109 protein-coding genes (2 of these 109 only partly in view) are annotated in these 115,343 nt (G+C 65.8%); 70 read left to right on the top strand and 39 right to left on the bottom strand.

From position 1 onward, the window contains the following. Positions 1 to 45, top strand: the final stretch of a protein-coding gene (hisS, locus tag ACIGJD_RS10765; RefSeq protein WP_483686196.1) for a histidine--tRNA ligase. It extends 1,326 nt beyond the left edge of the window; only the last 45 of its 1,371 coding nucleotides appear in the window; its start codon lies beyond the left edge, outside the window; the stop codon is at positions 43 to 45. A 28-nt stretch (positions 46 to 73) separates the two neighbouring features. Here hisS and ACIGJD_RS10760 read toward each other — a convergent pair whose 3' ends face one another. Then, entirely contained in the window at positions 74 to 1,327 is a 1,254-nt protein-coding gene (locus tag ACIGJD_RS10760; protein ID WP_483686195.1) for an APC family permease, read from the bottom strand. Between the two features lie 97 nt (positions 1,328 to 1,424). Here ACIGJD_RS10760 and aspS point away from each other — a divergent pair, with 97 nt between their 5' ends. Then, positions 1,425 to 3,224, top strand: coding sequence for an aspartate--tRNA ligase (gene aspS / locus ACIGJD_RS10755; protein WP_483686194.1), 1,800 nt, complete (start codon positions 1,425 to 1,427; stop codon positions 3,222 to 3,224). A 128-nt stretch (positions 3,225 to 3,352) separates the two neighbouring features. Further along, positions 3,353 to 4,129 carry a GNAT family N-acetyltransferase gene (locus tag ACIGJD_RS10750; protein ID WP_483689473.1) on the top strand — a complete coding sequence of 259 codons (777 nt, stop codon included), beginning with the start codon at positions 3,353 to 3,355 and terminating at the stop codon, positions 4,127 to 4,129. A gap of 11 nt (positions 4,130 to 4,140) precedes the next feature. On the opposite strand, the gene ACIGJD_RS10745 is transcribed toward ACIGJD_RS10750, so the two are convergent. Then, on the bottom strand, positions 4,141 to 4,818 hold the full coding sequence (locus tag ACIGJD_RS10745) for an acVLRF1 family peptidyl-tRNA hydrolase (RefSeq protein WP_483686193.1): 678 nt from the start codon (positions 4,816 to 4,818) through the stop codon (positions 4,141 to 4,143). A 54-nt stretch (positions 4,819 to 4,872) separates the two neighbouring features. On the opposite strand from ACIGJD_RS10745, the gene ACIGJD_RS10740 reads away from it, so the two are divergent. The 14 genes from ACIGJD_RS10740 to nusB all read left to right on the top strand — a co-directional run bounded on the left by ACIGJD_RS10740 (position 4,873) and on the right by nusB (position 18,401). Next, positions 4,873 to 6,357: a replication-associated recombination protein A gene (locus ACIGJD_RS10740; protein WP_483686192.1), complete on the top strand. Its 1,485-nt coding sequence runs from the start codon at positions 4,873 to 4,875 to the stop codon at positions 6,355 to 6,357. A 169-nt stretch (positions 6,358 to 6,526) separates the two neighbouring features. Further along, positions 6,527 to 7,153 (top strand): 30S ribosomal protein S4, encoded by a 627-nt coding sequence (gene rpsD, locus ACIGJD_RS10735; protein WP_009357431.1) that lies wholly within the window; start codon positions 6,527 to 6,529, stop codon positions 7,151 to 7,153. A 145-nt stretch (positions 7,154 to 7,298) separates the two neighbouring features. Next, the gene (locus ACIGJD_RS10730; RefSeq protein WP_142133738.1) at positions 7,299 to 7,673 is read left to right on the top strand and encodes a DUF948 domain-containing protein; all 375 of its coding nucleotides are present in this window, start codon (positions 7,299 to 7,301) and stop codon (positions 7,671 to 7,673) included. A gap of 16 nt (positions 7,674 to 7,689) precedes the next feature. Continuing rightward, positions 7,690 to 7,920, top strand: a complete 231-nt coding sequence (locus tag ACIGJD_RS10725; protein ID WP_483686191.1) for a DUF6167 family protein — start codon at positions 7,690 to 7,692, stop codon at positions 7,918 to 7,920. Positions 7,921 to 8,045: 125 nt separating this feature from the next. Then, positions 8,046 to 10,724, top strand: coding sequence for an alanine--tRNA ligase (gene alaS / locus ACIGJD_RS10720; protein WP_483686190.1), 2,679 nt, complete (start codon positions 8,046 to 8,048; stop codon positions 10,722 to 10,724). Positions 10,725 to 10,731: 7 nt separating this feature from the next. Next, positions 10,732 to 11,331, top strand: a complete 600-nt coding sequence (gene ruvX, locus ACIGJD_RS10715) for a Holliday junction resolvase RuvX (RefSeq protein ID WP_483686189.1) — start codon at positions 10,732 to 10,734, stop codon at positions 11,329 to 11,331. Beyond that, positions 11,328 to 13,001 (top strand): endolytic transglycosylase MltG, encoded by a 1,674-nt coding sequence (mltG, locus tag ACIGJD_RS10710; RefSeq protein ID WP_483686188.1) that lies wholly within the window; start codon positions 11,328 to 11,330, stop codon positions 12,999 to 13,001. The genes ruvX and mltG overlap by 4 nt, the downstream gene beginning before the upstream one ends. Continuing rightward, positions 12,998 to 13,858, top strand: coding sequence for a shikimate dehydrogenase (locus ACIGJD_RS10705; protein ID WP_483689472.1), 861 nt, complete (start codon positions 12,998 to 13,000; stop codon positions 13,856 to 13,858). Before mltG ends, ACIGJD_RS10705 begins: the two co-directional genes overlap by 4 nt. 23 nt (positions 13,859 to 13,881) lie before the next feature. Continuing rightward, positions 13,882 to 15,081: a chorismate synthase gene (gene aroC, locus ACIGJD_RS10700; protein ID WP_483689471.1), complete on the top strand. Its 1,200-nt coding sequence runs from the start codon at positions 13,882 to 13,884 to the stop codon at positions 15,079 to 15,081. Continuing rightward, complete coding sequence (locus ACIGJD_RS10695) at positions 15,081 to 15,650, top strand: shikimate kinase (RefSeq protein ID WP_483686187.1); 570 nt, start codon at positions 15,081 to 15,083, stop codon at positions 15,648 to 15,650. Before aroC ends, ACIGJD_RS10695 begins: the two co-directional genes overlap by 1 nt. Then, positions 15,647 to 16,738 carry a 3-dehydroquinate synthase gene (gene aroB / locus ACIGJD_RS10690; RefSeq protein ID WP_483686185.1) on the top strand — a complete coding sequence of 364 codons (1,092 nt, stop codon included), beginning with the start codon at positions 15,647 to 15,649 and terminating at the stop codon, positions 16,736 to 16,738. The genes ACIGJD_RS10695 and aroB overlap by 4 nt, the downstream gene beginning before the upstream one ends. Further along, positions 16,738 to 17,256: a tetratricopeptide repeat protein gene (locus ACIGJD_RS10685; RefSeq protein WP_483686184.1), complete on the top strand. Its 519-nt coding sequence runs from the start codon at positions 16,738 to 16,740 to the stop codon at positions 17,254 to 17,256. The genes aroB and ACIGJD_RS10685 overlap by 1 nt, the downstream gene beginning before the upstream one ends. Positions 17,257 to 17,427: 171 nt before the next feature. Then, entirely contained in the window at positions 17,428 to 17,991 is a 564-nt protein-coding gene (gene efp, locus ACIGJD_RS10680) for an elongation factor P (protein WP_142133745.1), read from the top strand. Next, positions 17,991 to 18,401, top strand: coding sequence for a transcription antitermination factor NusB (gene nusB, locus ACIGJD_RS10675; RefSeq protein WP_142133746.1), 411 nt, complete (start codon positions 17,991 to 17,993; stop codon positions 18,399 to 18,401). Before efp ends, nusB begins: the two co-directional genes overlap by 1 nt. An 87-nt stretch (positions 18,402 to 18,488) precedes the next feature. On the opposite strand, the gene ACIGJD_RS10670 is transcribed toward nusB, so the two are convergent. Continuing rightward, complete coding sequence (locus ACIGJD_RS10670; protein ID WP_483686183.1) at positions 18,489 to 19,769, bottom strand: PrsW family intramembrane metalloprotease; 1,281 nt, start codon at positions 19,767 to 19,769, stop codon at positions 18,489 to 18,491. 189 nt (positions 19,770 to 19,958) lie between these two features. Between ACIGJD_RS10670 and pyrR the strand changes: the two genes are divergently transcribed. The 13 genes from pyrR to ACIGJD_RS10605 all read left to right on the top strand — a co-directional run bounded on the left by pyrR (position 19,959) and on the right by ACIGJD_RS10605 (position 35,000). Further along, positions 19,959 to 20,546: a bifunctional pyr operon transcriptional regulator/uracil phosphoribosyltransferase PyrR gene (gene pyrR, locus ACIGJD_RS10665; RefSeq protein ID WP_483686182.1), complete on the top strand. Its 588-nt coding sequence runs from the start codon at positions 19,959 to 19,961 to the stop codon at positions 20,544 to 20,546. After that, positions 20,543 to 21,571, top strand: a complete 1,029-nt coding sequence (locus tag ACIGJD_RS10660; protein WP_483686181.1) for an aspartate carbamoyltransferase catalytic subunit — start codon at positions 20,543 to 20,545, stop codon at positions 21,569 to 21,571. Before pyrR ends, ACIGJD_RS10660 begins: the two co-directional genes overlap by 4 nt. Continuing rightward, positions 21,571 to 22,911: a dihydroorotase gene (locus ACIGJD_RS10655; RefSeq protein WP_483686180.1), complete on the top strand. Its 1,341-nt coding sequence runs from the start codon at positions 21,571 to 21,573 to the stop codon at positions 22,909 to 22,911. The genes ACIGJD_RS10660 and ACIGJD_RS10655 overlap by 1 nt, the downstream gene beginning before the upstream one ends. Continuing rightward, on the top strand, positions 22,911 to 23,429 hold the full coding sequence (locus ACIGJD_RS10650) for a PH-like domain-containing protein (protein WP_483686179.1): 519 nt from the start codon (positions 22,911 to 22,913) through the stop codon (positions 23,427 to 23,429). The genes ACIGJD_RS10655 and ACIGJD_RS10650 overlap by 1 nt, the downstream gene beginning before the upstream one ends. A gap of 19 nt (positions 23,430 to 23,448) precedes the next feature. After that, complete coding sequence (carA, locus tag ACIGJD_RS10645; RefSeq protein ID WP_483686178.1) at positions 23,449 to 24,711, top strand: glutamine-hydrolyzing carbamoyl-phosphate synthase small subunit; 1,263 nt, start codon at positions 23,449 to 23,451, stop codon at positions 24,709 to 24,711. Next, positions 24,711 to 28,025: a carbamoyl-phosphate synthase large subunit gene (carB, locus tag ACIGJD_RS10640; RefSeq protein ID WP_483686177.1), complete on the top strand. Its 3,315-nt coding sequence runs from the start codon at positions 24,711 to 24,713 to the stop codon at positions 28,023 to 28,025. Before carA ends, carB begins: the two co-directional genes overlap by 1 nt. After that, complete coding sequence (gene pyrF / locus ACIGJD_RS10635) at positions 28,018 to 28,893, top strand: orotidine-5'-phosphate decarboxylase (protein WP_483686176.1); 876 nt, start codon at positions 28,018 to 28,020, stop codon at positions 28,891 to 28,893. Before carB ends, pyrF begins: the two co-directional genes overlap by 8 nt. Positions 28,894 to 29,003: 110 nt before the next feature. Next, positions 29,004 to 29,321 (top strand): integration host factor, actinobacterial type, encoded by a 318-nt coding sequence (mihF, locus tag ACIGJD_RS10630; protein ID WP_200830713.1) that lies wholly within the window; start codon positions 29,004 to 29,006, stop codon positions 29,319 to 29,321. 45 nt (positions 29,322 to 29,366) lie between these two features. Continuing rightward, positions 29,367 to 29,960: a guanylate kinase gene (gene gmk / locus ACIGJD_RS10625; RefSeq protein WP_483686175.1), complete on the top strand. Its 594-nt coding sequence runs from the start codon at positions 29,367 to 29,369 to the stop codon at positions 29,958 to 29,960. A gap of 15 nt (positions 29,961 to 29,975) precedes the next feature. Beyond that, complete coding sequence (rpoZ, locus tag ACIGJD_RS10620; protein WP_003800778.1) at positions 29,976 to 30,236, top strand: DNA-directed RNA polymerase subunit omega; 261 nt, start codon at positions 29,976 to 29,978, stop codon at positions 30,234 to 30,236. A gap of 38 nt (positions 30,237 to 30,274) precedes the next feature. Beyond that, positions 30,275 to 31,510, top strand: coding sequence for a bifunctional phosphopantothenoylcysteine decarboxylase/phosphopantothenate--cysteine ligase CoaBC (coaBC, locus tag ACIGJD_RS10615; protein ID WP_483686174.1), 1,236 nt, complete (start codon positions 30,275 to 30,277; stop codon positions 31,508 to 31,510). A 109-nt stretch (positions 31,511 to 31,619) separates the two neighbouring features. Further along, positions 31,620 to 32,855, top strand: a complete 1,236-nt coding sequence (gene metK, locus ACIGJD_RS10610) for a methionine adenosyltransferase (RefSeq protein WP_142133758.1) — start codon at positions 31,620 to 31,622, stop codon at positions 32,853 to 32,855. Positions 32,856 to 32,972: 117 nt separating this feature from the next. After that, a complete protein-coding gene (locus ACIGJD_RS10605) occupies positions 32,973 to 35,000 on the top strand; it encodes a primosomal protein N' (protein WP_483689470.1) in 2,028 nt (675 codons plus the stop codon). Here ACIGJD_RS10605 and ACIGJD_RS10600 read toward each other — a convergent pair. From ACIGJD_RS10600 to ACIGJD_RS10585, 4 genes are read right to left on the bottom strand one after another with little or no spacing between them, the layout of a single operon-like run. After that, positions 34,997 to 36,076, bottom strand: coding sequence for a glycosyltransferase family 4 protein (locus tag ACIGJD_RS10600; RefSeq protein ID WP_483686173.1), 1,080 nt, complete (start codon positions 36,074 to 36,076; stop codon positions 34,997 to 34,999). The two genes, ACIGJD_RS10605 and ACIGJD_RS10600, sit on opposite strands and share 4 nt — an antisense overlap. Further along, positions 36,073 to 37,002 (bottom strand): alpha/beta fold hydrolase, encoded by a 930-nt coding sequence (locus ACIGJD_RS10595; RefSeq protein ID WP_483686172.1) that lies wholly within the window; start codon positions 37,000 to 37,002, stop codon positions 36,073 to 36,075. The genes ACIGJD_RS10600 and ACIGJD_RS10595 overlap by 4 nt, the downstream gene beginning before the upstream one ends. A gap of 7 nt (positions 37,003 to 37,009) precedes the next feature. Continuing rightward, positions 37,010 to 37,879, bottom strand: a complete 870-nt coding sequence (locus tag ACIGJD_RS10590; protein WP_483686171.1) for an aldo/keto reductase — start codon at positions 37,877 to 37,879, stop codon at positions 37,010 to 37,012. A gap of 19 nt (positions 37,880 to 37,898) precedes the next feature. Continuing rightward, complete coding sequence (locus tag ACIGJD_RS10585) at positions 37,899 to 38,864, bottom strand: sugar-binding transcriptional regulator (RefSeq protein ID WP_483689469.1); 966 nt, start codon at positions 38,862 to 38,864, stop codon at positions 37,899 to 37,901. Positions 38,865 to 38,989: 125 nt separating this feature from the next. Here ACIGJD_RS10585 and ACIGJD_RS10580 point away from each other — a divergent pair, with 125 nt between their 5' ends. From ACIGJD_RS10580 to holA, 11 genes are all read left to right on the top strand, one after another. Beyond that, positions 38,990 to 40,810 (top strand): glycerol-3-phosphate dehydrogenase/oxidase, encoded by a 1,821-nt coding sequence (locus tag ACIGJD_RS10580; RefSeq protein WP_483686170.1) that lies wholly within the window; start codon positions 38,990 to 38,992, stop codon positions 40,808 to 40,810. A 91-nt stretch (positions 40,811 to 40,901) separates the two neighbouring features. Continuing rightward, complete coding sequence (locus ACIGJD_RS10575) at positions 40,902 to 41,651, top strand: MIP/aquaporin family protein (RefSeq protein WP_483686169.1); 750 nt, start codon at positions 40,902 to 40,904, stop codon at positions 41,649 to 41,651. A gap of 39 nt (positions 41,652 to 41,690) precedes the next feature. Continuing rightward, complete coding sequence (gene glpK, locus ACIGJD_RS10570; RefSeq protein WP_286397201.1) at positions 41,691 to 43,205, top strand: glycerol kinase GlpK; 1,515 nt, start codon at positions 41,691 to 41,693, stop codon at positions 43,203 to 43,205. A gap of 389 nt (positions 43,206 to 43,594) precedes the next feature. Further along, positions 43,595 to 46,120, top strand: coding sequence for a leucine--tRNA ligase (leuS, locus tag ACIGJD_RS10565; RefSeq protein ID WP_483686168.1), 2,526 nt, complete (start codon positions 43,595 to 43,597; stop codon positions 46,118 to 46,120). Positions 46,121 to 46,203: 83 nt separating this feature from the next. Then, complete coding sequence (locus ACIGJD_RS10560; protein WP_483686167.1) at positions 46,204 to 47,214, top strand: DegV family protein; 1,011 nt, start codon at positions 46,204 to 46,206, stop codon at positions 47,212 to 47,214. An 87-nt stretch (positions 47,215 to 47,301) separates the two neighbouring features. Further along, a complete protein-coding gene (locus tag ACIGJD_RS10555) occupies positions 47,302 to 47,601 on the top strand; it encodes a DUF4193 domain-containing protein (RefSeq protein WP_286397194.1) in 300 nt (99 codons plus the stop codon). Positions 47,602 to 47,754: 153 nt separating this feature from the next. Then, the gene (locus ACIGJD_RS10550; RefSeq protein ID WP_483686166.1) at positions 47,755 to 48,270 is read left to right on the top strand and encodes a DUF805 domain-containing protein; all 516 of its coding nucleotides are present in this window, start codon (positions 47,755 to 47,757) and stop codon (positions 48,268 to 48,270) included. A 254-nt stretch (positions 48,271 to 48,524) separates the two neighbouring features. Further along, a complete protein-coding gene (locus ACIGJD_RS10545; RefSeq protein ID WP_483686165.1) occupies positions 48,525 to 49,424 on the top strand; it encodes a hypothetical protein in 900 nt (299 codons plus the stop codon). A gap of 115 nt (positions 49,425 to 49,539) precedes the next feature. Beyond that, positions 49,540 to 50,433: a ComEA family DNA-binding protein gene (locus ACIGJD_RS10540; RefSeq protein ID WP_483686164.1), complete on the top strand. Its 894-nt coding sequence runs from the start codon at positions 49,540 to 49,542 to the stop codon at positions 50,431 to 50,433. Between the two features lie 140 nt (positions 50,434 to 50,573). Further along, the gene (locus ACIGJD_RS10535; RefSeq protein WP_483686163.1) at positions 50,574 to 52,517 is read left to right on the top strand and encodes a ComEC/Rec2 family competence protein; all 1,944 of its coding nucleotides are present in this window, start codon (positions 50,574 to 50,576) and stop codon (positions 52,515 to 52,517) included. Continuing rightward, positions 52,451 to 53,467: a DNA polymerase III subunit delta gene (gene holA, locus ACIGJD_RS10530; RefSeq protein ID WP_483686162.1), complete on the top strand. Its 1,017-nt coding sequence runs from the start codon at positions 52,451 to 52,453 to the stop codon at positions 53,465 to 53,467. The genes ACIGJD_RS10535 and holA overlap by 67 nt, the downstream gene beginning before the upstream one ends. Positions 53,468 to 53,639: 172 nt before the next feature. Here the strand turns inward: holA and rpsT are convergent, their stop codons facing one another. Both rpsT and ACIGJD_RS10520 read right to left on the bottom strand, forming a co-directional pair. After that, on the bottom strand, positions 53,640 to 53,900 hold the full coding sequence (gene rpsT, locus ACIGJD_RS10525) for a 30S ribosomal protein S20 (protein ID WP_018761400.1): 261 nt from the start codon (positions 53,898 to 53,900) through the stop codon (positions 53,640 to 53,642). A gap of 169 nt (positions 53,901 to 54,069) precedes the next feature. Further along, complete coding sequence (locus ACIGJD_RS10520; RefSeq protein ID WP_483686161.1) at positions 54,070 to 54,624, bottom strand: type II toxin-antitoxin system PemK/MazF family toxin; 555 nt, start codon at positions 54,622 to 54,624, stop codon at positions 54,070 to 54,072. A 176-nt stretch (positions 54,625 to 54,800) separates the two neighbouring features. Between ACIGJD_RS10520 and lepA the strand changes: the two genes are divergently transcribed. Beyond that, the gene (gene lepA / locus ACIGJD_RS10515; RefSeq protein WP_483686160.1) at positions 54,801 to 56,657 is read left to right on the top strand and encodes a translation elongation factor 4; all 1,857 of its coding nucleotides are present in this window, start codon (positions 54,801 to 54,803) and stop codon (positions 56,655 to 56,657) included. A gap of 25 nt (positions 56,658 to 56,682) precedes the next feature. After that, positions 56,683 to 57,912 carry a radical SAM family heme chaperone HemW gene (gene hemW / locus ACIGJD_RS10510; RefSeq protein ID WP_483686159.1) on the top strand — a complete coding sequence of 410 codons (1,230 nt, stop codon included), beginning with the start codon at positions 56,683 to 56,685 and terminating at the stop codon, positions 57,910 to 57,912. 44 nt (positions 57,913 to 57,956) lie between these two features. Here the strand turns inward: hemW and ACIGJD_RS10505 are convergent, their stop codons facing one another. Both ACIGJD_RS10505 and ACIGJD_RS10500 read right to left on the bottom strand, forming a co-directional pair. Next, positions 57,957 to 58,367 (bottom strand): DUF4870 domain-containing protein, encoded by a 411-nt coding sequence (locus ACIGJD_RS10505; RefSeq protein WP_056336732.1) that lies wholly within the window; start codon positions 58,365 to 58,367, stop codon positions 57,957 to 57,959. A gap of 76 nt (positions 58,368 to 58,443) precedes the next feature. Next, a complete protein-coding gene (locus tag ACIGJD_RS10500) occupies positions 58,444 to 59,292 on the bottom strand; it encodes a DUF3097 domain-containing protein (protein WP_483686158.1) in 849 nt (282 codons plus the stop codon). 174 nt (positions 59,293 to 59,466) lie between these two features. On the opposite strand from ACIGJD_RS10500, the gene hrcA reads away from it, so the two are divergent. The 3 genes from hrcA (at position 59,467) to ACIGJD_RS10485 (ending at position 62,478) form a co-directional block, all read left to right on the top strand. Beyond that, on the top strand, positions 59,467 to 60,480 hold the full coding sequence (gene hrcA, locus ACIGJD_RS10495) for a heat-inducible transcriptional repressor HrcA (protein ID WP_483686157.1): 1,014 nt from the start codon (positions 59,467 to 59,469) through the stop codon (positions 60,478 to 60,480). Positions 60,481 to 60,568: 88 nt separating this feature from the next. After that, positions 60,569 to 61,696: a molecular chaperone DnaJ gene (dnaJ, locus tag ACIGJD_RS10490; RefSeq protein ID WP_142133776.1), complete on the top strand. Its 1,128-nt coding sequence runs from the start codon at positions 60,569 to 60,571 to the stop codon at positions 61,694 to 61,696. Between the two features lie 2 nt (positions 61,697 to 61,698). Then, positions 61,699 to 62,478: a 16S rRNA (uracil(1498)-N(3))-methyltransferase gene (locus ACIGJD_RS10485; RefSeq protein ID WP_483686156.1), complete on the top strand. Its 780-nt coding sequence runs from the start codon at positions 61,699 to 61,701 to the stop codon at positions 62,476 to 62,478. Here ACIGJD_RS10485 and ACIGJD_RS10480 read toward each other — a convergent pair. Further along, positions 62,465 to 63,382 carry a GerMN domain-containing protein gene (locus tag ACIGJD_RS10480; protein WP_483689468.1) on the bottom strand — a complete coding sequence of 306 codons (918 nt, stop codon included), beginning with the start codon at positions 63,380 to 63,382 and terminating at the stop codon, positions 62,465 to 62,467. The two genes, ACIGJD_RS10485 and ACIGJD_RS10480, sit on opposite strands and share 14 nt — an antisense overlap. A gap of 406 nt (positions 63,383 to 63,788) precedes the next feature. Here ACIGJD_RS10480 and ACIGJD_RS10475 point away from each other — a divergent pair, with 406 nt between their 5' ends. From ACIGJD_RS10475 to ACIGJD_RS10455, 5 genes are all read left to right on the top strand, one after another. Further along, positions 63,789 to 64,877, top strand: coding sequence for a PhoH family protein (locus ACIGJD_RS10475; RefSeq protein WP_483686155.1), 1,089 nt, complete (start codon positions 63,789 to 63,791; stop codon positions 64,875 to 64,877). Then, positions 64,874 to 65,347, top strand: a complete 474-nt coding sequence (gene ybeY, locus ACIGJD_RS10470) for an rRNA maturation RNase YbeY (RefSeq protein ID WP_141941473.1) — start codon at positions 64,874 to 64,876, stop codon at positions 65,345 to 65,347. Before ACIGJD_RS10475 ends, ybeY begins: the two co-directional genes overlap by 4 nt. Continuing rightward, complete coding sequence (locus ACIGJD_RS10465; RefSeq protein WP_483686154.1) at positions 65,344 to 66,675, top strand: hemolysin family protein; 1,332 nt, start codon at positions 65,344 to 65,346, stop codon at positions 66,673 to 66,675. Before ybeY ends, ACIGJD_RS10465 begins: the two co-directional genes overlap by 4 nt. Further along, complete coding sequence (gene era, locus ACIGJD_RS10460) at positions 66,659 to 67,618, top strand: GTPase Era (protein ID WP_142133781.1); 960 nt, start codon at positions 66,659 to 66,661, stop codon at positions 67,616 to 67,618. The genes ACIGJD_RS10465 and era overlap by 17 nt, the downstream gene beginning before the upstream one ends. 96 nt (positions 67,619 to 67,714) lie before the next feature. Further along, entirely contained in the window at positions 67,715 to 69,307 is a 1,593-nt protein-coding gene (locus ACIGJD_RS10455) for an LCP family protein (protein ID WP_483686153.1), read from the top strand. 77 nt (positions 69,308 to 69,384) lie between these two features. On the opposite strand, the gene ACIGJD_RS10450 is transcribed toward ACIGJD_RS10455, so the two are convergent. After that, positions 69,385 to 71,337: a M13 family metallopeptidase gene (locus ACIGJD_RS10450; protein ID WP_483686152.1), complete on the bottom strand. Its 1,953-nt coding sequence runs from the start codon at positions 71,335 to 71,337 to the stop codon at positions 69,385 to 69,387. A gap of 253 nt (positions 71,338 to 71,590) precedes the next feature. On the opposite strand from ACIGJD_RS10450, the gene leuA reads away from it, so the two are divergent. The 3 genes from leuA to ACIGJD_RS10435 all read left to right on the top strand — a co-directional run bounded on the left by leuA (position 71,591) and on the right by ACIGJD_RS10435 (position 75,033). Continuing rightward, positions 71,591 to 73,330, top strand: a complete 1,740-nt coding sequence (gene leuA / locus ACIGJD_RS10445; protein WP_483686151.1) for a 2-isopropylmalate synthase — start codon at positions 71,591 to 71,593, stop codon at positions 73,328 to 73,330. A gap of 84 nt (positions 73,331 to 73,414) precedes the next feature. Further along, entirely contained in the window at positions 73,415 to 74,167 is a 753-nt protein-coding gene (recO, locus tag ACIGJD_RS10440) for a DNA repair protein RecO (RefSeq protein WP_483686150.1), read from the top strand. 2 nt (positions 74,168 to 74,169) lie between these two features. Continuing rightward, positions 74,170 to 75,033, top strand: a complete 864-nt coding sequence (locus tag ACIGJD_RS10435) for an isoprenyl transferase (protein ID WP_483686149.1) — start codon at positions 74,170 to 74,172, stop codon at positions 75,031 to 75,033. Between the two features lie 2 nt (positions 75,034 to 75,035). Here the strand turns inward: ACIGJD_RS10435 and ACIGJD_RS10430 are convergent, their stop codons facing one another. Continuing rightward, positions 75,036 to 75,995, bottom strand: a complete 960-nt coding sequence (locus ACIGJD_RS10430) for an alpha/beta hydrolase (protein WP_483686148.1) — start codon at positions 75,993 to 75,995, stop codon at positions 75,036 to 75,038. Between the two features lie 95 nt (positions 75,996 to 76,090). On the opposite strand from ACIGJD_RS10430, the gene ACIGJD_RS10425 reads away from it, so the two are divergent. Continuing rightward, positions 76,091 to 77,161: a quinone-dependent dihydroorotate dehydrogenase gene (locus tag ACIGJD_RS10425; RefSeq protein ID WP_483686147.1), complete on the top strand. Its 1,071-nt coding sequence runs from the start codon at positions 76,091 to 76,093 to the stop codon at positions 77,159 to 77,161. Positions 77,162 to 77,252: 91 nt separating this feature from the next. Here the strand turns inward: ACIGJD_RS10425 and ACIGJD_RS10420 are convergent, their stop codons facing one another. Beyond that, on the bottom strand, positions 77,253 to 77,855 hold the full coding sequence (locus tag ACIGJD_RS10420; RefSeq protein ID WP_483686146.1) for a DUF3043 domain-containing protein: 603 nt from the start codon (positions 77,853 to 77,855) through the stop codon (positions 77,253 to 77,255). Positions 77,856 to 77,946: 91 nt separating this feature from the next. On the opposite strand from ACIGJD_RS10420, the gene ACIGJD_RS10415 reads away from it, so the two are divergent. The 5 genes from ACIGJD_RS10415 to ACIGJD_RS10395 all read left to right on the top strand — a co-directional run bounded on the left by ACIGJD_RS10415 (position 77,947) and on the right by ACIGJD_RS10395 (position 83,169). Next, positions 77,947 to 79,401 (top strand): M20/M25/M40 family metallo-hydrolase, encoded by a 1,455-nt coding sequence (locus ACIGJD_RS10415; protein ID WP_483686145.1) that lies wholly within the window; start codon positions 77,947 to 77,949, stop codon positions 79,399 to 79,401. A 185-nt stretch (positions 79,402 to 79,586) separates the two neighbouring features. Further along, positions 79,587 to 79,973: a HesB/IscA family protein gene (locus ACIGJD_RS10410; RefSeq protein WP_043456239.1), complete on the top strand. Its 387-nt coding sequence runs from the start codon at positions 79,587 to 79,589 to the stop codon at positions 79,971 to 79,973. Positions 79,974 to 80,160: 187 nt separating this feature from the next. Next, complete coding sequence (gene ctaC, locus ACIGJD_RS10405) at positions 80,161 to 81,033, top strand: aa3-type cytochrome oxidase subunit II (RefSeq protein ID WP_142133791.1); 873 nt, start codon at positions 80,161 to 80,163, stop codon at positions 81,031 to 81,033. Positions 81,034 to 81,043: 10 nt separating this feature from the next. Beyond that, complete coding sequence (ctaD, locus tag ACIGJD_RS10400) at positions 81,044 to 82,771, top strand: aa3-type cytochrome oxidase subunit I (RefSeq protein ID WP_483686144.1); 1,728 nt, start codon at positions 81,044 to 81,046, stop codon at positions 82,769 to 82,771. Next, on the top strand, positions 82,768 to 83,169 hold the full coding sequence (locus tag ACIGJD_RS10395; protein WP_483686143.1) for a cytochrome c oxidase subunit 4: 402 nt from the start codon (positions 82,768 to 82,770) through the stop codon (positions 83,167 to 83,169). Before ctaD ends, ACIGJD_RS10395 begins: the two co-directional genes overlap by 4 nt. A 73-nt stretch (positions 83,170 to 83,242) precedes the next feature. On the opposite strand, the gene ACIGJD_RS10390 is transcribed toward ACIGJD_RS10395, so the two are convergent. Further along, positions 83,243 to 83,536 carry an HPr family phosphocarrier protein gene (locus tag ACIGJD_RS10390; protein WP_483686141.1) on the bottom strand — a complete coding sequence of 98 codons (294 nt, stop codon included), beginning with the start codon at positions 83,534 to 83,536 and terminating at the stop codon, positions 83,243 to 83,245. A 163-nt stretch (positions 83,537 to 83,699) separates the two neighbouring features. On the opposite strand from ACIGJD_RS10390, the gene ACIGJD_RS10385 reads away from it, so the two are divergent. Then, positions 83,700 to 84,470, top strand: coding sequence for a GntR family transcriptional regulator (locus ACIGJD_RS10385; RefSeq protein WP_483686140.1), 771 nt, complete (start codon positions 83,700 to 83,702; stop codon positions 84,468 to 84,470). A 109-nt stretch (positions 84,471 to 84,579) separates the two neighbouring features. Here the strand turns inward: ACIGJD_RS10385 and qcrB are convergent, their stop codons facing one another. From qcrB to ctaE, 4 genes are all read right to left on the bottom strand, one after another. Continuing rightward, positions 84,580 to 86,250: a cytochrome bc1 complex cytochrome b subunit gene (qcrB, locus tag ACIGJD_RS10380; RefSeq protein WP_142133796.1), complete on the bottom strand. Its 1,671-nt coding sequence runs from the start codon at positions 86,248 to 86,250 to the stop codon at positions 84,580 to 84,582. Then, on the bottom strand, positions 86,228 to 87,298 hold the full coding sequence (qcrA, locus tag ACIGJD_RS10375; protein ID WP_142133797.1) for a cytochrome bc1 complex Rieske iron-sulfur subunit: 1,071 nt from the start codon (positions 87,296 to 87,298) through the stop codon (positions 86,228 to 86,230). The genes qcrB and qcrA overlap by 23 nt, the downstream gene beginning before the upstream one ends. Positions 87,299 to 87,396: 98 nt before the next feature. Continuing rightward, complete coding sequence (qcrC, locus tag ACIGJD_RS10370) at positions 87,397 to 88,185, bottom strand: cytochrome bc1 complex diheme cytochrome c subunit (RefSeq protein ID WP_483686139.1); 789 nt, start codon at positions 88,183 to 88,185, stop codon at positions 87,397 to 87,399. Positions 88,186 to 88,271: 86 nt separating this feature from the next. Continuing rightward, entirely contained in the window at positions 88,272 to 88,946 is a 675-nt protein-coding gene (gene ctaE / locus ACIGJD_RS10365; protein ID WP_307426876.1) for an aa3-type cytochrome oxidase subunit III, read from the bottom strand. Between the two features lie 112 nt (positions 88,947 to 89,058). On the opposite strand from ctaE, the gene trpD reads away from it, so the two are divergent. Then, the gene (gene trpD / locus ACIGJD_RS10360; RefSeq protein ID WP_483686138.1) at positions 89,059 to 90,114 is read left to right on the top strand and encodes an anthranilate phosphoribosyltransferase; all 1,056 of its coding nucleotides are present in this window, start codon (positions 89,059 to 89,061) and stop codon (positions 90,112 to 90,114) included. Positions 90,115 to 90,127: 13 nt separating this feature from the next. On the opposite strand, the gene ACIGJD_RS10355 is transcribed toward trpD, so the two are convergent. From ACIGJD_RS10355 to ACIGJD_RS10340, 4 genes are all read right to left on the bottom strand, one after another. Then, positions 90,128 to 90,409: an Lrp/AsnC family transcriptional regulator gene (locus ACIGJD_RS10355; RefSeq protein WP_483686137.1), complete on the bottom strand. Its 282-nt coding sequence runs from the start codon at positions 90,407 to 90,409 to the stop codon at positions 90,128 to 90,130. Between the two features lie 107 nt (positions 90,410 to 90,516). Continuing rightward, positions 90,517 to 90,918, bottom strand: coding sequence for a DUF3054 domain-containing protein (locus ACIGJD_RS10350; protein WP_483686136.1), 402 nt, complete (start codon positions 90,916 to 90,918; stop codon positions 90,517 to 90,519). Between the two features lie 164 nt (positions 90,919 to 91,082). Next, positions 91,083 to 91,547 (bottom strand): hypothetical protein, encoded by a 465-nt coding sequence (locus ACIGJD_RS10345; protein WP_483686135.1) that lies wholly within the window; start codon positions 91,545 to 91,547, stop codon positions 91,083 to 91,085. 64 nt (positions 91,548 to 91,611) lie between these two features. Continuing rightward, positions 91,612 to 91,893: a hypothetical protein gene (locus ACIGJD_RS10340; protein ID WP_483686134.1), complete on the bottom strand. Its 282-nt coding sequence runs from the start codon at positions 91,891 to 91,893 to the stop codon at positions 91,612 to 91,614. Positions 91,894 to 92,487: 594 nt separating this feature from the next. Between ACIGJD_RS10340 and ACIGJD_RS10335 the strand changes: the two genes are divergently transcribed. Genes ACIGJD_RS10335 through ACIGJD_RS10325 form a run of 3 tightly spaced genes read left to right on the top strand, consistent with a single transcriptional unit; the run spans position 92,488 to position 95,571 of the window. Further along, complete coding sequence (locus ACIGJD_RS10335) at positions 92,488 to 93,711, top strand: type III polyketide synthase (RefSeq protein ID WP_483686133.1); 1,224 nt, start codon at positions 92,488 to 92,490, stop codon at positions 93,709 to 93,711. Positions 93,712 to 93,727: 16 nt separating this feature from the next. Beyond that, the gene (locus ACIGJD_RS10330) at positions 93,728 to 94,423 is read left to right on the top strand and encodes a class I SAM-dependent methyltransferase (protein ID WP_483686132.1); all 696 of its coding nucleotides are present in this window, start codon (positions 93,728 to 93,730) and stop codon (positions 94,421 to 94,423) included. A gap of 2 nt (positions 94,424 to 94,425) precedes the next feature. Next, a complete protein-coding gene (locus tag ACIGJD_RS10325; protein WP_483686131.1) occupies positions 94,426 to 95,571 on the top strand; it encodes an FAD-dependent oxidoreductase in 1,146 nt (381 codons plus the stop codon). A gap of 28 nt (positions 95,572 to 95,599) precedes the next feature. Here the strand turns inward: ACIGJD_RS10325 and ACIGJD_RS10320 are convergent, their stop codons facing one another. Then, on the bottom strand, positions 95,600 to 96,013 hold the full coding sequence (locus tag ACIGJD_RS10320; RefSeq protein ID WP_483686130.1) for a nuclear transport factor 2 family protein: 414 nt from the start codon (positions 96,011 to 96,013) through the stop codon (positions 95,600 to 95,602). A 53-nt stretch (positions 96,014 to 96,066) separates the two neighbouring features. Here ACIGJD_RS10320 and ACIGJD_RS10315 point away from each other — a divergent pair, with 53 nt between their 5' ends. The 5 genes from ACIGJD_RS10315 (at position 96,067) to ACIGJD_RS10295 (ending at position 99,854) form a co-directional block, all read left to right on the top strand. Further along, positions 96,067 to 96,747, top strand: a complete 681-nt coding sequence (locus ACIGJD_RS10315; RefSeq protein WP_483686129.1) for a peptide deformylase — start codon at positions 96,067 to 96,069, stop codon at positions 96,745 to 96,747. Between the two features lie 67 nt (positions 96,748 to 96,814). Further along, positions 96,815 to 97,696, top strand: a complete 882-nt coding sequence (locus ACIGJD_RS10310) for a putative RNA methyltransferase (RefSeq protein ID WP_483686128.1) — start codon at positions 96,815 to 96,817, stop codon at positions 97,694 to 97,696. Between the two features lie 129 nt (positions 97,697 to 97,825). Continuing rightward, positions 97,826 to 98,299 carry an NfeD family protein gene (locus tag ACIGJD_RS10305; RefSeq protein ID WP_483686127.1) on the top strand — a complete coding sequence of 158 codons (474 nt, stop codon included), beginning with the start codon at positions 97,826 to 97,828 and terminating at the stop codon, positions 98,297 to 98,299. A 22-nt stretch (positions 98,300 to 98,321) separates the two neighbouring features. Beyond that, on the top strand, positions 98,322 to 99,266 hold the full coding sequence (locus ACIGJD_RS10300; RefSeq protein ID WP_286404232.1) for an SPFH domain-containing protein: 945 nt from the start codon (positions 98,322 to 98,324) through the stop codon (positions 99,264 to 99,266). 240 nt (positions 99,267 to 99,506) lie between these two features. Then, complete coding sequence (locus tag ACIGJD_RS10295) at positions 99,507 to 99,854, top strand: RNA polymerase-binding protein RbpA (protein WP_026266052.1); 348 nt, start codon at positions 99,507 to 99,509, stop codon at positions 99,852 to 99,854. A gap of 100 nt (positions 99,855 to 99,954) precedes the next feature. On the opposite strand, the gene ACIGJD_RS10290 is transcribed toward ACIGJD_RS10295, so the two are convergent. The 14 genes from ACIGJD_RS10290 to dop all read right to left on the bottom strand — a co-directional run. Beyond that, positions 99,955 to 100,698, bottom strand: a complete 744-nt coding sequence (locus ACIGJD_RS10290; protein ID WP_142133815.1) for a polyprenol monophosphomannose synthase — start codon at positions 100,696 to 100,698, stop codon at positions 99,955 to 99,957. A 95-nt stretch (positions 100,699 to 100,793) separates the two neighbouring features. Next, a complete protein-coding gene (locus ACIGJD_RS10285; protein ID WP_483686126.1) occupies positions 100,794 to 102,443 on the bottom strand; it encodes an amidohydrolase in 1,650 nt (549 codons plus the stop codon). A 61-nt stretch (positions 102,444 to 102,504) separates the two neighbouring features. After that, positions 102,505 to 105,429 (bottom strand): DEAD/DEAH box helicase, encoded by a 2,925-nt coding sequence (locus tag ACIGJD_RS10280; protein ID WP_483686125.1) that lies wholly within the window; start codon positions 105,427 to 105,429, stop codon positions 102,505 to 102,507. A 20-nt stretch (positions 105,430 to 105,449) separates the two neighbouring features. Beyond that, entirely contained in the window at positions 105,450 to 106,244 is a 795-nt protein-coding gene (gene tatC, locus ACIGJD_RS10275; protein ID WP_483689467.1) for a twin-arginine translocase subunit TatC, read from the bottom strand. 48 nt (positions 106,245 to 106,292) lie between these two features. Beyond that, on the bottom strand, positions 106,293 to 106,568 hold the full coding sequence (tatA, locus tag ACIGJD_RS10270; protein ID WP_142133819.1) for a Sec-independent protein translocase subunit TatA: 276 nt from the start codon (positions 106,566 to 106,568) through the stop codon (positions 106,293 to 106,295). A 32-nt stretch (positions 106,569 to 106,600) separates the two neighbouring features. Then, positions 106,601 to 106,948 carry a hypothetical protein gene (locus ACIGJD_RS10265; RefSeq protein WP_483686124.1) on the bottom strand — a complete coding sequence of 116 codons (348 nt, stop codon included), beginning with the start codon at positions 106,946 to 106,948 and terminating at the stop codon, positions 106,601 to 106,603. A gap of 10 nt (positions 106,949 to 106,958) precedes the next feature. After that, complete coding sequence (locus ACIGJD_RS10260) at positions 106,959 to 108,944, bottom strand: helix-turn-helix transcriptional regulator (protein ID WP_483686123.1); 1,986 nt, start codon at positions 108,942 to 108,944, stop codon at positions 106,959 to 106,961. A gap of 102 nt (positions 108,945 to 109,046) precedes the next feature. After that, positions 109,047 to 109,442 carry an FKBP-type peptidyl-prolyl cis-trans isomerase gene (locus tag ACIGJD_RS10255; protein ID WP_483686122.1) on the bottom strand — a complete coding sequence of 132 codons (396 nt, stop codon included), beginning with the start codon at positions 109,440 to 109,442 and terminating at the stop codon, positions 109,047 to 109,049. Positions 109,443 to 109,505: 63 nt separating this feature from the next. Further along, complete coding sequence (locus tag ACIGJD_RS10250) at positions 109,506 to 110,474, bottom strand: FKBP-type peptidyl-prolyl cis-trans isomerase (protein ID WP_483686121.1); 969 nt, start codon at positions 110,472 to 110,474, stop codon at positions 109,506 to 109,508. A gap of 132 nt (positions 110,475 to 110,606) precedes the next feature. Beyond that, positions 110,607 to 111,971 carry a Pup--protein ligase gene (pafA, locus tag ACIGJD_RS10245; protein WP_483686120.1) on the bottom strand — a complete coding sequence of 455 codons (1,365 nt, stop codon included), beginning with the start codon at positions 111,969 to 111,971 and terminating at the stop codon, positions 110,607 to 110,609. 9 nt (positions 111,972 to 111,980) lie between these two features. Continuing rightward, positions 111,981 to 112,691 (bottom strand): proteasome subunit alpha, encoded by a 711-nt coding sequence (gene prcA, locus ACIGJD_RS10240; RefSeq protein ID WP_483686119.1) that lies wholly within the window; start codon positions 112,689 to 112,691, stop codon positions 111,981 to 111,983. A gap of 1 nt (position 112,692) precedes the next feature. Beyond that, on the bottom strand, positions 112,693 to 113,514 hold the full coding sequence (prcB, locus tag ACIGJD_RS10235) for a proteasome subunit beta (protein ID WP_142133826.1): 822 nt from the start codon (positions 113,512 to 113,514) through the stop codon (positions 112,693 to 112,695). A gap of 80 nt (positions 113,515 to 113,594) precedes the next feature. Further along, positions 113,595 to 113,798 carry a ubiquitin-like protein Pup gene (locus ACIGJD_RS10230; protein ID WP_483686118.1) on the bottom strand — a complete coding sequence of 68 codons (204 nt, stop codon included), beginning with the start codon at positions 113,796 to 113,798 and terminating at the stop codon, positions 113,595 to 113,597. 84 nt (positions 113,799 to 113,882) lie between these two features. After that, positions 113,883 to 115,343, bottom strand: partial view of a depupylase/deamidase Dop gene (gene dop, locus ACIGJD_RS10225; protein ID WP_483686117.1) — the 3' portion only. It continues 213 nt past the right edge of the window; 1,461 of the gene's 1,674 nt are visible here — the last part of the coding sequence; its start codon lies off the right edge, out of view; it ends in the stop codon at positions 113,883 to 113,885.

Genomic DNA, 115,343 nt, shown 5'->3' with positions numbered 1-115,343 from the left:
ACGGTTCAGGTTGAGACAACCGCCCCTGCACCGGCCTCGGTATAGCCACCCGGCATACGGCCGGGCCTGGTACCTACGGTTGCGGCTGGTGCTGCCGGAAACGCAGCACCAGCCAGCGCCCGGCCACCCCCGCTGCGAGGACCGCCGCCATGGTCAGGACGGATGCGGCCGGCAGGGTGAAGGCAAGTACCACGCACCCCAGGAACCCAACGGCATTGAGCCAGCGTGGAGCGTAGCCGGGGTGCGTCGCGAGCGTGTAAGCGGACGCATTCGCAATCGCGTAGTACATCAGCACGCCAAAACTTGAAAAGCCCACCACGGTCATCACGTCGGTGGTCAGCAGGAGCAGGATGACGACGGCGGCCACGGCCAGTTCCGCGACGAACGGAACGGTGTGGCTGCCGCCCACCTTTGCCAATGGTCCGGGAAGGTCACGTTCCCTCGCCATGGCCAGTGTTGTCCTGCCCACCCCGGTGATAAGTGCAAGCAGGGCGCCCAGGCAGGCGGCGGCCGCTCCGGCCTGCACCAGCGGCGCGCCCGCGGCCAGGCGGGAGTCCAGCACTGCGTCCAGCAGTGGTGTCCGGGTGGCGGCAAGCCGGTCCCCGAGGTGGGCGAACAGGAGCAGGGCCAGTACCAGGTAGATGGTGAACGCTGCTGCCAGGGCTGCGAGGATGGCCCGCGGGATAGCCCGGGCAGGGTTCCTGACTTCTTCGCCCAACGTGGCGATCCTGGCATAGCCGGCGAAGGCGAAGAACATCAGTCCGGCGGCGGGCAGGACACCGCCTGCATCGCCGGACGCAGCCCCTGCCGTTGCCGTCACCGGGTGCGGCCCCAGCACTGCTGCGACGGCAACGAAAACCAGTGTTGCCAGGACCATGCACAGCAGGATCCGGGTGAGCAGTGCGGTCCTGGTGATGCCCAGCAGGTTGACGCCGGTCAGCACCACAACGGCGGCGATGGCCACGGGAACAGCAAAAGCCGGTGCCACGTAGCTGCCGAAGGTCAGCGCCATGGCCGCGCAGGAGGCCGTCTTGCCCGTCACGAAACCCCAGCCGGCCAGGAAGCCGGGCCATTCGCCCAGTTGCTTACGGCCATAAATATAGGTTCCGCCGCTGGTGGGATACTTTGCGGCCAGGGCTGCGGAAGCCACTGCATTGCAGTAAGCCACGACGCCCGCAACCACCACGGCCAGGACCAGCAGCTTTCCGGCCAGGGCGGCGGCGGGGGCGAACACCACAAAGACGCCTGCACCCAGCATGGAACCAAGTCCGATGGCGGTGGCATCAAAGGTTCCGAGCCGGCGTTGCAGCTGCTGCGGTTCGCTCATGCGGCGGCAGTCCCTTTCCAGCGGGTAAACTCGGACGGGATCGTTCCCGCAACGATCATATTGAACTTCCCACTGTTTTCCCGCAGAAAGGCGTGCTGTGCTGCGCACACATGACCTCGGATCCCTTCGTTCCGAGCACATTGGACAAACCGTAACCCTGGCCGGCTGGGTGGGCCGCCGTCGTGATCACGGTGGTGTGGCATTCGTGGACCTGCGCGACGCTTCCGGCGTGGCCCAGGTGGTGGTGCGCGAGGAAGAAGTGTTCCATGGGCTGCGCAACGAGTATGTCCTGCAGGTCACAGGCACGGTGTCCCGGCGTCCGGAGGGCAATGAAAATCCCGCCCTGGCTACCGGTGAGATCGAGGTCATCGCCGAGGACGTCACCATCCTGAACACGTCCGACCCGCTGCCCTTCCAGATCGACGAGCACGTGGAAGTCGGCGAGGAAGCCCGCCTCAAGCACCGCTACCTGGACCTGCGCCGCCCCGGCCCCAGCCGCAACCTGCGGCTCCGCTCCGAGGCCAACCGGGTGGCGCGCGACCTGCTCCACCAGGAAGGCTTCGTGGAGATCGAGACGCCCACGCTGACGCGTTCGACGCCGGAGGGCGCCCGTGACTTCCTGGTTCCGGCACGCCTGGCCCCGGGTTCCTGGTACGCCCTGCCGCAGTCCCCGCAGCTTTTCAAGCAGCTGCTGCAGGTGGGCGGCTTCGAGAAGTACTACCAGATTGCCCGCTGCTACCGGGACGAAGACTTCCGCGCGGACCGGCAGCCGGAATTCACCCAGCTGGACATCGAGGCCAGCTTCGTGGACCAGGACGACATCATCCGGATCGGCGAAAACATCGTCAAAGCGGTATGGCAGCTCATCGGGGTGGAGATTCCCACGCCCATCCAGCGCATCACCTACGCTGACGCCATGGCACGGTACGGCTCGGACAAGCCGGACCTCCGCTTCGGCCAGGAGCTCACCGAGCTCACCGAATTCTTCAAGGACACCAACTTCGGTGTGTTCAAGGCACCCTACGTGGGCGCCGTCGTCATGCCCGGTGGCGCTTCGCAGGCGCGCCGCGCCCTGGACGCGTGGCAGGAATGGGCCAAGCAGCGGGGCGCCAAGGGCCTGGCCTACGTGCTGTACAAGGAAGACGGCGAACTCGCCGGTCCTGTGGCCAAGAACCTCACCGACATCGAGCGCGCCGGTCTGGCTGACGCGGTTGGCGCCAAGCCGGGCGACTGCATCTTCTTCGCCGCAGGCGAGAAGACCCCGTCGCGTGCCCTGCTGGGTGCAGCCCGCGTGGAGATCGGCCACCGCACCGGCCTGATCGACCCCACCGACTGGGCGTTCTGCTGGGTGGTGGACGCCCCTATGTTCGAGCCGGCTGCCGCCGCGGTCGCTTCCGGTGATGTCGCTGTCGGTGGAGGCCAGTGGACAGCCGTCCACCACGCGTTCACTTCGCCCAAGCCCGAATTCCTGGACACTTTCGACAAGGACCCGGAGTCGGCACTTTCCTACGCCTACGACATCGTCTGCAACGGCAACGAAATCGGCGGCGGCTCCATCCGTATCCACCAGCGTGAAGTGCAGGAGCGCGTCTTTGAGCTGATGGGCCTGGACAAGGAGGACGCGCAGACCAAGTTTGGCTTCCTGCTCGAAGGCTTCAAGTACGGCGCGCCTCCGCACGGCGGCATCGCGTTCGGCTGGGACCGTGTTGTCTCGCTGCTGGCCGGAGTGGAGTCCATTCGTGACGTTATCGCCTTCCCGAAGTCCGGCGGCGGCCACGACCCCCTCACCGAGGCTCCGGCCCCCATCACGCCGCAGCAGCGCAAGGAAGCAGGCGTTGATTTCAAGCCGGAGGCCAAAAAGCCGGAAGAGAAGAAGAAGCCCGAAGACAAGCAGTAGTAGTACCCGCGGCCCGAGGCCGTGACAGTGCAAGAGGTTCCCCGGTCCGCCGGGGGACCTCCTGCCGTTAAGGAAGGATGAATCCGGTGGATATCCCAAAGCCGGCACCCACGGAGGTTGAATTCGCCATGCTCGAGGCCGCCATGGACGCCGCCTGGCCCGCCTTGGAACGGCATACTGCCGGTGGCTGGGTCCTCCGGGCAGCCGCCGGCGTAACCCAGCGGGCCAACTCGATCTGGCCGAGGGGCGCCGCCCACCACTCGGATCAAGATCTTCCCGCGCTGCTGCGCCAGGCGCGGTCCTGGTACCGCAGCCGCCGCTTGCCGGTCATCTTCCAACTGTTTGACGGCCCCGCTGCGGCGGAACTGCACGGAGCTCTTGACGCGGAGGGCTTCACCCGACAGTCCGAGACCCTGGTGATGACCCGCGGCGCCACCCAGGTTCCTGGTCCTGCAGCCACCCGGGGCACCCCGGCTGTGGAACTCTCACCGGAGCCATCGGAGGAGTGGCTCCAGGTCTGGTGGCAGGTGGACGGCCGCGGCGGGGAGGCCGCCAGGGCCGCCGCCCAAAAAATCCTTGAAGGCTGCCCCTCCGTCTACGCCCTGGCGAGGGACAACGAGGGCCGGCCCGCCGCCGTCGGGCGCCTTGCGCTTCCCACAGGCACCAATCAGGGCGGCCTGTACTGCATGGCCACCCTGCCGGAAGCGCGCCGCCGAGGCTTCGCGTCAGCGATCCTCGGGTCGCTGCTGCAGGCCGGTAACCACCGGGGCGTGACGGGCTTCTGGCTGCTGGTGACCGCAGCAAACCCCGGCGCGCAGGAGTTGTACGCCAAGGCCGGGTTCGAGGAAACCGGCCGCTACCTCTACCGGCAGGAACGGCCCCGCCGGGCCCCCGCTGGCTGCTGAGCCATCGTTGCCTAAGTCCGCGGCCCGGCCGGATCCGTTACGGTGATCCGCACCGAGCAGGCGTCGGCTGCCGCCTTCTTCACCACGGCCGCCCGGGGTTCCGGCACGTCGAGGTACGCCAGGCGGGGAAGCCGCGCATAGTTCCGGAGGGCCCGTTCTTCGAGCACCAAGTCAACGAGCGTTCTGTCGCCGCCCGGGACCAGGTACTCGAAGGCCTGGCCGGCGAACACCATCCCTGCCTGCTCCGCCACGGCAGCGACCAGGGCATCCGCCTGGTTGGAACGCCGGCGGGCGAAGCGCTGCTGGGACTGGCCGCCCGCGGCCGTGCGCGACTGGACGTACCGGGTACCCGCCTTGGACGCGAGCAACAGGCCCTCACGTGCCACGCCGACGCCGTAGCCGCCCCGCCGGACCAGCAACAGTCCCAGCGTGCGGGGCTGGGAGGCAAGGGAGGCCAGGCGCTCCAAGGGGCCGGCGCCGCGTCCGGGCCGTCCGTCTGCCGGCCACGGCGCCTGCAGGAGGGCTGCGGCGCCGTCGGCGGCCACAAGGCGGAGGCCGTCGTCGTCATCCTGCAAGCGGTACCCGCCGTGCGAGGCCCCGAACCGTTCAACCCAGCCCGCCAGCCGGGCGCCTGACACGAAGGCGGTCCGGACGGAAGGTGGTCCGCCGGCAGAAACAGGGGCAGGCATGGGGGAATCCTTGGGGCGGAGAAAGCAGCGGTTGACTCGAAGTAGCCTATCTATGTGGATGATCTCTTCGGCAACGGGCCCGATAATGACGACGACGACGGTCCCGTCGCCGGGGCAGGCACCGGTTCCCGGGGCAACAGCGCACGGGGCCAGGTTTCGCCCCGGAGCCCCCTTGCCGTACGCATGCGGCCGCGCACCCTTGACGAGGTGGTAGGCCAGCAGCACCTGCTTGGCCAGGGCTCCCCGCTGCGCCAGCTGGCGGCCGGGGCAGGCGCTGACGCAGCCGGTCCGGCCGGCCCCAGCTCGCTGATCTTGTGGGGTCCGCCCGGCACCGGCAAGACCACGCTGGCGCACGTCATCGCCCGCGGCCCCGGCCGGAAGTTCGTTGAATTGTCCGCCATCACCGCAGGCGTCAAGGATGTCCGCAGGGTGATGGACGACGCCCTGACCGCCCGGGACCTGTACAAGACCACTACGGTGCTGTTCCTGGACGAGATCCACCGCTTCAACAAAGCCCAGCAGGACGCCCTGCTGCCCGGGGTCGAAAACCGCTGGGTGGTCCTGGTGGCCGCCACCACGGAAAACCCCTCCTTCTCCGTAGTTTCGCCGCTGCTCTCCCGCTCGTTGCTCCTGACGCTCAAACCCCTGACCGACGCGGACATCGAGGGCCTGCTGGTGCGGGCCGTGGAGGATCCGCGGGGGCTGGGCGGCAAGGTCCGGCTCAGCGACGAAGCGCTGGAGCACCTGGTTCGGCTTTCGGGCGGGGATGCCCGCAGGGCCCTTACGGCTTTGGAAGCCGCGGCGGGCGTCGCTTTCGGTGACGCGGACGACGTCGGGCGTTCCGTGGGGGAGGAAGGCACACCGGATGAGCCGGTTACCGAAGCCCCGGTCACCGGGGAACCGGTCGTTGTGGAGTTGCGGCACACCGAGCGCGCCCTGGACGCAGCTGCCGTCCGTTACGACCGCGCCGGCGACCAGCACTACGACGTGGCCAGCGCCTTCATCAAGTCCATCAGGGGCTCGGACGTGGATGCTGCCCTGCACTACCTGGCCCGGATGCTTGAGGCGGGGGAGGACCCGCGGTTTGTAGCGCGCCGGATTGTCATCTCGGCGGCGGAGGACGTGGGCATGGCAGACCCCACGGCCCTGCAGACGGCCGTCGCCGCGGCGCAGGCGGTGCAGCTTATCGGCATGCCCGAGGGCCGGATCGTCCTGGCCGAGGCGGTGGTCCACCTGGCCACCGCACCAAAGTCGAACGCCGCCTACATGGGTATCAACAAAGCGATCGCGGACGTGCGGGCCGGCCTCGGCGTCGGCATACCCGCCCACCTGCGCGACGCGCACTACCCGGGCTCCAAGCAGCTGGGCCATGGCGTGGGCTATAAGTACGCCCACGACGCGCCGCACGCCGTGGCAACCCAGCAGTACCCGCCGGACGACCTGGTGGGCCGCGACTACTACCAGCCCACGGGCAACGGTGCTGAACGGGACATCGCCCAACGGCTGGAGCGCCTGCGGAAGATTGTCCGGGGCAAGTAATGGCATGGTAAGCTGAATCTTTGTCTGGCAAGGCGCGGACGCACAATCTCCCCAATTTACGTTGGACAGGTTATGCCCTGCGCCCAGTAGCAAAAGGCAGCGGTTGGCCGATGCTCTCCATCGTGGAGGCCAGTAACACTGACACACCGCAGATATTGGAAGGACACAAGTGGCTAACAACACTCGTGCTCGCCGTCAGGCCCGCCTCTCGCGGTCCCTCGGCATTGCTCTGACCCCCAAGGCCGCCAAGTACATGGAGCGCCGCCCGTACGGCCCCGGTGAGCATGGCCGTGCCCGCAAGAAGCAGGACTCCGACTACGCCGTACGTCTGCGCGAAAAGCAGCGCCTGCGCGCCCAGTACGGCATCCGCGAAGCACAGATGACCCGTGCCTTCGAAGAAGCCCGCCGCACCAAGGGCCTCACCGGTGAGAACCTCATCGAACTGCTCGAAATGCGTCTCGACGCCCTGGTCCTGCGTGCCGGCTTCGCCCGCACCATCGCCCAGGCCCGCCAGCTGGTTGTGCACCGCCACATCATGGTTGACGGCGTCCGCGTTGACCGTCCGTCGTTCCGCGTCGGCGAGGGCCAGCTGGTCCACGTTCACAGCCGCAGCGAAACCATGGTTCCGCTCCAGGTTGCCGCAGCCGGCGCCCACCGCGACGTCCTGCCTGCCGTTCCGGCCTACCTGGATGTCAAGCTGGAGGCCCTGCAGGCACGCCTGGTCCGCCGCCCCAAGCGCTCCGAGATTCCGGTGACCTGCGAAGAGCAGCTCGTCGTCGAATTCTACGCACGCTAAATCCCAGCAGCGTATCCAAAGAAGCCCGTGGCAAGCGCCGCGGGCTTCTTTGTATGTAAGGTACTTGGGGGACATCTGCGAAACGGGCCTTCCGTGCATGCCGCGGATGGAGCCCCATCACGGAATTTCGAGGAGATGAACGTCTATGTCTGGTGGCGATATTGCCGGCCTGATCGCTGCCGGGGTGTTCGCGCTCCTGGTCCTGTTGCTTGCGGTCCCCATCCTGAAGCTGGGGAAGGTCTTTGACGAGATGCGGACCACTATCCGGTCCCTCAGCGACGGCGCCACGCCCCTGATGGATGAGGTCACCGCCACCGTGTCCACCACCAACCAGCAGTTGAAGAAGGTGGACGGCATCTCGTCCAACGTCTCGGACGCGTCCGCCAACATCTCCGCCCTGTCCTCGCTGGTTGCCGCCACCGTGGGTTCCCCGTTGATCAAGGTTGCCGCCTTCAGCTACGGCGTGCGCAGTGCCTTCGCCAACCGCCGGAAGCCCGCTGCAGGCCGCCGCAGCCGCTAGATTCGAAAAGAAGACCATGAAAAGAATTGTGTGGATGGGAATCGGCGTGGCCATCGGTGTCATCGCTTTCCGCAAAGTCAGCCAGGCGCAGTCCAGCCTCGGGCCGGAAGGCATGAACCGTGCAGTGGGCCGGCTGGCCGACGGCGTCTATGACTTCGCCGACGCCGTGCGCGCAGGGATGCGCGAACGTGAAACCGACCTGAGGACCGCCCTGGGCATCGAGTCCGCCGAAGTGGTTCGCCGCTAGCCCGGAAGGGCATTGCTCCGGCAGCCAGCCAACAACCGGCAGGAACCCGATCCGGGAACCGGCCACTTGAACGAAATATCCGCGCCGCCCGCCGGCGCGGACCAAGAAGGGTAAGAAAACAGCTCATGAAGTCGCAGGAGATCACAAAGCGCTGGGTGGACTTTTTTGTCAGCAAGGGCCACACCGCGGTTCCCTCCGCATCGCTGGTCTCCAGCGACCCCTCGCTGCTGTTCACGGTGGCCGGCATGGTCCCGTTCATTCCCTACCTCACCGCCCGTGAGGAGCCGCCCTACTCCCGCGCCACCAGCGTGCAAAAGTGCATCCGTACCGGCGACATCGAGGAAGTGGGCAAGACCGCCCGCCATGGCACTTTTTTCCAGATGTGCGGCAACTTCTCCTTCGGCGACTACTTCAAGGAAGACGCCATTAAGTTCGCCTGGGAACTGCTCACGAAGAGCGTTGACGACGGCGGCTACGGCCTTGCCCCCGAGCGGCTCTGGGTCACGGTCTACGAAGAGGACGACGAAGCCGAAGAGCTGTGGCTGAAAAACACCGGCGTCCCCGCGGAGCGCATCCAGCGGATGGGCAAGTCTGACAACTACTGGTCCACCGGACAGCCCGGCCCCGCAGGTCCCTGCTCGGAGATCTACTACGACCGCGGACCCGCCTACGGCGTGGAGGGCGGTCCCATCGCGAACGAGACCCGCTACATCGAGATCTGGAACCTGGTGTTCATGCAGTACCAGATCGAGAACGTCCGGTCGAAGGTCGACTTCGACATCGTGGGCGAACTGCCCAAAAAGAACATCGACACCGGACTGGGCATGGAACGCCTTGCCATGATCCTGCAGGGCGTCGAGAACATGTACGAGACCGACCAGGTCCGGCCGGTCATCGACAAGGCCGCGGAATTGTCCGGCAAGGAATACACCTCGGCCGAAACCCCGGACGACCCCCACCACACCGACGACGTCCGCATGCGCGTGGTGGCCGACCACATCCGTTCGGCACTGATGCTGATCTCCGACGGCGTCACCCCGTCCAACGAAGGCCGTGGCTATGTCCTGCGCCGCCTCATCCGCCGCGCAGTCCGTTCCATGCGCCTGCTCGGCGTTGAGGAGGCCTGCCTGCCCCAGCTGCTGCCGGCTTCCCGCGACGCGATGAAGGGCGTGTACCCCATCGTGGAGACCGACTTCGACCGGATCAGCCGCATCGCGTACGCCGAAGAGAAGGCATTCCTGCGCACCATCGCCTCCGGCACGGCCCGGCTTGAAGACGCGGTCAAGGAATCCAAGGCCGCCAACCAGCCGCTGTCCGGTGCCGACGCCTTCACCCTGCACGACACCTACGGTTTCCCCATCGACCTCACGCTCGAAATGGCCGAAGAGGCCGGACTCAAGGTGGACGAGGCCGCTTTCCGCAGCCTGATGCAGGAACAGCGCCAGCGCGCCCAGGCCGATGCCAAGGGCAAGAAGGGCGGACACGCGGACGTCAGCGTCTTCCAGGACCTCCTGGCCCAGGGCGAGACGGTCTTCACGGGCTACACCGAGCTGGAAGGCGAGTCGCGGGTCCGCGGCCTGCTCAGCGCCGGCCGCCAGGTCCAGCAGGCCCTCACCGGGGACGAGATCGAACTCGTGCTGGCCGAAACGCCGTTCTATGCCGAAGCCGGCGGCCAGGCTGCCGACACCGGCCTGATCACCGGCGACGGCTTCGTCGTCGAGGTCCTGGACGTCCAGCGCCCGGTGAAGGGCCTGAGCGTGCACAAGGCGATTGTCCGGGAAGGCGAGATCGGCGCTGATTCGCTGGTGCGCGCCGCCGTCGACCGTGAACGCCGCCATGCCGCCGAGCAGGCGCACACGGGCACGCACATCGTCCATGCCGCCCTGCACCAGATCCTTGGTCCTGAGGCGACGCAGCGCGGATCCTTCAACAAGGCCGGCTACCTGCGCTTCGACTTCGCCTGGGGCGAAGGGTTGAGCACCGCAACCCGGTCGGAGATCGAAGAGGTCTCCAACCTGGCCATCCGCAACAACTATGCGGTGGAAACGAAGATCATGGGACTGGCCGAAGCCAAGGCCATGGGCGCCATGGCGCTTTTCGGCGAGAACTACGGCAGCGAAGTCCGGGTAGTGGAGATCGACGGCGCGTGGTCGCGCGAGCTGTGTGGCGGCACGCATGTGGCCAACACCTCGCTGATCGGCAGCCTGTCCCTCCTGGGTGAGCAGTCCGTGGGTTCAGGTAACCGCCGCGTGGAGGCTTTCGTGGGCATGGAGGCCTTCCGCCACCTGGCCGCCGAACGGGCCCTGGTCACCGAACTGACCGACCTGCTGAAGGTTCCGTCCGGCCAGCTCGCCGACCGGATTTCCAGCACCCTGGCCAAGCTGAAGGCCACGGAGAAGGAGTTGGACCGCCTCCGCAAGGAACAGTTGGCAGCAGCCGCCGCAAACCTGGTCAACACCGCGCAGGATGCCGCCGGCGTCCGGGTGGTGGCCCACGACGCGGGCACCGTCAGCGGCGCGGATGACCTCCGCGGCCTGGCCCTGGACCTGCGCAACCGCCTCGGTTCCGAAGCTGCTGCCGTAGCCGTAGCCGGCGTTGCCAACGGCCGTCCGCTGATCCTGGTGGCCACCAACGAGGCAGCCAGGGAAGCCGGCGTCAAGGCCGGCGCTCTGGTCCGGGTCGCTGCCGGTGTGCTGGGCGGCGGCGGTGGCGGCAAGGATGACGTTGCCCAGGGCGGCGGCACGGACGCCGGCAAGGTCGGCGCCGCCCTGGCCGCCGTCGTCGACGCCATCTCAAGGCGCTAACTCCACGATGACCAATCCTGTTGCTGCCGGCGGCTACCCCCAGGGCGTCAAACTGGGGGTGGACGTCGGCACAGTCCGGGTAGGGGTCGCCATCTGCGACCGTGATTCGATCCTTGCCACGCCCTACAAGACCTTCGACCGGAACGCGAAGAAGAACTCGGACGTCCGCGTCATCGCGAAACTGGCAGAGGAACTGGGAGCTGTGCAGGTTATCGTTGGCCTGCCCAGGACCATGAAGGGCGAGGAACATGCCTCGGCCAGGATGGCCACGGACTATGCGTTGCTGCTGGCTGCCGAGTTTTCCAGCCGCGGCCTGGCGGTCCCGGTCAACCTGGTTGACGAGCGCTTCAGCAGTGTCACGGCCCACCGGAACCTGCACGAAGCTGGCATGAGCAGCAGGGACCACCGTAAAGTAGTTGATCAGGTCGCTGCGGCGGGTATTCTTCAGCACGCCATCGACATGCAGAAAGCCAGGGGAGCGGATGTCGGCTCACGCGTGACAGCGCCATCCCCGTCCGTGGACCTGGGGGCCGGTGGGGTGGACGAACCAGTCCGCGCCGCCCCCACAGACACGGCCCGATTTTCAGATAATGGAAGGCAACAGTGAGCCCTGCCAACATTGATGACACCTCCGGTCCGCTGGGCACCGGGGCCCAGCGGCCGCTGACCCGCAAGGAACTGCGTGCCCGGGAAAAGACCCTCAATACAGGGGGCCAGAACGCCGTGCCCGAACAGGCCTACGAAACCGGTGACGTTCCGCCGCCACCGGCCGCACCACCGGCCGCAGCTTCTCCGGAAGCCGAATCCACCTTTGCTCCGCTTCCCGGCGCCGGTGACGTTCCGGCGGCACCGCACATGCCCCCGTCCATCCAGGACGAACAAACCGCGCACGCTTCCCACAGCGAAGTCCATTACGAATCGCCGGCCCAGCAGCACGACGGCGGCGGGCACCACGACACCGCAGCGCACCAGCACACGGATGATTATCAGGACGCCCACCCCGAGGACGTCCCGCAACATTCGGACGACGTCCACTATGAGCACCAAGAGGCCCACATCCACGATGAAACGGACGTCCACGACTACCAGGAGGCCGTTCACGGCCACGCTGCGTATGAGGCAGGCGACTACGACCATGAGCCCCATCCCGAACCAGGGCATCCTGACCCGGTCGCAGGGATCCTTCCCGCCGCGTCCACTGAGGTAGTGAAACGTCCCTCAAAGAAGGTCCGCCGCCGCCGGAGGCTGCTGGCCTTGCTCCTGACGCTTGTTGTCTTCGTGGCGGCGGTGGCCGTAGGCGCCCAGTTCCTCAAGCCCCTCCTGGGCAGCGGCAAGCCCGCCGACTTCCCCGGCCCCGGTACGGGTGAGGTCCGCGTGACCGTCGCCAGCGGCGAGGGCACCAGGTCCGTTGCATCGGAGCTGGAGAACCAGCGCGTCGTGGCCAACGCGGATACCTTCATGCAGGCGTTCCACGCTTCGGGCGCAACTCTTTCCCCGGGCGACTACGTCTTCAAGACCGAGATGAAGAACGCGGATGCCGTCAACGTCCTTGCCGGCAAAGACAAGTCCAAGGTTATTTACTTCGCCCTGAGCGCCGGCCTTCGCATCAATGAATCCCTCCAGGCGATCTCGGAGGGGTCCGGCGTCTCCATTCAGCAGCTGCAGGCGCTCAGCAACCAGCCCGCCCAGTTTGGCCTGCCCGCCAACGCGAAGAACCTGGAAGGCTACCTGCAGCCGGGCGAGTACCGCTTCCCGCTGGGTACTCCGGCCAAGGACATCCTGCAGGCGCTGGTGAAGGCCACCACCGACGAGCTCGTCTCGCAGGGCATTACGGACCCCGCCAAGCAGTACCAGGCCGTCATTGTGGCGAGCATTGTCCAGGCCGAGGGCGGCCAGGCCGATTACGGCGACGTTGCCGGCGCAATCTACAACCGGCTGAAGCCAAACGACCAGACCGGCGGCTTCCTGCAGGTTGACTCCGCGGTCACGTACGGACTGGGCACCCGCAGCTTCAACTTCACAGACGAGCAGCGCAAGGACAAGTCCAACCCGTACAACACCTACGCGAACCCCGGGCTGCCCCCGGGCCCCATCGGTTCTCCCGGGAAGACCGCCATCGACGCGGCAGCCAAGCCAAAGACCAACGATTACCTCTACTGGGTGACCGTGAACCTGGACACCAAGGAAACCAAGTTCGCCAAGACCCTTGCTGAGCACAACGCCTACGTGGAGCAGTACAACGCATGGTGCCAGGCAAACGCGGGCCGCTGCACATGAGCCTGCGGGCTGCCGTCCTGGGCCACCCAATCAGCCACTCAAAATCCCCGGCACTCCACCTGGCGGCCTACGGGCAGTTGGGTGCCGGCATCAGTTACACGGCCATCGACGTCACCGAGGAGCTGCTGCCGTCGTTCATGCGCCAGATCAGGCACCAGCCGGGCTGGCGCGGACTGTCCGTGACCATGCCGCTTAAGACGGCGATGCTGGACGAGGTGGACGAGGTGCGGGGAGTGGCGCGGACCCTGGGCGTCGTGAATACCGTAACGTTCGAGGACGCTGTCGATGGCGTTAAAACCGTGGGCTCCAACACGGACGTGACCGGCATCGTCAACGCCCTGTGCCATGCCGGCTCTGCGGCTGCACCCTCAGCCGTCATCCTGGGTGGCGGCGGGACGGCGGCCTCGGCCGTCGCTGCGCTGAAGGAACTGGGCACCGATACGGTCCAGGTCTTCGTCCGGGATGCGTCCCGCACCGCAGACGTCCGCGCGGCTGCTGAAAGCCTGGGGATGGCCCTGGAGGTCCGCTCCCTTGCCGCGGCCGCCCGCCCAACGGCGGAAGCCGACGTCGTAATCTCCACCCTGCCGCCCCGCGCGGCAGACGGACTCGCTGCGGAAATCGCCGCGCTTAAGACCGCGACACCGGGTGTGCTGCTGGACGTGGCCTACGACCCCTGGCCCAGCCTCATTGCCTCGGTATGGCAAGCCGGCGGGGGCCGCGTGGTGCCTGGGCTGGAGATGCTGCTGTACCAGGCCGTGGAGCAGGTGCGGCTTTTCACCCGCCGCGGTGAAGACGTTAATGCAGCTGTCATAGATGTGATGTGTGACGCAGTCGGCCTTGCCCGGCGGGCGTTCTGACCGCCCTACGTGGCAGGATGGAAATTATGCGTTGGTTGACTGCCGGTGAATCCCATGGTCCGGCTCTGATGGGAATTATTGAGGGCGTCCCCGCCGGTGTGGAAATCACCAGCGGCAACATCGCAGACTCCCTGGCCCGCCGCCGCCTCGGCTACGGACGCGGCGCGCGGATGAAGTTCGAGCAGGACGTCGTGACCATTCTTGGCGGCGTCCGCCACGGCCGCACCCAGGGAGGTCCGGTCGCCATCGAGGTGGGAAACACCGAATGGCCCAAATGGGAGCAGATCATGTCCGCCGATCCCGTGGACCCGGAACTGCTCGCCGACCAGGCCCGCAACGCGCCCCTGACCCGCCCGCGCCCGGGGCACGCAGACTTCACCGGCATGCAGAAATACGGCTTCGACGAGGCCCGCCCGGTGCTGGAACGCGCCAGCGCCCGCGAAACCGCCACACGCGTGGCCCTGGGGACCGTGGCCGCGCAGTTCCTCAAGCACCTCGGCATTGAGCTGGTCAGCCACACGGTGTCCATCGCCAGCGTGACTGTGCCTGAGGGCCGTCCGCTGCCCGTGCCCAGCGACGTCATCGCCCTGGACACCGATCCCCTGCGCTGCTTCGACCGTGAAACCTCCGACGCGATGGTGGCCGAGGTGGACGCCGCGCACAAGGAAGGCGAAACCCTGGGCGGGGTGGTGGAAGTCCTGGCCTACGGACTCCCGCCGGGACTGGGCAGCTATGTCCACTGGGACCGACGCTTGGACGCCAGGCTGGCCGCTGCCCTCATGGGGATCCAGGCCATCAAGGGTGTGGAGGTTGGCGATGGTTTCCTGACGGCAGCACGCCGCGGCTCCGCTGCCCATGACGAAATCCTCCGCGACGGCGAAGGCCGGATTGTCCGCGCCAGCAACCGTGCCGGCGGCATCGAAGGCGGCATGAGCATTGGCGACGTCCTCCGCGTCCGGGCAGCCATGAAGCCCATCGCCACTGTACCCCGCGCCCTGCGGACCATCGACGTCAGCACCGGCGAGCCGGCCAAGGCACACCACCAGCGCTCGGATGTGTGCGCAGTCCCGGCCGCCGGAGTGGTGGCCGAGGCCATGGTGGCACTGGTCCTCGCCGAAGCGGTCATCGAGAAGTTCGGCGGTGACTCGGTGGCAGAGACCGCACGCAACATCAAGGGCTACCTGGACAGCATCCCGGCATCCCTGGACTCGATCGGCCAGTAGTGCTCCACCGCAGCAGTTCCGGAGCGGTTGGCAGCCGGCCGATTGTGCTCATCGGCCCCATGGCCGTGGGCAAATCGGCCATCGGCCAGCAGCTCGCCCAGCAGCTGGGTGTCCCTTTCATTGACACCGACGCCGTGATCGTCGCCGGCCACGGCTCCATAGCCGGGATCTTCGCAGGGCGCGGCGAGCACGCCTTCCGGGAAATTGAGGCCCGGACCGTGGCCGAGGCCGTGGAGGAAGCCGATGGAACCTCCACGGTGATCTCGCTCGGCGGGGGAGCCGTGCTCGACTCAGGCACGCAGCAGCTGATCAGCCGCTGTACCGTCGTGTACCTGGAGTGCGACGCCGAAACGGTCGCGGACAGGATCGCCCGCAACTCCGGACGGCCGCTCCTCGCCGGGGACGCGATGGGCCGCTGGACGGCCATGTTCGCCACCCGCAGGCCGGTCTACGAAAGGCTGGCTGACATCACCCTGGACGTCCGCCACGGCTCGATATCCGAGCTGGGCGGCCGGCTGGAAGCAGCACTGCGCAACCATGCAGCTGCCAAACAGGAAGTTGAAAAGTGAACACGCAATCAACAGTCATCAACGTCACCGGCGAAGGCGCCGGCAACAACTACGGCGTCGTGGTCGGCCGCGGCCTCCTTGGTGACCTTCCCGCACTGCTCGGAGAACGCGTCCGCCGGGTCCTGGTAATCCACCCCCGCGCGCTCCGCCTCACGGGTGACACCGTCCGGGACGAACTTGCAGAAGCGGGTTTCACGTCCCTTACCGCGGAGATCCCTGATGCTGAGGAAGGCAAGCACATCCAGGTGGCTGCCTTCTGCTGGCAGGTCCTGGGCCAGAACGACTTCACCCGCTCCGACGCCATTGTGGCCGTGGGCGGGGGCGCGGTTACCGACCTCGCCGGATTCGTTGCCGCCACCTGGCTGCGCGGGGTCAAGGTCATCCATATGCCAACCAGCCTGCTGGGCATGGTGGACGCGTCCGTAGGCGGCAAGACCGGTATCAACACCGCCGAGGGAAAGAACCTCGTGGGCTCCTTCCACCCGCCGGCCGCCGTCCTGGCCGACCTGGACACCCTGGACACACTCCCGAAGAACGAGATCATTTCCGGGCTGGCCGAAGTCATCAAGTGCGGCTTCATCGCCGATCCCGCCATCCTGGACCTGGTGGAGAAGGATCCGGCCGCTGTGGTGGACCCCCGCTCCGATGCCCTCCGTGAGCTGATCGAGCGGGCCATCGCAGTGAAGGCAAAAGTGGTCTCCGAGGACCTCAAGGAGTCCGGGCTGCGTGAAATCCTGAACTACGGACACACCCTGGGCCACGCCATCGAGCTCGTGGAACGGTACTCCTGGCGGCACGGCGCCGCGGTATCGGTGGGCATGATGTTCGCCGCCGAACTCGCCCGCAGCGTGGGGCGGCTCAGCGACGCCGACGCCGACCGGCACCGGAGCATCCTCGACGGCCTTGGGCTTCCGGTCACCTACCGGCGGGACCGGTGGCAGGGCCTGCTGGACGGGATGCGCCGCGACAAGAAATCCCGCGGCGACCTGCTGCGGTTCGTGGTGCTGGACGGCATCGCCAAACCCGGAATCCTCGACGTCCCGGATACCTCGCTGCTGTTCGCGGCCTACCAGGAGATTGCGTCCTGATGCAGGGCGACATGAGCGGCACCGCTGACTGGCCCGAAGCCGGCTTCCCTGGAATCCGCATCAACCCCGACACGCTGCAGCCGCAGATCGTCAATGAGGACGTGGTCCGGGAAACCCTGGCCGCCTCCACGGATCCGGCTGACCAGATCTTCGTGCTGCTGGTGGAAGGCCATGCGTCCGAGGCTGCCGAGCTGCTCGCCGAAGCCCGGTTCAAGGACCCGGAATCGTTCCTCCTGCGCATCTTCGAAGCTGAAGTGCTGAGCGTCAGCCACCGGATGGACCGCGCTGTCGGCCTGTTCCGTCAGCTCCTTGCCGAGGCGCACGGCACACCGGGGGAGGCCCTGGCCCTCCAGTACCTGGGCAGGGCACAGTATGCAGCCGGACAAACCTCCGCTGCGGTTGAATCCTTCTCCAAGGCATTGGATCTGCGGGTGGCGGAGTCGGCTGACGCCGCCCAGATCTACTCGTCCACCGTGGCGCTCCAGCGGGCCAGGGACGTCCTGGACCTCGCCTGCTGAGGCTGCAGCCAGGGCTGCGGACAGGCTGCCCGGTATTTACCGGTAGAATGGTTGTGGAATTTTTGCATCCACGCGATTTTTGACAAACACGTGCAGGTGGGCCGTTGCGGCGTGCCCGCGCGGCATACAGCATCTGACCACGCGGCCAGACAAAGAAACCAGAGGAAACCAGTGGCAACCACTAACGACATTAAGAACGGAACGGTCCTGAAGCTTGAGGGCCAGCTCTGGAACGTCATCGAATTCCAGCACGTCAAGCCCGGCAAGGGCGGCGCCTTTGTGCGGACCAAGATGCGCAACGTGATGTCCGGCAAGGTTGTTGACAAGACGTTCAACGCCGGGCTCAAGATCGAGACCGCCACCGTTGACCGCCGCGACTACCAGTACCTGTACCAGGATGGCGCGGACTTCGTCTTCATGGACACCTCGGACTACGACCAGATCACCGTCTCAGGTGCCACGGTGGGCGACGCCACCAACTTCATGCTTGAGAACCAGATGGTCAACATCGCCATCCACGACGGCACCCCCCTCTACATCGAGCTGCCGCCGAGCGTTGTCCTCGAAATCACCTACACCGAGCCGGGCCTGCAGGGTGACCGCTCCTCCGCAGGCACCAAGCCCGCCACCCTGGAAACCGGCTACGAGATCCAGGTCCCGCTGTTCATCGAAAACAACACCCGGGTCAAGGTGGACACCCGCGACGGCAGCTACCTGGGCCGGGTCACCGACTAGTGAGCGCCCGCGGTAAAGCCCGCAGCAGGGCACTGGATGTTCTTTTCGAAGCAGAGCAGCGCTCTGTTTCGGCGTTCGACGTGCTCCGCGCACGCCGGGAAAAGACCGACCAGGTGGTCAACCCCTACACCCTGGAAATCGTCGAAGGAGTGCTGTCGCAGCAGGCAGCCATCGATGAGTTCCTGGAGACTTACTCGCAGGGCTGGAGCCTGGAGCGCATGCCGTCCGTGGACCGCATCATCCTGCGAATCGGCACCTGGGAGCTCCTTTACAACGACGACGTCCCTGACGGCGTGGCGGTCAGCGAGGCAGTTGCGCTGGCCAAGACTTTGTCCACGGATGAGTCCCCGCAGTTCATCAACGGCCTCCTGGGCCGGCTGCAGCAGCTGAAGCCTTCACTGCTGGCCTAGGACGCTCCGCAGGACAAGCAACCTGCAGGACCAACAAAAGAACCCCGCCACTGGCGGGGTTCTTTTGCGTTGGAGGCAAAAGACGGGTCACCCGGCCACGGACGCCCGCAGCGCCAGGATCCGCTGGAGCTGCAGCCTTTCCTCGGCCTGGTGGAGGGGTACATCGCGTCCGCTCAGGATCCGCTGGCGGGTGTTGGCCAGCTGGGTGGCCGCCTTCAGGAACTGCTTCATCTGCTGCTTCCTGCCCGCACTGGCCGCCCACGCCAGGGCTGTCCGCCGGCCGCCGGGGGTGGCCAGCAGCTGCACCTCAGCCGGCGTGAACCAGCCCGCAGCGGAATACTCCAGCAGGCGCTGGCGGGTGAGGCGTTTCTCGGCTACCCGCAGGAAGATGATGCCGGCCACTGCCAACACGAAAATCGGCACCTGGACCACGATGTAGTCAAGCAGGAATCCCTGGCCCATGCTGTTCCACCTGTTGTGCAGGAACATGGCTGGCAGCAGGCCCACGAAGAACGCGCCGATCGACGCGCCAGTATGCCAGCGCCTGGCGGCGAAGCCCATGATCAGGCCGGTGGTGCCGGTGAAAATCGCATGGGCGAATGGGGACATGATGCCGCGCAGGAAGAAGATCTGGGCGAAGTCGCTGGCCGGCGACGCCGATTCAGCGATGGCCCTGCCGAAATAGAGGATGTTTTCGGTAAAGGCGAACCCGCCGGCAATGGTGAAGGCGAACACCACGCCGTCCACCGGCCCGTCGAACTGCCGCCGGGCCGCCAGCAGGAGGATGAGCAGGCCCAGCGACTTGGCGAACTCCTCGACAATGGGTGCCTGCACGGTGGCCATATACGTCTGCAGGTCAGGCTGGTCCGTGAACTGGAAGGCGATCACGAAGAACGGCTGGATCAGCAGCGTCACGGCAACCGATACTGCCGCGCCCCACGTGAAGGCGAAAAACAGGAGCCGCTTGGGTTCCGGCTCCCACCTGTCAATGATGTGCACCGCCGTCAGCACCACAGCAAGCGGGACCAGGGACGCCAGGAAACCAATCAGGAACCCCGCGGCCCCGGTGTTGGACAGAAGGAACGGCACCACCAGGAACAGGCTCAGGAAAGCCAGCACCCCGCCGGCAACGCTCAAACCAACAAGCCCGCTGCGGGCCCGCGATGCCTGCAGCACTGTTCCCTGCGCCTGCGGCGGAACCATGCCCGCCAGCGGCCGGCCCTGGTGCCCCGGCGCCGCCCGGTAGTGTTCCGGCTGCACCTGCCCCATCCAGCTTGGGTTCGCCTCCTGCGGCAGGGGCGGCCCACCCGCGCCGCGGTAGGGGTCGTTGGGAAGTCCGGATGAGGGGTGCTGCGAATACATCGGCATACCCGAAAGCCTAAGCGGGGGCTCCCGCGCCACAAAGGAAGCGGCCTTGGTTTCCGTCCGGCGGTCCGGGGGATGTGACCAGCAACGCGTTGGTCCGGGGCGGGCGCGGCAGGCCCGTGTGGTAATTTTGAACAGCAATCATTCCTTTTTTAATTCCGTCCTGTGAGGCGGGGAAAGGGGAGACGAGCGTTGACATCTGTCACCAGCGCACCGGTTCCAGCCAGGGTTGTCCTCAACCAGGCGGACATTGACCGGGCCCTCACTCGTATCGCCCACGAGATCCTCGAAGCCAACAAGGGTTCCCAGGACCTGGTCCTGCTGGGCATTCCCCGCCGCGGCTACCCGCTGGCCGTTCGGCTTGCGGAAAAAATCGCCGCCGCGGACAACACCGTTGATGCCGCGGCCATCACAGGGCAGCTCGACGTCACCATGTTTCGCGACGACCTTTCCCATCAGGGGACCCGCCCTCCGTACCCCACCAGGCTGCCGCGGACCGGCATCGACAACAAAGTGGTTGTGCTCATCGACGACGTCCTGTACTCCGGCCGCACCATCCGTGCCGCCCTGGACGCACTCGTGGACCTCGGGCGGCCGCGCATCGTCAGGCTTGCCGTCCTGATCGACCGGGGCCACCGCGAACTTCCCATCCGCGCGGACCACGTGGGCAAGAACCTGCCCACGTCCTCCGTTGAAAAGGTCCGGGTCCGGCTGGAAGAGACGGACTCCACCGACGGCGGAAGCATCGTCAACGAAGTCGTGATCGAGGGGGGCGCATGAAACACCTCCTGTCCACCGAGGACCTTAGCCTTTCGAACGCCATCCGCATCCTGGACACCGCCGAGGAGATGTCGGCCGTAGGGGAGCGGGAAGTCAAGAAGCTGCCTGCACTGCGTGGCCGCACCGTGGTCAACCTCTTCTTCGAAGACTCCACCCGAACCCGGATCTCCTTTGAAGCGGCGGCCAAGCGGTTGTCGGCCGATGTCATCAACTTCGCCGCCAAGGGGTCCTCAGTTTCGAAGGGCGAATCCCTCAAGGACACAGCCCAGACGCTGTCCGCCATGGGTGCGGACGCCGTCGTCATCCGCCACTGGGCGTCCGGGGCGCCCCACCGCCTGGCCGCCACTGACTGGATCGACGCTGCGGTCATCAACGCCGGCGACGGCACCCACGAACACCCCACCCAGGCCCTGCTCGACGCCTTCACCATGCGCCGCCACTGGGCCCGCCTCGCCGGGACCGCCTCTGAAGGGACCGACCTCAAGGGCATGCGGGTGGCCATCGCAGGCGACGTGCTGCACTCCCGCGTGGCGCGCTCCAACGTCTGGCTGCTCCGTACCCTTGGTGCTGAAGTTACCCTGGTGGCCCCGCCCACGCTGCTGCCGGTCGGGGTCGAAAAATGGCCCTGCAGCGTCAGCTATGACCTCGACCAGACCCTGGCCAACGGCGTCGATGCCATGATGATGCTCCGGGTCCAGGGCGAACGCATGAACGCGTCGTTCTTCCCCAGCACCCGCGAATACTCGCGCCGCTGGGGTTTCGACGACAACCGGCTTCGGGCACTCGATGACCTCGGCATGACGGACACCATCATCATGCATCCGGGCCCCATGAACCGGGGCCTGGAGATCAGCGCAGCCGCCGCGGACTCACCCCGCTCCACCGTCCTGGCCCAGGTCCGCAACGGCGTCTCCGTGCGGATGGCCGCACTGTACCTGCTGCTCTCCGGGGACACCCGGGAACCAGCCGCAACCCGGGCGCCGGCCTACGCTGCCGCCGCCCCGTCCTCCAAGGAGAGCAACTGATGGCCGCCAAGACCGGAACGTATCTCATCCAGGGCGCCGCCATCCTGGGCGGCGACCCCACTGACCTGCTGGTGCGGGACGGCATCATCGCCGAGATCGGCCACGGGCTCTCCGCTGACGGTGCCACCGTCATCGACGCCGCCGGCCTGGTGGCGCTGCCCGGCATGGTTGACGTCCACACGCACCTGCGTGAACCTGGCCGCGAAGACGCCGAAACCGTGGAAACCGGCACCCGGGCCGCGGCCCTGGGCGGCTACACCGCCGTGCACGCCATGGCCAACAGCACCCCCGTCGCCGACACCGCCGGTGTGGTGGAACAGGTCTACACGTTGGGCCTTGCCGCCGGCTGGGTGGACGTCCGGCCGGTAGGTGCCGTCACCGTCGGCCTGGCAGGGGAGCAGCTGGCTGAACTGGGCGCCATGGCAGATTCACGCGCCAGGGTCCGGATGTTCTCCGACGATGGCATTTGCGTCCATGACCCCGTGCTCATGCGCCGCGCCCTTGAGTACGTCAAGGCGTTCGACGGCGTGGTGGCCCAGCACGCGCAGGAACCCCGCCTTACCGCCGGTGCACAGATGAATGAGGGGGACGTTTCGGCGGTCCTGGGCCTCACCGGCTGGCCCGCCGTGGCTGAGGAAAGCATCATCGCCCGGGACGTCCTCCTGGCCCAGCACGTGGGCTCCCGCCTGCACGTGTGCCACGTGTCCACGGCCGGCTCGGTGGAAATCATCCGCTGGGCCAAGGAGCGCGGCATCGACGTCACGGCGGAGGTCACCCCGCACCACCTGCTGCTGACCGACGACCTGGTGCGCAGCTACGACCCCGTGTTCAAGGTCAACCCGCCGCTGCGCACCGACGCCGACGTCCAGGCATTGCGTGCGGGCCTGGCGGACGGCACGATCGACGTTGTGGGTACCGACCACGCACCGCACCCCAGCGAACACAAGGAATGCGAGTGGGCGCAGGCTGCCATGGGCATGACCGGGCTGGAAACCGCCCTGTCCGTGGTCCAGCACGCCATGATCGAAACCGGCCTGATGACCTGGGCGGACTTCGCCAGGGTCACCTCCACCGCGGCCGCGAAGATTGGCCGGCTGGCTGACCAGGGCCGTCCCATCGAGGCCGGGGAACCGGCAAACCTCATCCTGGTTGACCCCGCGGCCCGCTGGACGGTGGACCCCTTCCAGATGGCCACTATGGGACGCAACTCCCCGTTCAAGGGCAGGGAGCTGCCGGGCAAGGTGGTGGCCACCTTCTTCAAGGGCCACCCCACCGTCCTGGGCGGCGCCCTCAACACTCCGCACCCGGAAGCCGCCGCAACCCCGGCGGGCGCTGCCTGATGGACAAGATCCTTCCCGGACTTGCCATGCTGGCGGTTGTCGCCGTCGTCTTTGTCCTCCTCGCCGTTGGCTGGCGCAACCGCCTGAAGCGCCAGTCCGACGTCGAACAACTGCCCCAGGTGCCCGCCGCACCCGGCGAGCCAACCGCCGCTGCCGATGGGCAGTACGTGGCCACCACCACCGCAGGTGACTGGCTTGACCGGATCGCGGTGCACGGGCTGGGCATCCGCACCAACTCCACCCTCGAGGTGTACCCGCACGGGGTCCTCTACGGGCGGTCCGGGGCACCTGCGCTCTACATCCCCGCAGCCTCCCTCACCGGTGTCCGGCAGGACAGGGGCATGGCAGGGAAGTTTGTGGAAAAGGACGGCCTGCTGGTGCTCGCGTGGATGCATGGCGCCCATGAACTGGACACCGGCTTCCGGACCCGCCGCGCGGCGGACAAGGACGTGCTGTACCAGGCCCTTCAGGATTTGATTTCGTCAGCCCCAGCGGCTGGTGCCAACAGTGGAAAGTAAGACAGTGAAAGCGAATACATTGACAGCAACCACCTCCGCTCCTGTATCGGCCCCGGCTGCGCTGGTCCTCGAAGACGGGCGCATTTTCCGCGGCACCAGCTACGGCGCCACGGGCACCGCCCTGGGCGAGGCCGTGTTCGCCACCGGCATGACCGGCTACCAGGAAACCATCACCGATCCGTCCTACGCCCGCCAGCTGGTGGTGCAGACGGCGCCGCACATCGGCAACACCGGTGTCAATAATGACGACGCCGAGTCCCGGCGCATTTGGGTGGCCGGCTACATCGTCCGCGACCCCGCACGCCGCCCCTCGAACTGGCGCTCCGAGCGCTCCCTGGACGAGGAGCTGGTGGCCCAGGGCATCGTTGGCATCCAGGGCGTGGACACGCGTGCCATCACCCGGCACCTCCGCGAGCACAAGACCATGCGCGCCGGCATCTTCTCGGGTGAGGCCGCCCAGGTTACGGACAAGGAACTGGTCGCCGCCGTCCTGGCCAGCGCCCCCATGGAGGGTTCGCGCCTGGCCGAGGAGGTCAGCGTTGATGAAGCCTACGTGGTTGAACCGAAGGACCACGGCTGGGACGGCGAGCCCCGCTTCACCATCGCGGCCATCGACCTCGGCATCAAGGCCATGACCCCGGTCCGGTTCGCCGAGCGCGGCGTCCGCGTCCACGTGCTCCCCGCCACCGCCACCCTGGAAGACGTCAAGGCGGTCAACCCGGACGGGTTCTTCATGTCCAACGGCCCCGGCGACCCCGCCACTGCCGATGCGCAGGTCAAGCTCCTGCGCTCGGTCCTGGACGAGAAGCTCCCGTACTTTGGCATCTGCTTCGGCAACCAGATCCTGGGCCGCGCACTGGGCTTTGGCACCTACAAGCTCCGCTACGGCCACCGCGGCATCAACCAGCCGGTCATGGACCGCCGCACCGGCAAGGTGGAAATCACCTCCCAGAACCACGGCTTTGCCGTGGACGCCCCGCTCGACGGCGCCACCCAGGCTCCGGAGGAACGCTACGGGCGGGTGGAAGTAAGCCACACCAGCCTGAACGACGACGTCGTGGAAGGCCTCGCCTGCCTGGATATCCCGGCGTTCTCCGTGCAGTACCACCCGGAAGCTGCAGCCGGCCCGCACGACGCTGCCTACCTGTTCGACCGGTTCATCGAACTCATGGAGGGCACCCGGGACGGCCGGACGGCCAACCTGTCCAAGGAGCCGGTGGACGCCGCCCACCCGGCCGGCGCTGAACACAAAAACGACAACAAGACTGAGGACAAGAAGTAATGCCGAAACGTACAGATCTCAAGAGCGTCCTCGTCATTGGTTCCGGCCCGATCGTCATCGGCCAGGCCGCCGAGTTCGACTACTCCGGCACCCAGGCACTGCGTGTCCTCAAGGAGGAAGGCCTGCGGGTCATCCTGGTGAACTCCAACCCGGCCACCATCATGACCGACCCCGAGTTCGCCGACGCCACCTACGTCGAGCCCATCACTGCCGAGGTGGTGGAGAAAATCATCGCCAAGGAGCGCCCGGATGCCGTGCTGCCCACCCTGGGCGGCCAGACCGCGCTGAACACCGCCATCGCCCTGGACAAGAACGGCGTGCTGGAGAAGTACAACGTGGAGCTGATCGGCGCGAACATCGCCGCCATCGAGCTCGGCGAGGACCGCGAGAAGTTCAAGGGCGTCGTGGAGCGCTGCGGCGCCGAGTCCGCCCGCAGCCACATCATCCACACCATGGAGGAGGCCTTGACGGCCGCCGTCGACCTCGGTTACCCCATGGTGGTCCGTCCGTCCTTCACCATGGGCGGCCTGGGCTCCGGACTTGCCTACAACGAGGAAGACCTGCGCCGCATCGTCGGCCAGGGCCTGCAGTACAGCCCCACCAGCGAGGTCCTGCTCGAAGAGAGCATCCTGGGCTGGAAGGAATACGAGCTCGAGATGATGCGGGACAAGAACGACAACGTGGTTGTCGTCTGCTCCATCGAAAATTTCGATCCCGTAGGCGTGCACACCGGTGACTCCATCACCGTAGCCCCGGCGCTGACCCTCACGGACCGCGAGTACCAGAAGCTGCGCGACGTCGCCATCGCCGTCATCCGCGAAGTGGGCGTGGACACCGGCGGCTGCAACATCCAGTTCGCCATCGACCCCAAGACCGGCCGCGTGGTGGTCATCGAGATGAACCCGCGCGTCTCCCGCTCCTCGGCGCTGGCGTCCAAGGCCACCGGCTTCGCCATCGCCAAGATCGCCACCAAGCTCTCCCTGGGATACACCCTCGACGAGATCCCCAACGACATCACGCAGAAGACCCCCGCGTCCTTCGAGCCGACCCTCGACTACGTGGTGGTCAAGGTCCCGCGGTTCGCCTTCGAGAAGTTCCCGGCGGCGGACAACACCCTCACCACCACCATGAAGTCCGTGGGCGAGGCCATGGCCATGGGCCGCAACTTCACCGAGGCCCTCCAGAAGGCCCTGCGCTCCCTGGAACAGAAGGGCTCGCAGCTGGACTTCAGCTCCGTCCCCGAATACGAAGTCGCAGAGCTGATCGAAAAGGCCAAGCGCCCCACCACCGAGCGGCTGCACCAGGTCCAGCGCGCCCTCCTGGGCGGTGCCACCGTGGAACAGCTCTTCGAGGCCACCAAGATCGATCCCTGGTTCCTGGACCAGCTCGAACTCCTCAACGAGGTCTCCCGCGAGATCCGCCAGGCCGGCGCCCTCACGAAGGAGATGCTGCAGCGCGCCAAGCGCCACGGCTTCTCCGATGAACAGATCGGCGCCCTGACGCACAACTCCGAGGCAGTGGTCCGCGGGGTGCGCCAGGCCCTGGGCATCCGCCCGGTCTACAAGACCGTGGACACCTGCGCCGCCGAGTTCGCCGCGTACACCCCGTACCACTACTCGGCCTACGACGAGGAGGACGAGGTTGCGCTGCACTCCAAGCCTTCCATCCTCATCCTCGGCTCGGGCCCCAACCGCATCGGCCAAGGCATCGAGTTCGACTACTCCTGCGTCCACGCCTCCATGGCGCTGCGCAAGGCCGGCTACGAGACCGTCATGGTCAACTGCAACCCGGAAACCGTCTCCACCGACTACGACGTCTCCACCCGCCTGTACTTCGAGCCGCTCACGCTAGAGGACGTCCTGGAAGTCATCGCAGCCGAGGAACGCACCGGCGGCGTCATGGGCGTCTTCGTCCAGCTCGGCGGCCAGACCCCGCTGAAGCTGGCCCAGCAGCTGGCCGACGCCGGCGTGCCCATCCTGGGCACTTCCCCGGAAGCCATCGACCTCGCCGAGCACCGCGGCGCCTTTTCCCGCGTCCTGGACAAGGCCGGGCTCGTGTCGCCCAAGAACGGCACGGCGGTTTCCTTCGAGGACGCCAAGACCATCGCCGACGAGATCGGCTACCCCGTCCTGGTCCGCCCGTCCTACGTGCTGGGCGGCCGCGGCATGGAGATTGTCTACGACGAGCCCAACCTCTCCCGCTACATCGCCAACGCCACCGAGATCACCCCGGACCACCCGGTCCTGATCGATCGGTTCCTGGAGGACGCCGTCGAAATTGACGTCGACGCCCTCTTCGACGGCACCGACATGTACCTGGGCGGCATCATGGAGCACATCGAGGAAGCCGGTATCCACTCCGGCGACTCCGCCTGCGTCCTGCCGCCGATCACCCTGGGGAGCAACGTCGTCGAACGCGTCCGCACCGCAACCCGCGCCATCGCTGAAGGCGTGGGCGTGCGCGGCCTGATCAACATCCAGTTCGCGCTGGCGTCCGACGTCCTGTACGTCCTGGAAGCCAACCCCCGTGCGTCCCGGACCGTGCCGTTCGTGTCCAAGGCCACCGGCGTCCAGATGGCCAAGGCTGCTGCCCTCATCGGCGCCGGCGTGACCATCAACCAGCTGCGCGGCGCTTACAAGATCCTGCCGGAGGCCGGCGATGGCTCTACCCTGCCGCTGGACGCCCCGGTGGCGGTCAAGGAAGCAGTGCTGCCGTTCAGCCGGTTCCGCACGGTCGAGGGCAAGGTGGTGGACTCGCTGCTCGGACCCGAGATGCGCTCCACCGGCGAGGTCATGGGCATCGACAAGCACTTCGACACCGCCTTCGCTAAGAGCCAGGCCGGTGCCAACAACGCCCTGCCCACCGAGGGCAAGGTGTTCGTCTCCGTGGCCAACCGGGACAAGCGCGCCGTCATCATGGCGGTCAAGCGCCTCTCGGACCTCGGCTTCGAGATCGTCTCCACCGGCGGTACCGCCGATGTCCTGCGCCGCAACGGCCTGCAGGCCACCCCGGTCCGCAAGGTGGCCGAGGGCAGCAGCGCCGAGGGCGAAGGGACCATCGCGGACCTGATCGTCGCCGGCGAGATCGACATGGTCTTCAACACGCCCTCGGGCGGCGAGGCCCGCAGCGACGGCTACGAAATCCGCGCCGCGGCCACGTCCATCGGCATTCCGTGCATCACCACGGTGGCCGAGTTCAACGCCGCCGTCCAGGCCATCGAAGCCATGCGCACCTACGAATGGTCCGTCACCAGCCTGCAGGAGCACGCGGCAGCGCTTGCGGAATCGCAGAAGGCGGCCCTGCAGCATGCCTGAGCAGGTTCCCGGCACGCCTGCCCCCGGCGCCGGCCGGGAGTCCTTCGGCTCCCGGCTCGGCGCGGCCATGGCCGCCCGCGGCCCGCTGTGCGTGGGTATCGACCCGCACCCGGCGCTGCTGAAGGGCTGGGGGCTGGACGACGACGCCGAGGGGCTTCGGCGGTTTTCCCTCACCGTCCTGGAGGCGGTGGCTTCGCTCGCTGCCGCGGTCAAGCCGCAGGTGGCGCTGTACGAGCGCCATGGATCTGCGGGCATGGCGGTGCTGGAGGAGGTCCTGGCCACCGCACGGGACGAATCGGTTCTGACCATCGCCGATGCCAAGCGCGGAGACATTGGGTCCACCATGGCTGCCTACGCCGACGCCTGGCTGCGGGATGAGTCCCCGCTGGCGGCCGACTCCGTCACGCTCAGCCCCTACCTCGGGTTTGAATCCCTGCGTCCTGCGCTCGACTTGGCGGCAGAGACCGGGCGCGGCGTCTTCGTGCTGGCCCTGACCTCAAACCCTGAGGGCGCCTCCGTCCAGCACGTGGGCGGAAAGGATTCCGTGGCCCGCAGGATCACTGCAGCCGCGGCCGCCGAGAACTCGCGGTATGCAGGGAGCCTGGGCTCCGTAGGCCTGGTAGTGGGTGCCACCGTTGGCAGCGCGCTGGCGGATCTGGACCTGGATCTTGCGGCCGTCCGCGGTCCCATCCTGGCGCCCGGTCTTGGGGCGCAGGGGGCTACGCCGGCGGATCTTCGGGCCACCTTTGGTGCTGCCTACCCGCTGGTCCTGGGAACGTCCAGCCGCGACATCCTTTCGGCGGGGCCGCAGGTCCGCGGCCTGCGCGACGCTGCCCTGCGGACCCTGGAGGGGCTGCGGGGACAATAGCCTGCAATTGCCCTGATGCATTGATTCACGCTGCACCAGAGGGTAGTTTCAGGACAGGTCCAAGGGCGGCCGCCCTTGGATGAAATCCGCCGACTCCGGGGGTGTCCGTGATGGTCCTGCGACCTTTATCTGCGTCTGAACGGGCCGATGCCCTGGGCAAGGCGGCAGCAGCCAGGGCCACCCGGGCCGCCGCCAAGGAAAGCCTTCGGAACGGCGACAGGTCCGCGGCGGACATCATCAGCTCGGCCCTGGAGGACGACGCGCTGGCCCGCATGAAAGTCTCCGAGCTGCTCGAAGCCCTTCCCGGCATCGGGAAGGTTCGGGCCGCCGCGATCATGCAGCAGCTGGGCATCGCAACGTCCCGCAGGGTCAGGGGCCTGGGCGTCCACCAGCGCCGGGCGCTGGTAGATTTTATAGACGAGCATTGAGGCAGGCACCGCCTGTCTTTCCCCCAACTGCGGCAAAAGGAATACGTGAGCAAGAAACCTGGACTGACAGTCCTCGCAGGTCCGACGGCTGTTGGCAAAGGCACCGTGTCCACCTACATCCGTGACAACTACCCCGAGGTGTGGCTGTCCGTCTCCGCCACCACCCGCGCGCCCCGGCCCGGGGAAGTGGACGGCGTTCACTACTTCTTCAAGTCCAGGGAGGAGTTCGAGCAGCTCATTGCGGACGGTGAACTCCTGGAATGGGCGGTGGTCCACGGCCAGAACACCTACGGCACCCTGAAGAGCACCGTCAACCGGGCCATCGCTGAAGGCCGGTCCGTGCTTCTGGAGATCGACCTGCAGGGCGCCCGGCAGGTCAAGGCAGCCGTGCCGGACGCCCAGTTCGTCTTCCTCGCACCGCCCACCTGGGACGAAATGGTCCGGCGGCTGGTGGGCCGGGGCACCGAAACGCCGGAAGAACAGCAGCGGCGCCTGGAAACCGCTAAACTGGAACTTGCTGCTGAACCGGAGTTCGACCACACCGTCATCAATGACGACGTCCGCCGGGCAGCGGACGAGCTTGTTTCACTCATGGGGCTGACACCGCATCCACACCTGCCGGAACCGTCAGCCCGCTAGGAATTTGGAGAATCCGTGTCCACGAACCTTGAAGGCATCATCAACCCGCCGATCGACTCGCTGCTCGAAGCAGCCGACTCCAAGTACGGCCTGGTGATCTTCGGTGCCAAGCGCGCTCGTCAGATCAACGCCTACTACGCCCAGCTGCACGAGGGCCTGTTCGAATACGTCGGACCCCTGGTTGACACCAAGCTGAACGAAAAGTCGCTCTCGATCGCACTGCGCGAGATCAACGAAGGCAAGCTGGTTTCCACGCCGATCGAAGCCGCAGAGTAAACCTGCCGCCAAACTGACTTGCTGTTGACGGAGGTCACGTGCGCATAGTCCTCGGAGTCGGGGGAGGGATTGCCGCCTACAAGGTGGCATCGCTCCTCCGGCTTTTTACTGAAGCCGGCCATGACGTCACCGTGATCCCCACGGAGGCGTCCACCCGCTTCATCGGAACCGCCACCTGGGAAGCGCTGTCCGGCAACCCGGTGAGCAACAGCGTTTTCGATGATGTGCACCTGGTCAACCACGTTCGGCTTGGCCACGAGGCCGACCTCGTGGTGGTGGCGCCCGCCACGGCAGACCTCCTGGCGAAAGCTGCCACGGGCCAGGCCGGCGACCTGCTCACCAACACGCTGCTGATGGCACACGGCCCCGTGCTTTTCGCCCCCGCCATGCATACAGAAATGTGGCAGCACGCCGCTACGCGCGCCAACGTCGAAACCCTGCGCTCCCGCGGCGCCGCCGTCCTAGAACCCGCCTCCGGCCGCTTGACCGGGGCAGACTCGGGTCCGGGAAGGCTGCCCGAGCCCCAGATGATCTTTGACGCAGCCATGGCACTGGTGCAGGGACGGTCCGACTACCAGCTGCCGCTTGCCGGCCGCACCGTGACCATCAGCGCCGGCGGCACCCGCGAACCGCTGGACCCCGTACGCTTCCTCGGCAACCGGTCGTCCGGCAAGCAGGGCGTGGCCCTGGCGGCCGCTGCCCGGAACGCAGGTGCCACCGTGCGGCTGCTGGCAGCCCACATGGACGTTTCGCCGCCGGCCGGCGTGGAGGTTGTCCGGGTGGAAACTGCCCTGCAACTCCGCGAGGCCGCGCTGGCTGCCGCTGCCGGGTCCGACGTCGTCATCATGTCAGCAGCCGTGGCCGACTTCCGCCCTGCGGAGGTCTCGGACACCAAGATCAAAAAGCGGGACGATACTGCTGATCCCGTCATTTCCCTGGTCCGAAACCCGGACATCCTGCAGGAGCTCGTCGAACAGCGGAACGCCGACCCATCGCAATCCGGGCAGCTCATCGTAGGATTCGCGGCGGAGACCGGGGACAGCCAGGGCGACGTCCTTGGCTATGCGGAGGCAAAACTGCAGCGGAAAGGCTGCGACCTGCTGGTGGTCAACCACGTGGGGACGGACAAAGTCTTCGGGCAGGACTCCAATTCGGTTGTCATCCTTTCGCGCTCAGGCTCCGAACCACAGGAGGCCTCGGGCTCCAAAACCGAGGTTTCGGAAGCCATCATCAGCCGCATCAGTTTCGAACTGAACCACGTTCCCTCAAACTGAACGTGTTTCGCCCATGGCCTGGGTGTTCCTGGCCACGTTCGCTTAGCACAGGGACATCTATCGACTTCTCCCTGATGGGAGTACCAACACCAACCAGTAAGGTAGTTGAGTGACTTTACCGCTGCACCTTCCCCACACCCATGGGGCCACGCCCTCCGCGCTCCGGCTCTTCACGTCCGAGTCTGTCACTGAAGGCCATCCGGACAAGATCTGCGACCAGATCAGCGACGCCATCCTCGACGCGCTGCTGTCCGCCGACCCCGAGTCCCGCGTGGCCGTGGAGACCATGGCCACCACCGGCCTGGTGCATGTGGCTGGCGAAGTCACCACGGACGCGTACGTCGAAATCCCGCAGATCGTCCGTGAAACCATCCTGGGCATCGGGTACGACTCCTCGGCCAACGGGTTCGACGGCGCCCGCTGCGGCGTGTCCGTTTCCATCGGCCAGCAGTCAAACGACATCGCCGGTGGCGTCTTCAACTCCCTCGAGGCCCGCGAGGGCCGCCAGGAGGACGACTACGACCTCCAGGGCGCCGGCGACCAGGGCCTGATGTTCGGCTACGCCAGCGACGAGACCCCGTCCTACATGCCAACCCCCATTTGGCTGGCCCACCGGCTGTCCGAACGCCTGACCGACGTCCGCAAGACGGGCCAGTTGGCTTATCTCCGCCCGGACGGCAAGACCCAGGTCACTGTGGGCTATGACAAAGACGTTCCGGTGTCCGTTGAAACTGTGGTGATTTCCAGCCAGCACGCCGAGGGCGCAAGCCTCGAGCAGCTGCGCGCAGATCTCGCCGCCGTCGTTATTGAACCTGTCCTGGCTGCCGCCAACCTGGACATCTCCCGCGCCGCCAACATCCTCAACCCTGCCGGCGAGTTCGTGATCGGCGGCCCCGTCGGCGACGCCGGCCTCACCGGCCGGAAGATCATCGTGGACACCTACGGCGGCATGGCACGCCACGGGGGCGGCGCCTTCTCCGGCAAGGACCCGTCCAAGGTTGACCGCTCCGCCGCCTATGCCATGCGCTGGGTAGCCAAGAACGTGGTGGCCGCAGGCCTGGCCAAGCGCGCCGAAATCCAGATCGCTTACGCCATCGGCCAGGCACGGCCGGTGGGTACCTACGTGGAGACCTTCGGCACCGAGACCGTGGATCCCGCCCGGATCAGCGAAGCCATTGCCGAGATCTTCGACCTTCGTCCCCGGGCCATCATCGATGCCCTGGACCTGAAACGGCCTATCTACGCCAAGACAGCCGCCCACGGCCACTTCGGCCGGGATGAGCCCGACTTCACCTGGGAGCGCCTGGACCGGGTTGACGACCTGAAGGCGTACTTCAACGCCTGATGTCAGTGCCCGGTGCTTTGCTGTGCATGTCGAACCGGTAGCTGAACGGAGGTAACTGTCGTGGTTCCTGACAGCTCCGTCCAGCCCACACTGCTGCAGGGTTTTCCTGCACGCAAAATGCCCGGCGGTGTTACCCTCGCTGGCCGGCTGCCGGTGGCACGGGTCCTGGTCGAGTCCTCCCTGCCACACCTGGACCGCCCCTTCGACTATGCCGTCCCGGAGCCGCTGGACCAGGCTGCCCAGCCTGGAACTCGGGTGAAGGTCAAGTTCAATGGCCAGGACCTCAGCGGATTCCTCCTTGAGCGGGTGGAGGAGTCCGACGCCGGACACACCCTGGTTCCCCTGGCGAAGGTGGTGTCCCCGGTCCAGGTCCTCACGCCCGCCGTCAGGGACCTTGCCACCGCCGTTGCTGCCCGGTACGCCGGTACGGTCAGCGATGTCCTTCGCCTGGCGGTGCCGCCACGGGTGGCCAAGCTGGAAAAGGACCATCCCGACTCGCTGGGTGCAGGGGAAGCGGTGCCTGCGCCCGGAGTTGCGGGAACCCCCGACGTTTCCGCCTGGGCCGCGTACCGCACCGGTGCTGCCTTCCTGCGGCACCTGGCCGGTGGAGGATCACCCCGCGCCGTCGTCAACCCCTTGCAGGGGTACGGTCCCGCGGGCTGGCCGCACCTGCTGGCCCAGGCCGCCGCTGCTGCTTACACCTCCGGCCGGGGAGCGGTGCTGGTGGTGCCCGATTACCGGGATCTGGACCGGCTGGAGGAAGCGCTCAAGGGGCTGGTCCCGGTGGAGGCGGTGGCCCGGCTCACTGCCGACGACGGCCCCACGCCCCGGTACCGCAATTTCCTCCGGCTGTTGGCCGGCACTGCGAAAATCGCCATCGGGACCAGGTCCGCCGCCTTCGCCCCTGTCCAGGACCTGGGGCTGGTGGTCTGCTGGGACGACGGCGACGACCTTCACATCGAGCAGCGCGCCCCCTACGCCCATACCCGTGAGGTCCTCCTGCTGCGGGCCGAGCAGGAAGGCACCGCCTGCCTGCTCGCAGGGCATGCCCGCAGCACCGAAGTGCAGCGGTTGGTGGACGCCGGTTGGGCCGTCCCGATCGAAACCGGGCGTGGAACCCTCCGCAGGACCGTTGCCCGCGTCGTCAGCACTGCCGACAGCTTCGAACAGGCGCGGGACCCACTGGCCACCGTCGCCCGTCTCCCGCACGCCGCGTGGCAAGCCGCCAAGGAAGGACTGGAGCGCGGCCCTGTGCTGGTACAGGTGGCCAGGGCGGGCTATGCGCCCTCGCTGGTGTGCGAAACATGCCGTGAACCGGCCCGCTGCGGCCACTGCCAAGGACCCCTGGCACTGGGTGGAACATCAGCGCTGCCGCAATGCCGCTGGTGTTCCACCCCTGCCCCCGACTGGAAGTGTTCCCACTGCGGGGGTCGGCGGCTCCGCAAAGGCGCCACCGGAGTCCTGCGCACTGCTGAGGAACTTGGCCGCGCGTTTCCCGGCACCACAGTCATCACGTCATCAGGCGATCAGGTGAAGGCCAGGGTGGGCGCGGGCAAGGCGCTGGTGGTGGCAACAGTGGGAGCCGAACCTGTGGCAGAGGGTGGGTATGCCGCCGCGTTGCTCCTTGACGGTGATTCCCTGCTGCGCCGCGAAACCCTCCGTGCCGGGGAAGACACTGTTCGGCGTTGGTTCAACGCTGCAGCCTTGGTCCGTCCCGCTCCGGACAAGGGGCTGGTGGTGGTCACGGCCTCGGACGCGGCAGCAACCGGCGCGTTGCTGCGCTGGGATCCGCAGGGTTACGCCGGGCGGGAATTGTCCCTTCGGATGGAGCTGCAGCTGCCGCCGGCTGTGCGGGTCGCTTCCGTGACGGGGCCGCGGGCCGCTGTGGAGCATTACACCGGTGCCGTGGAAGCGGACCTGGCACGCGCCGGAATAACGCTGCGCACTGCCGGCCCGGCGCCGCTGTTGTTCAGCACACCGCCCTCCGGCAGGCGCTCAGCCGAGGACGTACGGACCCTGCTGTTCTTCCCTTACGGCCAGGCTGCCGCCGTCGTCCGCGTCCTGAGGGTCACCCGGGCAGCCGTGGCAGCCAAGCGGACTATCGACCCGGTGCAGCTGCGCCTCGACGGCGTTGACGTGCTTTAGGTCCGGCGCCTTTTCGCCATGACCTCGTGGGCGGCGTCCACCAGCTGGCGTGCCGATTCGTCCCAGCTGAACTCTCGTGCCCGGGCAATGGATCGCCGTGACATGTCCTGCCAGTGCGCGTCATCCTGCAGTTGCGCCACAGCGTGGGCGAACTGCTCCGGGGACTCCGGGTCCACGTAGAGTGCAGCGTCCGCTCCCACTTCCCGGAAGATGGGAATGTCGCTGGCGATCACCGGGGTGCCCAGAGCCATGGCCTCGACCAGGGGAAGCCCATACCCCTCCGCCCTGGAGAGGCTCACCAGCGCGGTGGCGCGCCGCAGCAGTGCGTCATACTCCGCATCCGTCACTCCGTTGTGGAAGATCACGGAGGCGCCCGGCGGGATGAGGCGTTCCAGTTCGGCGCGCCGCTGGGGCGTGATGCGGCTGAGCAGGTGCAGGGTGTAGCCGGGCAGTCCGGCCATGCCCGCCACCATGGTGTCCACATTCTTGTACGGCATGAACGAGCCCATGTAGATGATCGTCCTGTCCGCACCATCGTCCGGGTTGCGGGGTTCCTGGGCCGGCTGCGGGGCGTTGGCGATGATGCGCACGGGCCGGCGCGTCAGCTGGTACTTGGCCATCAGGGCCTCGGTGGTGCGGCTGATGGTGGCCACGATATCGGCGCGGTTCAGGAGCAAACGCTGCGGCCAGAATGCCTTGTGGTACAGCCGCCAGAGCACGCGCACGGGCGCGGGCAGGAAGCCCGGGGGAGCGGGGTGCTCGTAGTAGATGAGGTCGTGCAGGGTGAGGATGAGACCGTACTTGCGGCCCCAGGTGCCCATGGTCTGCATGGGGCACACCACCACGTCCGCCCCGATGCCGTTGACCGTCCGGGCCACGAACAGCTCGCGGGGGGAGAGCGGGCTGCTGATGAGCGTGTATGGAACGTCTGGAAGGAGGGCCAGTTGCCGGACATCGGAGACCAGCATGGACACGTCGGCGATCTTCGCCGTGGCAGCAATCAGGCTTGCTCCGTAGCGGCTGATGCCGTCGTGGTGGTCGGTGCGGGTGAAACGTGCATCGATGACAATCTTCACGCGGGGTGGTCCTTCAGGAAGCTGCGGATGTAGCGGGCGGCCGGTTCCGGCGTCTCGTAGTGGATCAGGTGTCCGACGCCGGGAATCACCTTCAGCTGCCCGTCCGGCAGCAGGGCCAGGAGGCGGTGCTGGTTGGGGAGGGTGGCAATTTCGTCCTTTTCGCCGGCGATCAGCAGCACAGGAAGTTCCAGGTGCTCCGCCACCTCTGCCACATGGTTGCTGACGGACGCGGTGAAGGACTCCAGCAGGCTGTCCCGGTCCGCGAAGGAACTGAAGTAGGCGTGGTGCTGCCCGTGGATGAAGGCGCGCAGCTCCCGGTCCCGCGTCTTGGCCATGGTTTCGCTCATCACCCGCACGATCAGCGGATTACGCAACAGCGCCAGCCCGGGCTTCCGGGGGAGGCGTGCCGCCAGCCGGTAGTACAGCACGGCCAAGCGGGTCATGACGCCTTTTGGTCCCTCCAGCGCCGGGGCGGCAATGGGATTGATCAGGATCAGGGGGGTTACGGCATCCGGGTTGTTGGCTGCGAAGTGTGCCGCCACGATGGAGCCGAAGGAATGTCCCAGCAGCACCGTGTCCGGTCCCAGGCCCTGGGACGTCATGAAGTCGGTGATGAACTTCCCGTAACGCTCCACCGAGTGCGGGTCCCGGGCAAACGCCTCTGAGCTGCCAAAGCCCGGCAGGTCCGGCATGATGAGGCGCATGTCCGGGAGCTGGTCCGCGACGCGCAGGAGCCCGTGGTGGTCGCCGCGGAACCCGTGGACCACCAGGATGGTCCGGGTGTCCGGCGTCTCCTCAAGGGGCTCGTAGGTCCAGAAGGCTACCGTTCCGCCGTCGAGGGTCACGCTGGACGCGGACGTGCGGGCGGGAAGTCCGGGGCTCAGGTACGCGGGCGCGGGGGAAGTTTTCGGGTTCACGGTATCCATGCCCGGCCTAGTTGACGTTGTCCGGATGGGAGCCGGTCCGCTGCCCGCGGTCCAGTTCCCTGATGGCCACCAGGTCGCGTTCGGAAAGCTCGAAGCCGAAAACGTCCAGGTTCTCCCGGATGCGGGCTTCGGAGCTGGCCTTGGGAATGGCGATATTTCCCAGTTGCATGTGCCAGCGGAGGATCACCTGGGCGGCCGTCCTGCGGTGCTCGGCCGCACAGGCCTGGATGACGGGATCGGAAAGTACCTGGCCCCGGCCCAGCGGGCTCCAGGCTTCGGTGCGGATTCCGAGTTCAGCGTGCTTGCTGCGCAGTGCTTCCTGCTGCAGCCAAGGGTGGAGTTCTATCTGGTTGACGGCGGGGACCACCTCAGCGCTTTGCAGCAGGCGGTCCAGGTGCGCCGGCTGGAAATTGCTGACGCCAATGGCGCGGACCCTGCCCTCGCGGTAAAGCGTTTCCAAGGCCCGGTAGGTTTCGGGGAACAAGCCCCGGCGCGGGCAAGGCCAGTGGATCAAGTACATGTCCACGTAATCCAGGCCCAGGTTGACCATGGAATCGTCGAAGGCCCGCAGGGTTGCATCGTAGCCGTGGTGGTCGTTCCACACCTTCGTGGTGACGAACACGTCTTCCCGGCCAAGCGGCGGAAACAGTTCCCCCGAACCACCGCTGCCGGCTCCGGCGCCCAGTTGGGAACTGATGCCCCTGGCCACCCCGGTTTCGTTGCCGTACATGGCGGCCGTGTCGAAGTGCCGGTACCCGGCGGCGAGCGCGGTGGCCACCAGGCCTGCCGCGTCTGCTGGCGGCACCTTATAGAGCCCGAAGCCGAGCTGGTCTATCAGCACGCCGTTGTTCAGGCTGAGCCGGGGTGAGGTTCTCATGGCATCGACTCTACCCACTTCAGCTGGTCAGTCCCTCGTAATCGACCAGGCGCCGGGCTGTGGCTTCGTCAAGGATCAGATCGGTGGCCAGCCGCGCCGCCAGGGCTCCGCGGAGGCCGTTAATCTTGGACACTCCCGACACCACGCAGATCCTGCGCCGGACCTGCCGCAGCTGGGCCAGCGCAGGGCCGGTGGACCTTTCGTTCAGGACGATCCCGTCAGAGGAACCGTCGCCGCGGAAGAAGACGGTGGCCACGTCGCCCACGACGTCCGAGTTGGCGAGCGCGTTCAAGTCGTCCTCATCCAGGTAGCCGCCAGCGTAGACGTGGCTGGGATAGTCGGCGTGGACGGAACCAATGCCAAAAATGGCGATGCTCATCTTGGCCTGCAGTTCCAGGACGCGCCGCACACTGCGTTCATTCCACATTGCGGTCTTGGTGGCGGCATGGTCAAAGAACGCCGGCACGGGGAACTGCTCCACCCGTGCCCCGTACGCGCTGCCAAACCTGCGCATGATGTCGCTTGCATAGGTGATGCCGGTCGTGTGCATGTTGCCGGCGCCGTTGAGCTGGACGATGACGCTGTCATGCGTGATCTTCCTGGTGAGGTGCCTGCTCACCGCACTGAGGGTGGATCCCCAGGCCACCCCAATGATGGCGTTGGAGTCGACCACGGGCCCGATGGTCCGCGCCGCCTGCATGGCCACCCGGTCCAGGGTCTCCGCCTCATTGAGCGTCCCGAGGATCGGAACGACATGGACGTCCAGGTTGTACCGGCGCCGGATCATCCCCTCCAGTTCGGGCCCGGTATCCAGGGGGTTGCGGATCTGGATCTGCACCAGGCCCGACTCCCTGGCGGAGGACAGGAGGCGGGAAACCGTGGACCGGGACGTGCGCAGTTCACGTGCTATCGCGTCCATCGTCAGATCCTGCAGATAATACATTTGTGCAGCTCGGAGGGCATCCTGGTCCCGTGAAAGTGCCATCTCAGTTCCGTTCTGCACGTTTGTGCATAGTCCTTGACTCCATTTTCCATTTCTCCAAACAATAGAGCAGAACGGCGGCGCCACCCAGCGGTGTCCGCATCACACAAAGCCCCAAGGGAGTAGTTTTGGGACCCAAGGATTCATCTGTTCAACCCACTGTCAGCGCGCCCCTTCCGGGAGCCGAACGCCCCTCGGTCCACAGCCTGCGCCGCCGTCCGCACGCGAAGGTACTGGTGGTGGGAGGTGGCATCAACGGAGTCGGCACCTTCCGTGACCTGGCACTGCAGGGCGTGGATGTCGCACTGGTGGAGCGCGGCGACTACTGCCAGGGTGCAAGCGGCGCGTCCTCGCACATGATCCACGGCGGCATCCGGTATCTCGAAAATGGTGAATTCCGCCTGGTCCGGGAGTCCGTGGTGGAACGCAACCGCCTGCTGAAAATTGCTCCGCACTACGTCAAGCCTTTGCAGACAACAATCCCCATCTTCAGCACCTTCTCCGGGATCCTGTCCGCACCGCTGCGCTTCCTGACGCACAAGCAGCAAGGCAAGCCCCAGGAACGCGGCGCGTTCCTCATCAAGGCCGGCCTCAGCCTCTACGATTCGTTTTCCCGTGACGGCGGGACCGTTCCCCGGCACCAGTTCCGCACCCATAAAGCGGCACTCCAGGAGCTGCCGGCCCTCCGGCCCGACGTCAAATACACGGCCACCTACTTCGATGCCTCCGTCCACAACCCCGAGCGGCTGACCCTCGACGTCCTGCAGGACGGCGAAAAGGCCGGCCGTGCCGCCAATGGCCAGGCTGCCGCCCAGGGGAACACAGCCCGCGCCAGCAACTACCTCTCGCTGCAGTCCATGTCATCGGCACCCAACCCCGGAACCGGCCGGGGAAGCACCGTCCGACTCCGCGACGAGCTCACCGGGGAAGAGTTCGACTTCACAGCCGACATCATCGTCAATACCACCGGAGCATGGGTGGACCTCACCAACGAGTCGATGGGCGCGGCATCGTCCTTCATGGGCGGCACCAAGGGCTCGCACATCGTACTTGACCATCCCGGCCTCCTTGCCGCCTGCCGCGGACGCGAGATCTTCTTCGAGCACACCGACGGCCGGATCGTCCTGATCTACCCCATGGGCGACCGCGTACTGGTGGGCACCACCGACGTCGATGCGGACATGACGGAGGACGCCATCTGCACGGATGAGGAGATCCAGTACTTCTTCGATCTCATCAGCCACGTCTTCCCCTCGATTGACGTGACGCCCGACGACATCGTCTACACCTTCTCCGGGGTGCGCCCCCTGCCAAGCCACGACGCCACCCAGCCCGGCTTCGTCTCCCGCGACTACCGCATCGAACGGCGCGCCTCCGGCACCAACGGAAGCGGCGCCGTCGTCCTAAGCCTGGTGGGTGGCAAGTGGACCACCTTCCGTGCCCTCGCCGAACACCTGACCAACGAGGTCCTCGGCGAACTCGGCATACAGCGCAAGGTGTCGACCGCGCAGCTCCCCATCGGCGGCGGCGCCGGCTTCCCGGCCGATGACGCCGGTGTGCAGAAATGGATCAAGGCACATATGGGCGCCGGCCGCGACGCAGACCGCACGGCCGGGCTGCTGACCCGCTACGGAACGCGGGCCGAAGCCGTGATCGCGTACCTCGACGCGGAACCCGACCAGCCACTGCGTTCCACCCGCGAATTGAGCGTCCGTGAACTGGAGTTCATGGCGGCAAACGAACAGGTGGGGCACCTGGTGGATGTCTTCATCCGGCGAACCTCCCTGGCCTTCCGGGGGCTGGTCACCGGAGAACTTCTCAACGAAGTGGCGGAGGTGCTGGCCGTCCCGCTCAAGTGGGACGCTGCAACCCGCGCCGCTGAGATCAAGCACGCCCAGGACGTGCTGCAGCGTTTCCACCGCGTGGAAATGCACAGCCTGGTCGCCTAAGGCCGGGCAGCCGGCCGGGGCGTGCCAGCGTCCCGGCCCAACGGTCCTTCACCCGCGGAGGGCCGACAACTAAACAAAGAAGGAGTCAAAGATGTCTCTAGGAATAGTCTTCCTCTCCGAAGTCTTTGGCACGGGCATGCTGACCCTGTTGGGTTGCGGCGTCGTTGCCAACGTGGCTTTGCGGGGGACAAAGGGCAACAACGGCGGTTTCCTGATGGTCACCTGGGGGTGGGGAATCGCCGTCTTCGCGGGTGTCTTCGTCGCCGCGAAGTCGGGCGCGCACCTGAACCCCGCCGTTACGCTCGGCCTGCTGCTCAATGGCAAGGCTGAATATGCTCCCGGCGTCCCCGTGGATTTCGCCTCCACGCTCACCTACTTCGGTGGCGAGATGGTGGGTGCCTTCCTCGGCGCGGTGGTCTGCTGGCTGGCGTACAAGCAGCACTTTGATGACGAGCCCGAGCCCGCCGGCAAGCTCGGCGTCTTCTCCACCGGGCCCGCCATCCGCACCAGCAGCTGGAACCTGATCACCGAGATCATCGGCACCTTCGTGCTGGTGTTCGTGATCCTCGCCTTTGGCGGCACCCCCTCCGGCCTTGGCCCGCTCGCCGTCGCCCTGCTGGTGGTCGGCATCGGTGTTTCCCTCGGCGGCCCCACCGGCTACGCCATCAACCCTGCCCGTGACCTTGGCCCCCGCATCGCCCACGCGGTACTTCCCATCCATGGCAAGGGTTCCAGCGACTGGGCGTACTCCTGGATCCCGGTCGTCGGACCGCTGATCGGCGGCGCGCTCGGCGGCCTGGTGGCCCGCATCGTTCCCATCATCGTCACGGCAGCTGCCTGACCCGTACCCATTCCAATCAACAAAGACAAGGACGTCATCATGAACCAGTACGTAATCGCCATCGACCAGGGAACCACCAGCACGCGCGCCATCATTTTCGACCACAGCGGCGCCATTGTCTCCAGCGGACAGATGGAACACGAGCAGATCTTCCCGCAGGCCGGCTGGGTGGAACATGACGCCACGGAAATCTGGAACAACACCCGTGAGGTCATTGGCTCGGCCCTTTCGAAGGCGAACCTGACGCGGCACGATATTGCCGCCGTCGGCATCACCAACCAGCGGGAGACCGCCGTGGTGTGGGACAAGACAACGGGCAAGCCCGTGTACAACGCCATCGTGTGGCAGGACACCCGCACCCAGGACATCGTGGACCAGCTCGCCAAGGACGGAGGGGCAGACCGCTTCAAACAAAAAGTGGGCCTGCCCCTGGCCACCTACTTCTCCGGCACCAAGATCAAATGGATCCTGGACAACGTTGACGGCGCCAGGGAGAAGGCCGAGGCCGGGGACCTGGTCTTCGGCAACACCGACGCATGGGTCCTCTGGAACCTGACCGGCGGTGTTGACGGCGGCGTCCACGTCACAGACGTCACCAACGCCTCCCGCACCCTGTTCATGGACCTCGAAACCCTGCAGTGGGACGACGAGATCCTGGGCATCTTCGGCGTACCGCGCAGCATGATGCCGGAAATCAAGTCCTCCTCCGAGGTGTACGGCACCGTCCACAGCTCACAGCTGCTCCGCGAGACGCCGGTGGCGGGCATCCTGGGCGACCAGCAGGCCGCGACGTTCGGCCAGGCCGCCTTCGATACCGGTGAAGCGAAGAACACCTATGGCACGGGCTGCTTCCTGATCTTCAACACGGGCGAGGAAATCGTCCATTCGAAGAACGGGCTGCTCACCACCGTGGGTTACAAGCTGGGCGACGCAAAACCGCATTATGCCCTCGAAGGGTCCATCGCGGTTACCGGCTCCCTGGTGCAGTGGCTGCGCGACAACCTGGGCATGATCAGCAGCGCCCCTGAAGTGGAAACGCTCGCTGCGTCGGTCAAGGACAACGGCGGCGTCTACATCGTCCCGGCCTTCTCCGGCCTGTTCGCTCCGTACTGGCGCTCCGACGCCCGCGGCGCGATCGTCGGCCTCACCCGGTTCGTCAACAAGAACCACATCGCCCGCGCCGCCCTGGAAGCCACCGCGTTCCAGACCCGCGAGGTGCTGGATGCGGTCAACGCGGACTCCGGCGTGCCGCTGAGCGAACTGAAGGTCGACGGCGGCATGGTGGCCAACGACGCCCTGATGCAGTTCCAGGCGGACATCCTTGGCGTCCCGGTGATCCGCCCGAAGGTCATCGAGACCACGGCCCTGGGCGCTGCCTACGCGGCAGGCCTGGCCGTCGGGTTCTGGAAGGACCTGGGCGAGTGCTCCGCCAACTGGTCAGAGGACAAGCGCTGGGAACCGCAGATGGACCAGGCCGAGCAGGAACGCCAGATGCGGCTCTGGAAGAAGGCGGTCACCAAGTCCATGGATTGGGTCGACGAGGACGTTCGCTAGATCCAACTTAGGTTGAGGAAGGCGGCCCCTGCCCCGCCCGTCCCCTGCTGCTCCCTCCGCTCGCAAGCTCGCGGTGGGGCCCTCGCAGCAGGGGGCCCATCGCGGTGCCCACCACACCCGGGCGAGGGGCCGCCTTCCTCAACCTTTCCGCGGCCTCCCAAACGCGCGGCGCCTGTTTCCATGTAGTGGTGGACAGGCGGTAAGGTGAAGGTATGCGTGCGATCCTTCTGCTTACGTAGCCGCCGGCTTCCGATTATCGGATAGCTGAGCGGCAGCCCCTCCCTTCGTGAGGGGCTTTTGTGTGTCCGGGGCTTTGCGCCGGGCCGGCAGCAGGGGGATCAGGCCGTTATGGCAGCACAGATGCCGTAACAGAACAGAAGAGGGCAGCAGTGGGCGTTCAGCCGGAGACAGAGACCGGAACAGCAACAACAGTATCGGCGGAGCCTGAAGAGGGCACCTACAGTTTCACCGCCATGGAGGCCAAGTGGCCGCAGGTTTGGGAAGACCTCAAAGTCTTCACCCCGGTGGACGACGGGTCCCGCGAGCGCCGCTACGTGCTGGACATGTTCCCGTACCCGTCGGGTGACCTGCACATGGGCCACGCCGAAGCGTTCGCCATGGGCGACGTGGTGGCCCGCTACCTGCGCCAGCAGGGCTTCGACGTGCTGCACCCCATCGGCTGGGATTCCTTCGGCCTGCCCGCGGAAAACGCCGCCATCAAGCGCAACGCCCACCCCAGCGAGTGGACCTACGCCAACATCGACACCCAGGCGGCGTCCTTCAAGCGGTATGCCATCTCCGCCGACTGGTCGCGCCGCCTGCACACCTCCGATCCCGAGTACTACCGCTGGACCCAGTGGCTCTTCAAGCGCTTCTACGAGCGCGGCCTGGCTTACCGCAAGAACTCCCCGGTGAACTGGTGCCCCAAGGACCAGACCGTACTGGCCAACGAGCAGGTTGTTAACGGTGCCTGCGAGCGCTGCGGCACCACCGTCACCAAGAAGTCGCTGAACCAGTGGTACTTCAAGATCACCGATTACGCCGACCGCCTGCTGGACGATATGGAAGAGCTGCGCGGCCACTGGCCTGAGCGCGTCCTGGCCATGCAGAAGAACTGGATCGGGCGCTCCGAGGGTGCGCACGTGAACTTCGTGATCGAGGCCGACGGCGGCAAGCCCGCCAAGGAGGTGACGGTCTTCACCACCCGCCCGGACACCCTGTACGGGGCAACGTTCTTCGTAGTGGCAGCCGATGCGCCGCTCGCCGTCGAGCTCGTCACCGAAGAACACGCCGGCGCATTGGACGAATACCGCGAACGGGTCAAGGCCCTCTCGGAGATCGAACGCCAGTCCACCGAGCGCGAAAAGACGGGCGTCTTCACCGGCCGCTACGCGATCAATCCGCTGAACGGCGAGAAGCTGCCCGTCTGGGCCGCGGACTACGTCCTGGCGGACTACGGCACGGGAGCCATCATGGCCGTCCCTGCCCACGACCAGCGCGACCTTGACTTCGCACGCGCGTTCGACCTGCCCGTCCGCGCCGTCCTGGACACCGGCGAAGAGGACCCCGCAGTCTCCGGAACCGCCACCGCGGGGGAGGGCACCCTGGTCAACTCCGGCGAGCTCAACGGCCTGCCCAAGGCCGAGGCCATCCCCGCCGCCATTGCCATGCTGGAGCAGCAGGGGACGGGCGAGAAGTTCGTGAACTTCCGGCTCCGCGACTGGCTGCTGAGCCGCCAGCGTTTCTGGGGTACGCCCATCCCCATCATCCACTGCCCGTCCTGCGGTGAGGTTCCGGTGCCTGATGAACAGCTGCCGGTCACCCTCCCCGCGGACCTCCGCGGTGAGGACCTGGCGCCCAAGGGCACGTCGCCGCTGGCCGCCGCCGAGTCCTGGGTCAACGTGGAATGCCCCACCTGCCATGGCCCCGCCAAGCGGGACACCGACACCATGGACACGTTCGTGGACTCCTCCTGGTACTTCCTGCGGTTCGTCTCGCCGCACTACACCGAGGGCCCCTTCGATCCGGAGAAGATCAACGACTGGATGCCCGTAGGCCAGTACGTGGGCGGCGTGGAGCACGCCATCCTCCACTTGCTGTACGCGCGGTTCTTCACCAAGGTCATCCACGACCTTGGCATGATCGACGCGGACGAACCCTTCAGCGCCCTCCTCAACCAGGGACAGGTGCTCAACGGCGGCAAAGCCATGAGCAAGTCGCTGGGCAACGGTGTTGACCTCGGCGAACAGCTGGACAAGTACGGCGTGGACGCTGTGCGCCTGACGATGGTCTTCGCATCCCCGCCCGAAGACGACGTGGACTGGGCCGACGTTTCGCCGTCAGGCTCCGCCAAGTTCCTGGCCCGGGCGTGGCGCCTGGCCCAGGACGTCACCAGCGGGCCCGGAGTGGATTTCGCCACGGGCGACCGCACACTGCGCTCGGTCACGCACCGCACCATCGCCGATGCCGCCGAACTTCTGGACGCCAACAAGTTCAACGTGGTGGTGGCGAAGCTGATGGAACTGGTCAATGCCACCCGCAAGGCGATTGACTCCGGTGCAGGCGCAGCTGATCCCGCAGTCCGCGAAGCCGCCGAGGCGGTCGCCGTGATCCTCAGCCTTTTCGCGCCGTACACGGCCGAGGACATGTGGAACCTGCTGGGCCACCCCGCCTCCGTTGCCAATGCCGGCTGGCCCGCGCATGACCCAGCGCTCCTGGTCCAGGAGACCGTCACCGCTGTCGTCCAGGTGCAGGGCAAGGTTCGTGACCGGCTGGAGGTTTCCCCGGGAGTTTCCGAGGACCAGCTGCGCGAGCTTGCCCTGGCCTCGGAGAACGTCCAGCGTGCCCTCGATGGCCGGGGCATCCGGACAGTGATCGTCCGTGCCCCTAAGCTGGTGAACATCGTCCCGGCCTAGCCGCATCCGCAGCATGGACCGGTCGCTGGGAGTTTTCCGGCGGCCGGTCCTGGCTGAGCCGGTCACCGTCTCCAGGAGGCCCTTTGCCTGACAGTAACTCCACGGCCTGGCCATGGGTTCGTGCACGGCTTTCCGGCCTCCGTCCCGCGCCCCGGCCGGGCACCGGACGTGGCGGAGGCGCTGTGGTGCGCACCGCCGTCGTCACCGATTCGGCTGCCGCCCTCCCAGCGGACTATTCACGCGGGCTTCCACGCGATGGAATCCTGACGGTGACGCCCATGCCGGTGATGGTGGGGGCGGAAATTTACGGCGAGGGTGAAGACGACATCCTGGAGACCATCGCCGTGGCGTTGGCCGCGGGGACACCGGTCAAAACATCCCGGCCATCACCGGGCCAATTTGAGCAGGCCTACCGCGCTGCGGAGCTTCGTGGCTTCGAAGCGGTCGTGTCAGTCCATATCTCGGGAGAGCTTTCGGGCACCGCCGATTCCGCCCGGCTTGCTGCAGCCCGGGTGGGAATCCCCGTGGATGTCGTCGATACGCGGACCGTCGGGATGGCGCAGGGGATGGCGGTTCAAGCAGCCGTCCAAGCCGCGGCCGCTGGTGCGGACCCGGCGGCGGTGGCCGCGGCGGCGGCTTCCCAGGCGGAACGCACCAAGGTCTTTTTCTACGTACCCAGCCTGGAACAATTGCGGCGCGGCGGGCGGATCGGAGCCGCAGCGTCGCTTCTGGGAACCATGCTTGCCATCAAACCCATCCTGGCCGTCCACGGCGGCAGGATCGTTCCGCTCGAAAAGGTGCGTTCTGCCGGCAGGGCCGTGGCGCGCCTTGAGGAAATCGTGGTGGCCGAGGCGGCGCCCCGTCCGGGTGAGTCCGTGTGCCTTGCCGTCCATCATTTCGGCAACCCGGAGGAGGCTGAAAGCCTGGCAGCCAGGCTGGAAGCGGCTCTGCCGGATTGTCCCCCAGCGCAGATCAGCTCCCTGCCCGCGGTCCTGGCCGCCCACGCCGGGCTGGGTGTCCTCGCGGTCATCGTGGGCAGGCTGGAAGCCGACGGGCGGCCGGGAAATGACGGGCCCGCGGGCCACCATAGGTGAGGGAGCAGTTCAAGGCAGGGAATTCTTTCGCTGGGCTGTACGTTGGAGCACCGGTAACACCCATCAAGCGAAAAGAGATGTACCTTCGTGGCAACTGATTACGATGAACTCCGCACAGACGTCAAGGAATCCCAGGAAAACTCGCTGGAGGCACTGAAGTCCGCCAAAGCGCCGGACGCGCAATCCGTGGTTCAGGAACTCGACGAGGCTGACACCCTGGACGGGCTCACCCCTGGCGGGGAGTTCATCGCCGAAGAGCTCGTCGTCCAGGTCATTCCGCAGGCAGACGACGAGTTCACCTGCTGGTCCTGCTTTCTGGTCCGCCACCGCTCCCAAAAGGCGCGGGAAAAGGACGGTCACGCCTACTGCGTGGAATGTGAGGGCTGAGCGGCCCCGGCCTGCCGCCCCGCAGCACACTGGTTTCCTTTCTTCACGGAGGCCTTGTCCCCGGCTGGTGCTGGAGTAGGGCCGTCTGGCCCAGGTGCTGGGGGCTCCGTTTCCGTAGCATGGGCGGCAGCGCAGACCGGAAGGGACAGTTCGATGACCATGCAGCAGCCCCCAGACGCTTCGCGGAACGCCGTCCCCGGGCTGGAGTTCCCCTACTACGGCGCTCCTCCAGTCGAGGCAGTCAAGCGCGTATTCCAGAAGTACGCCGTTTTTACCGGGCGAGCCAGCCGCAGCGAGTATTGGTGGTGGTTTCTCGCCTCCGGACTGGCCTCCGCCGTGCTGAACTCGATCAGCCCGACAGTCGTCAATGGGCAGGTGACGGGCTCCAGCGCCCTCGGGGGCATTTGGTTTCTCGCCACCGTGGTCCCTTCGCTCGCTGTGGCGGTCCGGCGCCTTCATGATGCCAACCTCAGCGGCTGGTTGCTGCTCCTCACCCTTCTACCGGTGCTCGGATGGATTGCCCTGATCGTGCTGCTCGCGCAGCGCGAGAACCCGCTGGGGCAACGGTTCGACAGATACTCGCAAGCCGGGTACTGGCAGGCTCCACCAGGTTCCGGATACAGTTCCCCGCCTGCGCCCCCGGGTTCTGACGGACTTACCCCCTCGTAGGCCGTTTCGCCGCGGACTGCTACAGCACATTATCCCGCTTTTGTGGCGCAGTTTTTGGGTCAGAAAGGGAAGCAGTGAGCGCTTACCGGAAACCTGCACTTTTGCTTTCCGTGGCGCTGGCGGTACTCCTTGTGGCTTGCGCGCAAGGGGGTTCACCGTCCAATCCCACCCCGTCCTCCCCGTCCGCATCACCGCAGCCTTCCTCGTCCGGCTCGCGGAGCCCTGCCTGTAACCTGATCACGCCGGAGATCGCAATGAAGGTCGATCCTGATCTGGTTCAGATGGGCCAGCAGGGGAAACCGGCCGGAAGCCGTGCGTATGTCTGCAGCTACTTGAGCAAATCAAACAAAAGCCGGGCGCTCAGCGTCTCGTTGATCTCACCGGCATCAGCCGCCGAGATAGCCGAGGCGAAGACGACCCCTGACTGCTCGACGGTTGAGGGCATCGGTGATTTCGCGTGTATGCAGTGGTCGGGGTGGTTCCGGGGCGAGCCCGGAGGGGCGTCAGCAAATTCGGTGCTCAAGGCTGTCAGGGGCAGCGAGTCTCTGGACCTGCGCATCGTGGACATGCCACCGGTGTCGCCGGAGATCCCTGTGCCGGACGGCAACGCTGCAGCGCGCGCGATCGCGCAGGCGGTCGTCGAGGCAGGGTGGGGCAACGGCAAGAATCTCGACCTTCCATCCGCTCCACCGGTCGGTCCACAGACCACTACGAACAATCCCGTTTGCGCCATGGTGAGCGTTGATGCGCTCAAAGAGGCTTTTGGCACCACAACCCAGGCGCAGGTTCTCCCGGGCGAAGGCAACTGCCGCTATCAATTTGGCGCTCCGGGGACGCCCGGGCCGGACTCGCTCATGTTCTCCATCGAAGTTCATGAGGGCGGCGCCGGCTTGCTCGCAGGGCCGCTGCCGCCGGATGGGCAGAATATTGAAGGGGTTGGGGACAGGGCAGTCCTGGTCATCCGGTCAGAGCCGGGCGGACCAAAAGCCCTCCGGCCTCCGAGCGATGTACCGGTCACATCCCTGTCCCTCATGGTGGCCCGGGGCGGGAATATGGCGATCTTCACCGCACAGGTCCTCATCTCGCACGCCGGCCCCACCGAAGAGCAGATCAAGGAACAATTCATCACCCTGGTCAAGGGGATCGACTTCTGAGCCAGTCGGGTCCGCCACTTGGACTGGACTGCGGGCCGCGTTCGCCGTCGCCACGTTTCCACATACGGTCATGGGTGCCTCGCCGGGCAACCGACTGGGTTCCTAGGGTGGAGCTATGTCACGCCGCAATGCTGGAACAGCAGGTCAGCAGGCGCGGCACGCACGGGCCAGGCTTCAGGCGACCCTCGGCGACGCCCGTCCCGGACTCATGGAACATGGCCAGGGTGAGAACGGTTTTGAGTACCGGGGCTCCGGCGGCGGGGATGGCGCTGACAGTGAATCCGGCCGTGCACCTTCACTACGGTGGCGGGTCGGCCTGCGCGTCGCCGTGCTGTTGGCTGCTTTGGCCGCGGCCGCCGGCGCGTGGTTCTGGTTCCAGGCAGGATCGGCAGTCCCTGAGGCTTTGCCGCTGGGCGGTTTCAGCTCCGGGGGACACACAGAAGAACCCGGGCATGCCGCCGCTGCGGGGCAGCCCCCCGAGCCTGCTTCAGGCCAGAGTGAGCCCAGCGCTGCGGGATTGGTGGTGGTTCATGTCGCCGGGGCTGTTGCCAAACCTGGTGTCATCCGTCTGCAGCAGGGCAGCCGGGTAGATGATGCCGTCGCTGCAGCAGGTGGTGTTTTGGCGGACGGCGATGCCAACCGGCTCAACCTTGCGCAGGTGGTGGAGGACGGCCAGAAGATCTACGTCCCGCAGCAAGGGGAACCCCTGCCCGCCGGGACGGACGCTGCAGCTTCGGGAGGCACAGGGCCGGATGGTTCCGGCGCCGGCTCCTCGGGGACGAACAGCACCGGGCAGCAGGGTGCCCCTGGCGGGAAGGTCAACCTGAACACCGCCGGCGCCGCTGAGCTGGACACGCTGCCAAAGGTAGGCCCGGTGCTGGCACAGCGGATCGTGGACTGGCGGAAGGAACATGGCCCTTTCCAGAGCGTCGAAGAGTTGGACGCCGTGGACGGCGTTGGCCCCAAGATGCTTGAGGCCTTGCTTCCCTTGGTCACGGTCCAGGGGTAGCCGTGGCGGGCAATCCGGGCAGGAGACATACGGACAGGCGGCAGGTGGGGGCCGTCCGGAACCGCGGGGGTGGGAAAGGAACGGGCCGTCCCGCGGTGCAAAATCCGCGGAGGCAAACGTCGGTAACCCGGCGTCCAGGAGTGACGAGCCCGTGGAGCCGGTTCATTGAGTCGGCCGTGCAGGGCGTGGATGCAGTGCCGGCCGCCCGGGACACAACGCCGGCATCCGGCCTGGACCGCCTGCGCGCACGGATCGCTGACACCCGCAAGGCCCAGGAAGAAGCCGGCTCACATCCTGACGGGCTACAGAAGCGTACTGACCTCCGGCTTGCCCTGCCGGCAGCACTGGTGTGGGCCGCATCGCTTGCGGGCCTTTGGCTGCCGCCCACTGAGCTGGCCATCCTCTGCTGCGCCCTGGCGGCGATCGGCGGTGCATTCCTGGCCCGTGCAGCCAGGGATGGACGGAAACAGAGTGCCCACAGCCGCACCGGGCCGGCGGCAGGTCCCGCGGCCCGGGCGTCCCGGGGACGCACCTTTCGGGCGGCAGTGGGAGTCTCCTTGCTGCTGGCTGCTGCCGGCGCAGCCCACTCGGCGACAGCCTCCAGCCAACGGTCCGCTGGTCCACTCGCAGAGGCGGTTGCGGCAGGGAGGACGGCCGTCGCCGTGGTCGAAGTGGCAGGAAACCCGCGCGCCATCGGCGGCCGGGGAGGAACGGGGGAACGCTGGTCCGTGCCGGTGTTGACCCGGGAAGTGACAACGGGCGGCGTTCTGGTACGGATACGGGCCCGGTTGGTGATCATGGGCGGACAGGGCTGGGGGAACATTGTTCCCGGGCAGACCCTGCGGGCAACCGGCAAGCTGCGGCCTCCAGAGCCCGGCGGGCAGGAAGCGGGGAACCTCAACGCCTCAACGGGTCCCGGTAACCCTTCAGGCAGCCCGCTGTTGGACAAGGGTTCTTTGCTGGAGGCGGGAGCGAGGGAGCTGCGGGGTCGTTTCGTTGCCGCCTCCGCATTCCTGCCACCGGACGCCCGCGGACTTCTTCCGGGAATGGTCACCGGTGACACCAGTGCATTGGATGAGGGCCTGGGCAACTCGATGAAGGCCGTGGGCATGACCCACTTGACAGCGGTCAGCGGCGCAAACTGCAGCCTTGTCCTGGGCGCGTTACTGGTGATGTGCCGTCGGTTCCGGCTGCCCCGCGCTCCTGCTGCAGGAGCCGCCCTCGCCGGCCTGGCCCTCTTCGTTGTCCTGGTGGGACCTGACGCGAGCGTCATGCGCGCGGCGCTGATGGGTGCCATTGGTGTCGCGTCCCTTGCAGGCGGCCGCTCGGGGCGCGGACTGAGCTTCCTGTGCCTCGCTGTAATTGGACTCCTGCTGACTGACCCGGAGCTGGGCTCGAGTTTCGGATTCCTGCTGTCCGTCCTGGCCACGCTGGGCATCATCCTGCTGGGACGGCGGATCGTCGGCTGGATTCCGACGGCAGTGCCTCGGTGGCTGGCCGCGGCGGTTGCGGTCCCGTTGTCGGCCCAGTTGCTGTGTGGGCCCGTGATCGTCCTCCTGCAGCCCCAGTTTGCAACCTATTCGCTGCTGGCCAACGTGGTGGCCTCGCCTTTGGTTGCCCCCGTGACCCTGCTGGGTACCATTGCGGTACCCATGGTGGTTCTGCTGCCGTGGCTGGCTACGGGGCTGATAGCAGTGGCAGGCATGTTCAGCGCCGGCGTAGGTGGCGTCGCCCGGTGCGCCGCCCAATTGCCGGGTTCCGCCCTTCCCTGGCCGGAGGGGGTACCCGGGCTGCTCTCCATGGCGTTGCTCTCGGCGGTGACAATCGCCGCCGTGTGGGCGGTGGCCCGGCCCGTGCAGGTCGTCCGCAAGGCACGGCAATTGCATGCTGCCACTGTGGTGCTGATCGGGCGGGTGGAACTGCGGCTGCAACGGTTCCGCAGCGCCTGCGGCTTGGAGCGCGGGCGCAGACATGGCAGGCTGGGATACTGCAATAAAACCTCCGGAAGGGACCTTCGATGGCCGCTGCGCAAAAGCGAGCAACCCGCTCCCCGGCATCGAATACGGCCTCCTGGCGGGATGTAGCCCCGGCCCGAATCGTGCTGGTAAGCGGGCCGGAAGAGTACCTGGGCATCAGGGCGATGGACAGGATCCGTTCGCAGGTCAGGGCGGCGGCACCGGACGTTGAATTGAGCCGCATGAACGCTGCCGGCTATGAGCCCGGCGCCCTCACCATGCAGGTGAGTCCCTCCCTGTTCGGCGAAAGCAAGCTCATCGAGGTGGAAGCCGTGGAGGGCATGAACGATGCCTTCCTCGCTGATGCCCTCGCTTACCTCCAGCACCCGGAGGAGGACGCCGTCGTGGTGCTCCGGCATACCGGGGGAGCGCGGGGCAAGAAGCTCCTCGACGCCATCCGGAAGGACGGCTGGCCCGTCGTGGACTGCCAGCCGCTGAAAAAGGATGCCGACAAGGTCCAATTCGTGGCCGCGGAGTTCAAGGCGGCCGGCCGGCGCATCAACCAGGATGCGGTCCAGGCGCTGGTGAATGCCGTGGGTGCAGACCTGTCGGAACTTGCCGCCGCGTGCGCCCAACTGATCGCGGATGCGGGCACCACCGTCACCACGGGCACGGTGGACAAATATTATGGCGGACGGGTGGAAGCTACCGCTTTCAAGGTGGCCGACGCGGCAATGGCAGGAAACGCGCCGGTGGCACTGTCCACCCTGCGCCACGCCCTCGCCACCGGTGCAGACCCGGTGCCCCTGGTGGCAGCCCTCGCAGCCAAGCTGAGGACGGTGGCCCGGGTGGCAGGTGCCTCTGGATCGTCAGCGCAGATTGCCGCGGAACTGGGTATGCAGCCCTGGCTGGTGGAGCAGGCGCAACGGGATGTCCGGCGCTGGACGCCGGAGGGCCTGGTGCGCTCCATCCAGGCCACGGCGGAGGCTGACGCGCAGGTCAAGGGCCTGTCCCGGGATCCGGTCTACGCGGTGGAGCACGCCGTGACGGTGATTGCCATGTCCGTCCAGGGCAGATAGCGCCTGGACGCCTCAGCTCCTGCCGCCTTGCCGCGTTTGCAGCAGAATAAACAGGCGTTTCAAGTCACGATCGATGGCGGGCTTCCGCGGCTCCCCGAACAAAACGCTTAAATCCGTGTGGCCGGCACCCGAGGGTACCGGCCACACCATCAGTTCGTGGGAACTGGAAACCTTAGAGTGCGTTGACCTTCTTGGAGATCGCCGACTTGCGGTTCGCTGCGTTGTTCTTGTGCAGAACACCCTTGCTGACAGCCTTGTCCAGCTTACGGCTGGCAGAAACGAGCGCAGTAGTAGCAGCTTCCTTGTCAGCGGACTCAACAGCGGTGTTGACGGCGCGGATGGCCGTCTTCAGCTCGGACTTGACTGCGTTGTTGCGCAGGCGGGCCTTTTCGTTGGTCAGGATGCGCTTCTTCTGGGACTTGATATTCGCCACGTGTGAACTCTCTTTGTAATGCGGAAATGGTCTAGAGGGCTTTCAAGCTGGCCTTGACTGAGCGGCGTGGGGATACCTATGGCGGCCAACCATCAGTGACCGTCGACCTGCACGGACACACAGCAATAAAGAATAGCAGGTCAGCGGCGGCAGTGGCCATTTGCGCCGGTCACGTCCACCCGTGTCGCCTCCGGAGCCCGGCCGCCACTTTATCGAAGCGCGCCCGGTCCAGTACCGCGCCTTCCCGCCGGATGCCGTCGGGCCGGATCTGAAGGATGCGGTCCAGCCGCACCTCGCTCGCCCTGCCCTGCCTGTCCCAGCCGCCGGCACCAAGGTCCACGTACCCGGATGAAGTGGAACCGTCGGGCACCCTGTCCCTGCTGGTCAGCATCAGTCCCAGGAGGTATGGGCCGTTACGCCCCACCAGAAGGACCGGCCGGTCCTTCCCCTTGCCGTGGTCCTCTGCATAGGGGACCCACGCCCACACCACCTCACCGGGATCCGGGTCGCCGTCCGGCTTCGGGGCATAGTGGATGTCGGAGCGGCCGCGGAAGTCCCCAGGGTAGGGCCCAGCCTCTGGGACGCCGCTGCCGGCTGCGGGCCGCCGGCCGCGCGGGGGCCTGTCGGGCAGGCGGCCCGGGGCCCTTGGGGTGGATGGTCGGTTCTGCAGCAGGCGCAGCCCGCGCCGGACGGCGTTTCCCAGTGAGCGGAGATCAATGGCCATCCGGACAGCCTATCGTCGGCGTTGCGCCGCCGAAACGCCCCTGTAGGTGCCGGTCAGGATGCGGTGGCGGAGTCCCGGACGTGGGACACTGGATGTTCAAGATGTGCGGCTGGACCGCAGGCGCCTTTCGCGTGCCTGCCGGATGGCTGCAGAAAAGCCAACAGTAAGGACCCTGCGTGTCTCCCATGGCCCGCACCGCACCGGTGCCCGCCGCGACAGATCCGGCAATCATTCGGAACTTTTGCATCATCGCGCATATTGACCACGGCAAGTCCACCCTTGCTGACCGGATGCTGCAGTCCACCGGGGTGGTCCAGGCGCGCGACATGAAGGCCCAGTACCTGGACCGCATGGACATCGAGCGTGAACGCGGCATCACCATCAAGTCCCAGGCTGTCCGCATGCCGTGGGAGGTGGACGGCGTGAGTTATGCCCTGAACATGATCGACACCCCGGGCCACGTTGACTTCACCTACGAGGTGTCCAGGTCCCTGGCCGCATGCGAAGGCGCAATCCTGCTGGTGGACGCGGCCCAGGGCATCGAGGCCCAGACGCTCGCCAACCTGTACCTGGCCATGGAAAACAACCTCACCATCATTCCGGTGCTGAACAAGATCGACCTGCCGGCGGCGCAGCCCGAAAAGTACGCAGCCGAGCTGGCCAACCTGATCGGCGGCGATCCCGAGGACGTCCTGCGCGTGTCCGGGAAGACCGGCGTCGGCGTGGAAGCCCTCCTGGACAAGATTGTCAGGGACCTGCCCGCGCCGGAGGGTGACCCGGATGCTCCGGCCCGCGCCATGATCTTCGACTCTGTCTACGACACCTACCGCGGCGTGGTGACCTATGTGCGTGTCGTGGACGGCATGCTCCACCCCCGGGAACGCATCCAAATGATGTCAACCAGGGCCTCGCACGAGCTCCTGGAAATCGGCGTCAGCTCACCCGAACCCACACCCTCCAAGGGGCTGGGCGTCGGTGAAGTGGGCTACCTGATCACCGGTGTGAAGGACGTGCGGCAGTCCAAGGTTGGCGATACGGTCACCAACCTGGCCAAGCCGGCCGCCGAGTCGCTGCCCGGCTACGCCGATGCCAAGCCCATGGTGTTCTCCGGCCTCTATCCGCTGGACGGCGCCGACTACCCGGTCCTCCGCGACGCCCTCGAAAAGCTCATGCTCAACGACGCCGCGCTGGTGTACGAACCCGAGACTTCCGCCGCACTGGGATTCGGGTTCCGTGTCGGCTTCCTGGGCCTCCTGCACCTGGAGATCACCCGCGAACGCCTGGAGCGCGAATACAACCTGGACCTCATCTCCACCGCGCCAAACGTGGAATATGAGGTGACCCTGGAGGACAAGAAGGTGGTCCGCGTGACCAACCCCAGCGAGTACCCCACCGGCAAGATCGCCGAGGTACGCGAACCCATGGTCTCCGCCACCATCCTGGCCCCCAATGAGTTTGTGGGCGCCATCATGGAGCTGTGCCAGTCACGCCGCGGCGTCATGAACGGCATGGACTACCTTTCCGAGGACCGGGTGGAAATCCGATACCGCCTGCCGTTGGCGGAAATCGTCTTCGACTTCTTCGACATCCTCAAGTCGAAGACCCGGGGCTACGGCTCGCTGGACTGGAAAGCCGACGGCGAGCAGGTTGCCGACCTGGTCAAGGTGGACATCATGCTCCAGGGCGAGCAGGTTGACGCCTTTAGTGCCATCACCCACCGGGACAAGGCATACGCCTACGGCGTGATGATGACCGGCAAGCTCCGTGAACTCATCCCGCGGCAGCAGTTCGAGGTGCCCATCCAGGCGGCCATCGGTTCCCGGATCATCGCCCGTGAAAGCATCCGGGCCATCCGCAAGGACGTCCTGGCTAAATGCTACGGCGGTGACATCTCGCGTAAGCGCAAGCTGCTGGAAAAGCAGAAGGAAGGCAAAAAGCGCATGAAGATGGTGGGCACTGTGGAAGTGCCGCAGGAGGCCTTCATCGCCGCCCTCACCACGGACGAATCGAAGGACAAGGCAAAGAAGAAGTGACCACCGCGCAGCGGGGGACGCGCTGATGCCCAGCGTCCTTCCCCTCGGCGACCCGGCGCCGTCGGACGGTCTGCTGCCTGCACAGGCAGCGGATGGTGCGGCGGGCCGGGCATTCGGCCTGTACGTCCATATTCCCTTCTGCGCCGTGCGTTGCGGATACTGCGACTTCAACACCTACACCGCCACGGAACTCGGCGGCGGCGCATCCCAGGACGCGTATGCCCAAACGGCGGTGTCGGAAGTGGCGCTGGCGGCCAGGGTGCTGGCCGGTTCCGGCCTGCCGGAGCGGAAGCTCAGCACGGTCTTCTTCGGCGGCGGCACGCCCACGCTGCTGCCCGCAGATGACCTTGCGGCGATCCTCCGCGCTGCCATCGACCAGTGGGGCATCGAGGACGGTGCCGAGGTCACCACGGAAGCCAACCCTGACTCGGTCACCCCTGAGTCCCTGGCCGTCCTCAAGGAAGCCGGTTTTACGCGCGTGTCCTTCGGCATGCAGTCCGCCGTTCCGCACGTCCTCAAGGTCCTGGACCGCACCCACACGCCCAGCCGGGTTCCGCAGGTGGTTCAGTGGGCCCGGGAAGCCGGCCTGGCTGTCAGCCTTGACCTGATCTACGGCACGCCGGGGGAGACGCTTGCCGACTGGCGCCACTCCCTGGAGACCGCCCTGTCCTACCAGCCCGACCACATCAGCGCCTACGCGCTGATCGTCGAGGAGGGCACCAAGCTGGCGGCCCAGATGCGCCGTGGCGAGGTCCCGGGAATTGACGACGACGACCACGCCGACAAGTACGAGCTCGCCGACAAGCTGATCACCGAAGCCGGGCTTGGCTGGTATGAGGTCAGCAACTGGGCGCGCACTCCGGAGCAGGCGTGCCGCCACAACCTCGCCTATTGGCGGGGTGACGACTGGTGGGGGATCGGGCCCGGCGCCCACTCCCACATGGGCGGGGTCCGCTGGTGGAACGTCAAGCACCCATCCGCCTACGCCAACCGGCTGTCGCAGGGGCTGTCGCCGGCTGCCGGCAGGGAAACCCTGGACGCGGAAACCAGGAACCTGGAAAAAGTCATGCTCGAGGCGCGCCTGCAGTCAGGGCTCGACGTGTCAGCGCTCAGCGCTGCCGGGCGGCACGAGGTGGCCGGGCTGATCGCGGGCGGCCTGGTGGAGCCTGCTGCCGCTTTCCGGGGACGCCTGGTCCTGACCCTCAAGGGCCGGTTGCTGGCAGACGCAGTGGTCCGCCGCATCCTCCCGGACTAGTCCCGCCCGCGCCCTGGCGGTGTGGGCTCCACAGCCGCCTGAGGCTACTTAATCCAGCGCAGGTTGTACTGGTAGCGGTGCGGCTGGCCGCGGTTGACGTGAATGCCGGCGGCCACGGAGAAGCACGTGAGCGCCACCCAGATCAGTGTGGCGATGACGGCGAAAATGTTACCCACGTAGGGGATGAAGACCAGGATGTTGGCCAGCACCGCGGCGATGGTGGGCGGCAGGCTGAAGTTCAACGCTTCCTTGGACTCCTGCGCGGTAAACGGCCCGCGGTCGCGGAAGATCAGGTAGATCAGCAGCGAGGGGATGCACCCCAGGATTCCGCCGAAGTGCGCCAGCGTGGCCCATTGGCGGTCTTCGCTGGCCGTAAGCGGCAGGGCGTTGGCGGGTACGCCATGGTACTCGGAACGGCCCTGGCCGTCCCTGTGATCACGTGCGTTTTCTGCCACAGTCTGTGTCCTTCTGAGGTGCAAGTTGGTGCTGACTACTACCAAGAATACTGGCTTTGTGGCCGTTGCCTGCCCGTCAGGGCACGGTAAGGAAATCGATGACTTCCTCAACCCGGCCCAGCAGCGACGCTTCGAGGTCCGCGTACGTGCGTACGGCGCCCAGCAGCTTCTGCCATCCGAGGCCGATGTCTTCCTTTGTGGCGTGGGGCCAGCCAAAAGCTTTGAGGATCCCGGTCTTCCAGTCTTGCCCACGGGGGATGGCGGGCCATTTTTCGATGCCCAGGACTGCAGGGCGGATTGCCTGCCAGACGTCCACATAGGGGTGGCCGACGATCAGGACGTTTCCGGCCGCGCCCGGGGAGGCCATCACGGAGTCGGCGATCCGGGATTCCTTCGAATCGGGAACCAGGTGGTCCACCAGCACGCCGAGGCGGCGGCCCGGGCCGGGCCTGAAGTCTGCGACGGCAGCGGCCAGGTCGTCGATGCCGTGGAGGGGCTCGACGACGATGCCTTCCACGCGCAGGTCGTCTCCCCAGACCTTTTCCACCAGTTCGGCGTCGTGCTTGCCTTCCACCCAGATCCGGCTTGCCTTGGCAACCTGGGCGCGCTGGCCGGAAACGCGCACCGAACCGGAGGCGGTCCGGCCGGCGGGAAGACCGGAAGCGGCCTTCGGCGCTGGCGGCATCAATCGGATGGGCTGGCCCTCAAGGAGGAAACCGAACCCAAGCTTGAAGGACCGGGACTTCCCGCGGCGGTCCTCCAATGCCACGACGTGCATTCCGCCGGATTTCTCCACGCGGGTGACAGCGCCCACCCAGCCGGACTGTACGTCCTCAAGCACCATGCCGCGCTCCACGGGGACCTCGGGCAGCTCCGCCCTTGAGGGAGCGGAAATGCCCCGGGGGCCCCAGTTCTGGTAATCCATGGAATCGATCCGCCTAGCGCTAGCTCCTCAGCCCGGGAGTTTCGCCCGGAGCGGTACCAATGCTAACAACGGGGCGAGGCATAATAGACTGTTAGCACTTAGGCATGTCGAGTGCTAACCCCTGGGTGGCACCGGGCGGGGCGAGCGGCCCCGGACCATGGATGGAGGTGGAGAGTGAGCGAGCCACGCAAACTGGAAGTACTGCGGGCCATCGTGGAGGATTACGTCCACTCCCGCGAGCCGGTTGGGTCGAAGGCCCTGGTGGAGCGGCATCATCTTGGTGTTTCCAGCGCCACCATCCGCAATGACATGGCCGCCCTTGAGGACGAGGGGCTGATTACCGCCCCCCATACCAGCGCCGGCCGGATCCCCACCGACAAGGGTTACCGGCTCTTTGTCGACCAGATCTCGGCAGTCAAGCCCCTTTCGGCGGCAGAACGCCGTGCCATCCAGACCCTCCTGGAAGGCGCGGATGACCTTGACGACGTGCTGGACCGCACTGTCCGGCTGCTGTCGCAGCTGACCAACCAGGTGGCTGTGGTCCAGTACCCGCACCTGAGCAGGGCACTTGTCCGGCACATCGAATTTGTGCTGCTGGCACCGCGGAAGGTCCTCGTGGTCCTCATCGCCAACAGCGGCAAGGTGGAGCAGCGCGTCATCGACGTCGGGCAGGACCTCGGCGACGACGCGCTGGCCGAGTTGCGCACCCGGTTTCTTGCCGCGCTCGGGGGAACCCGGCTGAGCCAACTCGCCCAGGCCCTTCCCGCCGTCGTGGCTGCGACACCCCACCCGCAGCGCCAGGCGGCACACGCGCTGGCGCTCGGCCTGGAGGCGTTGGCCCAGAGCAGCCGGGAAGACCGCATGGTCATGGCCGGCACCGCCAACCTCGCCAGGTCCAATGTGGACTTTCCGCTGAGCATTGGCCCTGTGCTGGAGGCGCTCGAGGAACAGGTGGTGATGCTGCGGCTGTTGAGCGAGATGGCCCAGGACCACCGGGGCGTGGCTGTCAGCATCGGAAGGGAGAACCCCTATGACGGCCTTGCCGAAGCCTCTGTGGTGGCCACCGGCTATGGTCCGGACAGCGCAGCCAAAGTGGGAATCCTCGGTCCTACCCGAATGGACTATCCCACCACCATGGCCGCCGTCAGGGCAGTAGCCCGCTACCTTTCCAGGATTTTGGGGCCCTGACTCTTGGCCGCCGGAGCTTGCTCCGACTGTGGAACGAGAGCCCTGGCCGACCAACTGAACGCAGTACTACAAGGAAGAGACACGAACTTTGAGCAGCCACTATGACGTCCTTGGAGTCTCACCCGAAGCTACGGGGGAAGAGATCAAAAAGGCCTACCGCAAGCTGGCCCGCACCCTCCACCCGGACGTTAACCCAGGTGCCGACGCTGCAGAGCGCTTCAAGGCGGTAACGCACGCCTACGAGGTCCTTTCCGACCCCCAGAAGCGCAGGATCTACGACACCACCGGCAATGAAAACGGCACGGACAATGGCTTCGGCGGTGCCGGTTATGCAGGCCAGGGATTCGCGTTCCAGGACATCTTCGACACCTTCTTTGGCGCCGGCGGCACTTCGGGCCCTGCCTCGCGTGTCCGCCGCGGCCAGGACGCGCTCATCAGTGTCCGGATCGACCTCCGTGACGCCGTGTTCGGAGTCAACAAGAAGCTCGAGGTGGACACCGCCGTGGTCTGCCCCACCTGTGACGGATCGTGCTGCCGCCCCGGGACCCAGCCGGAACGCTGCGACATCTGCGGCGGCAGCGGCCAGGTCCAGAGGGCCGTCCGTTCCATCCTCGGCCAGGTCATGACGGCAGCCCCCTGCGGCACTTGCGAGGGCTTCGGCACGGTCATCAAGGACCCCTGCAACGAATGCAGTGGCCAGGGCCGCATCCGCAGCCGCCGGTCGCTGACCATCAAGGTTCCCGCCGGCGTCGCCACCGGTACCCGCATCCAGCTCTCGGGCCAGGGGGAGGCAGGCCCGGCAGGGGGCCCGGCGGGTGACCTGTACGTGGAGATCCGCGTCAACAACGACCCCACGTATGTGCGTGAAAGCGATGATCTGCACGCCACCCTGCACATCCCCATGACCGCGGCAGCCCTGGGCACGGACGTCAGCCTGGAAACCTTCGACGGTACCCAGGAGATCGACGTCAAGCCGGGAACCCAGTCAGGCGAAATCATCACCCTCCGCGGCTTGGGTGTTACCCACCTGAGGGGCTACGGCCGCGGCGACCTGAAGGTCCACCTGCAGGTGGACACCCCGGCCAAGCTCGACTCCGCGCAGGAGGACCTCCTGCGCCAACTGGCCAAGCTCCGGGGTGAGCAGATTACCGAGGGCAAGTTGGCTGCCAGCGGCGGCATGTTCGCCAAGCTCCGGGACCGGTTCGGGAACCTGTAGCGGTGAGCAACCCCGTCTTCTTCACCTCCGCTGGTTCCCTGGACGCAACGACGCCGGGCCGCATGTTCGTCCTCGAAGGGGCCGAGGCGCGGCACGCCGTCACCGTGAAGCGGCTGGCGCCGGGCGAGGCCGTGGATATTGTCGACGGCGCCGGCACCCGAATGACCGGAAAGGTCGTCTCGGCCACGCCGTCCGGGCTCGAGGTGGAGTGCAGCAGCCTGACAGTGGAAGACAGGCCCGACGTCCGGCTGGTGCTGGTCCAGGCCCTGGCCAAGGGAGACCGTGACGAGCTGGCCATTGAGACAGCCACCGAATTGGGCATCGACGCCGTCGTGCCCTGGCAGTCTGAACGGTCCATCGTCCGCTGGAAAGGCGACCGGGCAGCGCGGGCGCATGCCAAGTGGGAGTCAACCGTGACGGCGGCCGCCAAGCAGGCGCGGCGTGCCTGGATCCCGGAGGTGCGTTCCGCCGTCGACACCACAGCGCTTTCCGCCGCCGTGGAAACGGCGGACCTGGCGGTCATCCTGCATGAAGACGCCGTGCGGCCGCTGCGTACCGTCCTGGAGGCGTGGCAGGCGAGGGCAGGCATGGGCCCCCGAGAAATCCTGCTGATCGTGGGCCCGGAGGGCGGCATCAGCCCGCGGGAAGTAACCAAACTCTGCGACAAAGGCGCTGTGACGGCCCTGCTGGGGCACCATGTCCTGCGATCCTCCACAGCCGGCCCGGCCGCCGTCGTCCTGGCCAGCGACATCCTTGGGCGCTGGACCGCTACTGGACCTTAAAGGATCTCGTGTCCTCGTTCTTGTCCGGCTCCCCGCCGGAGCCGGCCTGCGCTACCCGGAGCTCGTAGTCGCCCGGCGGCAGGTTGAGGGCAAGCGTGAAGGCGCCCGCCTGTCCCTGCTCGGCGCCGGCCGTCGTTTCCCCGCTAAGGAAGGGCGCTTTGCTGCCGCCGTCCCCGGCCCGAAGGAGCTGCCAGTGGAGCTTCGCCCCCGGTGAGGTGCTGCGCCCGGTGATCTTCACGCTGCCGCCCGGCACGTCGGTGTTTTCCTGGGGGTCGATAATCCATACCGGCGCCACAAGGCCTGCTGCCCGCGTCATGAGTGCGCCCAGCTGGATCTTTCCGAACGCGACGTAGTCCGTATGGCCATCCACCAGGATCCGGACCCGGATCTGCTGGCTGGTGTCGATCAGGCCCGAACTGGCAGCCGCCGCGGTGGCCGTGTAGATCAGCTGCTGGATGGCCCGGGCCGCCATGTCGGCATCGAGGTTGCTGTTGAAGGCGTCGGCGGAGACGTCGACGGTGATGACATCCTTGCCTGAAATGGAAGTGGCCAGTTTGTCCGGGTTCTGCCAGGGGGTGAAGAAATCAGGGTCCAGGGGCTTTTCCGACATCATGGCGCGCAGGGCCCGGGTGACCGGATTGTCCTGCTCGGGGACGTCCCGGAATTCACGGTAAAGGAAGATATTCGCGCCGCTGCGGCCAATCCAGTAGACCGGGGCCTTGTTGGAGGACTGCGTGGTTTCCAGCGGGGCGCTGGTGGAGGGGGCGTCCGGCATTGTGCCGCCGGAGGCCGGGACCGACGCGGTGGTGCCTGCAGGGGAAGGCCCGCCCTCGGCCGTACAGCCGGCCAGGACCGGAACAAGCACCAGGATTCCTGCAAGGACAGCCGGGCGCACCCGGCCCATGGGGCGTCCTGCCCTTTTGGGCGCAGAGGTTTCCGGCACTGTCCTGCCCTTGTCCTTTCCTGGCGTGGCGGGCCGATCCCCCTGGCGGCCTGGCGTCCCAGCAGATGCTGGATTTCCAGCATTGCACAGCGGTGCGCGCGGTCAGCCGCTCTGTGCCTCCTTCCGGCCAACTGCAACTGGAACGATATGAGGCCGATATGAAGTTGATATCTAAGGGTTTGTTTGGGAGCCATTTCACGGGTGGCGTGGACGCTTCCGTTGCGCCAGGTATCCGCTCCGTACCGGTGCTGGCGTAAGATAAAGGGATCGCTGGGCAGGGAGCGCCGCGCAACGGGCCCCGGCATCAGCCAAACGCAAACAAGTGATGTCGAACTTCGAGGGGACCACGGGCCTGCGGGCCAACACCATGACTGAATCAGCAAATGGTAAGCGCCGGCTCAACACGGGCGAAGGCAGTCCGGGGGAATTTCCCCACTCCATGCCCGGCACCCGGACCGAAGTTGTCCTCTTTGAGAACACCGACCAGATGGTTCAATCACTTGGCAGCCACGATGAGGCGCTGCGTTTCATCGAAGAGCAGTTTCCCGATGTCGACTTCCACGCCCGCGGCAACGAACTGTCCATCAGTGGTCCCGTCACTGACGTCCCCCGTATCATGCGGCTCCTCCAGGAGGTCCGCGGACTGGTGGCCAGGGGCACTGTCATCACGCCGGCGGTACTGCAGCAGCTGGTGTCACTCCTGCGCACCCAGTCGCTGCAGAATCCCGTGGACGTGCTCACCCACGACATCCTCTCCAGCCGTGGCCGGACGATCCGGCCCAAAACGCTCAACCAAAAAAACTACGTGGATGCCATTGACGCCAATACGGTGATCTTCGGCATCGGGCCCGCTGGTACGGGCAAGACCTACCTGGCCATGGCGAAAGCGGTGCAGGCACTGCAGCAAAAAGAGGTCAGCAGGATCATCCTCACCCGCCCCGCAGTGGAGGCGGGGGAGCGGCTGGGATTCCTGCCCGGCACGCTCAGCGACAAGATCGATCCCTACCTCAGGCCGCTCTACGACGCCCTGCACGACATGATGGACCCGGAATCCATTCCTAGGCTCATGGCAGCCGGCACCATTGAGGTGGCGCCCCTGGCCTACATGCGTGGGCGAACCCTGAACGACGCCTTCATCATTCTCGACGAAGCCCAAAACACCACGCCGGAACAGATGAAGATGTTCCTCACCCGGCTTGGATTCGGATCAAAGATGGTGGTCACCGGAGACATCACCCAGGTGGACCTTCCGTTCGGCACCCGGTCCGGGCTGCGGATCGTTGAGGAAATCCTGCAAGGCATCGACGGCGTCAACTTCTCCGTCCTGGACGCCGCCGACGTTGTGCGGCACCGGCTCGTCGGAGACATTGTCAACGCCTACAGCATCTGGGACGAAACCCAGCGCAACCGGGTCAAGCACTCAGCCAGCAGGGAAAAACGGGGGGAACACGCGTGAGCATCGAGGTCAACAACGAGTCCGGCATCCAGGTGGAGGAATCGGAGCTCGTTGCCCTGTCGCGGTACATCTTTGAACAGCTCTACATCCACCCGCAGGCCGAACTTTCCATTCTCCTGGTGGACGAACCCGCCATGGAAAAGCTGCACATTGAGCTGATGGATGAACCTGGCGCAACGGACGTGCTCTCGGTCCCCATGGACGAGCTGACCCCCGGAACCCCGGACCGGCCCACGCCCCAGGGAATGCTGGGCGACATCGCCATCTGCCCGCAGGTGGCCAAGGTCCAGGCCCGGAACGCCGGCCACTCACTCCAGGACGAGATGCTGCTCCTGACCACCCACGGCATCCTGCACCTGCTGGGCTACGACCACGCCGAGCCGGAAGAAAAAGCCGAGATGTTCGGGCTCCAGCGCGAACTCCTTTCCGGCTTCACCGGCAAAGAAGCCCCCGCCGAGACAACCCAGTGACGCAACTGCTCCTGGTCGCGGTGGCACTGGTTTTCCTTGCCGTCGCGGCCGTGCTGACCGCTGCCGAGGCCGCCTTCAGCTTCCTTCCCCGCCACGACGCCGAAGAGGCACTGCACCGGAGCCGCGGCACCGCCATGCGCCGCATCCTTGCCGAACCCGTGGCCCACACCCGGGCCCTGCGGTTTTGGCGTGTCTGGTTCGAGATGGCCTCCGCCGTCGCCGTCGCGGTGCTGATCGCCAGCCTGGTGGACAACGTGTGGCTCGCCGGCCTGGTGGCCACCGGCATCATGGCCCTCCTGGGCTTCGTGATCGTGGGAGTTTCGCCCCGGCAGCTCGGCCGGCTGCACTCCACAGCGGTGGTCCGCTTCACCGCCCCCATGGTCCGGTTCCTCACCAGCGTGCTGGGACCGGTTCCGGGCTGGTTGGTTGCCATTGGCAGCTCAGCGGCGCCCGGAGCGCCCGGCGGAGATGACGCCTTCTTCAGCGAGCAGGAGTTCCGTGAACTCGTGGACCGGGCCAGTGAGTCCGACATGATCGAGGACACGGAGGCGGAGATGATCCAGTCGGTGTTCGACTTCGGTGACACCCTGGTACGGGCCGTCATGGTGCCCAGGACGGACATCGTCAGTATCGACGCCGGCTCCAGCCTGCACCAGGCAATGTCCCTCTTCCTGCGCTCCGGCTACTCCCGCATCCCGGTCATCAACGAAAACACGGACCACATCCTCGGCATCGTCTACCTCAAGGACGTTGCCGCGGTCATCCACCAGCTGGGCCCGGACCAGGAACCGCCCCTGGTGGAGTCCCTGGCCCGTGAAGTCCGCTACGTGCCGGAGTCCAAGCCCGTCAGCGACCTCTTGCGCGAACTGCAGAAGGAATCCACCCACGTGGCCATCGTCATCGACGAATACGGCGGTACGGCCGGGCTTGTAACCCTCGAGGACCTGATCGAGGAAATCGTGGGCGAGATCGTGGATGAATACGACACCGAGAGCGCCGAAGCGGTGGCACTGGACGACGGCTCCTACCGGGTGAGCGCCAGGATGGGCATCGACGATCTCGGTGAGCTGTTCGACCTGGAGATTGACGACGACGAAGTGGACACCGTGGGCGGCCTCCTCGCCAAGGCGCTTGGCCGAGTCCCGATCGTGGGCAGCAGCGTGGAAGTGCAGGGCGTATCCCTGCGGGCGGAGCGGCTGGAGGGCCGCCGGAACCGGGTCAGCCACATCATTGCGGCGCCCGTACCAAGAGTAGAGACTGACCTTGAAGGCCTCCTGGAAGAGGCCGAAGCAACCCAGCAGGGAGTTCCACGTGAGCAAGAAAAATAAGGCTGAACTACCGGACGACTTCGGCGGCTTCCGCGCCGGGTTCTCGGTCCTGGTCGGCAGGCCCAACGCGGGCAAGTCCACCCTGACCAATGCCCTCGTGGGCAAAAAAGTGGCCATCACCTCCGCTAAACCGCAGACCACGCGGCACACCATCCGCGGCATTGTGCACCGTGACGATGCCCAGCTGATCCTGGTGGACACGCCGGGGCTGCACCGTCCCCGCACCCTGTTGGGAAAGCGCCTGAACGACCTCGTTGCAGATACGCTGGCCGAGGTGGACGCCATTGGATTCTGCCTCCCGGCGAACGAGAAAATCGGCCCCGGCGACAAATTCATCGCAGCGCAGCTCGCCGCCGTCGGACGCAAGCCGGTGGTCGCCATCGTCACCAAGGCGGACCTCGTGGACAAGCAGGCACTTACCGAACAGCTCCTTGCCGTGGCGGCCCTGGGACGTGAGGTGATGGGGGAGGACGGCTGGAAGGACATTGTTCCGGTCTCCGCTGCTGACGGTTTCCAGGTGGAAACGGTGGCCGACGTCCTGATCAGCCACATGCCGCCGTCGCCGCCCCTGTATCCAGACGGTGAACTGACGGACGAGCCCGAGGCGGTGATGGTTGCCGAGCTCATCCGCGAGGCTGCCCTCGAGGGGGTCCGGGACGAGCTTCCCCACTCCCTGGCCGTGGTGGTGGAGGAGATCGTCCCCCGGGAAGACCGGCCGGACGACAACCCCTTGCTGGACGTCCGCGTCAACCTCTACGTGGAGCGGCCGTCCCAGAAGGCCATCATCATCGGCAAAGGCGGCAGCCGGCTGCGGGAAGTGGGAACCAATGCCCGCAAGGGCATCGAAGCGCTCCTGGGCACACGGATCTACCTGGATCTTCACGTCAAGGTGGCCAAAGACTGGCAGCGCGACCCGAAACAGCTGGTCAAACTCGGTTTCTGACCTACGATAAAGGCGTTCGGCGGAGGGCGCCGGCGAGTTCTCCCCACTGGACCACTAAAATGGACCGGATTTCGTACTTAGAGGAAGGTTCACCAGGTGGATCGAGGCCGCGATGGACGCGACAACGAGGCTGACCTGTCAGCCGGGACGGGACCGGTATCCCGTCACGCAAACGGCGGTGCCGTTGGTGCTGCCCGCCACCTGGGCCCCCTGCGCGGGATGCCGTTGTGGCTGAAGGCCGTCACTGGCGTGGTGGCACTGGTCCTCGTAGGCGCTATCGCTTTTGGCGGGTTCTGGTTCTTCCGGCTCCAGAACAACATCTCCAAGGCGCCGCTGAATGCCGGCGGGGAGAACACTGAGGCTGCCGGGAACGATGCCACCGGCCGGTTGCAGATCCTGATACTCGGCTCGGATACCCGCGACGGGAAGAATTCGGAGTACGGAACCAGCGACGATTCCACCGGCTACGGCAAATCGGACGTGATGATGCTGATGGACATCTCCGAGGACAACAAGCGCGTCAACGTCATCAGCTTCCCGCGCGACCTGCTGGTGGACATCCCCGACTGCAAGGACAAGAAGACCGGCAAAGATTATCCTGCCCGCAGCGGTGTGATGATCAACGAGGCCATGAGCGAGGCCGGCATCGGCTGTGCCGTGGACACCGTCAACAAACTCACCGGCATGCAGGTTGACCACTTCATGATGGCCGACTTCAACGCCGTGAAGGAGCTGTCCAATGCAGTGGGCGGAGTAGAGGTCTGCATCAGCGACGCCGTTTACGACCCCGATTCCCGGCTGCGGCTGCCCGCAGGAACATCGACGGTGCAGGGCGAAATGGCGCTTGCGTTCCTCCGGACCCGCCACGCTTTTGCCGACGGCGGCGACCTGGGGCGGATCAAGGCGCAACAGGGCTTCCTGTCCTCGCTGACCCGCAAGATCAAGGATGAAGGAACGCTGTCCGATCCGGCGAAAATGCTGAAGATCGCCGACGTCGTGACCCAGAACCTGACCGTTGACGACGGGCTTGCCTCCGTTCCCACCCTGCTGACCATCGGCACCCGGCTCAAGGACATCGATATCAGCAAGGTGGCATTCGTGGCGGTGCCCACCACGCCGGCGCCCGTTGATCCCAACCGGCTCGTTATCGCGGAGCCTGCGGGTGCACAGCTGTTCTCGGCGCTGCGGAAGAACGTGGACCTCACCGATCCCACAGCGCCCGCTTCGCCGTCGCCCAGCGGGACGGCATCACCGTCTCCGGCGCCGACGGAGACGGCTCCGCCGGTGCCGCCGTACAACAAGGCCATCCAGCCCGTCACTGTCGCCAACGGAAGCGGCGTCAGCGGACGCGCTCAGGAGATCGTCCAGGCGTTGGTGGCCGGCGGCTTCACGCAGACCGGCCAGTTCCTCGCCCAGCCAGTGGCCAAGACTGCCGTGTACTACGGCAACGGTTTCGCAGACGTGGCGGCCGACGTCGCCGCCCTCCTGGGGATTCCGGCCACCCTCATGATTCCTGCCCCGGGCGTATCGGGCGTGCAGGTCTACGTCGGCAGCGATTTCACCAGCGGCACCACTTACGGAGCAGGAGCCGGCGGCGGGACGGCCCCGGCTTTGCCGCAGGACATCGTCAACCAGACTGCAGGAGACAAAGTCTGCCAGCAGGCCAACCCTGAGCTGATCGTGCGGTAGCAGCAGGCCACGGCGACGGTGTCAGTCCGCCGGCAAAAAGTTAGGCCCCGCCGTACCGGCGGGGCCTAACTTTTTGGCTACCAGATGCTGACGCGCTCGGCTGGCGGCATCCACATTCCGTCGTCCTCGGTAACCTCGAACGCGTCGTGGAAGGAGTCCAGGTTCTTCGCGATCGCGTTGGTCCGGAACTCATTGGGGGAGTGGGGATCGGTGGCGAGCCGGCGGACGGCCTCTTCCTGCCGGATCACCTGGCGCCAGCCCGCCGCCCAGGACGCGAAGAAGCGCTGCTGCCCGGTCAGCCCGTCCAGGACTTCCGGTTCCTTGCCGTCGAGGCTGATCTGGTACGCCTTGTAGGCGATGGTCAGGCCTGCCAGATCGCCGATATTTTCACCGAGCGTGAGCCGGCCGTTGACGTGGTGGCCCGGGGCAGCAGTGGGGGACAGGGCGTCATACTGGGCCACGAGCCGCGCCGTCAGGGCCTCGAACGCCTGGCGGTCCTGGTCCGTCCACCAGTTGCGCAGGGCTCCGCCGCCGTCGAACTGCGAGCCCTGGTCGTCAAAGCCGTGGCCGATCTCGTGCCCGATGACCGCGCCGATGCCGCCGTAGTTGACCGCGTCGTCGGCGTCGGCGGTAAAGAACGGCGGCTGCAGGATGGCGGCCGGGAACACAATTTCGTTCATCATCGGGTGGTAGTAGGCGTTGACCGTCTGCGGCGTCATCAGCCACTTGGTCCGGTCCACGGGCTTGCCCACCTCATCCAGATGCCGGTCGACGTCGGCATTATGCGCCCGTTCCACGTTGCCGAGGAGGTCGTTGGGGTCGATCTCCACAGCGGAGTAGTCAATCCACTTGTCCGGGTAGCCGATCTTGGCCCGGAAGGCCTCCAGCTTGCGCAGGGCCTCGGCCTTGGTGTCCTCACCCATCCAACCCACCCCGGTGATGCTGCGGCGGTAGGCCTCAATGAGGTTCGCCACCAGGGTCTGCATCCGTGCCTTGTGGGTCTCCGGGAAGTGGCGTGCCACGTAAATCTGCCCGACGGCTTCGCCCAGGGCGGCCTCGACGACGGCGACGCCCCGCTTCCACCGGTCCTTGTTGCGGGGCGTGCCGCTGATGGTGGTGCCGTAGAAGGCGAAGTTGGCATCCACGAAGCTCGAGGACAAGTAGGGGGCGGCGCCGCTGATGACCCGCATGGCCAGCCACTCCTGCCAGGTTTCCACGGGGACCTCGTCCAGGAGTCCAGCCGCGCCGGTAAAGAAGTCAGGGGTGCTCACCACGATTTCCGCCCGCTTGTCGGCATCGATTCCAGCAGCATCAAACCAGGTGCCCAGGAGCGGGAAGAGCCCGCTGGCTTCTTCGGCCGTCTTCAGGTTGTAGGTCTTCTGCGGATCGCGCAGGGTGACGTTGTCCCAATGGTGGGATGCAAGCTTCGTCTCCAGCTGCACAACCCGGCTGGCTGCGCCTTGGGGATCGGCCACTCCGGCGAGTTTGAACATCTTCTCCACATGCCCGGTGTAGGCGGAGACGATGGGAGCGAACTTCTCCTCCCGGTAGTACGACTCGTCGGGCAGGCCCAGGCCGCCCTGACCGGTGTACAGCAGGACCCTGTCCGGGTTGCCCGCGTCGGGGGCAGGGTAGATGTAGAACAATCCGCCAACGTCCGCGCGGAACAACCGGCCCACCAGTGCGATGAGGTCCGGCACCGAGCCGGTGGCGAAAACCTCGGCCAGCCGCGCGCGGATGGGCTCCATGCCCTTGCCTTCAACAGCGGCCTCATCCATGAAGCTGTTGTAGAGGTCGCCGATCTTCCGCTCGATCCCGGTGGCGTCCGCTCCCTTGGCCGCAGCCTCCTCGATGATGTCCCGGACCGCGATCTCCGAGCCGTCGCGGAGCGCGGTGAAGGTTCCCTCCAGGGGCCGGTCGTCGGGAATCTCGGTTGCTTTCAGCCAGGCGCCGTTGACGTGCTGGTACAGGTCATCCTGCGGCCGGACTGTGTGATCAATGGTGGACAGATCGATCCCCGAAATGGGCACTGCAACTCCTTTTGCTGGAACGCCGCTGCCGGGCGGAACACCCGCGGCGTCTGCATGCTGGACTTTACGGACGGTAGTGCCCTTTCATCTTACGCACCCGTGTTACCCTCAAAGAGTGCGTGCAGAGCTCCTTCTCCTTAGCTGCCGCGGCGAGGCCACAGACGCTATCTAGCGCACGGCCCACCCTCGCTGCGGAGTTTGTGTTGCCCGGCCACCCTTTCACTGAAGATCGATAGAAAAGGCCACGAACGTCATGCGAAACGCACAGAAGCCCTCAGGAATGCCTGCTCACCGGTACACGCCGTTCCAGGACCAGATCAAAGTTGAACTCCCGGACCGCACCTGGCCGGACAAAGTCATCACCAAGGCCCCGCGCTGGTGCGCGGTGGACCTGCGCGACGGCAACCAGGCCCTGATCGACCCCATGAGCCCGGCCCGCAAGATGAAGATGTTCGACCTGCTGGTCCGCATGGGTTACAAGGAGATCGAGGTCGGCTTTCCGTCCGCGTCCCAGACGGACTTCGATTTTGTCCGCCAGCTCATCGAGGGCAACCACATCCCGGACGACGTCACCATCCAGGTTCTGACGCAGGCGCGCGAACACCTGATCGAACGGACCTACGAATCGCTGGTGGGCGCCAGGCAGGCCATCGTCCACCTCTACAACTCCACCTCCGTGCTGCAGCGGCGGGTGGTCTTCAACCAGGACGAGGACGGCATCCTGGACATCGCCCTCCAGGGCGCCCGCTTGTGCAAGAAGTACGAGGAGACCCTGGCGGACACGCACGTGACCTATGAGTACTCCCCGGAGTCCTTCACCGGCACTGAACTGGAGTACGCGGTCCGGGTGTGCAACGCCGTCGCCGACGTCTTTGAAGCCTCAGCGGACCGCCAGGTGATCATCAACCTGCCCGCCACCGTGGAGATGGCCACACCCAACGTCTACGCAGATTCCATCGAATGGATGAGCCGGCACCTGCACCCGCGTGAAGGCATCATCCTGTCCCTGCACCCGCACAATGACCGCGGTACCGGTGTTGCCGCGGCCGAACTGGGCTACATGGCCGGTGCCGACCGCATCGAAGGCTGCCTCTTCGGCAACGGCGAACGCACCGGCAACGTGGACCTGGTGACCCTGGGCCTGAACCTGTTCGTCCAGGGCATCGACCCCATGATCGACTTCTCCAACATCGACGACGTCCGCCGCACCGTGGAGTACTGCAACCAGCTGCCCGTCCCGGAGCGGTCCCCGTACGGCGGAGACCTGGTGTTTACCGCTTTCTCCGGCTCCCACCAGGACGCGATCAAGAAGGGCTTCGAAGCCCTGGAGCGCGACGCCGCAGCAGCCGGCAAGTCCGTGGACGACTTCACCTGGCAGGTGCCGTACCTGCCCGTGGACCCCAAGGACCTGGGCCGCAGCTACGAAGCCGTGATCCGCGTGAACTCGCAGTCCGGCAAGGGCGGCGTGGCCTACCTGCTGAAGAATGAACACAGCCTGGACCTGCCGCGCCGTGCACAGATCGAGTTCTCCGGCGTCATTCAGCGCCGCACCGACACCGTCGGCGGGGAGGTCAGCGGCGCGCAGCTCTGGCAGATCTTCCAGGACGAATACCTGCCATCCGGGCAGGCTGACGGGCAGTGGGGACGCTACTCCCTGGGCGGCGTCAAGACGGAAACGGACGCCGACGGCGGCATGACGCTGCACGCGTCCCTCACCATTGATGGTGCCCAGGTGAGCCGCACCGGCACCGGCAACGGTCCCATCGCGGCCCTGCTGAACATCCTGCACGAGGACGGCGTGGACGTCCGGGTGCTGGACTACAGCGAGCACGCGCTGTCCGAGGGCGGCAACGCCATGGCCGCTGCCTACGTTGAGTGCGCCGTGGGGGAGCGGGTCCTTTGGGGCGTCGGGATCGACGCCAACACCAGCATGTCCTCACTCAAGGCCGTCATTTCGGCAGTCAACCGGGCCATCCGGGACGCCCAGGCCTGATACCTGCAGCTGGTGGCGCCGCTCCAACCGGCGGCGCCACCACGCCTTTGCAGCATGTTGCTGTGCAGGATGGGAAGATAGAGCGTGCCCCAACAGTCTTTCGCCTCCCGGGCGTACCGGGACGACGCCGTGGTGCTCCGCACCCACAAGCTGGGCGAGGCGGACAGAATCATCACCCTCCTGACAAAGCACCATGGGCAGGTCCGCGCCGTCGCCAAGGGTGTGCGCCGCACCAGCAGCCGTTTCGGGGCCCGGCTTGAGCCCTTTATGGTGGCGGACCTCCAACTGGTGTCCGGGCGCACGCTGGACATCGTTACCCAGGCCGTCGCCAAAGGTGCTTACGGTGGAAGCATCGCTGCGGACTACGGCAGGTACACGGTTGCCGCAGCGATGACCGAGACGGCGGAGAAACTTACGGATGTGGATGGCGAGGCCGGCACCGCGCAGTACAACCTTCTGGTGGGGGCCCTCGCCGCGCTAAGCCGGGACGAGCATGCCGCCGGCCTTATTTTGGACTCCTACCTGCTGCGCGCGCTGGCTACCGGGGGGTGGGCGCCCAGTTTCACCGACTGCGCGCGCTGCGGCCTGCCCGGCCCGCACACGGCGTTTTCCGCACCCCTGGGCGGAATGGTTTGCCCGCAGTGCAGGCCGCCCGGGTCTCCGGCCCCGGCGCCGGAGACCGTGATCCTGCTGGCCGCGCTGCTGACGGGGGACTGGACGACGGCGGACGCTTCCCAGGCGCAACACCGCAAGGAGGCGGCGGGACTGGTGGCTGCATACCTGCAGTGGCATCTGGAACGAGTATTGAAATCCCTCAAACATGTGGAGCGTAGCTGACAGTGGCCCTGGGAAAAAAGAACAACGCAGCCCGCAGGCGGACCCATCCCGTGGTGGCCCCCTACCCGCACCCGTCCGGTGCGGTGGCTCCCTCCATTCCGGCTGAGTTCATTCCGCGGCACGTGGCCATCGTGATGGACGGCAACGGACGGTGGGCCAACCAGCGGGGCCTGCCCCGGATCGAGGGGCACAAGGCGGGGGAGCCCGCGCTGCTTGACGTCATGGCCGGCGCCATCGAGCTGGGGATTGAGTACGTCAGCGTGTACGCCTTCTCCACGGAGAACTGGCGCAGGTCGCCCGAGGAAGTCCGCTTCCTGATGGGATTTAACAAGGATGTGCTGCGAAGGCAGCGGAACCAGCTCGATGACTGGGGAGTGCGCGTCCGCTGGGCCGGCCGGCGCCCGAAGCTCTGGGGTTCGGTGATCCGGGAGCTCGAAGAGGCCGAGGAGTTCACGGCAGGCAACAGCACCTGTAATTTGACCATGTGTGTTAATTACGGCGGCCGGGCTGAGATCACCGATGCCGTGTCCGCCATTGCTGCCGACGTGGCAGCGGGCAAGCTGAAGCCCGGTGCCATCACGGAACGGACCATCCAGAAGTACCTCGATGAGCCTGACCTGCCGGATGTGGACCTCTTCCTGCGCAGCTCCGGCGAGCAGCGGCTGTCCAACTTCCTCCTCTGGCAGTCCGCCTACGCCGAGTTCGTCTTCATGGACACGCTGTGGCCGGACGTGGACAGGCGCACCCTTTGGGCCGCCGTCGAGGAATATGCCCGCAGGGACCGCCGCTACGGGGGTGCCGTGGATGCCGCTGCTGCTCCCGCGGAAGTCCGGCACGATCGCCCGGCGGGGCTCCAAGCGGAATAGCCTCACCCGTACGCGCGCAGCCAACGGGCCAGCCTGGAGTAGGCATCGGACCGAATCGGCTCGGGGGAGAGGAAGACGTCGTGCAGCGCGCCGTCGATCCGCTCAAGGGTCACCGTGCGGCCCAGGGTCAGCGCCCGCGCGCTGATGGTATTGACGTCCAGGACGGCGTCGGTGCGGCGCATTTCCTCGGACCAAAGCAGCCCGTTGGCGCTCCCCTTGGAGAGCAGGACCAGGATCGGCGCTTCGATTCCCAGGCCGCGCGCCACCCGCGCATGCCCTGCCAGTACCGCCCTCAGCCACCCCGCCCGCACGGGGAACGCCATCCGGGGCCGGTAGCGCTCGTCAAGCGGCCACTCGCCGTCGGCGGCGCTGCTGATGGTGCGCCAGTAATGGCCCCGTTCGGGCAGGCGGAGGACTGTTTGGGGCCGGAGGCGGGCCACCGGCCGCACCATGCCGGCCGCAGCCCGGCGAACAAGTGAGCTTCCGTGCATCTCCAGCCACGGACTGTTGAGGACCAATAGCGACACGTCCCCGGGATGGCGGCTGGTCCAGAGCGCTGCCACCAGTCCGCCAGTGGAATGGCCCATCAAGGCCAGGGGACCGGGGGCGCCTTCGGCGCGTATGATGCGCCGCGCTTCTTCTATCTCGGCGTCATATGCCGCGAGGTCCGCCACATACCCACCAGGTGATTCCGGGCGCAGGCTGCGGCCGTGGTTGTGCATGTCCAGGGCGTAGAAGTCGTATCCCGCCCCAGCCCAGAACCGTGCCAGGTCCACGTTAAAGAAATAGTCGCTCCAGCCGTGCAGGAACAGGACTGCACCGCGGCGGCCGTCGGCGGCGGCCCTGTCCGGCTCGGGCCGCAGCCGTACCAGGGTTGCGGTCCGCTCCACACCATCAGGTCCGGTGGCCACAAAGGAATAGGACTCAAAGTCCCCGCCCAGGATGTCCTGCTGCCACTGCATGACCTCATGCTAGACCGGCCCGGCGGGTGCGTCCGTTCCGGTCCGGCTGCTTCTTCGTTTTGGTATGCGGCCCCTGGAAACGGGAAACTGGAGGCATGCGCGTTTACCCCACTTTCTTCAGGCTGGCCTTTTCATGGATGGACGCCGAGCGCGCCCACAAGATCGGATTCAAAGGCATCCGGCTCGCGCATGCGTCAGGCGCCGGGAGGCTCCTGCAGAAGTTGACGGCGCCGGCACCGTCCCTCCAAACCACTGCCTTTGGGGTTACGTTTCCTTCGCCCTTCGGGCTGGCTGCCGGCTTCGATAAGGAAGGGCTCGGCATTGAGGCCCTCACCGAACTTGGGTTCGGCCATGTTGAAGTGGGAACCATCACAGGCCAGGCCCAGCCGGGCAATGAAAAGCCGCGGTTGTTCCGCCTGGTGGAGGATCGTGCGGTCATCAACCGGATGGGATTCAATAACGACGGCGCCACGGCCGTTGCTCCCCGGCTGAAGGCGGCGCGCGCCGCGCTTCAGCGCCGTTACCCGTCGGTGCGCCCCGTCATCGGTGTCAACATCGGCAAGACCAAAGTGGTGGAGTTGGCGGACGCTGTGGACGACTACCTGGTGAGCGCCCGCAGCCTGGCACCTGCCGCGGACTACCTGGTGGTGAATGTCAGTTCCCCCAACACCCCGGGACTGCGGTTGCTTCAGGACGTGGAAACCCTCCGCCCTCTGCTGACGGCAGTGGGACAGGAAGCTGACCGGGCCGCCGGGCGGCACGTGCCACTGCTGGTAAAGATCGCCCCAGACCTCAGCGACGAGGACATCGACGACGTCGCGCGCCTCGCCCTGGACCTGAAACTGGACGGCATCATCGCCACCAACACCACCATCGCCCGCACGGGGCTGGCCTCGCCAGCGGACCAGGTGGCCAGGTGCGGTGCCGGCGGCCTGTCCGGAGCCCCTTTGAAAGCGCGGTCCCTCGACGTGCTCAAGCGGCTCAAAAAGGCCACCGGCGATTCGCTCACGCTGGTGGCGGTGGGCGGTGTGGAGTCGGCCCAGGACGTACAGGAAAGGCTCGACGCCGGCGCAACCCTGGTGCAGGGCTACACGGCGTTCCTTTATGAAGGCCCGTTCTGGGCGGCACGGATCAACAGGCAACTGGCAAGGAACCGCCGCTCCTGAAACTGGCGGGAATGCCAGAACTTAAACCATGGAAAACCCCCGGCGGAATCGTTCCGCCGGGGGTTTTCTGTGCTTTAAAGTCGGTGTCCGATCAGGCGGGGTACTGCCCGCGCTGGACCTGGGGCTTGGGCAACCGCAGCTTGCGGAACTGCAGGGAGCGCATGGAGCCGTACCAGACAGTACCGCTCTCCACCGAGCCGAACTTTTCCGTGAGGCGCTTGCGCAGCTTGCGGGAAAGGATGAAAACGTCCACAAAGACAGCCAGGAACATCACCCAGAATGCGCCCAGGACGTAGATCATCATGTCGCTGGAGGCCGGGACCACCAGGGACACCAGCACGAAGACCAGCGCGCCGAACATCAGGTACTCGCCGAGGTTGAACCGCGCGTCCACGAAGTCGCGGGCAAACCGCTTCTGCGGGCCTTTGTCCCGGAGCGGCAGGAACTTCTCGTCACCGGTGTCCAGAGCCCGGCGCATCTTCAGCCGCTGGTCCTGGACGGCCTGGCGTTCGGCCGCCTTGGACGCCTTGCGGTCCTCGGGGACCAGCGGGCGTTTGCGGGCAGCCTCCTGGGCCTTCCGGGTGGGGGTAGGGGCGCCCTTGCCCACCACACTGTTCTGCCGTGCCGCCGCTTCCGCTGCCTGCTGGTCTATTGTTTGCTGCGCCGAGGGCGCTTCTTTTCTACGTCCGAACACCAGACCAGAATACCTTGCAGCAGCGCGCCTACCGCCTGCCGCCTGTCTGCCTTGGCCCGGGGCAGAATGTGACGGGGGTAATGTTTTGGCCATGACCTCATCACCCGCGGCCACCCCGCGCACCACCACAGACATCCCGGAAGCCGGCCCCGCCGTCAACGTGGGGACGGAAGATCTCCGTTCTGCCGTTGACCGTTCCTTCGACCGCACCCTGGCACGGCTCAAGGAGCTTGTTGCCATTCCTGGAATCGCCTGGCCGAGCTTCGATCGCACGCCGCTGGAGCGCAGCGCGGAGGCCGTCGCGGAACTCCTTCGGAACGCTGGGCTTGCTGAGGTCCAGGTGCTGTCGGTGAATAAAGCAGATGGCACGCCCGGCGGCCCGGCCGTCGTCGCCCGCCGTCGCGCAGCGGAAGGAAAGCCGACGGTCCTGCTGTACGCCCACCATGACGTCCAGCCGGTGGGCGACGAGTCGCTGTGGGAAACAGAGCCGTTCACTGCCATCGAGAAGGACGGCCGCCTGTTCGGCCGGGGCGCTGCCGATGACAAAGCCGGCATCATGACCCACATTGCTGCCTACACGGCCGTTTCCGAGGTCCTTGCCGAATCCCTGGGACTGGGCGTGACGTTCTTCATCGAGGGGGAGGAAGAAGCGGGATCACCCACCTTCCGTTCGTTCCTCGAAGCGAACCGTGAGCTGCTGCGGGCCGACGTCATCGTGGTTGCCGACTCCAGCAACTGGAAAGTTGGCGTCCCTGCCCTGACCACCAGCCTGCGGGGACTGGTGGACGGCACCATCGAAGTGCAGGTCCTGGATCACGCAGTGCACTCCGGCATGTACGGGGGGCCTGTCCTGGACGCACCCACACTGCTGTCGCGCCTGATCGCCACGCTTCACGACGACGACGGAAACGTGGCCATCAAGGGCCTGGTGGCCAGCGACACGGCTGCGGTGGAGATGCCGGAGGCGGACTACCGGGCCGACGCGTCCGTGCTTGACGGCGTCCGCCTTTCGGGGTCCGGAAGCATCGCCTCACGGCTGTGGACCAAGCCCGCACTGTCAATCATCGGCTTCGATGCCCCCGCCGTGGAAGTGGCCTCCAATACCCTCCTCCCGCGCGCCCGGGCCAAGTTCAGCCTGCGGCTGGCACCGGGCCAGGATCCCGGGGAAGCCATGGAAGCAGTCCGCCGGCACGTTGAGGCCAACGCGCCGTTCGGGGCCAAGGTTGTCTTCACCCCGGGCGAAGCCGGCAACCCGTTCCGGACAGACACCTCGTCCGCAGCTGCCTCCGTCGCCATGTGGGCCCTGGGGGAGGCGTGGGGCGTTCCTGCCGTGGAAACCGGCATCGGCGGTTCCATTCCCTTCATCGCGGACCTCACGGACCTGTATCCCGCAGCGCAGATCCTGGTAACCGGAGTGGAGGATCCGGATTCACGTGCCCACAGCGCCAATGAGTCCCTGCACATCGGCGACTTCCGTAACGCCGTTCTTGCCGAGGCCCTCATGCTGGCGCGGCTGGACAGCGAGGGCCTGGGAGGCGGGCACTAGCCGCCCGCGATCATGTGGCGCGGGTGGGCCTGCTCCCAGGGAACAACCCGGGTGCTTTGACGGTTACGCCAGGAGTTAGAGCTACAGGACTGCCGCGCGTAGCATGTAGCTATAGCCCATACCGTATTTGTAGGGGCAGGCGCCGTTCCGGCGGCGCCGCCAGACCGTCCTAAGAAGGTAGGCCAATGAGCACCTCAACCAACGAAACCAGCACCGCCACTACCGTGGCCAGCGACGAACTGCCCGTTCACGAGGTCAACCTGACCGATGTCGCCGCCGGCAAGGTACGCAGCCTCCTTGAGCAGGAAGGCCGGACGGACCTGCGCCTGCGCGTTGCAGTGCAGCCCGGTGGATGCTCAGGGTTGATTTACCAGCTCTACTTCGACGAACGGCTCCTTGATGGCGACGCCGTGCGCGACTTTGACGGAGTCGAGGTAGTCGTCGACAAAATGAGCGTGCCGTACCTGAGCGGCGCCAGCATCGACTTCGAAGACACCATCTCGAAGCAGGGTTTCACCATCGACAACCCGAACGCCGGAGGCTCCTGCGCCTGCGGTGACTCATTCCACTAAGCCGGTTATTTCGCCTGATGTCCGCGCCGGGTTCCCTGCCGTCCAAAACGGCACGGGGGCTCGGCGCGGACATGTGGGCGAAACGCCCGGCGGAGCGGTAAGCTCTACACCGAGTAGTAAAACTTTTTTGTGCCCGGAACGCCTTTCTGGCTGCCCGGACAACAGCAACAAGTAGGAAGGGCCGTCTGTGAGTTCGCAGAACCGAACCGGCAGCCGACGCAAAACGATCACCACGATCTCAAGCTTGGCAATCGCCGGCGCGTTGGTTTTGACCGGATGTTCGCCAGAGGTAGAGAAAGGGTGGATGCCCACTGAACGTGGCACCACCAGCAACACCGACCGCATCATGGACCTCTGGGTCAACTCATGGATTGCTGCGCTCGTGGTGGGCACCATTACGTGGGGCCTCATCATCTGGTGCCTGGTTGCCTACCGCCGCCGCAAGGGAACCGTAGGCTTCCCCCGGCAGACCAGCTTCAACCTCCCCCTCGAGGTCTTCTACCTGACCATCCCGATCTTCATGGTCCTGGTGTTCTTCTACTTCACCGACCGCGACCAGCAGGCTATCGATGACCGCTCCCAGCCGGCCGACGTCGTAGTGGACGTCCGCGGCAAGCAGTGGGCCTGGGACTTCAACTACAAGTCCGGCGATGTCATCAAGGAAGACCTCCACGAGGCAGGCGTCCAGGCGCACCTGACGGGCAACACCATCGACAAGGAACAGCTTCCAACCCTGTACTTGCCGGTCAACAAGTCTGTTGACCTCGAACTCAACGCCCGCGACGTCATCCACTCCTTCTGGGTTCCCGCCTTCCTTCAGAAGCGCGACATGATCCCGGGCAAGACCAACTACATCCGGTTCACCCCCACTAAAGAGGGCACCTACGACGGTAAGTGTGCCGAACTCTGCGGCGAGTACCACTCCGAAATGCTGTTCCGCGTAAAGGTGGTGTCGGAATCTGAATTCCAGGCCCACATGGACCAGCTCAAGGCTGACGGCAACACCGGCCTGCTCGGCGTGGAGTACGACCGCAACCCGAACCTGAACGAAACCAAGTAAGGGGAGCGACGTGGCTACGTACACCCAATCCGCACCTGCGGGAGTCCTGCCGGCTCCCGTGGTACCCAAATCCAAGGGGCGCATCGTCGTCAACTGGATCACCTCCACCGACCACAAGACCATCGGGTACATGTACCTGATCGCGTCCTTCGTGTTCTTCTGCCTCGGCGGAGTCATGGCGCTGCTGATCCGTGCCGAGCTGTTCGAGCCCGGCATGCAGATCCTGCAGACCAAAGAGCAGTACAACCAGCTGTTCACCATGCACGGCACGGTCATGCTGCTGATGTTCGCCACCCCGTTGTTCGCCGGATTCGCCAACGTGATCATGCCGCTGCAGATCGGCGCTCCTGACGTTGCGTTCCCGCGCCTGAACGCCCTTGCGTTCTGGTTCTTCCTGTTCGGCTCCACCATTGCCGTTTCCGGCTTCATCACCCCGCAGGGTGCTGCCTCCTTCGGCTGGTTCGCCTACGCGCCGCTGTCCAACACCACGTTCACCCCCGGCATCGGTGGTGACCTGTGGGTCTTTGGCCTGGCACTGTCCGGCTTCGGCACCATCCTGGGTGCGGTCAACTTCATCACCACCATCATCTGCATGCGGGCCCCGGGCATGACCATGTGGCGGATGCCCATCTTCACGTGGAACACGCTGATCACCGCCATCCTGGTACTCATGGCGTTCCCGCCGCTGGCCGCAGCGCTGTTCGCCCTGGGCGCCGACCGCAAGTTCGGCGCGCACATCTTTGATCCCGAGAACGGTGGGGCTGTCCTGTGGCAGCACCTGTTCTGGTTCTTCGGCCACCCCGAGGTGTACATCATCGCGCTGCCGTTCTTCGGCATCGTCTCGGAGATCTTCCCGGTGTTCAGCCGCAAGCCGATTTTCGGTTACAAGGGCCTGGTCTACGCCACGATCGCCATTGCCGCCCTGTCGGTGACGGTGTGGGCGCACCACATGTACGTCACCGGTGCCGTCCTGCTCCCGTTCTTCTCGTTCATGACCATGCTCATCGCGGTGCCCACCGGCGTGAAGTTCTTCAACTGGATCGGCACCATGTGGCGCGGATCGCTGACGTTCGAAACGCCTATGCTGTGGAGCATCGGCTTCATGATCACGTTCCTCTTCGGCGGTCTGACCGGCATCATCCTGGCGTCCCCGCCGCTGGACTTCCACGTCTCGGACTCCTACTTCGTGGTGGCGCACTTCCACTACGTGGTGTTCGGCACCGTGGTGTTCGCCATGTTCGCCGGGTTCTACTTCTGGTGGCCCAAGTGGACCGGCAAGATGCTCAACGAGCGCCTGGGCAAGATCCACTTCTGGCTCCTGTTCCTCGGCTTCCACGGCACCTTCCTGATCCAGCACTGGCTGGGTGTCGAGGGTATGCCCCGCCGCTACGCCGACTACCTCGTGGAGGACAACTTCACGTGGATGAACCAGTTCTCCACCATCGCATCGTTCGTGCTCGGTGCATCGCTGATTCCGTTCTTCTGGAACGTCTACATCACCTGGCGCAGCGCTGAAAAGGTCCAGGTCGATGATCCGTGGGGCTTTGGTGCTTCGCTGGAGTGGGCCACGTCCTGCCCGCCGCCGCGCCACAACTTCACGTCCCTGCCCCGGATCCGTTCGGAGCGTCCCGCCCTGGACCTGCACCACCCGGAGCTGCGCCAGGTCCACACCGTTGCGTCGCCGGCTCCCGCAGCCGGGGTGCTCGGCAACGCCGACCAGAAGGACACCGCACAGTGAAAATTGAATCCTGGATCTTTGGCTCGGGAGTTTTCTTCTTCCTTCCCATCTCGATCATCTATGGCTTCCTGACCAGCTGGGGGGAGTGGGTCGGCATCCTGGGCATCCTCCTTGTCGGCGGGCTTGCCGGGATGATCGGCGCCTACCTCGGCTTCACCGGCCGCCGCGTAGGCCTGCGTCCCGAGGACCGCAGCGACGCTGAAATCCACGAAGGCGCCGGCGAGCAGGGGCACTTCAGCCCGTGGAGCTGGTGGCCCCTGGTTCTGGGCATCGCCTGCGCAACCGGCTTCGCCGGCCTTGCACTTGGCCCGTGGATCATTGCTATTGCCGCCGGCATCGCCATCGTGGCCCTCGTAGGCTGGGTCTACGAATACAGCCGCGGAGACCACGCGCACTAGGCAGCAAAAGAATAACGACGTCGGGCCCCACCAAAAGGTGGGGCCCGACGTCGTTATTCCTGCTTAAAGCGCCTCAGGCGCTTCCCTGGGACTCCAACAGCGCCCGGAGCTCCCGGAGCGCCTCCTCAGCTTTCCGCCGGCTCAAATCGCCGTCCAGCATGGTCTCGCTAACCGCCAGTTCGACCTCGCAGCCCTGCGGAAAGTCAGCGGTCATTACCTGAAGCAGGGACCGCGCATCCACTTTGCCGGCGCCCGCCTTGCTGATAGTAACCGGCAGCCCTGTGTCGGTCACCGCACGGACGAATACCGCGGCGGAACGTGCATGCAGGCCCACGGGCGCAGCCACCACGGCCTTCTGTATCGGCAAAGCGACTCCTACTTCACACGACGGCCCCACCCGTCTGTTGGCAAAATTTCCTGAACAAATATATCCGGCGCCCGGCGCTGTCCGCGACAACGCGGTTGGTGGTACAGCAGGTGGTCTAGCCCGGCCTAATATTGAGTTCAAACCCAACGGCAGGAGATAGATCATGGCAGCTGGCGCCACGGCGATAGTGGGGGAGATAGACCGCACCAGCGGAACCGCCATCTACGTGCAACTTCGCGAGATCCTGCGGGCCTATATCGCGCAGTCCTGCCCCCCGGGTTCGGCTCTTCCATCGGAACGTGACCTCGCCGAACGCTTTGGGCTGGCGAGAATGACCGTACGGCAGGCCATCGATGCCCTGGTGGGGGAGGAAGTCATCGAGCGTGTGGTGGGCCTGGGGACATTCGTCCGCCGGCCGAAACTGGACCTGCAGGTGAAGCTCACCTCCTATAGCGAGGAGATGCAGCGCCGCGGCATGGTTCCGGCCGCCAAGGTTCTCAGTTTCGAACAGATCGGCGCCAGCGCCTTCCTTGCACGCGAGCTGCAGCTTGATGAGGGGACCCCACTGGTTCGGTTCCGCCGGCTGCTCCTGGCTGACGGGGAGCCGATGAGTGTGGACGAAAACTTCATCCCGGCGCACCGGGTTCCCGGCCTGCTCGACGGCGAGCCGCCCACCTCGTTGTACAACGTCCTCAGTGAGCAGTTCGGCCTGGTCATGGAGTGGGGGGAGGACATGATCGAGGCTACGGCAGCGTCGCCGTCCACGGCCAGGCTCCTCAACGTCGAAGTGGGGGCCCCCCTCTTGAAGATCCAGCGCCATGCGTTCGTGGCACGGGCCATGGTGGACTACTCGGTCTCGTACTACCGGGCGGACCGGTACAAGCTCTGGGTGCCTCTCCAGCGTCCCGGGGCACGGAGGGCCCGCAACCACTAGGCGGACCATATTTTGCGCCATTGCATGAGGCTGGAGCCGGTTGCAGTCGAGTGTTAACGGGAAAGGCCCGATCCGTAATGGATCGGGCCTTTCCTGTGAGCTTTCGATGTTAGTGCGTGAGGCTCTTGCTTCCCTCTGCGGCTTCAACAGCCTCGTGGCCGTGGCCATGGGCTGCCTCAAGCTCGGCAGGCGTTGCAGGGGCTACGCGGTCCTCGAAGAACCAGCGCGAGAGGAACGCGCGGCGCTTCTCCTTGCTGGTGACGACGCCGTGTTCGTTAGGAATGGCCGGAATAACCTGGGGCGATTCGAAACCAACCAGCTTGTAGCGCTTGTACTCATCCAGCGGGGCGTGGACTTCGATGAACTCACCGTGCGGAAGCCGGACGATGCGGCCCGTCTCCCGGCCATGCAGGGCGATCTCGCGGTCCTTGCGCTGCAACGCAAGTGCGACGCGCTTGGCGACGATGAACCCGATGATGGGGCCGATAAAGAACAGTGCGCGCAGCCAGTAGGTGACATCGTTCAGCGACACGTGGAAGTGGGTGGCGATGAGGTCGGAACCTGCAGCTGCCCACATGACGCAGTACCAGATGAAACCTGCTACGCCGATGGCCGTACGGGTCGGGGCGTTGCGCGGACGGTCCAGCACGTGGTGTTCACGGTCGTCCTTGGTGATCCAGCGTTCGATCCAGGGGTAGGTGAACATCACCGTGAACAGGATGCCGGCCGGAACCAGGGCGGGCAGGAGAACATTGAAGGTGAACACGTGGCCGAACCAAACCTGTTCGACGTGCCAACCGTACGGGTTACCCGGCATCAGGCGGAGGGCGCCGTCAACGAAGCCGATGTACCAGTCGGGCTGGGTACCTGCCGACACGGGTGACGGGTCGTAGGGGCCGTAGTTCCAGATCGGGTTGATGGTGAAGAACGCTGCCATCAGGGCAATCACACCGAAGACGATGAAGAAGAATCCACCGGCTTTGGCTGCGTACACCGGACCGAGGGGGTAGCCGACAACGTTGTTGTCGTTGCGGCCCGGGCCGGGGTACTGCGTGTGCTTGTGGACGACGACCATGAACAGGTGCAGGACGATCATCAGCAGGATCAGCGCCGGCACCAGCAGGATGTGCAGCATGTACAGGCGGCTGATGATGGCAGTCCCGGGGAATTCCCCGCCGAACAGGAAGAACGAGATGTAGGTTCCGATAACCGGGATCGACTTGATGACACCGTCGATGATGCGCAGGCCGTTGCCGGAGAGCAGGTCATCGGGGAGGGAGTAGCCGGTGAATCCAGCTGCCATGGCAAGGATCAGCAGGACGCTGCCTACTACCCAGTTCATTTCACGCGGGCGGCGGAATGCGCCGGTGAAGAAGACCCTGAGCATGTGGACCGCAATGGACGCCACGAACAGCAGAGCTGCCCAGTGGTGGACCTGCCGCATGAAGAGGCCACCGCGGATGTCGAAGGAGATGTTCAGCGACGAGCTGTACGCCACCGACATTTCCACTCCCTTGAGGGGAACGTAGCCGCCGTCATAGTGCGTCTCCGCCATGGACGGGTCGAAGAAGAACGTCAGGAAGGTGCCTGACAGCAACAGAATGACGAAGGAGTACAGGGCCACTTCGCCGAACATGAATGACCAGTGGTCGGGGAAGACCTTACGGCCGAATTCGCGGAGGATTCCAGAGCCGCCGACACGCGAATCAACAAAGTCGGTAAACCGGCCTGTCTTGGTTTTGGCGACGAAAGCGGGTTCAGCTGTTGATGTTGCGCTCATGCTCATCACGCTCCCAGTAACTTGGTCCTACGGGTTCATGGAAGTCGCTGGTAGCGACGAGGTAGCCCTCGTCATCAACTGCGATGGGCAGCTGGGGGAGAGGACGGCTGGCGGGGCCGAAGATCACCTTGCATTCCTGCGTGAGGTCAAAGGTGGACTGGTGGCACGGGCACAGCAGGTGGTGCGTCTGCTGCTCGTACAGAGCAACGGGGCAACCAACGTGGGTGCAGATCTTGGAGTAGGCAACGATGCCGTTGTAACCCCAGTTTTCGCGGCCCTTGGAAGGGTTCAGCGACGCAGGATCGAGGCGCATGAGGAGCACAACGGCCTTGGCCTTCTCGTTGAGCTTGCCTTCCTGCAACTCGTTCAGGCCTTCGGGGATTACGTGGAAGGCGGAACCGATGGTGACGTCCGCGGCCTTGATGGGGGTTCCATCGGGGTCGCGGGTAAGGCGCTTCAGCTTTCCGTCCTGGGGTGCCCACATGGTGTGTGCGAGCTTGTCGTCAGGCCGGGGTCCCAGGTCACCAAAGATGGCGACAGCGGGAAGCGGAGCCAGCGCAACGGCACCCAGGAGGGTGTTGCGGATCAGCGGACGGCGCTTGATGCCGGTCTCTTCCACGATGTCGTCAACGATGCGGACAGCTGCCTGGCGGTCCTCCTCGTAACGGATTGCGTGGCGTTCCTCGGAGACCTCGTGATCGGGCATAAGGGCCTTGGCCCAGTGCACGATGCCGGTTCCGATACCCAGCATGGCGAAGGCAGTGCCTACGCCGAGCAGGGCATTCTGGAGCCGGATAGTGGCAATGCTGGAATCGTTGCCCAGGTCGATGGCGAAGTACGCCACCAGGAAGATCAGGGTTCCAACAACAGAAATGCCAAACAGTAAGGCGACCTGCCGTTCTGCCCGCTTTGCGGCCTTCGGGTCCGTGTCAGCCAGGCGCAAACGATGCGGGGGAATTCCAGGATCCTGGAACCTCTCCACCTCATTCTGACCAGCCGTAGCTACGGTGCCCGAGTGGTTCGGACTGCCGTCACTATGGTTGCCCATAATTCGCCTCATCCTTCTCTCGTCCCGGCTGTTGCCGGGTTAGTTTCTAATATCAAGCTGCTGACTGGGCAGCAGAAGTTTGTTCTTCCTGCGGAACGTCAGGACGTCCTGGAGGTCAGCCAAATGGTGAATGCGATGATGACACCGAGGCCGGCAACCCAGACGAACAAGCCTTCAGCTACCGGGCCAAGGGAGCCCAGGTTTGCGCCGCCCGGCGAACCGGTGGTTTCGATCTGCTTCAGGAAGGTGATGATGTCCTTCTTACCTTCAGGCGAGATGTTGGCGTCGTTGAACACCGGCATGTTCTGAGGGCCCGTGGCCATGGCCTCGTAGATGTGCTTGCCGCTTACATCCGCCAGGGCGGGAGCAAACTTACCCTGGGTCAACGCACCGCCTGCCGCGGCAGCGTTGTGGCACATGGCGCAGTTGGTGCGGAAGAGCTCGCCACCGGCGGCTGCATCGCCGCCACCGTTTGTCAGGTCCTCCGAAGGAATTGCCGGGCCGGCTCCCAGGGAAGCGACGTAGGCTGAAAGCTGGTGGATCTGCTGGTCGTTGAACTGGACAGGCTTCTTCATGGCCTGGGGACCGTTCATCTGCATCGGCATGCGGCCGGTACCCACCTGGAAGTCAACAGCTGCGGCACCGACACCCACCAGCGAAGGGCCGTCCTTGGTTCCGCTGGCGCCCATGCCGTGGCAGGTAGCGCAGTTGGCGGCGAACAGCTTGCCGCCCTCTTCGGTGTCGCTTGCGCTTGCGGTGGTGGTGCTCGCCTTGGCCTCATTCATGGAGGTTGCCACGGCGTACAGCCCACCCGTAATGAGGAGCCCCATCAGAAGCAGCGCTATTGCTGCAAGTGGGTGACGCCGCTTTTGTGAGAGTGCCTTCACGTGGTGGTTCCTTTATTCGATCCTGCGCCGGCTCCGGGAGCCGCTACCTGAAATTCTGCCTCTTGTAGAAAAAGAATCAAAGCTGGCTACTTGAGTACGTAGATGACCAGGAAGAGGCCGATCCAGACGACGTCAACGAAGTGCCAGTAGTAAGAGGTGACGATCGCGGACGTTGCTTCGAAATGTCCGAACTTCTTCGCAGCGAAGGACCGGCCCATGATGAGCAGGAAGGCAATCAGGCCGCCGATGACGTGCAGGCCGTGGAAGCCGGTGGTCATGTAGAACGCTGAGCCGTATGCATTGGAGGAGAGCGAGACGTGCTCGGAGACCAGCATGGCGTATTCGGTGGTCTGGCCTGCAACGAAGAACGCGCCCATGAGGAACGTCAGGGTGAACCATTCGTTCATTCCCCAGCGGGCGAACTGCAGGGCGCCGCCGGTGCGCCGTGGCTGCAGCCGCTCTGCGGCGAAGACGCCCATCTGGCAAGTGAAGGAACTGGCCACGAGGACGATCGTGTTGACGAGCGCAAAGGGGAAGTTGAGCTTGGCTGTCTCTTCCGCCCACATCTGTCCGCTCGTGGAGCGCAGTGTGAAGTACATGGCGAAGAGACCGGCGAAGAACATCAACTCGCTGGACAGCCACACGACGGTTCCGACAGAAACCATATTTGGGCGGTTCAGCGTGGGGTGCGCCGGGGTACTGGGGGCATGGGTCGCAGATGTCACATAGACATTATGTCTGTAAAAGTCCGCGCTGCCCAACGCAAACCGCCTTTTCCGGGGACTTTTTCTACAAAGACGCGAAATTGCCGGGAAAAGTTCCCCGCACCGTTCACATTGGTCAGTGCCTGCCATCGCTCGATAGCATCAACAGGTGACTTCACTGGCATCCACAGCGTCCGGCAACACCTGGCCCCGGTTGATCTCCGCACTGATCAAGGGCACCGACCTTTCGGCGGAGAACACCTCCTGGGCCATGGACACCATCATGTCCGGCGAGGCTACTCCGGCCCAGATTGCCGGGTTCCTCGTGGCCCTGAGCGCCAAGGGTGAAACGGTTGACGAGCTCTCCGGCCTGGTGGAAGCGATGCTCGCCCACGCCAACCCGGTGGCGATCTCCGGTGAAAAACTGGACATCGTTGGGACCGGTGGTGACCAACTTAACACCGTCAACATCTCCACCATGGCCGCCCTCGTCGCTGCCGGGGCCGGGGCAAAGGTGGTGAAGCATGGCAACCGTGCTGCATCGTCGTCGTCGGGGTCCGCTGACGTGCTTGAAGCGCTCGGTGTCCGTCTCGACCTGTCCATCGCGCAGGTGGCCCGGAACGCCGAAGAGGCAGGCATCACCTTCTGCTTTGCGCAGGTGTTCCATCCATCGTTCCGTCACACCGCCGTGCCCCGCCGTGAGCTGGCCATCCCTACAGCCTTCAATTTCCTGGGGCCGCTCACCAACCCTGCCAACGTGCAGGCGTCGGCTGTCGGCGTCGCCAACGCGCGGATGGCGCCGCTCGTGGCCGGCGTCCTGGCCCGCCGGGGGAGTAGGGGCCTGGTGTTCCGCGGCAATGACGGCCTGGACGAGCTCACCACCACCGGCCCTTCCACTGTGTGGGAGATCCGCAACGGCGCCGTCACTGAACTGCATTTCTCGCCCCAGGACCTCGGCATCAATCTGGCTACCGTCGACCAGTTGCGTGGCGGGGATGCGGCGGCCAACGCGGGCGTGGTCAGGGATGTGCTCGCCGGCAAGGAGGGACCGGCCCGGGACGCGGTTCTGGTTAACGCCGCAGCCGGCCTGGTCGCTTTCGACCGTGAAGCTGAAGGACCGTTCCTGGAACGCATGCGGACGGCATTTGCCCGAGCGGCCAAATCCATTGACTCTGGTGCCGCGGCCGCCGTCCTGGACCGCTGGGTTTCCTTGTCCCGAGCCTAGCCGGGCGGTCGGCTTACTGCTCGAAGCCCAAGGAAAAGGCGGCGTCAAGGTCGTGCTGTGAGTACGCCCTGAACGCGATATGGGTGGTGGTGTGCACCACGGCGGGAACTTTGGAGAGCTTGTCGGCGATGACATCGGCCAGGTCCTCGTGCCGGCGTACCCTCGCGACAGCGATCAGGTCCCATTCCCCGGTGACGGAGTAGACCTCGCTGATGCCTTCGATGGCGGAGATCTCCTCAGCCGTCTCGGGAATCCGGGCGGCGTCAGTCTTGATCAGAACAAATGCGGTAACCACTTTGCACCCCTTCAATCAGTTTCGCCGCAGCTGGGCCCGGCAGGTGTTTTGTCTGCTGCCAGCCTATTACAAGGGCGGTTGTTTCCCCGGCGGCCGGCCCGCCGCCTTTACTTGCTGCGGAACCGCGCAACTCCGGCGACCAGGAGGCGGTAGCCGAGCAGGAAGACGGCCAAGGCCACGGTGGCCACGATGATGAAGGGCAGCACAACTGTCTGGCCGGTCAGCGCCCTGAGCAGCATTCCCGCGACCACGCTGCCCAGCCAGGCAGGAACACCCGCTCGGAGGACGGACAGGGGACTGCGCCACGCCCGCGCGGCGATCCACCCCAGCGCGGCACCGGCCAGGAAGGGCCACGCGGTCAGGAGAACCCCCAGTACGGGCTCCTCGCGGTGGTGGGCGTCCCGGCCTATCGCGGCGAACGCGAGAATCAACACGATGTCGGCTGCTGCCGCCGCCAGGACTGCTTTTGCGGGAACTGTCTTTGCCGGCCTCGTTTTCAACGAACTCATGGGTTCGAGCTTAGCCGCCGCTCCTGGGAGTATTCCCGCGTCCGGCAGCGGAGGTCACTTGGCAGCGGCTTTCTGTCCGTAGCCCGTGTCGCAGGTGCCGTCGTGGATGACGCCGTGGCCGGAAGCCACCTGTTAGTTGTCCTTTGGGATAAAGATGGCCGTACCTACCCCCGTGGCCTTCCGCGCACAGTTGCGCACAAAGGACTGGGACTCGCCTTGCCGCCGATCCACATATCGATCCAAAGCGCTGCATCACCGTACTTTTCGGCCCCCGTGGGGCAGGGGCCTTCCTCCGGTTTGGGTCCGTCACCGCACGTGTCCTCCACGATGAAGTAGCGGCGGACGTCCGGCAGGTAAATCCGGGTGCCGGACGGAATGTCCAGGACATCCTGGCCGGTTTTCCATGAATGCCCGACGGCGATGGTCACCGGATCCGCGTACGTCCCGGTTCCCCCGGCTGCTTTGTGGAGCACCGTATGGCTGATCACCGCGGACCCGGAGGGTGTGTTGTCGAACCAGGTGTAGGCGGTGACAAAGACGTCCGTCCTGCTCGATGCCGCTGCAGGAACTGGACGGCCGGTGCTCTTCCTCCACCCCTGCGACAGGTCGCGTCCCTGGTGGGGGACCAAAGGGAAACGCGGCCCAGGTTCCGGTCGCGGGCGAAGCTGTTCAGTTGGGGAGTCAGGACGGCCCCTACAGCGCCGTTGTCTGCTGCGGTGCACACCGGCGAACAAGCCAGCTTGCCTCCCAGCGGAGGTGGTATCCGCCGTCTCCGTCCCATTCGACGAGGACGTCCGTAACGGTATAGGCGACAGCAGTTGCTGCGAGGGACCGGACCCTGACGGGCGCGGGGCGCAGAAGGATGATGGGCCTTCCTGGTGCCTGTTGCAGCGCATCCTCGCGCATCCGGGAACGGCATCCCGGGCAGGTGCCGGCGGAATGGGTGCATGCCTGCGGGCGGAGGAGTTCCTGCATGGGACGTCCTTGGGAATGAAAGGAGTACCGGGGCGCCGTCGCCGTCTGCATGAACAAGAAAAAGGTCCGGGGACCTCTTCACCGCGCCCGCGGCTGGCCCGGCCGGCCTGCCGCCATGTCCAAAAGGTTAGGACGCCCGCCTGCGGCGCGCATGGGTTGGAGCTACCCAACTTCCGTGCTGGGCTCCCCGTTCCGGCCCGCGTAGGGGATAGGGATGCAGTAGGGTCGCACCAGGAATCAAGGTCAACCCAGCCTACTGGAGGCACAGTGAACAAAGCCTTATGGATTTGCAGCCTGGTTGGCGCGGCCCTGGGGATAAGCCTTGGGCTGGCCTTATTCCAGTCGCCGTTCTGGGGCTTTGCCCTGGGACTTGGACTCGGAGCCGTGGTGGGGGCCTCCATACGGCGTCGTCACTGATCAGTAATGGCACTCCTTTCTCAGTACTACTTGACATAATGTAGATTATCGGCGTTCCAGGAACGGCTCCGGACGGGGTTCCACAACAAGCAACCCTGGCCCCAGGATCAGCAGTGAATGCGCTGGTCAGGACGCGGAGCCATTGTCTTTATCCGGGCACCCGTCAAGAATGAATCAATGACGGTCTACGTGCGTTCACTTGAAACTGCAGTTCCGACGACAAAGCTGATCCAGTCCGAAGCCCGCGACGTGTTCGCGGCCCAGCCGGGCTTGTCCCGTTTGGGTTCGCGGCTGGTCAACACGTGCTTTGATGGCGCGGCCATTGAGACGAGGTTCACCGCCGTCGAGGAACTGACCACCACGGGCCGCTCCGAAAACCCCCAGTTCTACGACCAGGAAACCGGCCTGCTGCTGAACCCCAGCACCAAGGTCCGCAATGACATCTTCGCCCGCGAGGCAACGAAACTGTTCGTGCAGGCTTCGCGCGCTGCCCTAGAGGCAGCCCCTGAACTCGATTTACTTGACATAACTCATCTGGTGACCGTTTCCTGCACCGGCTTCTTCAACCCGGGCCCTGACTACAAGGTTGTCCGCGAACTCGGCCTCAGTCCTGCTGTCCAGCGCTACCACCTGGGTTTCATGGGCTGTTACGCGGCTTTCCCCGCGCTCCGTGCCGCGAAGCTGTTCTGTGAGGCGGATCCCAACGCCGTCGTCCTGGTGGTCTGCGCTGAACTGTGCTCCCTGCACGTCCGCACCTCCAACAACCCGGACACCATCATGGGCTCCGCCCTGTTCGCCGATGGTGCGGCAGCCGCCGTCGTGACGGGCCGGCCGGGCGCTGAGGAGACCGCGCTGCTGAAGCTGGACCACTTCGAAACTGTCCTGACGCCGGTCGGCGAGGACTCCATGGCCTGGAACATCGGCGACAACGGCTTCGAGATGGTGCTTGGCAACTACGTGCCGCACATCATAGACGACCACATCGTTGATGCGCTGGAACCGCTCCTGGCCAGGGAACCGGAGCTGGCGGCACTCCCCTACACGGCAATCCCCCACTGGGCCATCCACCCCGGCGGACGCAGCATCCTGGATAAGGTACAGTCCCGGCTGGGCCTCAGCGACGCCCAACTGGTACCCGCCCGGGAGACCCTGCGTGATTTTGGAAACATGAGCAGCGCCACCGTGCTGTTCGTCCTCAAACACATCCTGGAACAGCCCCTTCGGGAAGGGGATGAACGGATCTGTTCCATGGCCTTTGGCCCGGGCCTGACCGTGGAAACGGGCCTGTTCACAAAGCTCCGGCAGCTGACCGGCGGGCCGGCAAACCCTGCCCGGCTGGACAACGCCGGGGAGGAAGCACTGCTCCAGGACAGCCGGGCAACGGAGGCCACGCTTGCCTGACCGGGCTTCCACAACAATGGGCATCCTGCTTAGCAGGCGCGCCACCGGTGACATCGAGCAGATGGACCACCCCGACTGTGACCCCTTGCTCCTCGGCAACACCTACCGGCAGTTCGGCATCATCAACCGGTTCCTGTCGGGGTGGCGCCGGCTGTACAACAGGGAGTTGCGCCACCTCAAACGGCAGGGCCAGCAGCCGCTGACCGTCCTGGATATCGGCTGCGGCGGCGGCGACCTGGCGGTCATGCTGGCCCGGTGGGCAGCCAGTGACGGCATACCCATGCGTATCACCGGCATCGATCCCGATCCCCGCGCGGCCAGCTTTGCCAAGGGCCGGCCACCCATGCCGGGCGTGGAGTTCCGCCAGGCCCACAGCGGTGAGCTGGTCCGGGAAGGTGCGGCGTTCGACGTCGTGATTTCCAACCATATGCTGCACCACCTGGGACCCGAAGAGCTGCGGCATCTGTTGGCGGACTCGGAAATCCTGGCATCACGGAAGGCCCTGCACAACGACCTTGTTCGAAGCCCCATCGCCTTTGCCCTCTTCAGCGTTGCCGCGCTCCCCTTCCGCCGCTCCTTCATCCGCCAGGACGGCCTCACCTCCATCCGCCGGAGCTACCGGCCTGCCGAGTTGGCTGCCGCCGCTCCCCCGGGCTGGTCGGTGGAGCGGTCGTCGGCTTTTCACCAGGTCCTGACCTACCGTAAGGGCTGACCGTGGACGCAGAGGTTCTGATTGCAGGCGGAGGTCCTGTGGGCCTGTACCTGGCTGCGGCGCTGCTGCAGGAAGGGGTCTCGGTCAAGGTTTTTGAGCAGCGGCAAACGCGGAACCGGCACACCCGCGCCATCGGCATCCACCCTCCGGCCCTGCAGGCACTTGCCGGGGTTGGGGTGGCTGCCACCATGGTGCAGGAGGGCATCCGTATCAGCACCGGGCTTGCGGTCAGCGGCGGCAAGACCGTGGGGACCATGGAGTTCGGCGCCGTATCAAAGGACTTCCCCTTTGTGCTGGCGCTCCCGCAGTTCCGCACGGAGCAGCTTTTGGAAGAACGCGTGACGGCGCTGGATCCCGGCGCAATCATCAGGGGTGCCAACGTCACCACGGTGAGGGACGACGGCGGCACAGTCACCGTGGAGGTCGAGTCCGGCGCAGGTGCCACGCACCGCAGCGCCACAGCAGCCCTGCTCGTGGTGGCTGACGGTGCCAGGTCCAGGCTCCGTGGCGCGTTGCAGGTGCCGGTGGCCAGCACAGCCTACCCCGATCATTACCTCATGGGGGATTTCGACGACGGCACGCACTACGGGCACAAAGCCGTCCTGTTCCTGGAACCGGAAGGAATTGTGGAATCCTTCCCGTTGCCTGGCGGCCTGCGCCGCTGGGTGGTCCGGCTGGGACAACCCACGGGACCGGCGGCAGGCCCACAGGAGCTGGCGGAACTGGTCCGCTGCCGGACCGGGTTCCTTCCCGATGCGGCCTCGAATTCCATGCTGAGCGCCTTCAGCGTGCGCTCCACCATCGCCCGCCGTACCGTCACGGGACGAACCGTGCTGCTGGGAGATGCAGCGCATGAGATCAGCCCGATTGGAGGCCAGGGTATGAACCTGGGCTGGCTGGATGCCAAGGAACTGCTGCCGGTGGTCTGCGCGGCCCTGGCTGGCAAGCCGACCGGCAGGGAGCTCAGGGAGTTCGAAAAGAGCCGGCAGAAGGCCGCAGTGCTGGCCCGCCGGCAGGCGGAAGTAAACATGATGCTGGGCAGGCCGCTGCCGTCACGGCTCCTGCGAATTCGCACCGCCGCCATTGGCGCCGCGGCCGCTATACCGGCAGTGAACCGGTGGGCCGCCAGGCGCTTCACCATGCACTAGCCCAGGGATGGGCCGGGGCAGGCAGCGGTTACCGGAAATAGCAGTCGTAGCTGTCCTGGCTCACGATCACGCCGCCGTTCACCTCAAAGACCGACGCCGTCCTGGCTCGGATGGTCTCGCCGCGGTCCCAGTACCGGAGGTCCATCAATACCGTGGCGGACCAGTCGGCCTCCACCACCACCCGGCCGCCTTCACAGGTGGTGCGCCGCACGATGAACTGCTGGTCCTTCACCACCTGGCGGCTTTGGTCCGCGCCGGCAAGGACCCCCGCCAGTGTCCGGGTGGCGCCCTCAGGAGCCAACAGATGCGGTGCCTCGGTCAGCACGAACGAATCCGACAGGAACGGCCGGATCTCCGCCGACCCGCCACCCGCCTCGAGGACCCGGATGAAGTCCAGGACATGCTTCAGCGGGGATGTCGGGGGAACGGAAGTGTCAGCCATGCAGTAGACCCTAGCCGAAGGTTCCCCCGCGGCCCGGCCAGTAGGCTGTCCCCATGACCCAGACCGTTCCCCAAACAACTGCCGGTGCCGACGAGATCCGTGAGACGGTGGAGCGTATCCTGGCCGCCGGGTCCCTTCCACCCATCGTCCAGGCGGGCCACCCGGCATTGCGGCAGCGTGCCGCCGAGTACGACGGCCAGCTGTCCGCGGACCAGCTGCACCGGTTGATCGGGATCATGCGCCAGGCCATGCATGAGGCCCCGGGCGTTGGCCTTGCCGCCCCGCAGCTGGGCATTCCCCTTCAACTTGCTGTCCTGGAGGACCAGTTCAACGTCGACCCGGAAGCTGCAGCCCTGAGGAACCGCAGCCCCCTGGAGTTCCTGGCGATCCTGAATCCGAGGTACTCGCCCGAGGGGCCAGGACTAGCGTCCTTTTATGAGGGGTGCCTTTCCCTGAACGGGCTCCAGGCTGTGGTGGCGCGCCCGGAGGCGGTGCTCCTGGAGTATCTGACGCCCGACGGCGCGGCGGAGCGACGCGGGTTTACCGGGTGGCAGGCGCGCATCGTGCAGCATGAAACGGATCACCTTAATGGAATCCTCTACATCGACCGGGCCCAGCTCCGGTCCCTGAGCACCAACGCGGAGTATTCGGCGCACTGGGCGGAGGCGGGCATAGGGAAGGCGCGGGAAGGTCTGGGGTTCGACGCCGGCCCGGCCGGCATTTCCATCGACTGACAGCAGCTGCCCCGTGGGCAGGGATGCGGGGAGGGATTGCGGTCCCGCCAGCCCTAAGATTGTTCCCATGCCTTCCGCGGATGTCTCTCTTCTCTGTCCCGTCTGCTCAGATCCGCTGGGGCACCTGGCGGCGGAGGAGGAACGCCAACCGCGCCTGATCTGTCCCAACGGCCACAGCTTCGACGCCGCCCGCCAGGGCTACTTCAACCTCCTGGTGGGCAAGGGCTCACCCTTCGAACCGGACAGTGCGGCCATGGTGGCGTCACGTTTCAACTTCCTGGGGGACGGCCACTACCGGCCCATGGCGCAGGCGCTGGCTGCCGCCGTCGTGCCCCATCTGCCGGCGGAAGCCTCGGTGGTGCTGGACTCGGGAACGGGTACCGGACACTATCTGCGTGAAATCCTCGACGCCGCGGCTGCCAGCGGGCGCCGGACGTCCGCCATCGGCCTGGACATCTCCAAATTCGCCCTCCGGCGCGCCGCGCGGCTCAATCCCGAAGCGGTCAACCTGGTGTGGGACATCTGGCAGCCCTTTCCAGTGGAAAGCAATTCGGTGGACGCGGTCACCGTGGTCTTTGCCCCGCGGAACCCCGCCGAGTTCGCCCGCGTCCTGCGCCCCACGGGCGCGTTGGTGGTGGTGACGCCGCGCAGCGGACACCTCGCCGAGCTCGCCGACGTGACCGGAATGCTTGGGATCGAGGAAGGCAAGGACGAACGCCTGGCCGCGGCGATGGCCGGCCACTTCGAGGCGGAAAGCACGCTCGACATCAACGTCGCGCTGGAGCTCAGCCGCGCCGCCGCCACGGACTTGGCGTTCATGGGACCTGCGGGCCACCACCTGGACCGGGAGCGGATCGCCGCCCGGCTCGAAGAGACTCCTGAGCCCGTGGCAGCGCAGGCGAAGTTCAGGCTCTTTGTCTTCCGGCCCATCACCGAGGGTGCCCCGTAACGACTTGGCCACTATCCCCCGGCAGCTTCCATGATCCGGCCCACACTGCAGGACCGCGGACTAGGATGAAAAGACAGTTACTGGCGGGTCCGCGGATGCGGCTCCCCCGTGACGAAGGGGGAAACAGGGATGTTCGAATGGCTTGGGGAAAACTGGTGGGCCGTGTGGCTCACGGCCTTCCTGGCGTTTGCCGTGATCGAAATGATCACGCTTGACCTGTTTTTCATTATGCTCGGCGGCGGTTCACTCGCTGCACTGGTCGCCGACTTCGCCGGCGCCGATCCCTGGCTGCAGGTGGTCATCTTCTGCATTGTCTCCCTGCTCATGGTTGCCTTTGTACGCCCGGTGGCGCTCTCGCACCTGAAAAAGGGTCCGTCCGAACAGCGGACCAACGTGGACCGGCTCATTGGCGAACCGGCCGTGGTCATGGAAGCAGTCACCTCCGACGGCGGCCTGGTGAAAATCGGCGGCGATATTTGGAGCGCCCGCTCCGCCGCGGGAATCCTTCCCGCGGGCCAGAAAGTGGTCGTAGCGGCCATCGACGGTGCAACAGCAGTGGTTTCGGCACCGCCGACGGCGGCTGCCGGACCGGATACAACCTGACAATTGGGGAACAAGGAGTTGTATGAATAACGCAGGCGGAACCGCGCTGGCCATCGTGCTGGTGGTCCTGATCGTCTTTGTCATCATAGTTTTGGTCCGGGCCGTCCGGATCATTCCGCAGGCACGTGCCGGCGTCGTGGAACGGCTCGGCAAGTACCAGCGGACGCTCAACCCGGGCCTGACGATCCTGATTCCGTTCGTGGACCGGCTCCTGCCGCTCCTGGACCTGCGTGAACAGGTGGTGTCCTTCCCGCCGCAGCCGGTCATTACCGAAGACAACCTGGTGGTTTCCATCGATACGGTGGTCTACTTCCAGGTGACGGACCCACGTGCGGCCACTTATGAGATCGCCAACTACATCCAGGCCGTGGAACAGCTCACCACCACCACGCTGCGCAACGTGGTGGGCGGACTCAACCTGGAGGAAGCGCTCACCTCCCGCGACCAGATCAACGGGCAGCTGCGCGGCGTCCTGGACGAAGCAACCGGCCGTTGGGGCATCCGCGTCTCACGGGTGGAACTCAAGGCCATCGACCCGCCGCACTCCATCCAGGATTCCATGGAGAAGCAGATGCGCGCGGAGCGTGACCGCCGCGCCGCCATCCTCACCGCAGAGGGAACCAAGCAGTCCGCCATCCTGACGGCAGAAGGCCAGCGCCAGGCTGCAATCCTCAAGGCAGAAGGCGAGGCCAAGGCGGCCATCCTTCGCGCAGACGGCGAATCCCAGGCGATCCAGAAGGTCTTTGATGCGATCCACAAGGGAAACCCGGACCAGAAACTGCTGGCCTACCAGTACCTCCAGACGCTGCCCAAGCTGGCTGAGGGGTCGGCCAACAAACTCTGGATCATCCCCAGCGAGGTTGGGGAAGCCCTGAAGGGCATCGGCAGCGCCATCGGGGGCACCAATGCCGAAGCGGCCGTGTCCGGACTCTTCGAGCAAACGCCGGCCGAGCGCAGCCAGCCTTAGCAGCGCAGGCAACGGGGAGGGTTCCGCGGTTTTCGCGGAACCCTCCCTGTTTTGGCTTTGACGGAATATCACCCGTATAATTGGGTATTTGTCCGGCAGGAGTATACCGGCTGGAACAACCAAGCTTCGCAATGCGTTGAATCCAATGATGCAGCACAGTGCACACAGTAGTCCGGCGGTGCCACGGCGCCACCGGCTAGCGCGGAGAACTGATCCGCGAACCGACCAGAGGGAGAAAACATGAGCGATCGCAGCCTGCGGGGCATGCGCCTTGGTGCGCAGAGCATGGAGACCGAGTCCGGAGTTGAGCCGGCTCCGCGCCAGCGGGTTGAATACCGTTGCGCGGATGGCGAGCAGGTCTTCGTCACGTTCTCCTCCGAGGCGGAAATTCCTCCGGTGTGGGTCTCCAAGACCGGCAAGGAAGCGCTCCTGGTCGACGGCGAGAAGCCGGACACCAGCAACGACAAGGCAGTGCGCACCCACTGGGACATGTTGCTGGAACGCCGTTCCCTGCCTGAACTCGAACAGATCCTCGAGGACCGGCTAACCATCCTCCGCGAACGCCGCGGAGAGCGCCGCTCGGCCTAGGCAGGCCAGCCGCAGAAAAAGGGGGCGGCCCCGCACTTCGGTGCGGGGCCGCCCCCTTTCCAGCATGTTCGAACCCTGCGGTTCCGCGCCTAACGGAGGATCATGCCTGCTTGTTCTTCAGCTTGCCGGCCAGGGTGTTCCACCGGGCGGCCAGACCCCACTTGGTGACGTTGATCATGGCTTCGACGACAATGTTGCCGCTCATCTTCGACGCTCCCAGCTCACGCTCAACGAAGGTGATGGGCCGTTCCTCAATGCGGAGGCCCAGCTTGGCAACACGCCACGCCAGGTCCACCTGGAAGCCGTAGCCCACCGAGTCCACCTGGTCCAGGTTGAGCTTCTCCAGGGTAGTCCTGCGGAACGCGCGGAAGCCGCCCGTCACGTCCTTGATGGGCAGGCCCAGCATCAGCCGGGCGTAGGTGCTTCCCACGCGGGAAATCGCCTGGCGGTACAGCGGCCAGTTGACCACGCTGCCGCCGGGAACCCAGCGCGACCCCATGGCCAGGTCTGCGCCCTGGTCCACCGCTTCGAGCAGTTGGGGAAGCTGTTCGGGCTGGTGGGAACCGTCTGCGTCCATTTCGACCAGGACGTCGTAGCCGGCCTCCAGCCCCCACTTGAAACCGGCAATGTAGGCGGCGCCCAGGCCTTCCTTGCCCTTGCGGTGCAGGACATGGACCTGGGAATCCTCGGCGGCGACGCCGTCGGCAAGTTGCCCGGTGCCGTCAGGGCTGTTGTCATCAACCACCAGCACGTCCGACGCCGGAACGGCCTTCCGAAGGCGCTGGAGCGTCTTGGGCAGCGATTCCAGTTCGTTGTAGGTGGGAATGATCGTAAGGACGCGCACAAAGGGCCTTTCCTGGTGGAAGTGGTCGGTGCACCGGGTGCCGGGCTTGCCGGCGCCGGGCGCAACTCCCCATTATAGGGCGGACGGTTCCCGGGTCAGGAACGCAGTGCCGGGCTGGCGAACAGTTCGGTGCCGTTTTTGACGGTCTGAAGGCATACCGGGTCCGAGCCGGTGTCCAGGGCGGGCAGCAGGGGGGTCCTCGCCCGCGGATCGGTGCTCCAGGACTGTACCCGCCCATCGGCCACCTGGACCATCAGTTCCTCCACCTCCCAGACGGCAAAACTGGCGGGCGCCCCGGGAACCAGCTGGCCCGCCATGGGGTTTGCGTGACGGGCTGCCCTCCAGCCGGCGCGGGTGTGGCCCAGGAACGCTGCCCGTGCGGAAATCCGTTCTGCCGCGTTGTGATGTTCCACGCAGGCGCGCACGCTGGCCCACGGACGGAGGGGGGTGACGGGACTGTCACTGCCAAAGCACACAGGAACCCCCGCCGAGTAGAAGGCGGCGAACGGATTCATGGACCGGCTGCGCTCCCCCAGCCTCTGCTCGTAAAGTCCGCCTGCTCCGCCCCAGGCTGCATCGAAGGCCGGCTGGGCGCTGACCGTCACGGAGAAGTGGGCCAGCTTGGCCACAGCAGCGGCATCAGCCATCTCCACATGCTCAAACCGGTGGCCGGCGGCACGCACCCGCTGCTCCCCTACCTCCTTGGCCGCCAGGTCCAGCGCTTCCAGCGCGGCATCAAGCCCGGCATCACCGATCACGTGGAACCCGCCCTGGATCCCGGCGAGGGAACACGCGGCAAGGTGTGCCGCCGCCTGGTCCACGCTGAGGTAGAGCGCGCCGCGCTCCTGGGCTGCATCGCTGTAGCCGGCCCGCAGCGCTGCGGTGCGCGAACCCAGCGAACCGTCAATGTTGAGGTCGCCGGCAAGGCCGCGGATGCCTCCTTCGAACTGCCCAACGAGGACGCGGGCCTGCTCCTCGGACGAAACCAGCTCGCCCCAATAAGGCAGCACCTCGGGAAACCGCCCGCCTCCGTCCACACCACCGTTCCAGGCGGCAGCAAACCTGAGATCCTCGGCGCCCCCGATATGCGGCGCCCCCATCTCCGCCACGGCGACGTAACCGTTGGCCGCTGCCTCCGCCAGGGCACGCTCCTGGTGCCGCTTCAGTGACTCCTGCGGCAGCCGGCGCGTTGCCAGCCGGGCTGCTTCGTGGGCCGCCCGCGTTACCCGGGCGCCGCCGTCGTACCCGTCCTTGCCGCGCAGGTCCGCGGACTGTGCCAGCGCGGGCGAGACCAGCGCCGAATGCACGTCCACCCGTGACAGGTACACCGGACGGCCGCCCGCTGCCCGCTCCAGTTCCTCGGCGCTGGGCAGGGTGGAGTCCGCCCAGGTGGTCTCGTCCCAACCGTGGCCAAGCAGTGGCCCGTTACCACCGGCACCGGCAACTGCGTCCAGCAGGGCGCGGGCGGAGGTCACGGCTCCCAGCTGCAGTGACTCCAGTGCGATTCCGGTTTCGGTCAGGTGCATGTGCGAATCGACGAACCCGGGGGCCACCAGGGCTCCATGGAGGTCGATGACCTCCATGGAGCTGTCGGCAATGGACGATGCCGCCTGCTCCGACCCGACCCAGGCAACGGTGTCGCCGTCCACCAGCATGGCCGTGGCGAAGGGGTCCGCAGCGGTGTAGACGGACCCATTCCGGTACAGCACCGGGGCGGGGCGGGACGTGGCTTCAGGGCTGGGCATAGTGGGAGTGACTCCTGGGGTTTGAACAGGCCGGCGGCGGCCGGCAGGGGTAAAAGCGGGACTAAAGGACGGATGAGTAGGCCACGACGCCGCGGCGGATGAGGTTGATGGCTTCGGCGCAAAGCCGTGCCAGCCGCGGATCAAGGCCGGGGATCTTTGCCAGCTGGTCCAGGAGGTCCACCACCTGTTTGACCCAGCGGACAAAGTCGCCGGCCGCGAGGTCGGTGCCGCTCAGGACATCCTGCAGGTGGCGGCCGCGGGCCCACTTGTAGAGGGGCCAGACCAGGCCCAGTTCAGGCTCGCCGGTCAGCGGAAGCTTGTTCTCCTCTTCCACGTCCTCAAGCGCGGACCACTCCCTCACCACGATGTCCACCGAAGTTTCCAGGGAGACGCTGGGCATCCGCGGCCGCAGTCCCCGGTCTTCGCGTTTGGCCTGGAATACCAGGACGCTGGCCAGGGCGGCCACTTCGGCGGCGTCCAGGTCATCGAAGGCGCCCAGGCGCAGGGACTGCGAGATCAGCAGGTCCTTCTCGCCGTAGATCCGGCGCAGCCGCTGGCCATCCGGGCTGATCTTGAGCCCGCCGTCCCCGGTCTCCTCCAAATATCCGTAGGCGGACAGGACATCGCAGACCCGGTCGAAGGTTTTGGCGATGGTGTTGGTCCGGCCCTGGATCTGTCGGACCAGCCCGTCCGTTTCGCGCCGCAGCTTCCACCAGCGCTCCGACCACCGGGCGTGGTCTTCCCGTTCGCTGCATCCATGGCAGGGGTGCGCCTTCAGGGCCCGGCGCAGGGCGGCAATGCGCTTCTCCTGGTTGGGGAAGGCTGCGCCGCGGCCAAAATCGTGGTTGCGGTTCTGGCCGGGAGCGGGCGGCCGGTTCTCCCGCAGCGCGTTCCGGGCGGAGGACGCAAGATCGCGCCGTGACTTGGGCACCTTGGCATTGAACGACTTCGGGATGCGGATCCGGGTCACCGGCGCGATGGGACCTTCCAGGTCATCCGTACCAATGCGGCGCAACTGGTTGTCCAGCGTGAGCACGGCAGGCCGGGGTTCGCGGCTGCCGTGGTCGGAGCTGAGCACGACGGCGGGCCCCGGGGCGCGTCCGCCGGGGACGTTCACCACGTCCCCCGGCAGGAGACGGGCAAGGGAGTCGCCACTGAGCGACTTCTGGACCCGTGACTTGGTCCGGGACGTGGCGCTCTCGGCATCAGAGAGTTCCCTGCGCAGCCGGGCATACTCCGTGAAGTCGCCCAGGTGGCAGGTCATGGACTTGGCGTAGCCTGCCAGGGATTCCTCGCGGCTGCGTACCTGCCTGGCCAGGCCCACAACGGAGCGGTCGGCCTGGAACTGGGCAAAGGAGGATTCCAGGATTTCGCGGGCCCGGGACCGGCCAAACTGCGCCAGGAGGTTGATGCTCATGTTGTAGGTGGGCCGGAAGCTCGAATTGAGCGGGTAGGTGCGCCGGGACGCCAGGCCTGCCACCGCCGTCGGGTCCGTTCCGGGCTGCCACAGCACCACGGCGTGGCCCTCGACGTCAATCCCGCGGCGGCCAGCCCGGCCGGTCAGTTGGGTGTATTCACCAGCAGTGATGTCCACGTGGGCTTCGCCGTTGAACTTGTCCAGCTTTTCCAGCACCACGGAACGCGCGGGCATGTTGACGCCCAAGGCAAGGGTTTCCGTGGCGAAGACAGCCTTCACCAGTCCGTCGGCGAAGAGCTTCTCCACTACCTCCTTGAAGGTGGGCAGCATCCCGGCGTGGTGGGCAGCAAAACCGCGGACCAGGCCATCCCGCCAGGTCCAGAAGCCCAGGACGTCGAGGTCGTCCGGCGGGATGTCCTGCCCGGCTTCATCCACGCGCTGGGCGATGATCCGCTGCTCCCTTTCCGTGGTGAGCCACAGTCCGGACCCGACACACTGGGCCACCGCTGCCTCGCAGCCGGCGCGGGAAAAGATGAAGGTGATGGCAGGCAGGAGATCCATCCGGTCCAGGCTCGCGATGATCTGCGGGCGGCTGGCCGGCCGCACTCCCCTGGGCTCTCCGCCCCGCCCCAGGCGGTCGTTTCCGCGCCTGCCGCGTTGGCCGCGGCCCCCGGGCCCCGGACGGCTGCGGAAACTCTGCTGGGTTTCGCTCTGCGCCACCGTGAGCAGGTCCGGGTTGACGTCGAAGCCGCGCCCCTTGGTGTTGTCGGCAGATTTGCCGGGCTTGGCAGGTTGCTGGTCCTCATCCTCAACGGGCGGGGCGATCTCGTCAAAGGTGGTTTCCCCGGCGAACAGGTCCATGATTTGCCGGCCCACCATGACGTGCTGCCACAGCGGCACTGGCCGGTGTTCGGAAACGATAATGTCGGTGTCACCGCGGACGGTGTCCAGCCAAGCGCCGAATTCCTCCGCGTTGGAGACCGTGGCACTGAGCGAGGCGACCTGCACCTCGGTGGGCAGGTGGATGATCACTTCCTCCCACACTGCCCCGCGGAACCGGTCGGCAAGGTAGTGGACTTCATCCATCACCACGTAGCCGAGGTCATCCAGGGTGGCCGACTCCGCGTAGAGCATGTTCCGCAGGACTTCCGTGGTCATGACCACCACCTGGGCATCACCGTTGATGCTGGTGTCACCGGTCAGGAGGCCAACGTTGTCCGCACCATACTTTTCGGTGAGTTCGCTGAACTTCTGGTTGCTGAGCGCCTTAATGGGCGTGGTGTAGAAGGCCTTCAGGCCGCGCTGCAGGGCGAGGTAGATGGCAAACTCACCCACGATGGTCTTGCCGGCACCGGTCGGGGCCGCCACCAGTACTCCCCTGCCCTCCTGGAGGGAACGGCATGCCTGCTTCTGGAAGTCATCCAGCTCGAAGTCCAGGGTCCTGCTGAACGCTCCGAGGGGGGTGGCGGACTCGGCCCTGCGTTCGGCGCTGGCACGGTAGCGCTCAGCGGGAGACAGCTCTTCAGGATCGATGGGGCCGGTGGAGAAGGGTCCGGTGGTGGAGGACATACCCCAAGCCTAACGGCAGCCTAGAGCTTCTTGAGTTCGCTGCTTGGGGTGGCGATGTCTGCAGTGGCCTCGGTCTCCTCCACCTGCCGGGCCTGGCGTCGGTCGCGGCGCTTGTCGTTCATGATGCAGATGCCGATTGCTGCGAAGAACAGTGCAAGCAGCGGTCCCGCGAGCATGAACATCGATATGGCGTCAGCACCCGGGGCGGCGATTGCAGCCAGGACAAAGACCAGGAAAACCGTGATGCGCCAGGCCTTGAGGATGGTGCGGCCGGACACAATGCCCGCCATGTTGACGCCAACCAGCACCACGGGAACCAGGAAGGCCAGGCCGAGCATCAGCACCATGCGGGTGACGAATTCGATGTAGGTCCTGGCATCAATGACGCTGGAGGAACCGGCGGGGGTGAACTGGGTCAGCGCGTGGACCACTTGGGGAACCACGAGCCAGCCCACCCAGATTCCGGCCAGGAACAGCGGGATGGCGGCGGCCATGTAACCCAGGGTGTAGCGCCGCTCCTTGGAGGTCAGGCCGGGCGTGATGAACGCCCAGAGCTGGTAGATCCAGATGGGGCTGGAGATGACAGCACCGATCAGGAGCGACATCTGCAGCTTGAAGTCGAAGGGCGACGCGATGGTCCCGAAGTTGATGGCTGCGAGGCCGCCGGTCTCATTCGAAATCCGGTCTACCGGCTCCGCCAGGGCCTTCAGCAGCGGATCGTAAAGTATCCAGCCCCCAATGCCGCCGATGACGACGCCGATCGCCGACTTGATCAGCCGGTTCTTCAGCTCCTTGAGGTGCTCCCAAAGCGACATCCGCCCCTCGGGGTTGGCTTTACGGGCCCGCGACAGTGCCACGGGAGGTCAGGCGCGGGTCGACGGCGGAACGTCAGTGCCGTCTGTCGGCTCACCGGGCTTCGCCTTGGGGTGGTTCACGATGGTGCCTTCCACCGGCCCGGAGGCGTCGGTGGTGGAGTCGGCCTTGCCGTCGTTCTTCATTTCCTTGACCTCGGACTTGATGATCCGCATGGACTGGCCCAGGCTGCGGGCCATGGCCGGAAGCTTGGGGGCGGCGAAGAGAAGCAAAGCAACGATGATGATGATTACGATTGGCCAGGGGCCATCAAAGAGTCTTCCCACGGGAAATCCTTTCCTCTAACTACATCCTACTTCTATGTGAAGTCGAGATCTCCGAGCGCCTGTGGCTGGCCCCGGTCCTTTTTGCGCTGCACTCGCCTGCGCCGGCGTTCTTCGCGCCGCGCCAGTTTGGATGCCTCGTAATCATGTCGCATGACAGCGGGTGAGGCAAAAACAGCAGAGCCCGGCACGGCACGTGACAAATCACCGGATTCGTCCGGGACCTCAGTGGGTCCCAAGTGCCCCAGCTTCGCGCCTGCGGCGCTCAGGTCCTTCATGGTCGCCATGAACTGCCGGAAAAGACGGATGCCCAGCAGGACATAGAAAAGAAGGGATACGGCGACGAGCGCCACCCATATGAGAATCCAGGACCACCAAGGCATGTTGGAAAGTCTATCCGGCGTAGCTGTCCAGGGCGGCCGCCAGCCAGTCCCGCGCGGCGGCGGCTACGTCGGTGGGCGCCAGGATGCGGGCCGCGCCACCGTGCTGGGCCACGAACATTGGCAGCCACCCCGTGCTGCCGAACCGGATCTCTGCCACCAGGCCGCCGTCCGGAAGTTCGGCTGTCCGCTCCGCGTAATAGTCCTCCGCCAGCCCCCTCCCCTGCCGGGTGAGTTGGACCGTGACGGTTGTGTCGTCGTCGTTGGGGGTGAACAGCTTGGCCGGGACGCCCCTGTCCCGTTCCCCCGCCTTGCCGGCGGGCGCCCCGTTGGGGCGCACGTCCTGTACCCGGTCCAGGCGGAAGTTCCGGAGCCCGTCCACCAGGTGGCACCAGGCTTCGAAGTACCACGTGTTGTCCAGGGAATAGAGCCGCAGTGGGTCCACGACGCGTTCCGTGACCGCGTCCCGCTGAGGTGACAAGTACGTTAGGTGGAGCTGCGAACGGGACTCGATGGCCTGGCGGACAGTGGCGTGCGTCCCAGCGTCCGCGGGTGCCACCTCCGGGCCGGCGATGGAAGCAGCGCGCAGGCCTTCCTCCCCGGCGGCGGCCAGGAGCTTCAGGGTGACCGATTCCAGGGCGCCCCCGCCCGGCAGGTCAGGCAGTCCATTGAGTGTCTCGAGCCCCGTCAGCAGGGCGCAGGCCTCCTCGACGGTGAACCGGACCGGCTTTTTCAGGTCAAGGTCCTGGGTGATGAAGACGTGGTCGTCCTCCCACTGGATGTCGAGCAGGTCATCCGGATAGCCCCCGGGCAATCCGGAGCAAATGAGGATCCGGAGGTCCGCCTCGAGTTCTTCGCGGGTGACCCCGAAGTGGCGGGCGACGTCCTGGATGTGGAGGCCCTGGTTGTGGACCAGGAAGGGCACCAGCTGCAGCATTCGCTTGAGCTGGTCCTCCGAGGTCCCTTTCCTGCCGGTGCGTGCACGGGTGTCGGTGAAGGTATATGCGGGGACAGGCGCAGCGCTGAAGTCTGCAGCGCCCTGCAGCCGCCGGCGTACGGCCCCGGTGAGTCCGGCGGGTTCCACTGCCAGGGAGTCCGGCCCGTAAGATGCCAGTTCTTCGGCCAGGATTTCCGGGTCACGGTACTCCACGAAGAGCCGGTCGTAGCCGTCGCGGGCCCGGCCGGAGGCCTGCAATGCGGCATCCTGGACCGCCCGCTGGCGAAGGGCCAGGAGGTGCCCATTCCGGACATCCACGACGGCGGTGCGCAGCGGCAGTTCAGGCAGCCGGTCCAGCTCCGCCCGGATGTTGAAGTCGGCCGGCGGCTCGTACTGTTCTCGTGGGAGGGTGGTTACGGCGCTGGTGAGGCGGGAAAGCCGGAACTGCCGTGCGGCCTTACGGGCCCGGTCGTAGCCCATCAGGTACCACTGGCCGAAGCGGCTGCCCAGGCCCCAAGGCTCAACAGTCCGTTCTTCCTCCTTGCCAGTGCTGCCTGCCAGGTACGTGAAGGTCACGGGATGCCGGGCGTGCATGGCTGCCACGATGTCGTCGAAGGCCTGCCCTGCCGGTTTGATACGAGGCTGGACTCCGGCAGGCAGTTCCACCTCTGCCAGCTGCCCGGATGCCTGCAGCTTCCGCAGTGCGCTTTGGGCTGCCGTGCCCAGCGCAGCACGCTCCCAGAGCTGGGAGGCCAGCAGGAGGACGGTCCACTCCTCGGGCCCAAGCTCGACATCAGGGAGCCGGTTGGATTCTTTGCCGATCCGGTACCGGGTGGTGGCGGGATCGTCTTCGCTCCAGCCCAGCTCCGTCAGTGTCTCGACGTCAAAGCCCATCGCCCGCAGGTCATTCTTGTCCCGCTCGAACATCCGCCCGAACGCGACGTCGTTGCCGGACGTGTCGTGGTAGACCTTGTCGCGCAGCTCGCTCCGGTGGAGCCCGTAGCGGGTGTTGAGCAGCGCGATCAACAGGTTGAGGAGTCGTTCAGTGCGGGTTACGGACACGTTGGTTACGTTACTAAACTCCCCCGGGGAAAGCAGAAAGCGCGGCTGGACGGAGGGTTGCCCTCCATCCAGCCGCGCTCATTGGCTCGTTCCTGGTTGGGGTCAGCGGACCCCGACGAGGTCCACGACGAAGATCAGGGCTTCGTTGGGGGCGATGGCCCCGCCGGCGCCACGGGAGCCGTAGGCCAGCTCTGACGGGATTTCCAGGCGGCGGCGGCCGCCCACCTTCATGCCCAGCAGCCCCTGGTCCCAGCCCTGGATGACCTGGCCGACGCCGACGCGGAAGTCCAGCGGTGCGCCGCGACCCCACGAGGCGTCGAACTCCTCGCCAGTGGACCACGCAACGCCGACGTAGTGGGTGGAGACCGTGTCCCCTGCCTTGGCTTCGCGGCCGTCACCCTCGATGATGTCGGTAATGACCAGTTCCGTGGGGACGTCGCCTTCCGGGAAATCGATCTCGGGCTTCTGGCGGTCGAATTCCCGCTGTCCAAATGACATGCTTGCTCCTATATGTCGGTGCTTATGGTTGCCGCGGAGGACGCGGCGTCCCTGTAAGTCTTGCTACTTGACCCCGAGGATGTCCACTACGAACACTAGGTCACCCTTCGCCTGGCCCTGGCCGGCGTCGCCGTAGGCCAGGTCCTTGGGGATGACCAGCAGGACGCGGGAGCCTACGGTTTTACCGGTCAGGCCCTGGGTCCAGCCCTTGATGACGCCGGAGAGCGGGAAGGTGGCCGGCTGGCCACGGTCAAAGCTGGAATCGAACTTGGTGCCGTCGCTGAGGTTGACGCCGACATAGTTCACGGTGAGCGTGTCGGATTCCTTGACGGTGGCACCGCTGCCCTTAATCAGGTCCTGCGATACGAGAGACTTGGGCGCGGCCGCACCCGCCACGTTGATTTCCGGTACGCCGTCCTTTTCAGTCACCGTGGGCAGCCCCGCCTGAGGCGACACGGTTTCACCCTGCGGCTTGTCCAGGACGGGAGTGGGGTCCGAAGCGGAAAGAACCTTGATGATCAGCAACTGGGTGGGATCGGCAGCGGCGCTGGCGCTGGGGCTTGCGCTGTCGGACGGGCTGGGACTTGCCGACGGTGCACTCTGCTGGCCTGGGACGGCGAGGGCAAGGCTGGAACCCACCTTTGCGCCAACGAAAGCGTTGTAGATGACGGCGTTGCTGGTCTTGAGCTCATCGTTGAGCTCGAAGCTTTGAGGTTCGTTGGGGAACGTATCCTCCAGCTGGGATCCGTCCGTGCCGTTCAGGGCCAGGATGGAGATTTTGGCGACCTGGTTGGCCTTCACGGTGTCGCCGCTGCCTTCGGAGACCACTTTGATGGTGGGCTGGGTGACGGTCAGCGGCTTGTCGAAGTCCACACCCGGGGCCTTCTTGTCGCCGTTGTCGGTCAGCTTGAGGGAGTCGAACTTTGCAGTCTCCCCGGCGGACTGGCTGCTGGGCTCGGGCTGGGAGGCTGTACCTCCGCAGGCGGTCAGGAGCAGCAGGCCGGGGAGGAGGATTGCTAGTAGTCGGCGCACGTAGGAAAACTTTCGTCGGGGCAGGGTGGATACGACATTCCGCATGGCGGCGGACAGTGCCGTGGAGAGGGTCCCTTTAAAAAGGACCCTATCCAGAATAGACCCTGAAGCTGGACGTCAGCCCGGAGCCGATCAGCCCATGGAGTCCAGCAGCGCGCCCACCCGCTCATCGACGCTGCGGAAGGGGTCCTTGCAGAGGATTGTCTGGTGGGCACGGTCGTTCAACTTCAGGTGCACCCAATCAACCGTGTAGTCGCGCCCCAGTTCCTGTGCCCGGCGGACAAAGTCCCCCCGGAGCTTTGCGCGGGTGGTCTGCGGAGGCGCGTCCACGGCACTCTTGATGACCGTGTCGTCGACGATCCGGCGTACCGCGCCCCGGGACTGCAGCAGGTAGAAGAGTCCCCGGCTGCGGGAAATGTCATGGTAGGTAAGGTCGAGCTGGGCGATCCGGGGGGCCTCCAGGCCCAGGCCGTGCCGTTCGCGGTAGTTGTCCATCAGCTTCTTCTTGATGGCCCAGTCGATTTCCGTGTCGATGCCCCTGGTGTCACCCGTTTCGATGGCGCGCAGCGTGCGTTCCCACAGATCCAGGATCACGGGAACGTGCTGGTTGTGGGCGCCGTGTTCCTTGACGAACGCCGTGACCTTGGTCAGGTATTCCTGCTGGATTTCAAGGGCTGTGAGTTGGCGGCCGTTGGCCAGGCGGACCAGTGCGCGGCCGCTGAGGTCGTGGGAAATTTCCCGGATGCTCCGGATGGGGTTTTCCATCCGCATGTCACGCATGATCACGCCCGCTTCGATCATCCGAAGAACCAGGTCCACGGTGCCGATCTTCATCAGGGCCGTCGCCTCGGACATGTTGGAGTCTCCGACGATGACGTGCAGCCGCCGGTAGAACTCGGCATCTGCGTGCGGCTCGTCCCTGGTGTTGATGATGGGGCGGGACCGGGTGGTGGCGGAGGAGACACCCTCCCAGATGTGGTCGGCGCGCTGGGAGAACGCGTAGGTCGCCCCATGGGGGGTCTTCAGGATCTTTCCGGCCCCGGCAATGAGCTGCCGGGTTACGAGGAACGGAATCAGGATCTCGGCAAGTCGGGAAAACTCCCCGCGCCGGGGAATCAGGTAGTTCTCGTGGCTGCCGTAGGAGTTGCCCGCGGAGTCTGTGTTGTTCTTGAACAGGTAAACGGTGCCGTTGAACCCTTCAGCAGCCAGCCGGGCCTGCGCCTCATCCACCAGGTCGTCAAGGATCAGCTCACCGGCACGATCATGGGCGATCAGCTGGGCAAGATCGTCGCATTCTGCCGTGGCGTATTCAGGGTGCGACCCTACATCGAGGTACAGCCGCGAACCGTTGGTCAGGAACACGTTGGACGAACGGCCCCAGCTGACCACCTTGCGGAAGAGGTAACGGGCCACCTCCTCGGGAGCAAGAGGCCTGGAGTCCGGGCTCGAGTAAGAGATCCCGAACTCGGTTTCGATGCCGAAGATTCTCTTGTCCATGTGGTCCTCCTAGGCCAGCAGTGCTGTGATGTCCGCGTCGTTAAGCCTGCGGAAGGCGCGCCGCGTGCCTCGGGTGCTCTCGGAAAGCCTGTCCAGCACGGCCACTTCGAGCGCGCTGGGCGGCAGCGGCGCTGCCGGCTGCTCCCCCTCCTGGACGGGTGTCAGCCCCTTGAGTGCCAGCCGCACGGCGTCGGCGAAGCCAAGTGAGGCCTGCCAACCGGCGTCGATGGCGGACGACACCTTCTCCGCCTGGCCACCCATCACGACGAAGCTGTGTTCGTCGGCGATCGAGCCGTCAAACGTCAGCCGGTACAGGTGGTCTTCAGCCTGGGTCGGGCCCACTTCTGCGACGGCAAGCTCCACCTCAAAGGGCTTCTGCTCCGCGGTGAAGACGGCGCCCAGGCTCTGCGCATACACGCTGGCCAGGCCGCGGGCGGTCACGTCTTCGCGGTCATAGGAGTACCCCCGGACGTCGGCGTAACGCACCCCGGCCTGGCGAAGGCTCTCAAATTCGTTGTACTTGCCCACAGCGGCAAACGCGATTTTGTCGTAGATTTCGCCGATCTTGTGGAGGGACGGCGAAGGGTTCTCAGCGACGAGGGCAATGCCCTCGGCGCAGCTGATGACCACCACAGAGCGGCCCCGGGCGATGCCTTTCCGCGCGAAATCCGCACGGTCCTTCATCAGTTGTTCGGGCGAGACATAAAACTGCTGGGTCATCTCAGGCCTCCCGTCCGGCGATGGTCCGCGCTTCGATCACGCCGCGGGAAGCAGCCGCAAGTTCCGGCTCCGGCACCCGGCGGGCACCCGTCCTGTCCACCGTGTAGACCACAGGCCAAAGTTGACGGACGGTATCCGGACCGCCCGTGGCGGAATCGTCGTCGGCGGCGTCATACAGGGACTCGACGGCAACGGAGAGTGCCTCGGCTGCGGTGAGGTTGGGGCGCCAGAGCTTTTTCAGGGCACCGCGGGCAAAAACGGAACCGGAGCCCACGGTGTGGTGTTCGTGTTCTTCGTACCTGCCGCCGGTGACGTCATAGGAAAACAACCGGCCAACACCGGCGGTGGTGTCGAATCCCGCGAACAGGGGCACTACCGCCAAACCCTGCAGGGCCAGCGGAAGGTTGCCCCTGATCATGGCCCCCAGCCGGTTGGCCTTTCCCTCAAGGCTCAGCTGGGTGCCTTCGATCTTTTCGTAGTGTTCGAGTTCGACCTGGAAGAGCCGGGTCAGGTCGATCGCAATGCCCGCTGTTCCGGCGATGCCGAGGACTGAGAAGTGGTCTGCAGGAAAAACCTTCTCGATGTGCCTGCTGGCGATGACGTTTCCCATGGTGGCCCGCCTGTCCCCCGCCATCAGGACACCGCCGCCATAGCTCATGGCGACGATGGTGGTGGCGTGCGGGACCTGCACCGGAGCAGCAGCAGACGCACCACCTTGGAGGGACCGGTTAAAGGGCAATAGCTCGGGCCGGTCCCGTAGAAGGTGTTCCGTAAAGGACGAGGTGGCGTTTGCGGCTACCTGGTTGGCGGTTGATTCCTGCACTCATCACTCCTTGAACGTGGTACTTCAACGTCGGTACAGATCCCGGCCTTCCGCGGCTTGCGCCACCTTCCGGGTCCGGGTTACTGGCCGCCCTTTTGGACGAATGCCCGGACGAACTCCTCGGCGTTGGATTCCAGAACGCCGTCGATTTCGTCGAGCAGATCGTCCACGCCTTCGGTTGATGCCGAGGCCTGCGCCTCAGGCGGTGCCGGGGGTGCATCGGGGATGTCTTCGTCGACCTGGCTGTCGCGTGACTGGGGCTGTTGCTGCTCCTGGCCTGCCATTGGGTTCCCTCCTTCTTCCTTCGGTGGATCCGGCGGATCCTCCGATATGCCCATCCTGCCACGGGACGGACGTTCCGGCGCGGTTTACGCCGCAGGCGGAGTGCTGTTGTGTCCCAGCAGTTCCCCGAGGAATGGTCCGGCCTCCCGATAGCGCTGGAACAACGCTCCGGTCAGGGCTTTGGTTCCCCTCAGGGGCTCCCGGGTGGGCACCCGCTGAAGCCTTCCGTAACCTGGCACGTCAAAGATGACGGAGTCCCAGCTTGCCCCCACCACGTCCTTGCCAAAGCTGCTGATGCACTTGCCCCGGAAGAAGGCCCGGGTGTCCGCCGGCGGTTCCGCTACTGCGGCAGCGATGGCGGCATCATCCACCACCCGCTGCATTCGGTTCCTGGACAGCAGGCGGTAGTAAAGGCCTTTCTCGGGCCTGATGTCCGCCCACTGAAGATCCACCAGGCCCAGCCGCGCGTCGCTCCACTCCAGCCCGTCACGCTGGCGGTAGCCATCCAGTAAGGAGAGTTTGGCCAGCCATTCCACAGAGGTGGCGGCGGCGGCCCTGTCACTGTCCAACTGGGTGAGGACGGACGCCCACCGCTCCAGGACCTCGTGGGTATGCCCGTCACCGTCCACGGCGTCACCCACGCCGGTGTCCTGCGCGAGTTTGGCCGCAGCTTCGTGGTAGATCCACTGGAGGTCCAGGGCCGTGACGCGCCGCCCGTCCAGTAGGCGCAGCTTTGCGGTCAGGGAGGTGTCATGGCTGACGGTCTTGAGGGCTGCGACGGGTTCATAGACCTCGATTTTGGGCGCAAGCCCCGCTTCAATGAGGCTGAGGACCATAGCCGTGGTGCCGAACTTGAGGTAGTTGGATACCTGGCTGAGGTTGGCGTCTCCGATAATCACGTGCAGGCGCCGGTATTTGTCCGCGGTGGAGTGCGGCTCGTCCCTGGTGTTGATGATGGGCCTGCGGATGGTGGTTTCGAGGCCCACTTCAGCTTCGAAGAAGTCCGCCCGCTGGCTGATTTGGAAGCCGGGGATGGAGCTGTCCTGGCCGAGTCCCAGCCGGCCGGCACCACAGACCACCTGCCGGCTCACGAAAAACGGCGTCAGCCCCCGGACGATGTCCCCGAATGGCACTGACCTTGGCATGAGGTAGTTCTCGTGCGAACCGTAGGACACGGACTTGTTGTCCGTGTTGTTCTTGTACAGGTTGACCGGTGGGAGGGCAGGATCCGCGGCCAGCCGGCGGACGGCGGCCAGGCCCACCAGGTCACCGGCGGCGTCCCAGGTCACGGCGTCGCGCGGATTGGTGACTTCGGGGCTTGAGTATTCAGGGTGGGCGTGGTCCACGTACAGCCGGGCCCCGTTGCCCAGGACCATGTTCATCAGCAGGGTCCCGGACTCGTCCTGGCCGTCGAGCTCAAGTTCCTCGCGGCCGTAGGCCAGGGCGACCGCTTCCGCGTCGAGCACCGGCGGCTGGTCGGTCAGCTGGGTGGGATGCGCGGCGCCCCTGTCCACTGTCCAGCCGCGGGCATCGTGCAGCGGCTCTTC

Source organism: Arthrobacter sp. E1SS-5, from assembly GCF_057073715.1.
The sequence above is the reverse complement of the archived record's forward strand: the minus strand, read 5'-3'. Positions and strand labels throughout refer to the sequence as shown.

Coding starts and splice junctions, on each gene's coding strand:
- ACIGJD_RS10480 (WP_483689468.1), bottom strand. CDS start 63,382: ATGGGCCGGGTGCGCCCGGCTGTCCTTGCAGGAATCCTGGTGCTTGTT.
- ACIGJD_RS10670 (WP_483686183.1), bottom strand. CDS start 19,769: ATGCCGATGTATTCGCAGCACCCCTCATCCGGACTTCCCAACGACCCC.
- qcrB (WP_142133796.1), bottom strand. CDS start 86,250: ATGAGCGCAACATCAACAGCTGAACCCGCTTTCGTCGCCAAAACCAAG.
- ACIGJD_RS10265 (WP_483686124.1), bottom strand. CDS start 106,948: ATGCCTTGGTGGTCCTGGATTCTCATATGGGTGGCGCTCGTCGCCGTA.
- ACIGJD_RS10415 (WP_483686145.1), top strand. CDS start 77,947: ATGACCTCATCACCCGCGGCCACCCCGCGCACCACCACAGACATCCCG.
- ACIGJD_RS10725 (WP_483686191.1), top strand. CDS start 7,690: ATGAAAAGAATTGTGTGGATGGGAATCGGCGTGGCCATCGGTGTCATC.
- tatC (WP_483689467.1), bottom strand. CDS start 106,244: ATGTCGCTTTGGGAGCACCTCAAGGAGCTGAAGAACCGGCTGATCAAG.
- mihF (WP_200830713.1), top strand. CDS start 29,004: ATGGTCCTGCGACCTTTATCTGCGTCTGAACGGGCCGATGCCCTGGGC.
- ACIGJD_RS10500 (WP_483686158.1), bottom strand. CDS start 59,292: ATGGATTACCAGAACTGGGGCCCCCGGGGCATTTCCGCTCCCTCAAGG.
- ACIGJD_RS10595 (WP_483686172.1), bottom strand. CDS start 37,002: ATGGATACCGTGAACCCGAAAACTTCCCCCGCGCCCGCGTACCTGAGC.
- ACIGJD_RS10760 (WP_483686195.1), bottom strand. CDS start 1,327: ATGAGCGAACCGCAGCAGCTGCAACGCCGGCTCGGAACCTTTGATGCC.
- qcrA (WP_142133797.1), bottom strand. CDS start 87,298: ATGGGCAACCATAGTGACGGCAGTCCGAACCACTCGGGCACCGTAGCT.
- ACIGJD_RS10605 (WP_483689470.1), top strand. CDS start 32,973: ATGCCCGGCGGTGTTACCCTCGCTGGCCGGCTGCCGGTGGCACGGGTC.
- ACIGJD_RS10230 (WP_483686118.1), bottom strand. CDS start 113,798: ATGGCAGGCCAGGAGCAGCAACAGCCCCAGTCACGCGACAGCCAGGTC.
- hemW (WP_483686159.1), top strand. CDS start 56,683: ATGCCCAGCGTCCTTCCCCTCGGCGACCCGGCGCCGTCGGACGGTCTG.
- ACIGJD_RS10685 (WP_483686184.1), top strand. CDS start 16,738: ATGCAGGGCGACATGAGCGGCACCGCTGACTGGCCCGAAGCCGGCTTC.
- ACIGJD_RS10750 (WP_483689473.1), top strand. CDS start 3,353: ATGCTCGAGGCCGCCATGGACGCCGCCTGGCCCGCCTTGGAACGGCAT.
- ACIGJD_RS10410 (WP_043456239.1), top strand. CDS start 79,587: ATGAGCACCTCAACCAACGAAACCAGCACCGCCACTACCGTGGCCAGC.
- leuA (WP_483686151.1), top strand. CDS start 71,591: ATGCGAAACGCACAGAAGCCCTCAGGAATGCCTGCTCACCGGTACACG.
- ACIGJD_RS10385 (WP_483686140.1), top strand. CDS start 83,700: ATGGCAGCTGGCGCCACGGCGATAGTGGGGGAGATAGACCGCACCAGC.
- ACIGJD_RS10655 (WP_483686180.1), top strand. CDS start 21,571: ATGGCCGCCAAGACCGGAACGTATCTCATCCAGGGCGCCGCCATCCTG.
- ACIGJD_RS10310 (WP_483686128.1), top strand. CDS start 96,815: ATGCCTTCCGCGGATGTCTCTCTTCTCTGTCCCGTCTGCTCAGATCCG.
- pyrF (WP_483686176.1), top strand. CDS start 28,018: ATGCCTGAGCAGGTTCCCGGCACGCCTGCCCCCGGCGCCGGCCGGGAG.
- ACIGJD_RS10590 (WP_483686171.1), bottom strand. CDS start 37,879: ATGAGAACCTCACCCCGGCTCAGCCTGAACAACGGCGTGCTGATAGAC.
- ACIGJD_RS10575 (WP_483686169.1), top strand. CDS start 40,902: ATGTCTCTAGGAATAGTCTTCCTCTCCGAAGTCTTTGGCACGGGCATG.
- ACIGJD_RS10305 (WP_483686127.1), top strand. CDS start 97,826: ATGTTCGAATGGCTTGGGGAAAACTGGTGGGCCGTGTGGCTCACGGCC.
- ACIGJD_RS10545 (WP_483686165.1), top strand. CDS start 48,525: ATGAAGGTCGATCCTGATCTGGTTCAGATGGGCCAGCAGGGGAAACCG.
- carB (WP_483686177.1), top strand. CDS start 24,711: ATGCCGAAACGTACAGATCTCAAGAGCGTCCTCGTCATTGGTTCCGGC.
- alaS (WP_483686190.1), top strand. CDS start 8,046: ATGAAGTCGCAGGAGATCACAAAGCGCTGGGTGGACTTTTTTGTCAGC.
- ACIGJD_RS10255 (WP_483686122.1), bottom strand. CDS start 109,442: ATGTCATTTGGACAGCGGGAATTCGACCGCCAGAAGCCCGAGATCGAT.
- ACIGJD_RS10520 (WP_483686161.1), bottom strand. CDS start 54,624: ATGGCCATTGATCTCCGCTCACTGGGAAACGCCGTCCGGCGCGGGCTG.
- prcA (WP_483686119.1), bottom strand. CDS start 112,691: ATGACCCAGCAGTTTTATGTCTCGCCCGAACAACTGATGAAGGACCGT.
- ACIGJD_RS10300 (WP_286404232.1), top strand. CDS start 98,322: ATGAATAACGCAGGCGGAACCGCGCTGGCCATCGTGCTGGTGGTCCTG.
- ACIGJD_RS10585 (WP_483689469.1), bottom strand. CDS start 38,864: ATGGCACTTTCACGGGACCAGGATGCCCTCCGAGCTGCACAAATGTAT.
- ACIGJD_RS10705 (WP_483689472.1), top strand. CDS start 12,998: ATGAGCCTGCGGGCTGCCGTCCTGGGCCACCCAATCAGCCACTCAAAA.
- ACIGJD_RS10335 (WP_483686133.1), top strand. CDS start 92,488: ATGACGGTCTACGTGCGTTCACTTGAAACTGCAGTTCCGACGACAAAG.
- ACIGJD_RS10660 (WP_483686181.1), top strand. CDS start 20,543: ATGAAACACCTCCTGTCCACCGAGGACCTTAGCCTTTCGAACGCCATC.
- ACIGJD_RS10340 (WP_483686134.1), bottom strand. CDS start 91,893: ATGCAGGAACTCCTCCGCCCGCAGGCATGCACCCATTCCGCCGGCACC.
- ACIGJD_RS10540 (WP_483686164.1), top strand. CDS start 49,540: ATGTCACGCCGCAATGCTGGAACAGCAGGTCAGCAGGCGCGGCACGCA.
- ACIGJD_RS10550 (WP_483686166.1), top strand. CDS start 47,755: ATGACCATGCAGCAGCCCCCAGACGCTTCGCGGAACGCCGTCCCCGGG.
- ACIGJD_RS10320 (WP_483686130.1), bottom strand. CDS start 96,013: ATGGCTGACACTTCCGTTCCCCCGACATCCCCGCTGAAGCATGTCCTG.
- ACIGJD_RS10730 (WP_142133738.1), top strand. CDS start 7,299: ATGTCTGGTGGCGATATTGCCGGCCTGATCGCTGCCGGGGTGTTCGCG.
- ACIGJD_RS10475 (WP_483686155.1), top strand. CDS start 63,789: ATGACTGAATCAGCAAATGGTAAGCGCCGGCTCAACACGGGCGAAGGC.
- ACIGJD_RS10315 (WP_483686129.1), top strand. CDS start 96,067: ATGACCCAGACCGTTCCCCAAACAACTGCCGGTGCCGACGAGATCCGT.
- ACIGJD_RS10350 (WP_483686136.1), bottom strand. CDS start 90,918: ATGAGTTCGTTGAAAACGAGGCCGGCAAAGACAGTTCCCGCAAAAGCA.
- ACIGJD_RS10280 (WP_483686125.1), bottom strand. CDS start 105,429: ATGTCCTCCACCACCGGACCCTTCTCCACCGGCCCCATCGATCCTGAA.
- ACIGJD_RS10330 (WP_483686132.1), top strand. CDS start 93,728: ATGGGCATCCTGCTTAGCAGGCGCGCCACCGGTGACATCGAGCAGATG.
- ACIGJD_RS10430 (WP_483686148.1), bottom strand. CDS start 75,995: ATGCAGTGGCAGCAGGACATCCTGGGCGGGGACTTTGAGTCCTATTCC.
- pafA (WP_483686120.1), bottom strand. CDS start 111,971: ATGGACAAGAGAATCTTCGGCATCGAAACCGAGTTCGGGATCTCTTAC.
- ACIGJD_RS10285 (WP_483686126.1), bottom strand. CDS start 102,443: ATGCCCAGCCCTGAAGCCACGTCCCGCCCCGCCCCGGTGCTGTACCGG.
- glpK (WP_286397201.1), top strand. CDS start 41,691: ATGAACCAGTACGTAATCGCCATCGACCAGGGAACCACCAGCACGCGC.
- ACIGJD_RS10425 (WP_483686147.1), top strand. CDS start 76,091: ATGCGCGTTTACCCCACTTTCTTCAGGCTGGCCTTTTCATGGATGGAC.
- holA (WP_483686162.1), top strand. CDS start 52,451: ATGGCCGCTGCGCAAAAGCGAGCAACCCGCTCCCCGGCATCGAATACG.
- ACIGJD_RS10745 (WP_483686193.1), bottom strand. CDS start 4,818: ATGCCTGCCCCTGTTTCTGCCGGCGGACCACCTTCCGTCCGGACCGCC.
- ACIGJD_RS10295 (WP_026266052.1), top strand. CDS start 99,507: ATGAGCGATCGCAGCCTGCGGGGCATGCGCCTTGGTGCGCAGAGCATG.
- ruvX (WP_483686189.1), top strand. CDS start 10,732: ATGACCAATCCTGTTGCTGCCGGCGGCTACCCCCAGGGCGTCAAACTG.
- ACIGJD_RS10650 (WP_483686179.1), top strand. CDS start 22,911: ATGGACAAGATCCTTCCCGGACTTGCCATGCTGGCGGTTGTCGCCGTC.